A 113,724-nucleotide genomic window follows, 5' to 3' on the forward strand; every position below is an offset into this window, starting at 1 on the left:
GCTGGAAGACATGCTGCGCTCCGGCGCGGTGGCCGATCAGGTCATCGGCGCCTGAATCTGGTCCTAAGCTCCTGATATAAAATCCATATTGCTGCTCCGCCCCGGCAAGGCCCGCGCGGGGACGGAGAATAATCTTCTCTATACACGACTACATTTAGCGTGAATATTCCGTTGCAATACTCGACTAGTCCTGTCGTTATTAAGGCATCGGGAGCGGTGATCCGCCCCGGCCGGACCTGAGCCGAACCGACCAGAGGAGATTGCAGATGACCGCCGCTTTTGCCGCATTCCATCCCGCCGCCACCTGGGCCGGGGCCATGCCGATGATGCAAGGCCCAGAGTCTGCTCAAACCGCACGGGCCTGCATCGTGCGGCTGATTGACCGCCGCACCGGGGCGGCGCACCGGATCAACGGCACGCCGCTGACGCTGTACACCCGCCGCCCCGCCGAGGCCGCCGCCGAGCTGATGCAGGGCCGCGACCCGTCGGTCTGGGAGGCCCGCATCGAGCCGATCGAGCCGGAGGTGCGGCGATGAACGCTTACGGCCATCCCTCCAGCATCCTGGGCCTTGTCCCGGTGCTGCCCCGCTTTTTTGCCGCGCGACAGGCGCCGCAGACCCCCAACACACCCTCAAGGGAGACATCCATGCTGACCACCATCAAACTTGCGGGCCAGGTGACCGCACAGGGCCTCACCGTTGCCGAGCACAGCGACGGCCGGGTCACGATCGAGACCGGGCGCGAGCGGGTGACCGGCTGGCCGGTGCCGCGCTTTGTGCGCGGCGCGGTGTCGGCACTGGCACTGGCGGTGCTGGCTCTCGGGTCGGCCCCGGCTCAGGTGCAGGCCGAAACGCTGCTGAACGTCAGCTACGACCCGACCCGCGAATTGTATCGCGAGTTCAATGAGGCGTTCAGCGCCTGGTGGGTGGCACAGGGCAATACCGCGCCGGTGATCGAGACCTCGCATGGCGGCTCGGGCTCACAGGCCCGCGCGGTGGTGGACGGGCTGGAGGCGCAGGTGCTGACCCTTGCCCTGGCCGGCGATATCGACCGGGTGGCCGAGGCGGGCAAGCTGCCCGCCGACTGGCAGTCGAAACTGCCGCACAACTCCAGCCCCTACACCTCGACCATCGTGTTCCTGGTGCGCGAGGGCAACCCCAAGGGTCTGGCCGACTGGGGCGATCTGGTGGCCGAGGGGGTCGAGGTGATCACCCCGAACCCGAAAACGAGCGGCGGCGCGCGCTGGAACTATCTGGCGGCCTGGGCCTGGGCGGAAAAGAACGGGCAGGACCCGCAGGCGTTTGTCGGCCAGCTTTACAAGAACGTGCCCGTGCTCGACTCGGGCGCGCGCGGCTCGACCACGACATTCGCCCAGCGTGGCATCGGCGATGTGCTGCTGGCCTGGGAGAATGAGGCGTATCTGGCGCTGAAAGAACTGGGCGAGGATCAGTTCGACATCGTGGTGCCGTCGATCTCGGTGCTGGCCGAGCCGCCGGTGGCCTTGGTCGAGGGCAACATCAAGACCGACGCGCAGCGCGCGCTGGCCGAGGCTTATCTGAACTTCCTGTATACCCCCGAAGGTCAGGCGCTTGCCTTCAAGCACTTCTACCGCGCGTGGGATGCCTCTGCCGCCAACCCCGAAGATGTGGCGCGCTTCCCGGACCTCGAACTGGTCGACATCGCCAGCTTTGGCGGCTGGGGCAAAGTCCAGACCGACCACTTCGCTGACGGCGGCATCTTCGACCAGATCTACGTCGCCAAGTAACGCACGCGAAAGCACGCTCTGGCCATCCCGCGTTGGCCAGAGCCCCCCTGTCACACAAGGCGAACCGATGGGCAGACCCCTTATCCACCGCTCCCCGATGCCCGGCCTTGGGCTGAGCCTGGGGATCACCCTGACGATGCTGTCGCTGATTGTCCTGTTGCCGATCGGCGCCCTTCTGTGGCGGGGCGCCGCTTACGGTCTCGACGGGGTCTGGGCCACCGTGAACCGCGAACGGGTCTGGGCGGCCCTGTATCTCTCGTTCCGGTTGTCGCTGTTTGCGGCGCTGTTCAATCTGGTGTTCGGCGTGCTCTTGGCCTGGGTGCTGGTGCGCTACCGCTTTCCGGGGCGGCGTATCCTGGATGCCGCCGTCGATCTGCCCTTTGCGCTGCCCACGGCGGTGGCCGGCATCGCGCTGACGGCGCTTTATGCGCCGAACGGGGTGTTTGGCCAGCTGGCGGCGGGCATCGGCTGGAAGATCGCCTACAGCCAATGGGGCATCCTGATCGCGCTGATCTTTGTCGGCCTGCCCTTTGTCACCCGCACCGTGCAGCCGGTGATCGAAGAGATCGAGCGCGAGGTTGAAGAGGCCTCGGCCACGCTGGGCGCATCGCGCTATCACACCCTGCGCCATGTCATCCTGCCGATGCTGGCCCCGGCGGCGCTGACCGGCTTTGCCCTGTCGCTGGCGCGGGCAGTGGGCGAATACGGCTCGGTGATCTTTATCGCCGGAAACATCCCCCTCGTCACCGAAATCGCGCCCCTGCTGATCGTGATCCAGCTCGAAGAGTTCAACTATGACGCCGCTGCCGCGATCGGCATCGCCATGCTGCTGATCAGCTTTGCCATGCTGCTGCTGATCAACCTGATACAGGTCTGGAGCCGCCGGAGGATTGGCTATGTCTGACACCACCATCCTGAAATTCCGCTCGGCCACCGAGGAAACCCCGCTGGCCCGCTGGCTGCTGATCGGCCTCGCCGCCGCCGGGATGGGCCTGCTGGTCGCCGCCCCGCTGATTGCGGTCTTTGTCGAGGCGCTGGCCCGGGGCTGGGCGGCGGCTGTGGCCTCTCTGGCCAACCGCGACGCGCTCGAAGCGATCAAGCTGACGCTGATCATCGCCGCCATCTCGGTGCCCTTGAACGCGGCCTTCGGCATCGCGGCGGCCTGGTTCATCACCAAGTTCGACTTCCGCGGCAAGGCGTTTTTGATCACCCTGATCGACCTGCCGTTCTCGGTCTCGCCGGTGGTGGCGGGCCTGTGCATCGTGCTGATGTTCGGCACCAATTCGCTGTTGGGCGGCTGGCTGGTCGCCAACGGCTACCCCATCGTCTTTGCGCTGCCCGGCATTGTCATCGCCACCATGTTCGTGACCTTCCCCTTTGTCGCGCGCGAGCTGATCCCGGTGATGATCGAACAGGGCCGCGCCGAGGAAGAGGCGGCACTGACGCTGGGCGCAAGCGGCTGGCGCACGTTCTGGACGGTGACTTTGCCCAACATCCGCTGGGCGCTTCTGTACGGTGTGCTCCTGTGCAACGCCCGCGCGATGGGGGAGTTCGGGGCGGTCGCGGTGGTCTCGGGCAAGATCCGGGGCCAGACTGCGACCATGCCGATCACCATCGAGATGTTCTACAACGAATACCTCTCGGTCGCGGCCTTCTCCCTTGCCGCCGTGCTGACGCTGCTGGCCCTCGTCACCTTGCTCCTGAAAACCGCCCTGGAACTCCGCCATGCCGATCAACTCGCCGCCACGCACCGCCATTAGGAGAGCCCCCATGCACATCGACATCGACGAAATCTCCAAATCCTTCGGCACCACTGCGGCGTTGCATCCGGTGTCGCTGTCGCTGCCATCGGGCGCGCTGGTGGCGCTCCTGGGACCGTCCGGCTCCGGCAAGACCACGCTGTTGCGCATCCTGGGCGGGCTGGAGTTCCCCACCTCGGGCCGGGTGCTGTTCGACGGGGCGGATGCCACCGGCCTGACCGTGCAGGAGCGCCGCGCGGGCTTTGTGTTCCAGAGCTACGCCCTGTTCCGCCACATGACGGTGTTTGACAACATCGCCTATGGCCTCAACGCCCGGCCCCGCGCTGCCCGCCCCACCAAGGCCGAAATCGCCCGCCGCGTGACCAAGCTGCTGGAACTGATCCAGCTGCCCGACATCGGCGCGCGCTACCCCAGCCAGCTCTCCGGCGGTCAGCGCCAACGCGTGGCCCTCGCCCGCGCGCTGGCCATCGAGCCGCGCATGCTGCTGCTCGACGAACCCTTCGGCGCGCTCGACGCCAAGGTCCGCCGTGAACTCCGCCAGGGCCTGCGCGACATCCACGACACCACCGGCCTCACCACCATCTTCGTCACCCATGATCAGGAAGAGGCCATGGAACTGGCCGATCTGGTCGTCGTCATGTCGATGGGCCGCATCGAACAGATCGGCAAACCCCAGGACATCCGCGCCAGACCAGCATCCCCGTTTGTAAAAGAGTTCATCACCGCATGAGGGAATGGGGCAGGGGACAGAGGATCGTGCGAACATGGATCGTCTCTGCGGGCGGGGTTTGTTCTGTCGCGACAGCCTGCGGCGCCCCCCGTCTGGGGTGAGCGCATGCAAAGGTACCGGGTCTGCGCTGATGAAGAACCGGTCAGCCTTATGGTTGCTGCGGTGCAGGCCCGGCAGAGCCACGTTCGATCAGAATATTGGGCACGAACATGCGCACCGGTGCAAAGTCAACGTCCGGGTTGCGCAACCGGGCGTCAAGACGCCTGACCGCGTTGCGCCCGAATTCAGAGGCGCGGATCTTCATCGTGGTCAGTGGCGGGCTGACCTGTGTTGCCGCGCTGAAATCGCCAAACCCGACCACCGACACGTCGCGCGGAATACGCCAGCCGCGGGACAGGATGTCGGTATAGGCGGTGATCGCCATCCCGTCATGGCCGCAGAAAAACCCGGTCGGACGCCCGCCCGCCGCAAGGATCTGATCCAGCCCGTCGGAAAAGCTTTTGTCTTCGCCCCAGGTCAGATCATGGCAGGTCAGGCCGGGGGTGGCAGAGGCAAATTCCTGCAACCCGTGCCAGCGCTCGCGGCGACCGCGCAGGTCGATGTCGCCGTGAACAAAGACAATCTCGCGGTGACCAAGGTCGAACAGGTAGCGCCCGGCCGCGACACCGGCTTCGCGGTCGGTGCCGCCGACGTGGTCCACCTGCTCAAGCGGCTCCAGCCAGCCGGCGCGCACCACGGGTTTGCCACTGGCGTTGATCTGCGCCAGTGCGGCCTTGTCACGTATGTTGACCGAGAATATCCCCGCACACCGCTCGATGAACCGCGCCAGATCGCGTGGGTCCGAGGCCCAGTGCGCATGGATCGTATAGCCAAGCCGTGCCGCCTCACTTTGAAGGCCATTCTGGATCTGGATGTTCATTTCGCCATTCACCGGATCCTCATTGGCAAAGACCGCGCCGATGGTGCTGGTCTGAACCACGGGCGGGCGTTCTGGCCGGGCATAGCCAAGCCGCTCTGCCACGGCGGTGACGCGGGCCCGGGTTTCCTCGCTCACCCCCAGTTTGCCGGACAGCGCGCGTGAGACGGCGAATTTGGAAAGACCCGTTTCTTCAGCGATGATTCGCAGGGTGATCTTGCTCATCCGGCACCTCTTGTCTTGCCGCATTGCGGCGCATCCGGCGCAAGTTTCTTGAATAACAAACTTATAGGCGTTTGCTAATGCAGAAACTTTCAAACTTACATAACGCTTTACCTAACGGTATTACTTATTCGATGCTGAAAGGGAACTGGAAAATGATTTCGTTCTGGGAGGAACAGCATGAACAGGATCGGCAGACGCGGCTTTATTGTCTCGACAACCGCCCTTGCAGGCATGGCGTTGGGTGGGTTTCCGGTCTTTGCACAGAGCGGAGACTTGCCTGATCTTGAGGAGAGATTGCCCAAAAATCCTTTGATCATAACACCAACCGACCGACCTGGGGTGCAGGGTGGCACCTGGAACCACGCGCTGGTCGGCGGTGGGTCGCTGTCGATGCTGATCCGGTATCAGTCCTATGAGCCGCTGGTGCGATTCACGCCAGACTGGACTGGCATTGAACCTAACGTTGCGGAAAGTTATGAGATCAACGAAGACTCCACGGTCTATACCTTCAAGCTGCGCGAAGGCCACAAATGGTCTGACGGCCAGCCCTATACCACCGAGGATATCCGGTTCTGGTATGAAGACATCTTCACCGACCCCGAAGGCGGCTCGACCAATGGTCAGAGCTTCTGGCAGGCGGACGGCGTGTTGGGCACGCTGGAAGTCGTGGATGAAACCACATTCCGCGTGGTGTTTACCTCGCCCAACGGGTTTTTCGCGCAAGGGCTGGCCTGGGCAAATCAGGATCAGCTGACCCGGGCACCGGCCCATTACCTCAAGCAGTTTCACATCCGCTATAACCCCGAGGCGAACGCGCTGGCACAGGCGCAGGGGTTTGAGGGCTGGGGCGCGCTGTTTGCGCGGGAACATGGGCTGGCGGAAGACAACGTCCACTTCCAGAACTCAAAACGCCCGACCCTGAATCCTTGGATGTTCACCAGCGCCCCGGGCGAGGATACCGAGCGGGCGATTGCAGTGCGCAATCCCTATTACTTCAAGGTCGATACCGCAGGCACGCAACTGCCGTACTTTGACCGCGTCGTTTATCAGATGGTCGCTGACCCCGAGGTTCTGCTGCTCAAGACCCTGCAGGGCGAAATCGACATGATGGATCAGTACATTGCGACTCCGACGAACAAGCCTGTGCTGTTCGACGGGCAAGAGAGCGGCGATTATCATTTCTATACCCTGCGCGAGACGGCGGCCAATGTGATGGTGTTCTGCCTGAACCTCAACCACACTGATGAGGTCAAGAACACGCTGTTCAACACGCTGGAGTTCCGGCAGGCGCTGTCGCTGGCGATCAACCGGCAGGATCTGATTGACGCGGTGTTTGTGGGGCAGGGCGCCCCGGCGCAACCGTCGATCATCGAAGGCGATCCGCTGTATAATGAGCGGCTGGCGCAGCAGTTTACCGAATATGATCCGGTCCGCGCCAATGAGATGCTGGATGCGATTGTGCCCGAGCGGGACAGCGCAGGGTACCGGCTTGACCCTGCGGGGCGGCGGTTGTCGATCATCTTTGAGATTGACCAGACCCGGACCACCTTTGTCGACATGTTCGAATTGGCGCTGCCGATGTTCGAGGCGGTGGGTGTGGCGGCGCAGATGCGCACGATGGACCGGTCGCTGTGGGAAACAAGGGTGCGCAACGGGCGCGACTTTGACGCCTCGGCGCACCAGTTCGGGGCCAACTCGGGCATCGCCGCGATGCTGGATCCGCGCTACTTTGTTCCGTTCAGCAGCAACTCGATCTATGCGCCGGGTTGGGCCTTGTATTTCACCACCCCCGACAATCCCGATGCGATCGAGCCGCCGCAGGCGATCAAAGAGCAGATGGACCGCTATCGCGCCCTGTTGGCCACCGGCGACCCGGCAGAGCAGCAGGCCAGGATGGCCGAGATCCTCGACGTGGCGGCCGATCAGTTTCTGGTGTTCGGCGTCTCGTTGCCGGCGGATGGCTATGGGGTGGTCAAGAACAACATGGTCAACACCATGGATGTGATGCCCAACAGCTTTGGCTGGCCCACACCGGGGCCCTCGCGGCCAGAGCAGTTCTTCAAGACCTGACGCGCAGGCCGCTGACCTGCCGGGCGCGCGGCCCGTCGCCTCCCGGCGGCTGCGCGTCCCCTTTCCGTCCGATCCCTGATCGACGTTCCTCAATCGAAAGTAGACCCATGCCCGATACGGCCATCGATTCCGTACGCCTGCTGCGCACCCCTGACTGGTATCGCGGGGCAACCCGCTGGACGCAGCTGACCCTGGCCGAGGATGATCCGGTCAAATTCGATGTCGATGAATGGATCGAGGTGTTCCGGCGCACCGGATCGAATGCCGCCTGCCTGAGTGCCGGGGGCTATGTCGCCTATTATCCGACCAAGGTGCCTTATCACTATCGCAGCAAGTGGCTGGGCGACACCGACCCGTTCGGCGCGCTGGTCGATGGGGCGCGGGCGCTGGACATGCATGTGATGGCGCGGGTCGATCCGCATGCGATCCATGATGATGCGGCAACGGCGCATCCGGAATGGGTGGCGGTCGATGCGGCGGGCCAGCCGCGCCGGCACTGGGCCTATCCCGATGTCTGGGTGACCTGCGCCTATGGCGATTACAACACGCAGTACATGCCCGAAATCGTGCGCGAAATTGTGCGCGACTATGATGTGGACGCCGTTTTTGCCAATCGCTGGCAGGGTCACGGCATCTGCTATTGCGAGAGTTGCGCGCGGAAATTCCGCGACGCCTCGGGCCACGATCTGCCACAGGCGAGCGATCCGGCCGATGCGGGCTGGCGTGCCTGGGTGGCGTGGCGGCGGGAGCGGCTGACGACGATGGTTGTGGACTGGGACCGGGCGGTGCAGGCGGTCCGGCCCAATGCAAGCTTCATCCCCAATATGGGCGGGGCGTCGCTGATGGAGTTCGACCTTGCGACGATCGAGGCGCATTGTCCGTTTCTGGTGGTCGACCATCAGGGCCGCCACGGGCTGGAGCCGATGTGGATGGCCGGGCGCAACGCCAAGCGTATCCGCGCGACGTTTCGGGACCGGCCGGTGGTGCTGATCACCTCGGTCGGGCCGGAGGAGCCGGTTCACCGCTGGAAGGACTCGGTCACTACCGGGCCCGAGATGACCAGCTGGATCGCGGATGGGGCCGCGCATGGGATGTTGCCGTGGTTCACCAAGTTCAACGGGGTGATCCCCGACCCGCGCTGGATCGCGCCGGTTGCCGACGGGTTTGACCTGCATGCCAGGATCGAGTCCGCGTTGGACGCGACGGAGCCGGCCTGTGAAATTGCCATTCTGGATGCCACCACCACGTTGCGCCTGCACGACTGGCGGCAGCGGGACGCAGCCGAAGCGGATGAGAAAGGCTTTTGTCACGCGCTGGTCGAGGCGGGGCTGTCGTTTGAATTCGTATCAGACCATGCGATGACGCCCGAAATGCTCGACCGGTTCCGGGTGCTGATCCTGCCCAACGCGCGCTGCCTGTCAGATGCGCAATGCGCGTTGATTTCAGATTGGGTCGGGCGGGGCGGCAGTCTGGTTGTGGCGGGGGAAACTGCGCTGGCGACCGAAGACGGCACGCCGCGCGCTGAGTGCGGGCTGGCGGAGGTATTGGGCACCCGGATGACCGCCGCGCCGCGCGGGCCGGTGAAAAACACCTATGTCGAGCTGTCGGGCAGCCATCCCGTCAACGCAGGGTATGACGGGGCAAAGCGGATCATCGGGGGCCTGCGGCTTGTCGCGGTCGCGGCGGAGCCGGGCACCCAGACGCCGTTCCTGACCGTGCCCGACTTTCCCGATCTGCCGATGGAGGAGGTTTATCCGCGCCTGTCGGCCACCGATCCTGCAGTCGTCACCCGCGAGACTGCAGCGGGCGGTCGTACCGTGCATATCCCCTGGAATATCGGTGCCACCTTTTGGGAGGTTCTGGCGCAGGATCATCAGCGTCTGATGGAAAATGCGGTGCGCTGGGTGCTGGGCGGGCCGTCGATGGTCGAGGTGGCGGGGCCGGGTGTGCTGGATGTCGGGGTGCGGACGGCCCCGGGGGCCTGTCTGGTCACGCTGGTCAATCTGACCAATCCGATGATGTGGAAAGCGCCGATCCGCGACATCTATCCGGTTGGGGCGCATGAGGTGTCGATTGCGGTGCCAAAGGGGATCACGCGCGCAACGGCGCAGTTGCTGATTTCGGCAAAACAAGCAGAGGTTGAGTTGCGCGACGGGCGTGCCATTGTCACCGTGCCCGGCATTGAGATCCTCGAAGCCGTACATCTGACATGGAAGGAACCCGGCTGATGTGGGTCTATATCGTCAAACGGATCTTTCTGATGATCCCGACCTTGTTTGGCATCTCGTTGATTTCGTTCTTTATCATCCAGTTGCCCCCGGGGGATTATCTGACATCGCTCTTGGCCTCGATGTCGGACAGCGGACAGACCATCGACCCGGCAGAGATCGCGCGGATGCGGGCGACCTATGGTCTGGATGATCCGATGGCGGTGCAATACTTCAAGTGGATCACCGGGATCGTGTTGCGCGGCGACTTTGGCTATTCCTTTGAATGGGGCCGCCCGGTCAGTGATCTGATCTGGGATCGCATGGGATCAACGCTGGCGATCTCGCTTGCGGCACTGGTCTTTGTCTGGGCGGTGTCACTGCCGATCGGCATCTATTCCGCCGTGCACCGCCACTCGGTCGGGGACCATGTGGCGACGTTCTTCGGCTTTCTTGGCCTTGCCATTCCCAACTTCATTCTGGCGCTGACGCTGATGTATGTCAGCTACAAGTACTTTGGCCAAAGCGTCGGCGGTCTGTTCTCGCCCGAGTATATCGGCGCGGACTGGAGCTGGGGGCGGGTCTGGGATCTGATCAAGCATCTGTGGATCCCGATCATCGTGATCGGCACCTCGGGCACTGCGGCGCTGATCCGCATTCTGCGCGCCAACCTGACCGACGAATTGTCAAAGCCCTATGTGGTCACGGCGCGGGCCAAGGGGTTGTCAGAGTTCACGGTGGTCATGCGCTATCCGGTGCGGATCGCGCTCAACCCGTTTGTGTCGGCCATCGGCTGGGTGCTGCCCAACCTGATCTCCGGTGTCACCATCACCGCCATCGTCCTCAATCTGCCCACAGCGGGGCCGCTGTTGCTGCGCGCTCTGGTCAGTCAGGACATGTATCTGGCCGGCAGTTTCATCCTTCTGATGGGGGTGCTGACCCTGATCGGCATGCTGATCTCGGATGTGCTGCTGGCCCTTCTCGATCCGCGGATACGCTTCACATGACGCATCTTGATTACCCCTCCACCGCGCTGCCAGAGGATGGCCCGCATCGCATCACCGAAGAGCGGGGGCCTGCGATCAGCCCGCTTCGGCCCGGCATGGACTCCGGCAAGATTGCGGTGTCGTCGCAATGGACGCTGATCCGGCAGAAGTTTTTTGCGCATAAGGTGGCAGTGGCCGCTGGCATTGTGGTTCTGTTTTTCTACTTTGTCGGCCTCTTTGCCGAGTTCCTTGCCCCGACCTCGCCGACGCTGGCCCAGCCCCGCTTTACCTATGCGCCGCCGCAGGGCATTTCCCTGTTTGTCAGCGATGCGGATGGCGGCTGGTCGTGGCAGCCGCACGTCAAGGGCTACACCATGACGGTGGACCCGGCATCGTTGCGGCGGTCATTCGCCATCGACGAGGGGTCGGTCATTCCCATCGGCCTGTTTGTCGAAGGCACACCCTATCGGCTCTGGGGGCTGTTCGCGATGAACACGCATCTGGTCGGCCCGCTTGACCCGTCGCAGCCGATGAACCTGCTGGGCACCGACAGCCTTGGCCGCGATCTGCTGAGCCGGCTGATCCACGGCACCCGGATTTCTATGTCGATCGGCCTGATCGGCGTTGCTTCCAGCCTGTTGATCGGAGTCGTCCTTGGGGCATTGTCCGGGTATTTCGGCGGCTGGACCGATCTGGTGATCCAGCGGATCATCGAGGTGATCAGCGCGATGCCGACGATCCCGCTCTGGCTTGGCCTTGCAGCGGCGGTGCCCATCGCGTGGTCGCCGGTCACGGTCTATTTCGTGGTCACGCTGATCGTCTCGCTTCTGGCCTGGACCGGGCTTGCGCGCGAGGTGCGGGGGCGGTTTCTGGCCCTGCGCAGCGAGGATTTCGTCACTGCGGCGATTCTGGACGGATCGGGCCGGGGGCGGGTGATCTTTCGCCACATCCTGCCGTTGCTGACCTCGCACATCCTTGCGGTCGTTACACTGGCCATTCCGACGATGATCGTGGCCGAAACCGCGCTGTCGTTTCTGGGGATCGGGCTCAAGGCGCCGGTGGTCAGCTGGGGCGTGCTGCTGCAGGACGCGCAGAACATCCGCACCGTGGCGACAGCGCCCTGGCTTTTGATCTGGCCTGCCGGAGCGGTGGTTGTCACCGTGCTGGCGTTCAACTTTCTGGGGGATGGGATGCGTGACGCCGCAGACCCGTATGAAACATGAGCATGCCGATGAACACGCAGTCCATTCCCCCGAAATCCCGGACAGTCGCCGTGGCGGGAGCAGAGCCGCTGCTGTCGGTGCGGGGGCTGAGCATCGACTTTCACCTGCGCACCCATGTGTTGCACGCGGTCCGCGATGTCAGTTTCGATCTGTTTCCGGGGCAGACGCTGTGTCTGGTGGGGGAAAGCGGGTCGGGCAAATCGGTCACGGCGCGGGCCTTGTTGCGGCTGATCGACCCGCAGGCCAGGGTGTCGGGCGGGACCATCACGCTGAACGGGCCACAGGGCGCGCTGCGTCTGGATACGTTGGCCGCCAACGGGCGCGAGATCCGGGCCGTGCGCGGCGGGCGGATCGGCCTGATCTTTCAAGAGCCGATGTCGTCGCTGTCGCCGGTGCATACCATCGGATCGCAGATCGTCGAGGCCCTGCTGTTGCACCGCAAGATGACCAAGGCCGAGGCCAAGGCTGAAACGGTGCAGCTGTTGCGGCAGGTGGAGATTGCCAATCCCGAACAGATGGCCGACCGCTATACCTTTGAATTTTCGGGCGGCATGCGGCAACGCGCGATGATTGCCATGGCGCTGGCCTGCAATCCCGACATCCTGATCGCGGACGAGCCGACGACGGCGCTGGATGTCACGACGCAGGCCGAGATCATGGACCTGATCGCCCGGCTGCAGCGCGAGCGTGGTATGGCCATGCTGATGATCACCCATGACCTTGGGCTGGTGGCCGAAGTGGCCGATTCCGTTGCGGTGATGCGCTGGGGCAAGGTGGTCGAGCAAGGGCCGGTGGATGCGATTTTCCACGCGCCGCAGCATCCCTATACCCAAAAGCTGCTTGCGGCGACGCAGCGCCTGGATACCGCCGCCAAGCGCGCAGCCCCCGCAACCACCGGGCAGCCGCTCTTGTCGGTGCGCGGGCTGTCCAAGGGGTTTGGCGCCACGAACTGGCGGGGCCAGCAGACCTTTGCGATCAAGGCGGTCGATGATGTCAGCCTTGACCTGTGGCCCGGTGAAAACCTTGGGATCGTGGGCGAAAGCGGCTCGGGCAAGACGACGCTAGGGCGCATGCTTTTGCGCATCATCGAGCCGTCGGGTGGCAGTATCCTGTGGCAGGGCGATGGCCAGCCGGATGAGGTGACGACGATGCCGCGCCCGGCGCTGGCGCGCTATCGCTCGGCGGTGCGGCTGGTGTTTCAAGACCCCTTTGCCTCGCTCAACCCGCGCATGACGGTCAAGCAGGTGATTGCCGACCCGCTGATCGTGGCGGGCAAATTGAAGGGGGCGGCGCTGGAGGCGCGGGTGGGGGATCTGCTGGAGCTGGTCGGTCTGGAACGCTCGGCGATGGAACGCTATCCGCATGCGTTTTCCGGTGGCCAGCGTCAGCGCATCGGGATTGCGCGCGCACTGGCGCTGGATCCGCGCGTCATCATCGCGGACGAGGCGACCTCGGCGCTTGACGTGTCGATCCGGGCGCAGGTGCTGGATCTGCTGCTCGATCTGCAAAAGCGGCTCGACCTGAGCTTTGTGTTCATCGCGCATGACATTTCGGTGGTCCGGTATTTCTGCGACCGGGTCGCGGTGATGCACAAGGGCCGCATCGTTGAAACCGGCGCTGCCGAACAGATCTGCACCCGGCCCAGCGAGCCCTATACCCAAAGTCTGATCTCTGCGGTTCCGAACCCCGATCCGCGCAACCGCCGGATGCTGCACCGCACGCGGTTTGGTGCGTGACCCATAGGGAATGAATGCGCGATGCCCGCCGCGACCATCCACACCCCAAGACCCAGACCGTGCCCGATATAAGGGCCGAAAGGTTAGCCATGCCAATCCCTCACCCCCAGATCCCCTATGGCGCGGTCTATTTCCGCAAGTCAAACCCGCCGCGTGAGGATTGGGCGCGCGATTATGGCGTGGCAGCATCCGATGGCCTCAACACCTTTCGCCATTGGTTCATGTGGTCGGCGATCGAGCGGGCACCGGGCCGGTTCGACTGGGATGATTGCGACCGGCAGCTGGATCTAGCCGCCGAAAACGGCATGGCGACCGTTATCGCCGAGTTCACCATGGCGGCCCCCGACTGGCTGACCCGCAAGCTTGGCCATGCCCGGATGCGGACGGCAGACGGGCGGGCCATGGCATCACAGCTCAGCCCGTCAACCGCCGTGGGCGGCTTTGGCGAGGGTCTGGGCGGGGCAGGGCCGATGACCCTCAACGCGCCCGAGGTGCATGAGGCGGTGATGGGGTTTCTGACCCGGCTGGCCGAGCGCTATCGCGGCCACCCCGGCCTGATGGGCTATGACGTGAACAATGAGATGAACTATCAGCCGGAGTTTGATCACTCTGATCCGACGGCGGCGGCGTTCCGGGTCTGGCTGCGCCAGAAATACGGCAGCCTTGATGCGCTGGCCGAGGTCTGGCACCGCTATTCCTATGCCGACTGGGATGACATCATGCCGCCCCGGCAGGTGCAGCCCTATGCAGAATGTCTGGACTGGATGACCTTTCGCGAAGACAATTTCTACGGCCATGTCGACGACAAGATTGCCACGATCCGCGCCGCTGACCCGCAGGCGAAGATCATTTCGCACGGCATCGCAGGGTCGGTCACGGCATTGGCCGGGCATGGCTGCAACGACTGGCGGGCGGCGGAACAGGTCGAGATTTACGGCTATACCTGGATCGCGGCCCGCAAGGGCAACCAGCCGTGGCGCAACTTTTATGCTGGCGATCTGGTGCGGGGGGCGGCGCGTGGCAAACCGTTCTGGCACGCCGAGCGGCAGGGCGGGCCGCTGTGGATGCAGCCACAGGTTCTGGGCCGCGCCAAGAATGATGCGCGGGTTGCGACGCCCGAGGATATTCGGCTGTGGTCGCTTGCGTCCTTTGCTGCCGGGGCGCGGGGGATGATGAACCTGCGTTACCGCCCACTTTTGGATGGGCCGCTGTTCGGGGCATTCGGCGCTTATGGCATGGATGGCGAGCGCACCCCCAGATCCGAGATGCAGACGCAGATCGGGCGCTGGGCGAATGCGCCCGCGCAGGCAGGGCTGATGGCGGCCAAGCCGGTGCGGGGGGAAATCGGCCTGTTGCTGATCCCCGAGGCGCAGCGCTTTGACCGGCTGTTGTCGGCAGAGGGCGGTTTCACCACCTATCAGGACTCGATGTGGGGGGCCTATCGCGGCTTTTTTGACTTGGGCGTTCAGGCGGACTGGGTGCATTGCGACGACATTGACCAGTATGACGTGCTCTATGCGCCTTATCCGATCCTGATCCCGGCTGATCTGGCCAAACGCCTTGCCGCATGGGTGGCCAAGGGGGGCAAGCTGATCTCCGAGGCCTGTCCGGGATATTTCGGCGATATGGGCCGTGTCGGTGTCAGGCAGCCACACAACGGACTTGCCGAAATGTTCGGGATCGAAGAACACGAGGTCGAGTTCATGCCCGACATCGCCGACAGGATCGCTCTGACGCTTGATGGAGTGGCGCTGCGGGGGGGCGGCTTTCTGCAATCTTATCGGTCTGCCGGGGCGACGATCTTAGGCGGCTTCGATGATGGTCGGGTGGCCGTCACGACATCTCCCCATGGCGAGGGTCGCACATTGCTGATCGGGACCCATATTTCGGCAGGCCATTTCCGCGACATCGAGGCGGGCGGCGAGGGCGCAGCCGCATGGTTTGCGGCCTGTATGGCCTGGGCCGGGATCGTGCCCATGATCGACACTGGCAACCCTGCCGTGCAGGGCCGCCTGCATGTGGACGGGGACCAGCGCTATCTGTGGCTGGTGAACCCGACGGACGGGCCGCAGCCTGTCGATGTGCGGGTGAACGGCAGGGCGCTGATGCCGGGAGTGGTTCACTGGGGCGAAGACCTGTCGGTAGCCATTCCGGCGCGCGACGCGGTGATCATGGCGCTGCACCTGTGACGGGAGCATCCTGCCTGCCGGATTGAGCAGAATGTGGATTGACCCGGCGGGCTTGTGGCGGCAAACCTGTGCGGGATGGTTCCCGGCCAAACCACGCGCGGCCGGGTGAAAAGGGAATACGGTGTGGTGTAGGCAAAAGCCGCCAATTCCGTGACTGCCCCCGCAACTGTAAGCGGTGAGCGACCCCCGGTGCCACTGGCCGAAAGGCTGGGAAGGCGGGGCAAGCCCGGACCCGCGAGTCAGGAGACCTGCCATCGAAGTCAGTAACCACCGGGCGGGGTGCCCCGGAAGGAGTCTTCGATGGACGATAAACCGCGGCGGCCAGTGGCCACGCCCTCTTACTCCGTGGCGCAATCCGCGCCGCATCAGATATTGGTTTGCAAGGCCTGCAAACACACAGGCAGCAGCTGCGAGCCCGGCTTTGCCTTGCTGAAAAAGCTGCGCACGGCGATTGCAGCGGCGGGGTTATCGGGCGATTTCGACGTGTCGGGCACGGCCTGTCTGGCGGGCTGTGTGCCGGATCACGGTGGACCTTGCGTCGTGGGCTGGCGGGCAAATGCCAGGGCGACCTGGCTGTTCGGCGACATTGACCCGGCAGAGCCGATTGACGATCTTGTCGCATTCGCGCGCCTTTATGCCGCGCTTGATGACGGCTGGATGGCTGGCCGGGACTGTCCGCCGCGCCTGTGCGCCAACACTCTGGCCCGGATTCCGGCGGCGATGATCGTCACCTGCAAAGGGGCGATCCAGTGACCGACGTTGAACTGAGCGGCGTTTGCTGGGGGCCAAAGGGGCAGGCCGACATTCTGTCCGACATCAGCTTTGCCGTGCCGCAAGGCCAGATCATGGCGATCTGCGGGGCGAACGGGGCGGGCAAATCCTCGTTGTTGCGGCTGATCTATCGTCATCAGGCCCCGCGCAAAGGGACCGTGCGGCTGATGGGCAAGGACATCTGGCTGATGGGTGCGCCCAAGACGGCGCGCCACCTTGCCGCTGTCTTGCAGGAACAGCCCACCGATTTTGCGCTGACCGCCCGGCAGATTGTGGCGCTTGGCCGCCTGCCGCATCGCAAAGGCTGGGGCGCGGGCCTGTTTGCCTCTGGCGATGAGGACGCTGCGATCATCGAGGCTGCCATTCAGCGCATGGATCTGACCGGAATGGCCGACCGCGCCTTTGGCACGTTGTCAGGCGGTGAACGCCAGCGGGTGATGGTGGCCCGCGCGCTTGCGCAGCAACCGCGGGTGATCGTGCTTGATGAACCCACCAACCACCTCGACATCCGCCACCAGCTGGAACTTCTGGCGCTGCTCAAGGGGCTGGGCCTGACGGTCATTGCCACGCTGCATGACCTGACCCTGGCCGCCGAATTTGCAACCCGTGTGCTGATCCTGCGTGCGGGACGAATTCTGGCCGACGGCACGCCCGCCGAGGCGCTGACCGAGGCCACGCTTGCCGATGCCTTTCACGTCAGCGCGCGCATCGACCGGACAGGGCCAACCCCCCGTTTTTCCTTTCATCTCTGACAAACTGGACCAAACATGATCCGTCTTTCCCTTCTGGCCTTGCTGTTGTCTGCCACCGCCGCTGCCGCCTTTCCGGTCACGGTCAAAAGCTGTGACCGCGAAGTGACCTTTGATGCCGCCCCCAGCCGCGCCATATCGCATGATGTCAACCTGACCGAGATGATGCTGGTTCTGGGTCTGCGCGACAGAATGATCGGCTATACCGGCATTTCGGGCTGGAAGACGCTGGATGCTGAGATGCGTGCCGGTGTCGCCGAACTGCCGGAACTTGCGGCCAGATACCCCACCAAGGAAGTGATGGCCGGGGCCGAGGCTGACTTTTTCTTTGCGGGCTGGAACTACGGCATGAAAGTCGGCGGCGAGGTTACGCCCGCGACGCTGGAACCCTTCGGCATTCAGACCTATGAGCTGACCGAAAGCTGCATCCACATCGGGCCAAAGGCCAAATCCAGCATGGATGACATGTACAATGACATCCTGAACCTTGGAAAGATTTTTGGCGTCGAGGCCAGGGCCGCAGAGCTGGTAGCGGGCTGGAAGGACCGTCTGGCCGGGGCGACGGCGGGCGTTGACCGCTCGGCCCCGCTGCGCGTTTTCGTCTATGACAGCGGTGAAGAGGCACCCTTTACCGCCGGGGCTTATGCGATGCCGACTGCGCTGATCGAGGCGGCGGGGGGCACCAACATCATGAATGATCTGGAAAAGAGCTGGGCCGAAATCGGCTGGGAGCCGGTGGTGGAACGCAACCCCGAGGTGGTGGTGATCGTCAACTACGGCGATGTGACCGCCGAGCAGAAGATTGCCTTTATGAAGGACAGCGCCGCCTTTGCCAGCATCGACGCGGTAAAGAACGACCGTTTTGTCGTGCTGGAATATGTCGAGGCAACGCCCGGTCCGCGCAATATTCATGCCGTGGAAAAGCTGGTCGCCGGTTTCTGGAGCAACTGAGCCATGGTTGACGCCACCGCCCATCCCTCTGTCGCGCGCCGGGTCGGGACCGGCACCGGCATCGCCGTTCTGGCGGCGTTGCTGCTGCTGGTCTCGATCATCGTGGCTGTGTCGGTGGGGGCGGTGGCGATCCCGCTGAGCACGGTCTGGGGCGTGGCGCTGGACCGTGTCCTGCCGGGAGTTGTGACCGCGGACTGGAGTGTGGGCCGGGCCAACGTCGTCTGGGAAATCCGCTTTCCCCGTGTGGTGCTGGCCGGGCTGGTGGGGGCTGGTCTGGGCCTTGTAGGGGCGGCGCTGCAGGCGGTCACGCGCAACCCGCTGGCCGATCCGCACCTGCTGGGGATCTCTTCGGGCGGGGCTTTCGGGGCCATTGCGGCACTGATGCACACCGGGTTGTTCCTTGGTCTTTTGACCGTGCCGCTGATGGCCTTTGGCGGGGCGCTGGGGGCCACGGTGCTGGTGCTGGGGGTTGCGCAACTGGCGGGCGCCAGCAGTGCCGACCGGCTGGTGCTCGCGGGGGTGGCCGTCAGCTTTGTCATCATGGCATGTGCAAATATCCTGATCTTTCTGGGCGATCCGCGCGCCACCCATACCGTGGTGTTCTGGATGCTGGGCGGGCTGGGCCTTGCGCAGTGGAGCCATCTTTTGTGGCCGCTGGCCGTGCTGATCCCCTGTGGCCTGTGGCTTTGGGCGCAGGCCGGGCGGCTGAATGCAATGAGCCTTGGCGATGAAACCGCCGCCAGCCTTGGGATCGAGGTTGGTCGGTTCCGGCTGACCGTCTTTGTGGTGGCCGCGCTGATCACCGGGGTCATGGTGGCCTTTTCCGGGCTGATCGGCTTTGTCGGGCTGATGATGCCGCATCTGGTGCGGCTGGTGGCCGGGGGTGACAACGCCCGCGTGCTGCCCGGATCGGCGCTGGCGGGGGCGGTGTTCCTGATCTGGGCCGATGCTGCCGCCCGCGTGGTGATGGCCCCCGAAGACATGCCCATCGGTGTCGTCACTGGCCTGATCGGCGGGGTTTTCTTTATCTGGATGATGACACGCCGCCGATAAGCGGCGGTCTTGCCAGACGGCATTGGCGCGGGCCTGACAATTGGCCAATTGTCCCGGCAGGCGATAAATGCAACATGGGCCGGATGAACCGGCTTGCGCTCCCATGCCCAAGGCTTCGCCAGGCATTCTTTGCCTGGATGGTGGGTTTGGCGCTGACTCTGGTGTGGATCGGGGGCCAACCCCATCAGGCAAACATCCCGACGCAGTCCGCATCGGCCAGTCTGGCTGCGGTGCAGGCCGCAGAGCATGTCGCCACAGTATCGGCTGCGGGCAAGATCCAGCGGATCCCCGAGTTCCGGCATGGCGGCGACCCTGACTTTGTGGCGCTGTTGGCCGAGACCTACCCCGGTACGTCGGGTCTCTATCGCCATGTTTCGCCTTGTGGGGCTGATGCGCCGCGCGGCCTGTGCCTGCACACCCGACCGGAACCGCGTGCGCCGCCTGTGATCTGAACGCTGATACCGTTGGTTTGTGCTGCAAGCGCAGGCCAACCCACAGCCACCCCACAACACCCGCTGCCCGCACGCCACAGGCGTCGGGCAAGGCTGCATGTGGTGATTTCAAGGTCACATCGTTTCCGGCTCCCGCCCCGCCAAAGGCCGGGGGGATGCCGGTTCAAGGACAGGTCATGTCAAACACTCACGTCTGGAAACGCCTCTTTATCTGGGGCGTCTGTCTCTGGGGCATCGTCTTTGCCCTGCCCAATGCCTTTTACCCGCAGGTCGAGCGGCACAATGATGCCGCCGCCGTTCTGGCCCAGACCGGCAGCTTGCCAGCCGGGACAGAGGCGGATCTGGCGGGCTGGCCCACATGGCTGCCCTCCAGCCTTGTCAGCCTTGGGCTCGATCTGCGGGGCGGGGCGCATCTTCTGGCCGAGGTCCATGTAAAGGACGTTCATGCCGCGCGGATGGAGGTGCTGTGGCCCCAGTTGCGCGGCCGCTTGCGCGATCTGCGTGATCAGGTTGGCAGCATCCGGCGCAACGAAACTGCACCAGGCGAGTTGCATGTGACGCTTGGCAATCCGGCGGGCATGCCCGCCGCGCTGGAGGCGGTGCGCGCGCTTGCCACGCCGGTCGTGTCAATGACCGGGATCGGTCAGAACGACATCGAGGTGCGGGCCGAGGGGGATACGCTTGTCGTTACCCTTTCCGCCGCCGAGCAAAAGGCGTCAGACGCACGCACGCTGCAGCAATCGCTGGAAATCATCCGCCGGCGGGTGGATGAGGTTGGCACCCGTGAACCCACGATCATGCGTCAGGGCGACGATCGCATTCTGATTCAGGTGCCGGGCATCGGGTCTGCTGCCGAGCTGAAATCGCTGATCGGAACCACGGCCCAGCTGACCTTTCATCCGGTTCTGGGCCGGGCGGGCACGGCGCAAGGCGGCAGGCCCGGTGATCTGGTGCTGCCTGCGGCGGATGAGCCGGGGGTGTTTTACGTGCTGGACCGCAGCCCGGTGGTCAGCGGCGAAAATCTGGTCGATGCCCAGCCCGCCTTTGACCAGAACAACCGCCCGGCGGTGAGTTTCCGCTTTGATCCTGCAGGGGCGCGTGTTTTTGGCGATTACACTGCCGCCAATATCGGCCAGCCCTTTGCCATCGTGCTGGATGGCGAGGTGATTTCGGCCCCGGTGATCCAGAGCCATATTCCGGGCGGTTCCGGCATCATCACCGGGCAGTTCACGGTAGAAGGGTCAACCGAGCTTGCCATTCTGTTGCGGGCGGGCGCGCTGCCGGCGGGCATGACCTTTCTTGAAGAGCGCACCATCGGCCCCGAGCTTGGGGCCGACAGCATCGACGCCGGGCAGCGGGCTGCGGTGATCGGGATCGCGGCTGTCGCCCTGTTCATGGTGGCCTGCTATGGCGGTTTCGGCCTGATGGCGAACCTTGCACTTGGGTTGAATATGGGGCTTTTGCTGGCCGCGCTTTCGGTCATGGGGGCCACGCTGACCTTGCCCGGCATTGCGGGGATCGTACTGACCATGGGCATGGCGGTCGATGCCAACGTGCTGATCTTTGAGCGGATACGCGAGGAGTTGCGGCAGGGCCGAGCCCCCGGTCGCGCCGTCGATATCGGATTTCAAAAGGCGCTGTCGGCAATCATGGACAGCAACATCACCGGGCTTCTGACCGCGCTGATCATGTTTGCGATAGGCTCCGGCCCGGTGCGGGGCTTTGCGGTCACACTGGGGCTGGGCATCCTGACGTCAATGTTCACCGCCGTCTATGTGACGCGGCTGATCGTTGAGACATGGCTGCGGTGGAAGCGGCCCAAGACCATCGCGCTGAAGGGCTGGATCAGGCTGGCCCCCGAGACAACGACAATCGACTTCTTCCGCGCGCAATGGCTGACCTTTGGGGCATCGGTTGCTGCGGTGGTGGCATCGCTGCTGGTGGTGGCAATGCTTGGCCTGAACTTCGGGATCGACTTCAAGGGCGGCACGACGATCCGCGCAGAATCGACGCAAGCCATTGATGTCGGCAGCTACCGGACAGCGCTGGCAGATCTGTCGCTGGGCGATGTGTCGATCACCGAAGTGTTCGATCCCGGCTTCCGCCCCGACCAGCATGTCGCAACCATCCGGATCGAGGCACAGCAGGGGTCCGAGGCCCTTTCGCCCGAGACCGTGGCGAGGGTCGAGGCGGCGGTTCAGACGGTCGATCCGGCGGTGACGTTCACGGCGGTGGAATCGGTTGGTCCCAAAGTCTCGGCAGAGCTGATCTGGCTTGCCCTTGCCGCCGTGGGGGCGGGGGCGGCGGGCATTCTGGTGTATGTCTGGATGCGCTTTGAATGGCAGTTCGCTGTGGGAACGGTGGCCGCGCTGATCCATGATGTGGTGGTGACGGTCGGCATCTTTGCGCTGTTCGGGCTGAAGTTCGACCTGACCATCGTGGCGGCGCTGCTGACCATTCTTGGCTATTCGGTGAATGATACGGTGGTCATTTTCGACCGGCTGCGCGAGAATCTGGTCAAGTTCAAAACCACACCGTTGCGCGATCTGATGAACCTGTCGGCCAACGAGACGCTGAGCCGCACGCTGATGACAGCCATGACCACGCTGATCGCCCTGATCGTGCTGCTGATCTTTGGCGGCGATGTGATCCGCGGCTTTGTCTTTGCCATGCTGCTGGGGGTGATCCTTGGCACCTGGTCCACCCTGTATGTGGCAAAGAACATCGTGCTGTTTCTTGGCGTTGACCGGACGGACAAGCTGGCACGCGGACCTGACCACGAATTCGCCAGGATCGACGCCTGACACGGCGGCACCAACAAACGTGTTGGTGCCGTCCGACACCCGGATTTTTCGAAGTCGGCGATGCTGATGCCCGCCGCATCGAACTCGCACAAAGCGCAGTCGCTTTACGATCTTCCCCTTGAGGGGGGCAGGCTGGCGGCAGTGGCATGTGGCAATGGGGCAGGGCATATGCAATATGCCCGCTCACACCTACGGGAGAGGGGCGTTTTGGACGAGTTTGACCGCAGGATACTGGCCATCGTGCAGCGCGACAGCCAGATCAAGGCCGAGGCGATTGCCGATCAGGTCGGCCTGTCGGCCTCGGCCGTGCAACGTCGGTTGCGGGCCTTGCGTGCCGGGGGCATCATCCGCGCCGACATTGCGGTGGTCGATCCAAAGGCGGCGGGGCAGGCGATGCGCTTTATCGCCGGGCTGGAGGTCGAGCGGGACAATTACGACGTGCTGCAAAAGCTGCAGGCCTGGGCCGACCGGACCGAGGCCATTCAGCAGCTGTATTACGTCACCGGCGCGGTGGATCTGGTGGCGGTGATCCTGGCCCGCGATGTCGAGGATTACGACGCCATCACCGCGCGGATGATGCGCGACAATCCCCTGATCCGGCGGATCACCACCAATGTCGTGCTCAAGCCGCTGAAGGTGGGGCTGTATGTGCCGGTGGCCGAAGACTAGCCGCGCAAACGCGAAAAGTGCCGATGAAAATCGGCGATGATCTGAGGAAATGTGCGGCGCGGCGGCGTAGCCTGCCGGTATCCTTGGCGGAAACGCTCACCAGAGGTGCCGACCATGTTTCCCCCCTTGCCGCCCGATGCCCGCCCTGAAACCCTGTCGCTGGATGCCGGGCTGTCGATCAACCCTGCGACCCGTTCGATCCAGCCCGATATCTCCATGTCGGTCAACCATCTGGTGGCCCCCGGCGAAGGCGCGTTTTCTGCCGCTGGTCTGGGCGATATTGCCGATGAGCCCTATACCTATGCCCGCTGGCTGAACCCGACCGTGCGGGCGCTGGAAACCCGGATGGCGGCGCTGGAAGGCGCGCCCGATGCGCTGGCCTTTGCCACCGGGGTGGCGGCGATTGCCGGAGTGTTCCTGACCCTGCTGAAGGCGGGGGATCATCTGATCATCAGTGACGTGACCTATGCCGGGGCGGCAGAGCTGGCGCGGGTGATCCTGCCCGGTCTGGGGATCGAGGTCACGCCGGTCAACCTGTCGCGCCCCGACGATCTGCGCGCGGCCCTGCGGCCCAACACCCGGCTGGTGCATTGCGAAAGCCCCTGCAACCCGATCCTGCGGCTGACCGATCTGGCCGAAATCGCGCGGATCGCGCATGAGGCGGGGGCGCTGGTGTCGGTGGACAGCACGCTGGCGACGCCGGTGTCGACCCGGCCGCTGGCGCTGGGGGTGGATCTGGTGATCCATTCGCTGACCAAGTTCATCAACGGTCATGGCGATGCGCTGGGGGGCATCGTCTGCGGACCGCAGGCGCTGATCGCGCAGCTGCGCGGCTGTGCGGGGGTGTATCTGGGGGCGGCGCTGTCGGCGTCGAATGCCTGGCTGATCCTGCGCGGCATCGACACGCTGTTCCCGCGCATGGCGCAGATCAACCAGACGGCGGCCACGCTGGCACAGATGCTGGAGGATCATCCGGCGGTGGAGCGGGTGATCTGGCCCGGTCTGCCCTCACACCCGCAGCATGATCTGGCGCGGCGGCAGATGGATCACCCCGGCGGCGTGATCGGTTTTCGCACCAAGGACGGACCTGCGATGGCGCGGCAGCTGGCGGCGCGGCTGCGGGTGGCGCATTACGCCTTTTCGCTGGGCCATCAGCGCAGCATCGTGACTTATCTCGATACCGCCGAGATGATCGGCGGCACCTACAAGCTGACCGGCGCGGGGCTGGAGGATTACCGCCGCTTTGCGGGCGACGGCATCTTCCGCTTGTCGGTCGGGCTGGAGGCGGCGGCGGACCTGATCCGTGATCTGGATCAGGCCTTATCGGCGTGACCCAGATGCCCGGCCAGATGGTGGATGTGCTCGGTGCCGATGCCGCAGCAGCCGCCGATGATGGTGGCCCCCTTGGCCGCCCAACCCTCGGCCCAGCCGCAGTAATGCGGCGGGTCCAGATCGGCGCGGATGGTCGAGACGACCTCGTTTGCGGCCCCGTCATCATCTTGTGAATCGCTGAAGGCGTTGGCGTAGACGCCAAGGCGCAGGCCGGGTTCGGCGGCGCGGGCGGCCTCCAGCGCCGCCCCCATCACCTCGGGGCGCGAGCAGTTGAACAGCATCGCTTCGGCCCCGAGCTTCACGGCCAGATGCGCCGCCTCGGTCACCGACTGGCCAGAGCGCAATTCGGGCCGGGGCAGGGCTTCGGCCCCGTCATCGTCGCGCAGCGTAAAGGAAATCCACAGCGGTTTGCCGGTGGCGCGGATGGCGATGGCGGCGGCTTCAGCCTCTTCCAGACTGGATTGGGTTTCGGCCAGCCACAGATCGACATGCGGGGTCAGGCCCTTGACCAGTACGGCCAGATAGTCCTGCGCGACATCGGCCTGAAACAGTTCGGGCTGATAGGAGCCGAACACCGGCGGCAGCGATCCGGCAACGCGCACGGCGGGGTTGCCCGCCGCCGCCTGCCGCGCCATGCGGCCCGCCAGATCGGCCAGCCGTTCGCCCTCGGCGCGGAACCGCGCTTCACCGATGTGGAACGGCACCAGCGCATAGGAATTGGTGGTGATGACCCCGGCACCGGCCTGCACATAGGCGGCATGGACCTGTGCCACGGTTTCGGGCGCTTCGATCAGGGCCAGAGCCGACCATTCCGGCTGGCGGAACGGCGCGCCCACACGTTCCAGCTCGCGGCCCATGCCGCCGTCAAGGATGGTGATCTCGGTCATCTGTTCTCTCCTGTGGCTAGGCTGTGAAAGCCTGCGACATCCTGTGTTATGGAATAGTCGATGTGATCGCGCACCGCGCGTTCGGCCTGATCCGGGGTGCCCCCGGTCAGCGCGTCGAACAGCGGCTGATGTTCGCCCAGCAGCGGGTTGCGGCAGGGCCAGTGGCTTTCCGACCAGCGGTACAGCCACTCCATCTTGTCGGCCAGCAGGCCATGGCGGCGGATCAGATGCTGATGCCCGGTCTGGCGCACGAAACTGGCGTGAAACCCCAGATCGGCGGCCACCCGCGCGCTGGTATCTGCATCCTGCGCCATGGTCAGCGCCGCAAAGGCGGCTGTCACCTGATCCAAGCCCAGCACCTCGCGCCGTTCGGCCAGAATGCGTGCCGCCAGCCCCTCAAAGGCGGCCCGCAGGGTGTAGATCTCCCAGATCACCTGCGCATCCAGCACGGCCACCCGCCAGCTGGAATAGGGCGTGCGGGTCACCAGCTCCTGCGCTTCAAGCGCGAACAGGGCCGAGCGCACCGTGCCGCGCCCGGTGCCGATCTGTTCGGTCAGCGCCTGTTCGGTCAGGATCGTGCCCGGCGCCAGATCGCCGCGCACAATCGCCTCGCGCAGCCAGTCGGTTGCCTGATCCTGAAGGCTTTTGCGTTCAATGGGCTGGCGCATCGCTTGCCCTTTCCCTACCGCGTCCGGTCGAAATGACCGGACAGAAAGGCGCGTGCGCGGTCTGACCTTGGGTTGGCAAAGACCTGTTCCGGGGTGCCGTCTTCCTCGATCTGGCCCTGATGCAGCAGCACCACGCGCGACGAGACATCGCGCGCAAACCCCATCTCGTGGGTGACGATCAGCAGGGTGCGGCCCTCTTCGGCCAGACTGCGGATCACCTTGAGCACTTCGCCCACCAGTTCCGGGTCCAGCGCCGAGGTCGGCTCGTCGAACAGGATCGCGCGGGGGCGCTGTGCCAGCGCGCGGGCAATGGCCACACGCTGCTGTTGCCCGCCCGACAGATGCGCGGGCCAGGCGTCGCGCTTTTCCGCCAGACCGACCTTTTCCAGCAGGGCGGTCGCCTCATCGACCGCCTCGGCCCGGCTGCGGTTTTGCACAAACAGCGGGGCCTCGATCACGTTTTGCAAAACGGTGCGATGGGTCCACAGGTTGAAGTTCTGGAACACAAAGCCCAGATGGCCGCGCATCCGCCGCGCCGTGGCCTCTTCGGCCCGTGTCAGGCGGGCGCCTTTCGGCGACAGGCTGTCTTCGCCCACGGTGACAGTGCCTGCATCCGGGATTTCCAGCATCGGGATGCAGCGCAGCAGTGTGCTTTTGCCCGAGCCCGAGGCCCCGATCATCGAGATCACGTCGCCATCCCGCGCGCTCAGGTCGATGCCGCGCAGCACTTCGTTGGCCCCGAACGTCTTGCGCAGCCCGGTGATCGACAGCGCCGGTCCCACAGCTTTGGTCTCCACAGCGTCCGTCATGGTGTCGTCCTTCCGAATTGCCAGGGCGAAAGCCGCCGTTCGAACCAGGCCGAGAACCGGGTCACAAGCAGCGAGATTGCCAGATAGATTGCCGCCGCGCAGAGCAGGATTTCCACCGCCCGCCAGGTTTCCGAGATCGCAGCGCGCGCGATGCCGGTCATGTCCATCAGCGTGATGGTCGACACCAGCGCCGTCGCTTTCAGCATCGAGATCACCTCGTTGGAATAGGCGGGCAGCGCCTGCCGAAAGGCCAGCGGCAGCGTAATGCGGCGCAGGATGGCAAACCGGGTCATGCCCGACACGCGCCCCGCCTCGACCGCGCCTTTGGGGACGGCGCGCAAGCCACCGCGCAGGATTTCCGAGGTGTAGGCCGCGTCATTCAGGATCAGCGCCAGCAGCCCGCACCAGTAGGGTTCGCGCAGAAACGGCCACAGAAAGCTTTGCCGGACAAAGCCAAAGCCCGCCAGCCCATAGTAGATCATGAAGATCTGGATCAGGAGCGGCGTGCCCCGGAACACAAAGACATAGGCCGCGGCCACCGCATTGCCGATCCGGGTGGTCCGCATCAGGTTGAGGATCAGCGCCAGCGTGCCGCCGCCCAGCAGGGACAGCACCCAGAAATTCAGCGTCAGCGGCAGGCCCTTGAGAAGGTTGGCGAACATGCCGCCCAGGAACGTGAAATCCATGCTCACATCCCCCCTTGCGGATGGCCGCGCAGGCTGCGGCGTTCGGCTAAGCGGAAGATCTGATCGGACACCGTGGTGATGCACAGATAGATCGCTGCCCCTGCGGCGTAGAACAGGAAATGCTCTTGCGTGGTGCCCGCCGCGACCGAGACCTGCCGCATCGTCTCGACCAGCCCGGTGACAGAGACCAGCGCGGTTTCCTTGATCACCGATTGCCATTGGTTGCCCATGCCGGGCAGGGCCGTGGTCATCGCTTGCGGCGCGATCACCCGGCGGAACAGGGTCAGGCGGGTCATGCCAACCACACGCCCGGCCTCGACCATGCCCTTTGGCACCGCCTGATAGGCCCCGCGCAGCACCTCGGACTGGCCGGCGGCAGAGATCAGCCCGATCGCCAGCATCCCGGCGACAAAGCCCGAAATGTCGAACGGCCCTTCAAAGCCAAGGCCGGTGCCGATGGCCGTCACCACCTGACGGCCACCGAAGTAGAACAGATAGATCACCAGAATATCGGGAACCCCGCGCAGCACGACCACATAGGCCTCTGCCAGTCGCCGCAGCACGGCATTGCCGCCGATCCGCGCCCAAGCCACCAGCGTGCCCAGCCCCAGCCCGAACAGAAAGGCCGCGACCGAGACCGCCAGCGTCATCAGCCCGGCGCGGACCAGCACCTTGCCCCAGCCTTCGGGACCAAAGCCCAGCAGCGCGAGATCCCCGAACTCCATGTCAGAGCTTTGGCGTCACGACCATGCCGAACCACTGGGTCGACAGGGCCTCGAGCGTGCCGTCATCGGACATGGATTTCAGCGCGGCGCTGATCTTGTCGGCCAGCTCGGCATTGCCCTTCTGGACGACGAACGCCGCACCGGCCCCCATCACGCCACCCTTGAAGGATGGGCCGGTCGCCATCGCGGTTTCCGCGTTCTTTTCCAGAAACGCCGAGATGTTGGTGACCGAGGCCATGCCCGCATCCAGCCGCCCGTTCATCAGATCCTGATAGACATCGGGGCCATTGGGATAGGTACGGATCGTCACGCCCTTGGGTTCCAGATAGGTGGCCAGAAAATCGGCCTGAATCGTCGCCACATGCACGCCGACGGTCTTGCCCGCCAGCTTTTCGGCGATGGCGTTGATGGCCGCTTCGGTCGGGGCTTCCTCGGTCAGGTCGACAAAGGTGCCGGTGCCGTCCAGCTCCAGACCGCTTTCCTTCATCACCGCAAAGGTCGAGCCGCCGGTGGTGTAGGGCAGCGAGAAATCGACCACTTCCAGCCGCTTTTCGGTGATGGTGACGGAATCGACCACGGCATCATATTTGCCATCGACCAGCCCCTGAATCATCCCGTCCCAGGCCTGCGAGATCACCTCGTATTCGAACCCGGCGCGCTTGGCGACCTCGTCCAGCATGTCCAGCTCAAAGCCGTACAGCGTGCCATCGGGCCGGGTCATGTTGAAGGGCGGAAAGGCCCCTTCGGTCGCGAAGACAAGCTTCTTGTCCTGCGCCAGCACGGGGGCGGCGGTCAGGGCAACGGCTGCGGCCAGTGCGGCGCGCAGAAAAGTGCTGCGGGTGAGGGTCATGGGTGGTCTCCTTACAGGGTCAGGCCAGAATCAGGGGGTCAGGACAGAAATTCGGTCGCCATGCGCGTCAATGCGATGGCGCTTTGGGCGATGCAGCCCTCATCAGGCTGGTAGTCGGAGTTGTGAACCCGGTCGTCACGGCCCGGCTGGCCGGAGCCGATGAAGATCTGCACCGACGGCACCCGTTCCGAGAAATAGGAGAAATCCTCGGCGCCAAAGCTGCTGCCGGGTTCGACCACTGTGGGTGCCCCGAACTGGGCAGACAACGCCTCGGCGGTGCGGGTGATCATATGGTCATCATTCATCAGCGGCGGCGCGCCGCGCACATAGTCCACCTCGGCGCGCAGGTTCAGCCCTGCGGCAGCACCCGTACAGATGCGGCGGAACGCGGCTTCAGCCAGATCGCGCGACTGCGGCGACCGGCACCGGACCGTGCCCTCGAACATGCAGCTGTCGGGGATGATGTTCTGCGTCGCCCCGCCTGCGATGTGGCCGACCGTCAGCACGGCCGACAGGGCGGGGTCCATCTCGCGCGAGATCACGGTTTGCAGCTGGGTCAGGACATGCGCCGCGCCGATGATCGGGTCGATGGCGGCATGCGGGCGCGCGGCATGACCGGATTTGCCGTGCAGCACCACGCGGAATTCATCGCTCGACGCTGTGCTCGCGCCCCGGTTCAGCAGGATCTGGCCCACGGGAAGTTCGGGGCGGTTGTGAAAGGCGATGGCCATATCGACCCCGTCCGCCGCACCGTCGGCAACCATGGCGGCGGCCCCGCTCTCCTGCGTTTCCTCAGCCGGTTGGAAGATCAGCCGCACCGTTCCCGCAAGTGTGGGGGCCAGTTGCACCAGCGCCGCCGCCGCCCCCAGCAAGGACGCGGTGTGCAGATCATGGCCGCAGGCGTGCATCTTGCCGGGGATGGTCGAGGCAAAGGGCAGCCCGGTTTCCTCATGGATCGGCAGCGCATCCATGTCGGCGCGCAAAATCAGGCAGGGGCCGGGGCGGCCGCCGGTGATTTCCGCCACCACGCCGGTGCGCCCGACACCGGTTTTCGGCGTCAGCCCCAAGGCGCGCAGTTCACCCGCAACAATCGCGGCGGTGCGGATGGTGTCGAACCCGGTTTCGGGATGGGCGTGCAGATCGCGGCGCACCGCGATCAGCCGCTCCTCGACCGCGCGGACAAGACGCTCGATTTCGGGGGCGGGGTCATTGGGGCGGTGGGTCATGGCCAGATTCCGGGATCAGAGGGGCAGGTGCTTTGCGACTCTTTACGTCCGGAGTTATGGCTGGATTGTCAAGGATCGACAATCGGTCAAAGACGCGCGGTGCGGATCTTCCTGAGCCTATGCGGTTGTCATGCCGTTGATGCAGGCACCTTGGCCAACACTGATGGCTCTGTCGTCAGTCCCGTACCGCCGCCCGGTGGACCAGAACGGCACCCGGTTTGAGACCGCACCGCGCAGCCGGCAGGGCCGCCACCGATGATGGCAAGGCCTGTGGACCTGTCAGCGGCAATCGGTGCGGCGGTAAAGCAATCGCTGCAACCAGCCCGCTACCGGGTCGGGTCAGAGGTCAAAGCGCACGCCCTGCGCCAGCGGCAGCTCGGCCGAATAGTTCACCGTGCTGGTCTGGCGGCGCATATAGCCCTTCCACGCGTCCGACCCGCTTTCCCGCCCGCCGCCGGTTTCCTTTTCCCCGCCAAAGGCCCCGCCGATTTCGGCCCCCGATGGCCCGATGTTCACATTGGCGATGCCGCAATCCGACCCGGCGGCCGAGAGGAAAGTTTCTGCCTCGCGCAGGTTCAGGGTAAAGATGCACGACGACAAGCCCTGCGGCACATCGTTTTGCAGTGCGATGGCCTGATCCAGCGTGTCATATCCCATGACATAGAGGATCGGGGCAAAGGTTTCCTCGCACACACACGGGGTTTGCGCGGGCATTTCCACCAGCGCGGGGCGGATATAGGCCCCGCCCTGCGGCACCGCTTCGGTCACGACCGTGCCGCCATGCACCGTGCCGCCATCGGCGCGGGCGTGGTCGAGTTGCGCCAGCATGCGGTCGCGGGCGGCGGTGTCGATCAGCGGGCCGACCAGCGTGCCTTCGCTGCGCGGATCGCCGACGGACAGCGTGGCATAGGCCTTGGTCAGGCGGGCCATCAGATCGTCGCGGATGTCACCATGCACGATCAGACGGCGCAGCGAGGTGCAGCGCTGCCCCGCCGTGCCCACGGCCCCGAACACGATGGCCCGCACCGCCATATCCAGATCGGCAGACGGGGCCACGATCATCGCATTGTTGCCGCCCAGCTCCAGAATGGGCCGGCCCCAGCGTGCCATGACCTTTGGCCCCACGATGCCGCCCATGCGGGTCGATCCGGTGGCCGACAGCACCGGCACATCGCGGCTGTCCACCAGCGCCACCCCGATGGCCGCGCCGCCGATCACCAGCTGGCACAGCCCCTCGGGCGCATCGCCAAAGCGGGCCAGCGCGCGGTTCATGATGGCTTGTGTTGCCAGCGCGGTCAGCGGGGTCTTTTCCGACGGCTTCCAGATCACCGGATTGCCGCAGACCAGCGCAAGGGCGGCGTTCCACGACCAGATCGCAACGGGAAAGTTGAACGCGCTGATCACGCCCACCGGCCCCAGCGGGTGCCAGGTTTCGGCCATGCGGTGGCCCGGACGCTCGGAGGCGATGGTCAGGCCATAGAGCTGCCGCGACAGGCCCACCGCAAAGTCGCAGATGTCGATCATCTCCTGCACTTCGCCCAAGCCCTCGGAGGTGATCTTGCCCACCTCCAGCGTCACCAGCGCGCCCAGCTCCGCCTTGGCCGCGCGCAACTCTTCGCCCAACAGGCGCACGAGTTCGCCCCGGCGCGGCGCGGGCACCGTGCGCCAGACCTGAAACGCGGTCTGCGCGCGAGCGATGACGGCGGGCATTTCGGCAGGGTCGGTTTCGCGCACCCGTGCGATTTCGGCCCCGTCGATCGGCGAATGAACCGCCAATGTGCCCCCGGTCAGATCGGCAGGGGTCAGGCCAGCGGCGGTCAGAACGGCGGTATGGGTCATTTGGAACCTCGGGGTTGGGTGACAGGGCCGCGCTGCTCGGGCAGGCCCATGGAGATCAGGATCGGCGCTTCGGCCTGAAGGCGTTGAAAATCGGCCTTGCTTGCCATGCCGCGCCAGCTGGTCTGGATCAGCGCCTGCGCCACCGCCCCGCCCAGCGTGGTGCCGGGTCCGGTGATGACGAACAGATCGGGCGCAAATTCACGCGCAGCGCTGCGGATGGCGGCAGTGAAATCGTAAGGCTGCACCACCTGGTGATCCAGCGTGTAGTCGCGGAGCGCGCCAGGGGTCTGCGCGCCCGGCCACCAGACCTGGCCGCGCCCGTCGATCTTTGGCAGGCGCGGCGTGGTGAACAGCGAATCCGGCAGCAAGTCGCGGCCCTGTGCGGCGACCGGAGCCTGAAGGGCGGTGTGAAACGCCGCATGGTTGCCCAGCCGCATCGGAAAGCGGCCCTGCAGCGGCGGCACGGCGGACTCGAACGCTTTCAGCCCCGCGTCATTACCGGCAATCACCAACAGCCCGCCAAGGTCAATCGACAGGGCCAGTGCATGGCCTGAGCGCCAGGAAATCTCGTCCACCAGCGCCAGCAGAGTGGATTTGCGCGCCGGGTCCGGCACCCAATCGTCGCCGACCACCGGGTACACCGTCTGGCCGCCGATCAGCGCCTGTTGCATCAGGCGGCCCATGGTGTTGGCGATGCGAAAGCCATCTTCGGGCGGGACGGCCCCGGCGCAGGCCAGCGCCGAATACCAGCCCATCGAATTGCCGGTGACGGCCACCACCTCGACCACATCCCGGTCGATGGACAGGAAATCGCCATAGCTCGCGGCAAAGATCAGCCCGCTGGCAGTGTCGCCCCGGCTGTGCAGCGCCAGCGAGAATTTCGCGGCCCCGTCCAGCGCGGTCAGGCTTTGCTGCCCCTCGGCCTGCCGCATCGCATCAAACCGGGCCAGCAGGGCGGGGTCGGGAAAGTGGCGCGACAGGCTGCCCAACTCGGTCGCATTATAGGTGCCGCGACCGGGGCAGATGACGACGGCGGTTTTGCGGGTCATGCGCGGCCTCCTGCCAGGGCGATGGCGGCCTGCGTGATGCTGGCCTGCGACGGCATGGTGACGGCATAGGCCGGGCCGGTGGAGATGAAGCTGTCTTCGGCGGTGATGCGGGCCAGCTTTACCGCTGTGGTCTCATGGAAATGCGCCATCAGCGCCTCGGCCACGCCGCCAGAGTGGCGGGTTTCATCGACCACCAGCACATGCCTGCAGCCTTGAACCGCCGAGGTCAGCGCCGCTTTGGGCAGTGGCGACAGCCAGCGCGTGTCAATGATGCGGGCCGAAATCCCCGCCGCCGTGATCGCGGGCAGCGCCTGTTGCGACAGAAAAACTCCGTTGCCGAAGGTGACGATGGCAAGATCGGTTCCCGCCCCGTCAACCCCGACCTGACCAAAGGGGATGGTCTGCGACGGATCGGGATAGCGCCGCATCCAGCCGCCATCCTTTTCGGCATGCAGATCGCGCATCGGATAAAGGGCTATGGGTTCCAGAAACACCACCACCCGCTGCTCTTCGCGCGCCAGCCGCACACATTCGCGCAGCATCATCGCCGCATCCGCGCCATTCGACGGCACCGCGAGGATCAGCCCGGGAATGTCGCGCAGCACGGCGACCGAGTTGTCATTGTGGAAATGCCCGCCAAAGCCCTTTTGATAGCCCAGCCCGGCGATCCGCAGCACCATCGGGTTGCTGAACTGGCCATTGGAGAAAAACGGCAATGTCGCCGCCTCGCCGCGCAGCTGGTCTTCGGCGTTGTGCAGATAGGCGAGGAACTGAATCTCGGGCAGCGGCACGAAGCCGTTCTGCGCCATGCCGATGGCAAGGCCCAGGATCGACTGTTCGTCGAGCAGGGTGTCGATCATCCGGTCGGGGCCAAAGCGGGCGTGCAGCTTTTGCGTGACCCCGTAAACGCCGCCCTTGCGCCCGACATCCTCGCCCATCATCACCAGCTCGCGGTGGGTCAGCATCAGATCGGTCAGCGCCCAGTTGATCAGGCGCGACATGATCTGCGGCTCGTCCATCGCCTTCCGGTCGCCACCAAAGGCCGCCGCCCGCGCCTCTGGCGTTGGCCCGTTGGTGGGGGCGCAGGGGCGTTTTGGCGGCACAATCGCGGCCATGACCTGTTCTGCGGTTTGCAACCGGGGCCGGGTGATGGCCTGATCTGCCACGCGCACGACGCGGGCATTGGTTTCGGTGTAGATCGCAAGCGCCTGATCCGGTGTCAGCACCCCGGCCTGGTCCAGCAGGCGCACGGCATGCAGCAGCGGGTCCTGCGCCTCTTCGGCCTCTACCTCTTCGCGCGACAGATAGGTGGTGGGCACATCGGCCCCGGCATGGCCATAGAGCCGGATGGTGCGCAGGTGCAGGAACGCGGGCTTCTTGCGGTCGCGGACATAGGCGGCGGCCTCGGTCGCTACGCGGTAGGTGTCATACAGGTCCAAGCCGTCGGCCTTGAAGTATTTCAGGCCGGGTCGGGCGTGGAACGTGGCTTCGATCCAGCCCTTTGGCGTCTTGGTGGAAATGCCGATGCCATTGTCTTCGCAGACAAACAGCAGCGGCAGCGGCACCGATTGATAGCTGGTCCATTGTGCGGTGTTGAACGCGCCTTGCGCGGTCGAATGGTTGGCCGAGGCGTCGCCAAAGCTGCAACAGATGATCGCATCATCGGGCAGGATCTGGTGTTCGGGCCGGTGCCGCCGGGCCGCGCCGATGGAATAGGCCGCGCCCACCGCCTTTGGCAGATGGCTGGCGATGGTCGAAGTCTGCGGCGGGATGAACAGATCGCGCGACCCCAGCACCTTGTGCCGCCCGCCCGAAATCGGGTCTTCCGACGATGAGGCGAACGACAGCAGCATATCCCAGGCCGGGGTCTGGCCCGGAACCTGCCCGGCGCGCGCGATCTGGAACGCCGCGTCGCGGTAGTGCAGGAAGGCCATGTCATCGGGGCGCAGCGCCAGCGCCACCGCCGCCAGCCCCTCATGCCCCGACGAGCCGATGGTGTAAAACCCTTGCCCCGCCCGCTGCATCGCCCGGCTTTGCCGGTCCAGCGCGCGGGTCAGACAGGCGGCGCGGAACGCCTGCACCGCCGTTTCGGGCGCCATCGGGCCTGCGGGGGGGCGGCCCGCCGGCAGATCGCGCGCGGCGACCCGGCGCAGAAAGTTCTCATGCACAATGCCGGCGCGGTCCATCATTTGCCCCCTTGCGGAACTGTCGTCTTGCGGGCCGTGCCGGGGATCATACCACAAATCTCCAACCCGTTCAGGCAACAGGCAAGGTGCGGGGCAGGGGCGAGGGTCATGCAAGTATCCTTTGTGCCTGGCACATGTGGTCAGACAATAGCTGGAATGATCGGAGATTATGAGCGAGAAGAAGTCCACATGTTTGGAGAAAGACGCACATGATCGCGCCGCGCCGCTTTTTGCCCTCGGTCAGTTCCCTGCTTGCGCTGGAGGCGGTGGACCGGCTGGGCACTGCGACAGCCGCCGCCGAAGACCTGGCGCTGACCCATTCCGCGATCAGTCGCCAGCTGAAAACCCTTGAGGCGCAGATCGGCGTCAGCCTGTTCCGGCGCGAGGGCAAGGGGCTGGCCCTGACCCCGGCGGGGCTGGATTACGCGGCATCGGTGCGCGACTATCTGCAAGATCTGGCGCGCTCCAGCATGAAAATCCGGGCGGCGGGCGAGAAAAGCAGCCTGAACATCGGCGTGCTTCCGGCGTTCGGAACCCATTGGCTGTTGCCGCGATTGAAGAGCTTTGCCGTGCAATACCCTGATATCACGGTGAATCTGTCAACACGGCTGGCCCCGTTCGATTTCAGCCGCGACAAGCTGGATGCCGCCATCCACTTCGGCACCCGTGACTGGCCGGGGGTGGAGTATCTGGATCTTGGGCAGGAAAACATCATCCCGGCCTGTGCGCCCGAGCTGTTGGGGCCGGGCGCGTTGCGGGTGCCCGATCTGCTGACGATGCCGCTGCTGCATCTGGAAAGCCGCCCCGGCGCCTGGGAGGATTGGTTCGAGCGCAACGGCCACCCGGCAGACCGTCTGCGCGGCATGCTGTTTGACCAGTTCACCCATATGGTCGAGGCGGCGGTGCATGGCTTTGGCGTCGCCTTGTTGCCCGAATTCATCGCAAGGGTCGAGTTTGAGCGGGGCCGCCTGACGCCCGCCGTGGCGGGCCGGACCCCGATTGACAGCCGGTATTTCTGCGTTTGGCCGCACCTGCGCCCGCCAAGCCGGCCGTTGCAAAGACTGCTGGACTGGCTGGGCCAGATCGTGGCGCAGCAGCCGGTCCATCCTGACCGATAACTCCACAGGCACCGCAAAACCGGTGACAGCGCAGCACCTGTCGGCGAGGCGCGCTGGCCCACCGCGCGCAGGCCGCTGGCCCTGCGCGCGGTGGGCCGATGATCGGGGCCGTCAGCCCAGAACCTTGCGAACCGCCTTGTCCGCCGCCTTGATCACAAGATCCGCTTCGTCACGGGTCAGGCACAGCGGCGGGGCAAAGCCGAGGATGTCACCTTGCGGCATCGCGCGGCCAATGACGCCCTCGTCCAGCAGGGCCGCGGCGACCGCTGGCCCGACCTTGCGTGCGGGATCAAAAAAGCGCCGGTCGTCCTTGTCTTCGACAAACTCGACCGCAGCCATCAGCCCATCGCCGCGCACCTCACCGACATTGGCGTGCCCGGCCAGCGCATCGGTCAGACCGGCGCGGAAATAGGCCCCGACCTCGCCCGCGTTCTGCACAAGGCCCATCTCATCAATCAGTTTCAGGTTCGCCACCCCGGCTGCGGCACAGATCGGGTGGGCCGAATAGGTCCAGCCGTGACCAATCGGGCCAAGCTGATCGGACCCCTGCACCAGAACCTGCCACATCCGGTCCGACACGATCGACCCCGACAGCGGCGCATAGGCCGAGGTCAGACCCTTGGCGATGGTGATCAGGTCCGGCTCCATCCCGTAATGCACCGATCCGAACATGGTGCCCAGACGGCCAAAGCCGGTCACCACCTCATCCGCGACCAGCAGGATATCGTATTTCGTCAGCACCGCCTGAATCGCGGCCCAATAGCCCTGTGGCGGCGGCACAATGCCGCCGGTACCAAGGATCGGCTCGCCGATGAAGGCGGCGATGGTGTCGGGCCCTTCGGCAAGGATCATCTCTTCCAGCCGGGCGGCGCAATGGGCGCTGAACTGTTCCTCTGACATCGAGCGGTCTACGCGGCGGAAGTAATAAGGTGCGTCGGTGTGCAGGATCGGGGCCCGGGGCAGATCGAAATTGGCGTGGAACAGCGACAGCCCGGTCAGGCTGCCGGTCATCACACCCGACCCGTGATAGCCACGCCAGCGGCTGATGATCTTTTTCTTCTCGGGCCGGCCCAGAATGTTGTTGTAGTACCAGATCAGCTTGATGTTGGTCTCGTTCGCATCCGACCCCGACAGCCCGAAATAGACCCGGCTCATATGCTCGGGCGCGCGTTCGATGATCATCCGCGCCAGCGTGATGCTCGCTTCGGTCCCGTGGCCGACATAGGCGTGGTAATAGGCCAGTTCGCGCGCCTGTTCGGCGATGGCATCGGCAATTTCGGTCCGGCCATAGCCGACATTCACGCAGTATAGCCCGGCAAAGGCATCCAGACTGCGTTTGCCGGTGGCGTCAACGATGTGGCACCCCTCGCCGCCGACGATGACGCGGCGCGGTGTGTCGCCGCGCGCATGCATGCCCATATGGGTGGAGGGGTGAAAGAAATGGTCGCGATCCCAGGCGTTCAGATCATTGTCGCGGTCAAGCATGATTGGTCCTTTCCCGCGCTCAGGCGGCAGTGTCGATGCAGAGGTATTTCAGTTTGACAAACGCTTTCAGCCTATGGTGCGACCCTTCGTGCCCGGGGCCAGACTGTTTCGAGCCGCCAAAGGGCACCGGGCCGCCGGTGATACGGTTAACCGAGATCATCCCGAATTCAAGCGCTGTGACAGCCGCAAGTCGCGGGCACCATCGCGGGTGACGACACAGGCCACAAGACCGAATCCGGTGTCATTTGCGCGGGCGACCCCTTCGCCTTGGTGTCGAAGGCGATTGCCGGGGCGACCGGGCCAAGGGGTTCTTCGTTCGCAGAGCGTCATGATTTTGACGTGGCGCTGGACAAGATGAAAGAGTCGGGCGAATTTGCTGCCATCGTCGAGCCTTACGGCTTGTCAGGACCCTCTGTCATCTCGACCAGCCGGGCCGGGCCGCCCTTGCCATCGCCCGCGCGGCCGGGGCGGGGCAAAGTTCTACTTTTTGAAAGAAACCCCGGGCAGCACCGCCCATAGGAGGATACGATCAATGACAGACGTGGACTTGCGGTTCTCCCGCGATGAATTTGCCACGCGTCTGGAAAAGACGCGCCACGCGATGGAGGCAAGGGGGATCGATCTGCTGATCGTCACCGATCCCAGCAACATGAACTGGCTGACCGGCTATGACGGCTGGTCGTTCTATGTGCATCAATGCGTGATCGTGCCACCGCATGGCGAACCGATCTGGTTTGGCCGGGGGCAGGATGCGAACGGGGCAAAACTGACCGCTTACCTGCGGCATGAAAACATCCTCGGCTATCCCGATCACTATGTGCAAAGCACCGAACGGCACCCGATGGATTACCTGTCGGGTATCCTGACCGACAAGGGCTGGGGCAGCCTGCGGATCGGGGTCGAGATGGACAATTACTATTTCACCGCCGCCGCCTTTGCCAGCCTGACCCGGCACCTGCCGAACGCGCGCTTTTCCGATGCCACGGCGCTGGTGAACTGGCAGCGCGCGGTGAAGTCGCCGACCGAGATTTCCTATATGCGCAAGGCCGCGCGGATCGTGGAAAACATGCATGCGCGGATCGTCGACAAGATCGAGGTCGGCATGCGCAAATGCGATCTGGTGGCCGAAATCTATGATGCGGGGATCCGCGGCGATGCGGCGTTCGGCGGCGATTACCCCGCCATCGTGCCGCTGTTGCCTTCGGGCCGCGATGCGTCTGCGCCGCACCTGACCTGGGACGACAAGCCGATGAAATCGGGCGAAGGCACGTTCTTTGAAATCGCCGGCACCTATCACCGCTATCACTGCCCGCTGTCGCGGACCGTGTTTCTGGGCAAGCCGACGCAGGCCTTTCTGGATGCCGAAAAGGCCACGCTGGAAGGGATGGAGGCGGGGCTGGCCGCAGCAAAGCCGGGCAACACCTGTGAAGACATCGCCCGCGGGTTCTTTGACGTGCTGGCCAAATCCGGCATCATCAAGGACAACCGCACCGGCTATCCCATCGGCGTCAGCTATCCGCCGGACTGGGGCGAGCGCACCATGTCGCTGCGCCCCGGCGACAAGACCGAGCTGAAGCCGGGCATGACCTTTCACTTCATGACGGGTCTGTGGCTGGAGGATATGGGGCTGGAGATCACGGAAAGCATTCTGATCACCGAAACCGGGGTGGAATGTCTGGCAAACGTGCCGCGCAAGCTGTTTGTAAAGGACTGATCCGATGGGCACAGACATGCGACCGTCGCCGGTGTCGGCGACGGTGGATTTTGCGGCAGACGGCGTGCAGCACGGGTTTCTGCGTCTGCCCTACAGCCGCGATGATGCGGCCTGGGGCTCGGTGATGATTGCCGTCACGGTCGTGAAAAACGGCGACGGGCCGACCGGCTTGCTGACCGGGGGCAATCACGGTGATGAATACGAAGGCCCGATCGCGCTGTTTGATCTGGCCCGAAGCCTGCGCGCCGAGGACGTTTCGGGGCGGGTCATCATTGTGCCGATGATGAACCAGCCCGCCTTTGCGGCGGGCACCCGGACCTCACCCATCGACCGGGGCAACCTGAACCGCAGCTTTCCGGGCCGCCCTGATGGCTCGGTGACAGAAAAGATTGCCGACTACTTTCAGCGCGTACTGTTGCCGATGGCCGATGTGGTGCTGGATTTCCATTCCGGCGGCAAGACGCTGGATTTCCTGCCGTTCTGCGCCGCCCATATCCTGCCCGACACCGCGCAGGAGGCTGAGGCGTTCCGGCTGGTCCGGGCTTTTGGCGCGCCTTATTCGGTCAGGATGCTGGAGATTGACGCGGTCGGCATGTACGACACCGCCGCCGAAACCATGGGCAAGGTGTTTGTCACCACCGAGCTGGGCGGCGGCGGCACCGCCAGCGCCTATACCGCCGGGATCGCGATCCGGGGGTGTCGCAACCTGCTGATGGCGGCGGGTATCTTGCGCGGAACCCCTGACCCTGTGCCGACGCAGTGGCTGGATATGCCCGATGGCAGCTGCTTCACCTTTGCCGAAGACGCGGGTCTGATCCGCTTTTGCGCCGATCTGGGCGACCGGGTCCGCAAGGATCAGTGCATTGCGATGATCTATCCGACCGGGCGCACCGGGCTTGACCCGACAGAGCTGCGCGCCAACCGGGCCGGTCTGTTCACCGCGCGGCATTTGCCGGGGCTGGTCAAACCCGGCGATTGCGTGGCGGTGATTGCGGATGAGGTGGATCAGACGTGATCAGCGGGCAAGGTCCAGCAGCAGCTGTGACAGGGTGGTGTCCGGGTTGGCAAGATCCAGAATGATGTCGAAATGATTGCGACCGGCCACCCGGTGGACCGGCCAGCCGGTCACTTTTGCGAACGCGTCTGACTGGCGGTGAAAGCCCATGGCTTCGCCTGCGCCAGCCGCCAGCGCCAAGGCCCCCCGCAGGCCCTGTGGCGGGTGGCGGAGCGGGCTTTGGGCCAGTTCGGCATCGGTGAATTGCATCCAGTCCTGCACATGGCAGGCGGCCAGCGGCGCCAGCTCGAACAGGCCGGATACCGGCAGGCAGGCAAGCAGCGGCTGCTCTGGCAGACCCAACTCTGCTTGCCAGCCGGGTTGCGCGACGGCGGCGGCGAGATGGCCCCCGGCAGAGGATCCGCTCACGGTGATGCGCGTGCGGTCAAGGCCCAAGGCCTCGGCATTGTGCCACAGATGCGCAATCGCCCGGCGGCAGTCGGTGAGGATGTCGGTGATGCTGGCCCCGGGGGCCAGCCGGTAATCCGGCACGGCGGTGGCGATGCCCTGCGCGGCCAGCATCGGGGCGGCAAAGGCAGATTGCGCGCGCGACAGCGCCCGCCAGTAGCCGCCATGGATGAACACCACAACGGGGCGGCTTTCGCCCGGCGTGGTGCCGAACAGATCGAGCTTCAGCCCAGTTTCAGTGCAGAATGTCAGCCCCGCGCGCGTGTGGGGCAGGTCGTGGGCCGCGTCCGACAGGCTTTGATACCGGCCCAGAATATCGGCAAACTCCGCCTCGGTCACCGTGGTGCGGGCGGTGTAATCGGCGTCCAGTCGGGCGCGGGGCAGGGTGGCTTCGTCTTTGAGCATCAGATCACCAGAGGGTTTGCGCGGTTCCCGATCAGCCGCACCACGGATAGCGCCGTCAGCGCCGAGGATTTGGGGCTATCGGGCAGGGCCAGATTGTCGGGCGTGATCTCCATCCGGCCAGAATCGTCATGGGCAAGGACGCGGTGGTGGCGGGACCGGCGATCATCCGGATGATCAGCGGAAACAGCAGACCGCAACCGGCAACGGCCCCAAGCGTTGCCGGCGACTGCCGCAGCGCCAGCCGGCGGGCAATTTCAGAGCCGATGGCGCCCCATCCGATCAGAACCAGTCGCATCAGATGCCGACCCAAGCCTGAACGCGGGCCTGATCGCGGGTCAGGTCGGCACTGGTGCCGGTCCAGACCGTCTTGCCCTTTTCCAGAATGAAATGCCGGTCGGCCAGGCGCTTGAGCACGGAAAATGTCTTGTCGATCAGCAGGATCGACTGCCCCTCGGCCTTCAGCTTTTCGACCACCTGCCAGATTTCCGCGCGGATCACCGGGGCCAGCCCTTCGGTCGCCTCATCCAGAATGAGCAGGCGCGGGTTGGTCATCAGCGCGCGACCCACCGCCAGCATCTGCTGCTCGCCGCCCGACAGCGTGGCCGCCATCTGCCCGCCGCGCTCGCCAAGGCGGGGGAACAGGTCATAGATGCGGGCAAGGGTCCAGGGCGACTTTGCCGCCAACCGGTTGGCCGCCGTGGCCACCAGGTTTTCGCGCACGGTCAGCGTGGGAAACACCTGCCGCCCCTCGGGCACCAGACCAAAGCCCAGCCGCGCCACCTTTTCCGGGGCCAGCCCGCCAATGGCACGACCGTCATACTGCACCGCCCCGCCCTTGGGTGGCAGCAAGCCCATGATCGTGCGGACCGTGGTGGTCTTGCCCATGCCGTTGCGGCCCATCAGGGTGACCACCTCGCCCTCCCTGATGTCGAGCGAGATGTCGAACAGCACCTGTGAGGCACCGTAGCCGGCTTGCAGGTTTTGCACCGACAGCATCAGGTGTCCTCCTCTCCGAGATAGGCGTCGCGGACCGCCGGATTTGCGCGGATCTCATCGGCGTTTCCGGCCGCGATGACACGCCCGTACACCAGCACGGTGACCCGGTCGGCAAGCGCAAACACGGCGTCCATATCGTGTTCGACCAGCAGCATCGCGCAATCACCGCGGGCGGCCAGCAGCGCGTCAATCATCTGCTGGCTTTCCAGATGGCCAAGCCCGGCCATCGGTTCATCCAGCAACAGCAGCCGGGGGCGCTGGGACAGCGCCATCAGCAGCTCCAGCTGCTTTTTCTCGCCATGGGCCAGATCGGCGACGGTGACACCGGCGCGGGGGCCAAGCGCAGAGGCAGTCAGGATCTCGGCCACCTCGTCCCACACCTCGGCGCGGCTTGCGGCGCGGTCGAAGATACGGAAATTGCCGCCTTCGCGCGCCTGAACCGCAAGGCCCAGATTTTCGCGCACCGTCATGTCGTCCAGAAGCGAGGTGATCTGAAAGGTCCGCCCCAGACCCAGCGTCACACGCTCTGCCGGGGACAGGCGGGTGATGTCGCGGCCCGCCAGATGGATATGGCCGGCGTTTGGCATCAGCTCGCCACAGATCTGATTGATCAGCGTCGATTTTCCGGCGCCATTTGGCCCGATCAGAGCGTGAATCTCTCCGGCATTGACGGTCAGGCTGACATTGTCGGTCGCGGTCAGACCGCCAAAACTCTTGGTCAGCCCGGCGATTTCAAGCACATGGGTCATTTCTGCCCCCCGCTCAGCTTGCGGATCAGCGCCATAAGCCCGCCCTTTGAGGTCAGCACCACAACCAGCAGCAGGATGCCAACCGGCAGCATCCAGTGCTCGGTATACCGCGCCAGCGTCGTCTCCACCGTGAACAGCACCCCCGCGCCGATGAATGGCCCGGCCAGAGTGCCGACGCCGCCAAGGATGACCATGATCATGAACTCGCCCGACCGGGTCCAATGCATCATGTCGGGCGAGGCAAAGCGCAGGAAGTTCACCATCAGCGCCCCGGCCAGACCCGCGCCCATGCCGGACAGGATGAAGGCATAGAGCTTGTAGCGGAACGTCGAGATCCCCATCGCGGCCATGCGGCGTTCGTTCTGGCGGATGCCGGCGATGATCTGACCGAACGAGGATTGCACAAGGCGGCGCAGGAACAGGTAATAGGCGGCGGCAAAGCACAGCACGACCCAATACAGCGTGTCGCGGTTGCGCATGTCGAGGCCCGGCAGCGCATTGGTGCGGCGCACCATGATCCCATCCTCGCCGCCATAGGTTTTCAGCGAGATGAACAGGAAAAAGAACATCTGCGCAAAGGCCAGCGTGATCATGATGAACTGCACGCCGCCGGTGCGCAGCGACATCGCGCCCACCAGTGCCGCCGCCAGCCCGGCCACCAGCACGGCGGCGGGCAGGGTCAGCAGCATCTGATCGGTGCCGGGAATCAGGCCCAGAAACGAGGTTCCGGCGTCGAAATGGTGGTACAGGATTCCGACCACATAACCGCCGATGCCAAAGAATGCTGCGTGGCCAAAGCTGATCATGCCGCCGTAGCCGAGAATGAAGTTCAGGCTGGCCGCCGCCATGCCATAGATCAACGCCTGACCGACCAGCCGTGTCCAGCTGGTCTGGCCGGTGGCTGCGGCCAGAAACGGCACCAGCGCCAGCAGCAGGAAGACGGTGGCCAGAATAAGGTATTCGCGTTTCATCGGGTCATCCCTGCGCTGCAAACAGGCCGCGCGGACGGACCAGAAGAATAATCGCCATCATCAGATAGATCCCCATCGAAGATATTCCGACCCCCAGTGCCTGCGCCTCGGACCCCGGCATGACCTGCTGCAACAGGCCGGGCAGAAAGGCGCGCAGCATGGTGTCGCACATCCCCAGCACGATCCCGGCGACAAAGGCGCCTTTCACCGAGCCGACCCCGCCGATCACCACCACGACAAAGGTGGCCAGAATGATCTCGTCCCCCATGCCGACCTGCACTGACAGGATCGGCGAGGCCATCACCCCGGCCAGCCCGGCCAGCAGCGCCCCGAGCCCGAACACCGCCGTATACAGCCCCCGGATGTTCACCCCCAGCGCCCGTACCATCTGGCGGTTGCTGGCCCCGGCACGCACCAGCATGCCGATCCGGGTCTTGTTGATCAGCAGATACAGGCCGACCGCGACGGCCAGACCGACCGTGATGACAAACAGCCGATAGGTCGGATAGGGCAGGCCCGGCACGATCTCGACCGACCCCGAAAACATCTCGGGCAGAGAGGTGAACAGCGGCTGACGACCGAAGATCAGCACGGTGGACTGGTTGAAGATCAGGATCAGGGCAAAGGTCGCCAGAACCTGATCCAGATGGTCACGGGCATAAAGGCGGCGCATGACCCCCAGCTCGACCACGATTCCGGCGATGGCCGAGGCCACCAGCCCGGCCAGAAGCCCGGCCCAGAACGAGCCGGTCTGAATCGAGACCCAGGCCCCGGCAAAGGCACCGACCATATACAAAGCGCCATGTGCCAGATTGATGACGCCCATGATTCCGAAAATCAACGTCAGCCCGGCGGCCAGCAAAAACAGCGTGACGCCGTATTGCAGCCCGTTCAAAAGCTGCTCGATCAACAGGATCATCTGCGGGCCTCCAGGGGGTCTGTGAATTGCGATGGTGCCGGAACAGGACCGGATGGCACAGTGCCATCCGGCCCGGTGTCAGGTCACATCTTGCAGTCGGCGGCGTAAACGTCGCCCACAGCTTCAAGGATCTTTTCCTTGGTCACGATCTTTGGATTGCCAGCCTCGTCCGCTTCGATCGAGGTCAGATACCAGTCCTGAACCGGATGCTGGTTGGCGCCAAAGGCAAAGTTGCCCCGGGTCGAGGCGAAATCGGCGGCCTTGATCGCGGCTTGCAGGGCGGCGATGTCTTCGCCCCCGACCTTGTTCAGCGCGCCGCCGATCAGCAGGCCGGTGTCATATCCCTGCTGCCCATAGGTGGTCAGCGGCGCATCGGGAAAGGCTGCGGCCCATTCGGCAACCAGGGCCTTTGACGCCTCGTTGTCGAAATCGTCATTCCAGTGCGTGGTGCCGGTCAGGCCGACGGCAGCGGGGCCGACGGCCTTCAGGATCACGCTGTCATATGACGGTTCCGACAACACCATCGGAACAGAGCCAAGCAGCCCGGCCTGCTGGTACTGCTTGAGAAACGCAATGCCCTGACCCCCGGGATGGAACTGGAACACCACCTGCGGCGCCACGCTGCGGATCTGCGCCATCTCACCGGCAAAGTCGGACTGTTCGACCCCGGTGTAAATCTCGGTCACTGTCCCGCCGAATTCGCGGCTGAACCCGGCGATGGCATCCTTGCCGGCCTGATAGTTGGGGGCCAGAGCGACCGCCGTGGTATAGCCCAGCTTTTTGGCGGCAGCCCCCGAGGCTTCGTGCAGGCTGTCATTCTGCCAGCTGACCACAAAGTAATTCGGGTGGCATTTGGCCCCGGCCAGACCCGATGGGGCGGCATTCGGGCTGACATAGATCGCGCCCGCATCCAGCGCTTCCGGCACCACCGCGCCCGAGACGTTGGAGAACACGATCCCGGTCAGCAGCTTGATGCCCTCTTCGTTCAGCATCCGGTCGGCCACCTGAACGCCGGTGTTCGGATCGCGGGCATCGTCTTCGACGACCAGTTCAAATTCTGCGCCGGTGGCTTGCAGCCCAAGCGTCAGACCGTCGCGGATCTGTTCGCCAAGATACCCGGCGGGACCGGACAGCGTGGTGATGACGCCGATCTTGGTCGCCTCGGCATGGGCTGGGCTCATCAGAGCGAGCAGAATGCCGGTGGAGGTCAGCAGTTTTCTCATGTCTTTCTCCCGGTTGTCGTTTGCGTCTTTTTGTTTTGCTTCTGGCCATACTGTCAGGCTTGAATTTTATTTCCAGCCTAAAACACCTAGAGCTTCACCCATCCTGCCGGAGGCTTTTTGCCGGGGTGAATTTCCCCGCATTTCGGGCAGGTGCGTGCTTTTTCATCGGCATAGAACGCAGCATAGATCGGTGGCAGGTCATCGACGATCGACTCCAGATCCACCTCGGCCCGGTGAACGCGGGCGTTGCAGCCAAAGCAATACCATTCGACCGCATCCAGCGCGCCTTCGGGGCGGGCCGGTTCGATCACCAGCCCGACAGAGCCTTCCTGCGGGCGCTGCGGCGAATGGCGGATATGGGCGGGCAGCAAAAAGATATCTCCCTCGCGGATCGGCACATCGTAGAACTCTCCCGTCGAAGTGTCATGCAATTTCAACAGCATGTCACCCTTTAACTGATAGAAGAACTCTTCCACCGGGTCATCGTGATAATCGGTCCGCTCATTTGGTCCGCCGACAACGGTGACCATCAGACCGGCATCCTTGAACACCATCTGATTGCCGACCGGCGGTTTCAGAAGGTGTTTGTGCGCGTCGATCCATTGCTGGAAATTGAAAGCCGCAAGGCGGGTCATTGGTGTCTCCTTTTCAGGCCAGTTTCAGGCCGCAGGTGTCTAATCTACGTCAGGTCAGGGGTCTTTTGGTCTTCGGTCAGTTCCAGACAGGGCGGATGTACCCGGCCGCCGGTCTGCGCCCGGATGCGTGGCGCGGTGCGGCTCCGACCCCCAATGCCGCGCTCTGCCAGATCAGAGGTGTGGGAGATGGGCAGACGGCCGATGTCCTGTTCGGTCGCCCGGTCCGGCACCGGCAGGGTGTCTGCCGTCTTGCGCCAGCTGTTGTTGACAAAAAGCTGAAGGTCTGGAGGGTCGGTCATCCTGGTCCACGCTTTGGTTTGCTCCGATCAATCCGCATCGGCACAAAGAAAGCAAATGAAGTAATTGAAGTCAGATATTCACAAATCGAATTGCAGACCTGGCCCGGCGTCTCTGACCCGAGACATTTTTCGCTGCGCCCCCTGAGGGTGATTGATGCCACCTGGTCGCCGCGTTCCGGTCAGGACGGCGGCTGACCTGCGGCGCAGCGCATCAGGCGCATCGCCTTGGATCATTGTTCCGCCAGCAGCGGGGCGGGGTGATAGCGGCCCTTGAGGTAAGGGGGCGCTGCGGCTTCAAGGTCTGCCAGCTCTGCGCGCAGCGTGCCCCGGCGGTTTGCGATGATTTCGAACGGCCCGCGCGGGAAATTCAGCCCCAGTTTCAGCGCGGTGTCGATGCTGTCAGGGGTCGTCCCCCCCTCGGACAACAGCCACGCCGCCTCATTGGCAAGCGCCGCCTCGATCCGGTTGACGATGGCGGCAGCGTCTTGCGGCGCGGCGGCAGGCGGGTCAGGGAACAGAAAGCCGCGCCCCGTTTTTCGCCCCAGCATGCCCGCTGCCACCTGACGGCGCAGGGCATCGAACACGTGATAGCGGGGATGGCCCTGCATCGCGGCCGACAGGCTTTCTGTCGCGGCAAGGCTGACATCGGCCCCGATCAGATCCATCAGCCCAAAGGGGCCAAGCCGGTAGCCCGCCGCCTGCATTGCCGCGTCGATGTCGGCGGCGCTGTGCCCGGCCTCGAGCAAGGCAAGCGCCTCGCCATAGAACGGGCGGGCGCAGCGGTTGACGATGAAACCGGGGCGGTCAGGGCAGGTGATGACGGTCTTGCCTGCTGCTTCGGTCAGCTTTTGCGCCACGCGCAGGGCGGCGGGATGTGTTCCGGGGTGGGCCACCAGTTCGACAAGCTTCATCACTGGGGCGGGGTTGAAGAAATGCAGGCCCAGCAGCCGGTCGGGGTGCCGCAACCCCTCGGCCATCGCCGCGACCTGCAACGACGATGTGTTCGTTGCCAGCACCGCATCCGGCGCAATCACCGCTTCCAGCGCGGCAAAGAGCGCCCGCTTGACCGCGATCTGTTCGACCACCGCCTCGATCGCCAGCGCGGCATCGCCCATCGCCTCGGGGCCGGGAACGATGGTGATGTGCGACGCCAGTGCGTCCAGATCGGCCTGCGCCATCTTGCCCGCCGCGACACGCGCGGCAAGGCCTGCGCGCAAACGGTCGATGGCGCTGTCGCGGGCGGCGGCGAAACTGTCGGTCGCCAGAACCCGGAAGCCTGCGGCGGCATAGGTCTGGGCGATGCCCAGCCCCATGGTGCCAAGGCCAATGACGGCAACTGTGGTCATGTTCCCCTCCGGTTGAAACCCGAAGAAAGGCATGAACCCGGATTTGCTTCAAGCTGGAATATTTTAAGCTTGAATTTATTTTGGACCAGTGCAACGGTTTTGGCCGATGCAGGTGCGGGGGAGGGTGGCCATGAACGTTCTTTGCCTGGGGGGCAGCCCTGCCGGACAGACCTTTGCAACCTTGATCCATCTGCGCGACCCCTCGCTTGACGTGACCGTGCCGGAGCGCAATACCGCCAATGACACCTTTGGCTGGGGGGTGGTCCTGTCCGCTGATGCGCTGGGCCGGAGTCAAAGGAATGACCCGGTCAGCACCGGGGCCATCCGCAGCCATTTGTCCTAGGGGGATGATATCGCGGTCGTCCATGACGGTGTGCGCCCGGTCCCGGCCCGGCATGGGTTTGCGGGGATCGGCTGCAAGCATATGCTGATCCGGCCTGTCGAAGTGACCGCCGCTGCGCTGTGGTTGTGTGGCGCGGGGTCAGAGAGCATCACCGGGCAGGCCCTTGCGATTGCCGGGGGGGGAAGTATGACAGATCCGCTTTCCAAACGCCGGCTGGAACTCTGGGTGCGCCTGCTTGGCGTGACCCGCCCGGCCGAGGGGCAGCTGCGCGAATTTCTGCGGGTGAACCACGACACCACCTTGCCGCGCCTTGACGTGATGGCCGCGCTGTGGCGGCGGCGCGACGGGATCAGCATGAGCGAGCTGTCGCGGATGCTGCTGGTGTCGAACGGCAACGCGACAGCGGTTGTTGACCGGCTGGAAAAGGACGGGCTGGTGCAGCGCACCCCGTCCCAGACCGACCGGCGCACGATTTACGTCACCCTGACACCCGAGGGTCTGGTGGCGTTTGACCGCTATGCAGCGGAACACGAGGCGGAAGTGAACCGGATCTTCGGGGCCCTGACCGAGCAGGATCTTGACCAACTCACCGACATTCTGAAACGCGCGCGAGGTGCGACATGACTGAACTGGCCGGATTGAAACCGCAGCATTTTCTGTGGGAAATGCAGGGCCGCGTGGCCGTCATCCGCCTGAGCCGGCCGGAGCGGAAAAACCCGCTGACCTTTGACAGCTACGCCGAGCTGCGCGACACATTTCGCGCGCTGCCCTATGCGAGCGATGTCGATGTGGTGGTGTTCGCCTCCAACGGCGGCAACTTCTGCTCGGGTGGCGATGTGCATGACATCATCGGGCCTCTGGTCGGGATGGACATGAGGGACCTGCTGGCCTTTACCCGGATGACCGGCGATCTGGTGAAGTCGATGATCGCTTGCCACAAGCCCATCATCGCGGCGGTGGATGGAATCTGCGTCGGCGCGGGGGCGATCATGGCCATGGCGTCCGATCTGCGGCTGGCCACGCCAGAGGCAAAATGCGCGTTTCTGTTCACCCGTGTCGGCCTTGCCGGCTGCGACATGGGGGCCTGCGCCATGCTGCCCCGGATCATCGGTCAGGGCAGGGCGGCAGAGCTGCTTTATACCGGGCGGACGATGTTGGCAGCGGAAGGCCACAGCTGGGGCTTCTGGAACGCCCTGCATCCAGCGGCTGATCTGACTGCCGAAGCGATGAAGCTGGCCGCGCGACTGGCGGCGGGGCCGGTGTTTGCCCATGGCATGACCAAGACCCAGCTTAATCAGGAATGGAACATGGGTCTGGAACAGGCGATCGAAGCCGAGGCGCAGGCACAGGCAATCTGCATGCAGACCCGCGATTTCGAACGCGCCTATCATGCCTTTGTCGCCAAGGAAAAACCGGTCTTTCAGGGTGACTGACATTTCGGTGCCCCTAAGGCATCCTCCACACGTGAACAGGGTGATGAGATGAGCGACGCAACATTCCTGAACTGGCCGTTTTTCGAGGCAAAGCACCGCGCGCTTTCCGCTGCGGTAGAGGCCTGGGCCGCTGTTAATCTGCCGGTCAGCCATGCAGATGCCGATGCGGCGTGCCGGGGGTTGGTCGCCGCATTGGGCAAGGCCGGGTTGCTGCGCCCCACCGGCGCGGATGCGGGCGAGGCGCTGGATGTGCGCAGCCTGTGCCTGATCCGCGAGATCCTGGCGCGTCATGACGGGCTGGCCGATTTCGCCTTTGCTATGCAGGGGCTGGGCATGGGGGCGGTCACGCTGTTCGGCAGCCCCGAGCAACGCAGGTGGCTGGAAAAGACCCGGGCGGGCACGGCGATTGCCGGTTTTGCGCTGACCGAACCGGGGTCTGGCTCTGATGTCGCCCATACCGCCACCGTGGCAGACGCGATGCCGGGCGGGTTCCGGCTGACGGGCGACAAGACCTATATCTCGAACGGCGGCATTGCCGATGTCTATGTGATCTTTGCCCGCACCGGCGAAGCGCCGGGGGCAAAGGGGCTTTCGGCTTTTCTCTTGCCCGCCGATACGCCGGGGCTGGAGGTGGTGGAGCGGATCGACGTGATTGCCCCGCATCCGCTGGCCCATCTGCGTCTGACCGGCGTCGAACTGCCCGAAACGGCGCGGATCGGGGGGGGCGGTGACGGGTTCAAGATCGCCATGTCGGTGCTCGATGTGTTCCGCGCGACCGTCGGGGCCGCGGCGCTTGGCTTTGCCCGTCGCGCGCTGGACGAGGCCCTGACGCGGGTCAAGCGGGTGCGGGCCAGCGGCGGCAGCCTGGCCGAGTACCAGATGGTGCAGGGCCACATTGCCGACATGGCCTTGCAGGTCGATGCGGCAGCCCTGCTGGTCTACCGCGCCGCCTGGACCAAGGACACCGGTGCCGCACGGGTCACACGGGAGGCGGCGATGGCAAAGCTCTATGCCACCGAAGCCGCGCAACAGGTGATCGACACCGCGCTGCAACTGCATGGCGGAGATGGCGTGCGGCACGGCTTTCCCGTTGAAAGCCTGTACCGCGAGATCCGCGCGCTGCGGATTTATGAGGGCGCAAGCGATGTGCAGCGGGTGGTCATCGCCCGCTCGGTTCTGGGGGCATGACATGCGCCGCAGTCCGCTGACACCAAGCCAAAAGGGAAATGCCGCATGATCTATACCAGACAGATCCGGGTCGAGTTCAACCATTGCGATCCGGCGGGCATCGTCTTTTACCCGCGCTATTTCGAGATGACCAACTCGGTCGCCGAGAACTTTTTCCGCGACGTGGTGCAACTGCCCTATGAGGAGATGATGGCGCGCGGCGGCGGGGTTCCCACCGCCCGGCTGGAGGTCACCTTTCACGCGCCGTCCCGGCTGGGCGATCTGCTGGATTGGCGGATGCAGGTGCTGCGTCTGGGCGGCTCGTCGCTGGATCTGTCGATCGAGGCGCAGGGGGCGGACAGGAAACGCGTCAGTGTCGCGCTGACACTGGTGAATGTGAACGCCAAGGGCCGCCCGCAGCCATGGTCCGATGAGGTCCGCCAGCGGATCACAACCTTTATAGAGGCGGAATGACGGCGCAGATCCTGCATCCCGAAGCATGGAAACCGGCCAGAGGCTGTGCCGACGGCATGGCCGCGCAGGGCCGCAGGGTGCGGACCGGCGGGCTGATCGGCAGGAATGCCGGTTGCGAATTCGAGACCGATGGTTTTGTCGGTCAGATCGAGCCGACGCTCCACACCATCGTGACGGTGCTGGCCAAGACCGGGGGGCGGCCGGGCCATCCGGGCCGCCTGATCGAGGTCACCGCCGTCATTCCTGACTGAGACACCAATCCACCCCGAAAGCCGCACAAGACGGCAGGGGGCCAACAGGGAGTTACTGAGATGCTTGGTCCGACAGGCCATCTGGATACCTTCACCCGCGATCACATCGCCCCCTTTGACAGCTGGCCGGTGCTGCATCTGGCCGGGTTTGACTACCCTGACTGGCTCAATGTCGGGGTCGAGCTGACCAACCGCATGGTGGAGCGGGGCTTTGGCGACAACATCGCGCTGATCGGCAATGGCCGCAGCCGGACCTACAAAGAGCTGACCGACTGGACCAACCGCATCGCCCATGCGCTGGTCGAGGATTACGGCGTGAAGCCGGGCAACCGGGTGCTGATCCGGTCGGCCAACAATCCGGCCATGGTGGCAGCTTGGCTGGCGGCGACCAAGGCGGGGGCGGTGGTGGTCAACACCATGCCGATGCTGCGGGCGGGCGAGCTGACCAAGATTGTCGACAAGGCGCAGATCACCCACGCCCTGTGCGACACAAGGCTGATGGAAGAACTGATCTTATGCGAACGCGACAGCGGCTTTCTCAAGACCGTGGTGGGCTTTGACGGCACCGCGAACCATGATGCCGAACTGGACCGGGTTGCGCTGAAAAAGCCGGTGCGGTTTGACGCGGTGCGCACCGGTCGCGACGATGTGGCGCTGCTGGGCTTTACCTCGGGCACCACCGGCGATGCCAAGGCGACCATGCATTTCCACCGCGACCTGCTGATCATCGCCGACGGCTATGCACGCGAGGTGCTGAACGTGACACCCGAGGATGTGTTCATCGGCAGCCCGCCGCTGGCCTTTACCTTTGGTCTGGGCGGGCTTGCGGTGTTTCCGCTGCGCTTCGGCGCCACGGCGGCCCTGTTGGAGCAGGCCAGCCCCACGAACATGATCAGCATGATCGAAGAGCACAAGGCAACGGTGTGTTTCACCGCTCCGACCGCGTACCGCGTCATGCTCAAGGCGATGGACGAAGGGGCCGATCTGTCATCCTTGCGCGCCGCCGTCAGCGCGGGCGAGACGCTGCCCGCCCCGGTCTATGAAGAATGGCACCAGAAGACCGGCAAGCCGATGCTGGACGGGATCGGCGCGACCGAGCTTTTACACATCTTCATCACCAACCGCTTTGACGACCACCGGCCGGGCTGCACCGGCAAGCCCGTCACCGGCTATGAGGCGCGGATCGTTGACGACACCATGACCGAATTGCCGCGCGGCGAAACCGGGCGTCTTGCGGTGCGCGGGCCGACGGGCTGCCGCTATCTGGCCGACGACCGGCAGGCGGTCTATGTGCGCGACGGCTGGAACCTTACGGGGGATGCGTTCTGGCAGGACGAGCAGGGCTATTTCCACTTTGCCGCCCGAACCGACGACATGATCCTGTCAGCGGGCTACAATATCGCCGGACCCGAGGTCGAGGCGGCGCTGCTGTCGCATCCGGCGGTGCTGGAATGCGCGGTCATCGGCGCACCAGATGAGGCGCGGGGTCAGATCGTTCAGGCCCATGTGGTGCTTGCGCCCGGCCATGCCGGCGATGCGCTGATGGTCAGGATCTTGCAGGACCACGTGAAAAAGGGGATCGCCCCGTTCAAATACCCGCGCAGCGTGATCTTTACCGATAAATTGCCCAAGACCCAGACCGGAAAGATTCAGCGCTTTCAGTTGCGCGCAGCACAAACGCCGCGCTGACAATCATTTGTCTCGCTGTGCTTTGGACGATGTCGGGGTGAACGGGGGTTCTGGACGGGGTTGCAGTCGGGCCGGGCAAGGGATTTAAGCTCGGCACGGTACATTCTGTCCGATGGGATCCTGCAGTGTGATGGCAGAGAACATACCCGGTCCGCAGCTGGCGGACCAGTGGGTGACCCTGAACCCAGTGGCGGCACTGTGGTTGCACCTGGCGATTGCCGGCAGGGTCAGGGGTGTTGCGCGACAGATGCAGTTGAGCATGCTGCAGGGGCAGGGGGCTTTGGCTGTGGGTGCCAGCACATGCGGCTGACCCTTCCGCCCGGACGGAGGGGGCTGCTGGTGGTGGCCCTGGGTTCAGCACAGACCATCGGGTTTGCTTCAAGCTATTACCTCCCTGCGGTGCTGGCAGCGCCGATGGCGGCCAGTTTCGGGCTGTCGCCGGTCTGGGTGTTCGGGGCGTTTTCGATGGCGATGCTGGTGTCCGCAATGACCGGCCCCTGGGCCGGGGCGCGGATTGACCGGCTGGGCGGGCGTGGTGTTCTGATGCTGTCGAATGTCGTGCTCGCCTGCGGTCTGGTCACGCTGGCCGCCGCGCCCACAGGGGCGATCCTGTTTCTGGGCTGGGCGATCATCGGGCTGGGCATGGGCATCGGGCTGTATGAGGCCGCCTTTGCCACGCTGGCCGGGATCTACGGGCGCGAGGCGCGGGGGCCGATGACGGGCATCACCCTGATTGCCGGATTTGCCAGCACGGTGGGCTGGCCGCTGTCGGGGCTGATGCTGGTCACCTGGGGCTGGCGTGAGGCTTGTCTGGGCTGGGCGCTGATCCATGTGTGCGTGGCCTTGCCGCTGAACGCCCTGCTGCCGCGCGGCACGGCCCCGGTGGTGGCGCCGGTGGCGGAGGACGAGGAAGCGGCAGAGGCCCCGCCGCAGTTTGCCATGATCCTGCTGGCCGTGGTTTTTGCCGCGACATGGTTCAACTCGACAGCGATGGCCGCGCATTTGCCGGGGTTGTTGCAGGCGGCGGGGGCGAGCACCGCGATGGCCATCGCCGCCGGGGCGTTGATAGGCCCGGCGCAGGTTGCGGCGCGCCTGCTGGAGTTTGGTCTGCTGCGCCGGTTTCACCCCTTGGTGTCGGCGCGTCTGGCGGCGGTGACGCACCCGGTTGCGGCGGTGACCTTGGTGGCCTTTGGCGGGCCAGCGGCCTATGTCTTTGCGGTGTTGCATGGGGCGGGCAACGGCATTCTGACGATTGCCAAGGGCACCTTGCCGTTGGCGCTGTTCGGTCCGGTGGGCTACGGCCAGCGCATCGGCTGGCTGAACGCCCCGGCGCGTATTCTGCAAGCGGCAGCGCCCTTGGTCTTTGGGGCTGCGCTGGCGACATGGGGGCTGTCAGCGGTCTGGCTGACAGCGGGGATCGGGCTGATAGCAACCGGCGCGCTGCTGTGGCTGCGGCGCAGGTAGTGCTGGCTGTTCCGCGCAGATCCTTTCCCGACGGCCTAGTTGATCCACGGGCCGGACACCACATGCACGCCCATGCCGATCAGCGCACAGCCGACACAGGCAGAGATCAACTCTGGTCTTGTGCCGATTGCGCGCGCGGCCAGACCCGATGTTGCGGCGACGGCGACGATGCATAGCCACCCGCCCGCGATCACAAAGACGCTCAGGGCGATGGACAGGATCATGACCGGTGCGCCGGCGTTGATCAGGGTGGACGAGGCTGACAGCACGAAAATGCCGGTAAACGGGTTGCAGATGGCAACGGTCATTCCGCGCAGAAACGGGTCGCCGCTGCGTCTCTGGTCATCTGCAAGCGGCGATGAGTGAGCCGGACCATGCGGAACGGCAAAGCAGATCAGCCCGCCCCGGATCAGCAGGGCCGCGAACAGCAGTCGCAGATAGGGCTGCGTTGCGTCGTTCAGCGGCAGGTGCTGCCCGACCGACAACACCAGCGCACTGAGGCTGGCTGCCCCGGCACCGACCCCCAAAGCCGCCCTCAATGCAGCGCCACGTGTGCCGGTGGTGGCACAGTGCAGAACCGTCAGAAAATTTGGCCCCGGCGTGACGGTGATCAGCGCATAGGCCAGAACAAATGCAAATAATGACATGAAACCAATCCGGAAAAAGCGATGCGCAAGCTTCGCATGGCTTTGCCGGGCAGGCAGTCGTCATATGCCGGGGGCGTTGGCCGGGGTATCGGGTGATGGCATCCAGGGCGCGCTTTTCAGCAACGCGACCAACTCGCTTTGCTGATGGGTGACGGTTTTCTGAAACACCCGCTCCAGATAGGTGCGGGCGGTCTTGACCGTGATGCCCACCTCGGCGGCGGCTTCGGCAAGGGTCCGTCCGGCCGAGAGGCCAGCCGCCAGCCGCGCCTCGCTGGGGCTCAGGTCGAACAGCCCGCACAGCGCCTCGACCGATGGCACCATGCGCGAAACTGCCAGCGGCGTGACCACCAGCATGATGTCACCATCGGGGAACAGCGCCCGCGCGGTGCGGCGCAGCGGCAGCAGATGCAGAACCACAGGCCGCAGATCGCTGCCATTGCGCAAGGGGATAGAGGCGGCGGCAGCCTCGGTCTGCACCCGCGCAAGCGCCGCAGACAGGCGTTGGTTCTGGCGGGGCGCGACCAGTGCCAGTCTGCCCTGCGGCGCGGCAAGGATCAGGTCATCCATCGCCCGCAATGTGTCGCTCATCGCCACGATCTGACCATCTGCCCGCAACACCGCAGCGGGCAGGCCGATCTGGGTCATCGCCTCGACCCGCGCACGCGCCATTTCCAGCTCAAGCCGCGCCGCCATCATTCCGGCCCGTGCAAGGTGGGACAGATGGCTGTTCAGGATGTTCTGTGCGCGGACGGAATGCGGCCCGTCGGCAAGGCGGCGTTCAAAGGTAAAGCAGGCGGTGTCGCCAGTCGGCAGCGACAGAATAGCCCCGATCTGATGGCCAAGGCCAAGATCAGCCAGCATTTTCCGGGATGGATCGGAGGCGAGGTCGATCGGGTCGTAAACATCGACATCGCGCAGGAAATTCTGTCCCCTTGCGACCCAGCGGGCGGCACACTCATAGGTCGCGGTGAAATCCGCCCCCTGCGCATAGACTGCAAACGCGCCCTGCACCTCAGGCGAGGCGATCCAGCGCGGAACGCTGCCCCGGCGCACGACTTGCAGAACGCCACCCAGCGACCCCGACGCTGTGGCAAGGTCATTCAGCGTCTGCGGCCAGCACTCTGGCTGGAAGGCAGCCTCGTAAATGCGGTCCGTCACGTCCTGAATCATCTGGAACCCGGATGGCAACTCTGGCCTCGATTATACCGTGGCCGGGCAATGATCGCCACTGTTGTGAAACGGCGCGACGGAAAGCTGTCATGGTACCGGTTTACCCGGCCGGTTTACCCGTCTGTGACGGCATGGGGCGGGGTGGATGGATTGGTGTCTGACCCGTCGCCTGCGGGCCGGGTGCCCGCCACCAGATACAGAAGCAGGGCGGCCAGAACCCCGACGAAAGCGATCCAGATCACAGAGGGACGCATGGCATTATCCTTTGTATCCTTTGGCGGAGTGACACGAATGAAACCGGCCTATTCCGGCAGCGCATAGGCCAGAATGTAGTCACCGGGTTTTGTCCCGACCGAACCATGACCGCCTGCGACCATCACCAGATACTGGCGGCCATCCTGGTCATAGGTCATCGGCGTGGACTGGCCACCGGCAGGCAGGCGGGCGCGCCAGATCTCATCCCCCGTCGTCAGATCATAACCGCGCAGGTAGTTATCGACCGTGGCCCCCAGAAACGCCATGCCGCCCCCGGTGATGATCGGGCCGCCGATGCCGGGCACCCCCAGCTCGAACGGCAGCGGAAGCGGGGTCATGTCGCGCACGGTGCCGTTCTTGTGCTGCCACGCGGTCTCGCCGGTGCGCAGATCAACGCCCGCGACATTGCCCCATGGCGGGGCCGAGCACGGTACCCCCAGCGGCCCCAGAAACGGCCCCATGACCACGCCATAAGGCGCGCCCTCGTTCCGGTTCAACCCCTGTTCGCTGGCAGTCTCACCCTCGACCGGATCGGGGATCTGATCGCGCGGCACAAGGCGGGCGGTAAAGGGCAGATAGGTGGGCATACCGAACATCACCTGCCGCACCGGGTCCACCGCGACCGAGCCCCAGTTGAACACGCCGAAATTGCCCGGATGCACAATGGTGCCGTTGATCGACGGCGGCGTATAGCGCCCCTCATAGTTTAGCCGTTGCAGCTGGATGCGGCAAACCAGCTGGTCCAGCATGGTGATGCCCCACATGTCGGCCCCGGTCAGCGGGTCGGGCGAGAAGCTGAGCGCCGAAACGGGCTGCGTGGGCGCGGTGAAATCCTCCGGGATTGCGCCACCCGGCGCAGGAACCTCGGTCACGTCGAGAAGCGGCGTGCCCGTGCGGCGGTCCAGCACGTAGATGTCGCCCTGCTTGGTGGGTTGCACCAGTGCGGGCACGTCAGAGCCGTCCGGTTGCGTCAGGTTGATCAGAACCGGCTGGGCCGGCACGTCCATGTCCCATAGGTCATGGTGCACGGTCTGGAACACCCATTCGCGCTGCCCCGTGGCCACATTCAGCGCCACCACCGACGACGAATGCTCCTCTACCGCCGGGCTGCGGCCCATGCCCAGCTGGTCGGGCACCTGATTGCCAAGCGGGATGTAGACCAGACCCAGCTCCTCATCGACCGAAAAGATCGACCAGCTGTTGGGCGAATTGGGCATATAGGTCTCGCCCCCGGCGATGTCGATCGGGGTGGTCTGCTCCGGGTTGCCGGCATCCCAGTTCCAGACCAGTTCGCCGGTGTCGATGTCAAAGGCGCGGATCACGCCGGACTGCGAATAGATTGAAAAGTTGTCGTTGACCGCGCCGCCGATGATCAGCAGCCCGTCCACAGCCACCGGGGGTGAGGTGGAATAGTAATAGCCCGCCGGGTTATAGGGCATCCCGGCCTCCAGCTGCAGCTCGCCGTCATCGGCAAACGCGGTGCAGCGCGCGCCGGTGCCCGCGTCGAGCGCGATCAGCCGTGCATCGGCAGTGGGCATATAAACCCGCCGCGCACACAAACCGCCTTCGTCTCCCCCCGCCGGGTCTTCCCAATAGGTCACCCCGCGGCAGGTCTGGTGCTGGCGGTCCGGGTTCAGGCCGGAATTCGCATCATAGCGCCACTGTTCCTGCCCGGTGGTCGCGTCCAGCGCGATGGCAAGGTTGTGGGGGGTGCAGACATAGAGGCTGTTGCCGACCTTCAGCGGGGTCACCTGATAGGTGGTTTCGGTCACATCCTCGGGCAGCTTCACGTCGCCGGTCTGATAGCTCCAGACCAGTTCAAGGCTGTTCACATTGGCGGGCGTGATCTGGGCCAGCGGCGAATAGCGCTGGCCGTAATTGGTGCGCCCGTACTGATGCCATTCGCCATCGGCAACCCCGGCCCCCATCGCTGGATCGGGGGTCACAGCCTGTTCGGGCAATGCTCCGGCCAGATCGTGCGGGTCCTGAAACATCGCATAGACGCCGGTTGCGACGCAGATCAGCGATGCAACCGCTACCGGCAGAGCCGGGGGGCCGCTGTGGGGAAGCGCCGGGTTTGCCGGGACAAAGCCGCGCCGGTCAGCGCCACGCGCCGCAGGCACCAGCAGCCAAAGACCAAGAACCACGATGATCGCGCCGCGCGGGGCAAGCTGCCACCAGTCAAAGCCCACTTCCCACACCGACCATGCGAGGGTGCCAAGCATCAATGCGGCATAGACCCATGTGGTCAGCGGGTGGCGACGATGGAGCAGAACGGCAGTGATCAGCAGGACAAGGCCAGCAATCAGATAATACCAGCTGCCGCCCAGAACCGCGAGCCAGCCGCCCGCACCTGCCAGCACCGCCCCAAGCAGTGCAAACGCCAGTGCCGTCACCATCTTTGTCATGGGAAATTCCCTGTCCTGGTCATGAAAATATCGCTGCTAAATGGGTAACCTGCCCAACCCACGGAAAGTTCCCGGAAAAATTCCCTAAGGGCAGCTTGATGGGAACAGCCGTAGCTGATGGCACAGGGCCTTGCCCGGTGCCGGAGCGAAAAAACGGTCAAAACCGGATGCGCAAAACGCGGAACGCAGGTCATCCTGCGCAGGCCTGTCGGCCGCCGCCGGTGTTTCGGTTTGACCTTCCCCCCCCGGCAGACGACCATGCCAGGGATCGTTGCCCGACTGCATGGTGGAACACAGGAAATGTCTGGACTTTGGACTGTCTTGCTGGGGCTGGTTCTTCTGGCCCTTGTGGCCGGTTGCGTCTGGCAGGCTGTGGTTACGGCCCGCACGCCGCAGGGGGCGATTGCCTGGACGATCTTTCTGATTGCCGCGCCATGGATCGCGCTGCCTGCCTATCTGGTTCTGGGCCAGCACAAGCTGCGGGCGAAAACCACTGCCTATCGGCGGGCGGTCGAACTGACGAACCAAAGGGGCATACCCGCCGGTCCGCAACAGCCGCATAGCGTCAGCTCTGAGCGGTTGTTCGTGTTTTCACGGCTGGGGGGAATGCCGGCGCAGGCGGGAAATTCGGCTGACCTGCTGATCAATGGCGAAGCGACCTTTGCGGCCATTTTCGCGGCCATGGATGGCGCAAAATCCTATGTCCTTGCGCAGTTCTATACGATTGCCGACGATGCGCTGGGCAATGCCTTTGCCGACCGGCTGATTGCCGCTGCGGATCGCGGGGTCAAGGTCTGGCTGGTCTGCGACCGGGTTGGCAGCCATGGTCTGTCCGATGCCTACCGCCATCGCCTGACCAAAGCCGGTGTGCAGTTCCGCAACCCGCGCGCGGGCAGTCACCGGGCCTCGCGGCTGCATGTCAATTTCCGCAACCATCGCAAGACCGTGATTGTTGACGGTCAATGGGCGACGGTGGGCGGTCACAATGTGACGGATGCCTATGTCGGGCGCGATCAGGTCATGGGATATTGGCGCGACACCCATCTGGCGCTGCAAGGCCCGGTGGTGTCGCAGTTGCAGACCGGCTTTGTCCGCGACTGGCACTGGTACACCGGCGATGTCATCGAAGATCAGCTGGACTGGTCGCCGCGCCCTGTGGCCCCCGGTGTCCCTGCGGTCACGGTGTTCATGGGGCCGACCGATGACCATGACACCGGGGCATTGTTTTTTGTCGCGGCGATCACCGGGGCACAGCGCAGGGTCTGGATTGCATCCCCCTATTTCGTGCCGGATACCGATACGCTCTCTGCCCTCAAATGCGCGGCGCTGAAGGGGTGTGACGTGCGGATTCTGGTGCCGGAACGGGCCGACCACTTTTTGCCATGGCTGGCGGCCTATGCGTTTTTTGATGAGATCCGTCACGCAGGGGTAAAGATCTACCGCTACCGGGATGGCTTCATGCATCAGAAAGTCGTGCTGATCGACGACGATCTGTCTGCGGTCGGAACCGCGAATTTTGACAACCGGTCCTTCAGGCTTAACTTTGAAACCATGGTGGTTGTGCATGACAGGGATTTCGCAGCCCGGATGCGGGACATGCTGCACACGGACATGACCCATGCAGACTGTATGGACCGCAATCTCGACTCTCAGAGCCTTGGCATCAGGGTTGGCGCGCGGCTGACCCGGCTGCTTGCGCCGTTGCTGTGATGGCGGTGAAGGTTGTCAGCTATAACATCCGCAAGGCGGTGGGGCTTGACTGGCGCCGCTCGCCCGAGCGTATCCTGAGGGTGCTGGACCAGTTGAACCCGGATGTGGCGGTTTTGCAGGAAGCTGACAAACGGCTTGGCCCGCGCCCCACGGCGCTGCCCCGCGACATGATCACCCATATGACGCAGATGGAGGTCGTTGACCTTGGCCTGTCGGAGCGGGGGATCGGCTGGCATGGCAATGCCGTTCTGGTGCGCCGCGGGCTGGCGGTTGAGGCGCGGATGCGCCTGAGCCTGCCGGGGCTGGAGCCGCGCGGGGCGGTGATGGTGCGGGTGGGCGGGTTCTGGATCGTCGGCACCCATCTGGGGTTGATCCGCCGCTGGCGCCAGTTGCAGATGAGCGAAATCCTGCGCCATCTGGGGCCGGTAGCCGATCGGGCACTGGTCGTGGGCGATTTCAACGAATGGTCGCCTGTGCTGGGGTTTGAACCGTGGAGCCCGAAATTGCGCATGGTTGCGCCGGGGCTGACGTTTCACGCGGCGCGCCCGGTTGCTGCGCTGGACCGTTTTGCGCATGGACGGGCGCTGAAGATCAGCCAGTGTGGCGTCGCCAGCGGCGGACTGGCGCGAATTGCGTCAGATCATCTGCCGATCTGGGCCGATGTCGACCTGCGCCGATAGGATCTGGCACCCCCCCTCTTTTGATCTGTCAACAGAAATGGACGGAACCAATAATCGGCGTTGTTTGTTGTTGTCACGCGAGGAGTCTGGTTTTGATGCGGCTTGTCCCGTGCGGGACAAGCCGCTCCGTCACGGGGGGCATGAGATGACAGGTGCAAATGTGTCAAAATTCACATATTTTGCAAAGGATGATGACCCCTCTGCTGATCAGACCGCCTCGGAAGACCAAAGTGATCAGGTCGCTGACCGGAAGGACAAAGCCGCGACCGGGTCGGATGAGATTGTCAGCTACATTCCCGCTTTGCGGATTTATGCGCGGTCTCTGACCCGGAACGTTGTTGATGCCGATGATCTGGTTCAGGAAACCCTCGTCCGGGGACTTGCCAATATCCGTTCCTATCAACTGGGCACCAATATGCGGGCCTGGCTGTTCACCATCATGCGCAACAGGTTTTACACCAACAGCAGCAAAAGCGCGCGCGAACCGACCGGCGATGCCGATTGCGTGTCATCGGCCCCGTCTGCTGTGAATGAAAGCCAGTTCTGGCATCTGCGGCAGCGCGAAATGGAGCGGGCCCTGCTTGATCTGCCGATCCACTACCGCGAGGCGATCTTGCTGGTCGGGGTGCTGGGAGAGAATTACAAGGATGCGGCAAATATCCTCGAGTGCGACATCGGCACCATCAAAAGCCGGGTCAGCCGCGCAAGGGCCATATTGTCACAAGTAATCAACGCGCCGATCGCGGACTGATGGTCTGCAAGGCCTGACAGTATCAGGCGGGGCGCGCGGGCGGACTGTCGTGCCGCTGTTTCAGATCAGCGGGACAGAGACGCAAAGATTTTCAGAAAGATGAGTGTTGAAAACAGGTCAGCCGCCAGCAAAATCCTTTGCTGGCGGCTTTGTCGGGCTGATTACAGCCGGTAGGTCAGACCACCGAACAGGCGGCCTTCGTCACGGTGGCGACCACCGCGCACGGCACCCGCTACGGCGGCTGCCCCTGCAACCAACGCGGCTGCCGTCAGGGCAAATGCCGTCAGAATGGCCCCGATCCGCGCCGTTTCTGCCGCATCACGTGCCGTGGCTTCGGCTTCGGCGGCAAAGGCTTCGGCCTCGGCCCGTGCCTCTTGTACCGCAGCGATGGCCTCATCGACGCGGGCTTCGGCCTCTTCCTGGCTCAGATTGCTGCGCTGGCTGACAGCCGCAACCAGATAGCCGCGATCAGTGTCGCTGACTTCTCCTGTACGGATGCCGTTCAGGATGATCGCGGCGGTTTGCCGGTCAATCTCGGCCGTATCAGCGGCAGGGGCGGTCGTGGCCGCCGGAGCCGCCGTGCCCGCAGCAGGAGCTGGGGCCGGTGCGGTGGGGGCGGGGGCCGGTGCGGTGCGCAGCAGGCTGTCGCTGATCCACGAAGAAACCCCCTCGTTATCGGCATCTGCATCGACCGCGGCACCCACAGCCCCTGCTGCGCCGCCGACGGCAGCGCCACCGGCGCGCAGTGCCGTATCGGCCACATTGCCTGCTGTAACAGCAACAGCACCGAAGACGCCCATTGCCATCCATGCCATCACCAGCATGCCCGCGCCCCAGACGACCAGACCATTGATCCCGTCGCGGGCGGCAACTTCATCCGCGGTGGCGTCATCCACCCGCCGCCGCATCCGGCCTGCGATATAACCGCCGGTCAGAAAGCTGGCGATCAGCGTGACGACCATCCACAGGCCGGTCACGATCAGCATCAGGTTGAGCGAGCCTTCGCCCGGCTCAAACGAAATGGTCGCCATTCCCAACCCTGCACCAAACATATGGAACAACCCGCCGATGGCCGCCGCAACGACGGCACCCCCCAATACGGCAGCCCAGTCGACATAGGCACCCGACAGCTCCCGCGTGGGGGCTGTCGCAGCTGTCAGAGTTTCCGTTCTTTCCATGGTCATTTCCTTACTCAACGCAGGCCAAAAAGCGACAAGACGGCAAGAACCACGACCACAAGGCCGACGAGATAGATGATGCTGTTCATGGGGATGCTCCTGAATGTTGTGTCATGACCGCATCAGGCTGCGCCTGACACGGTTCATCACAGCATCAACACGCAACCGCGAGGTTTGTTCCCAAAGGCTGTCTTTTCCAAGAGATAGCCGGGGGATGGGGGCAATATGGGAACAAGCGGGCAGATCGGCAGTTAAGGGGACAGCAGTAACGCGAGGACATCATCATGAGCCCGATCGAGACGCCACATGGCACGCCAGCCCAAACCCCAGACACTCCGGAGGCGCCGGACACACGGCCAGACCGCCGGGTGCCGGATCAGCGCGATGATCAGCCGTTGAAAGAGATAAACGATCCGCCACAAGATCAGACGCAAGCCGGGCCGGATCTGCGTGATCCGCAGGCGCAGGAACAGGCGCGTGACATGCAATCGCGCCGTCCCGCTCAGCCTGACTATCCCAAGCCGCCCTTTCCCGAACAGACCCAGACCCTGCCCGGCAGTTTCCTGAAAATGGACCCGCGCCCAGACCATGGCGAGCAAAGCTGGCGCGGCGCTGGCCGGTTGAACGGCATGGTTGCACTGATCACCGGCGGCGACAGCGGGATCGGGCGCGCAGTTGCCATCGCCTATGCCCGCGAAGGGGCGGACATTGCCTTGTCCTATCTGGACGAGACCGAAGATGCCGAAGACACCGCCCGGATCATCAAGGATTGCGGCCGCCAATGCCTGCAACTCCCCGGCGATATCTCTGATGCCGGCCACTGCCGCGAGCTGGTGGAGGCGGCGGTCAGTTGTTTTGGCCGGATCGACATCTTGGTGAACAACGCGGCCCATCAGCGGATGTTCGATGCGCTGGCTGACATTCCCGACGAGGAATGGGAGCGGACCTTTGCGATCAACATTCACGCCATGTTCTATCTGTCCAAAGCGGCGGTGCCGCATATGCAGCCCGGCGCGTCGATCATCAATACCGCCTCGGTCAATGCCGACATGCCGAACCCCGGTCTTCTGGCCTATGCCACGACCAAGGGCGCGATCCAGAATTTCAGCGCCGGGCTGGCCCAGATGCTGGCCGAAAAGGATATCCGGGTGAACTGCGTGGCCCCCGGCCCGGTCTGGACCCCGCTGATCCCGGCCAGCATGCCGGGCAAGACGGTTGTAGAGTTCGGACAAAACTACCCGATGAAGCGTCCGGCACAGCCGGTCGAGCTGGCGTCGGCCTATGTGATGCTGGCGGAGCCCATGTCGAGCTATGTTTCGGGCGCGACCATCGCCGTTACCGGTGGCAAGCCGATCCTGTAGGGCAGGCTGTGCGGATGGGAAGTCCTGTATGACGGGGGAGGGTGGCTGCGGTCACGCTGCCCCCGCTCTGCCCACCGCGACAGGTGCCGCCGGTTTCCGGATTGATCAGGGGTATACCTGCGCTCCCATTCAGGTGCCCGGAGCCTGCGGCGAGAGGAGAGGCGATGTGTGACAAGCAAACGTTTCCTTCGGACAAGGCTCAGGCAGAGCCGGACGGTCTGCATAAATCAATTCGGGCGATGCAGATGGGGGCAAGGACCGAGCCGGTTCCGCAAAATCTGCGGGATGCGGCGATTGCATTGGGTGACGCGCTGGATGCCCTGCGCGCAGCAGGCACCGGAACCAAGCCGCGAAAACCCCCGGTAAAATGACACCAACGCTCGGTGCTGCGCGCAGGCTTCGGCTTCAGAAGGTGCGGGTCGGCTGGGACTGACTGCCTTGCTGGTGCCGCCCTCGGCTAGGCCCGACGGCGCAATATCTGTGATAACGGACTTTATTCTTTTATATTGACGGTCGGAGGAGCTTGCGCCTACGATGGCATCATAGAACAGGAGAAACCGATGTCGCGCACAGATTTCCTCGATCATCTGGAACACACCCTGACCGAGATCGAAGCCGCAGGGCTGTTCAAGCGCGAACGCCTGATCTCCTCGCCCCAATCGGCGCATGTCATAGTGAACGGAACGCCGCTATTGAACCTGTGTGCCAACAATTACCTGGGTCTGGCCAATGATCCGGCGCTGATCGCAGCGGCGCATCGGGCGCTGGATGCGCAAGGTTTTGGCATGGCCTCGGTCCGGTTCATCTGCGGCACGCAGGATATGCACCGCCAGCTGGAGCAGCGGATCGCGCAGTTTCTGGGGATGGACGATTCCATCCTGTTCGCCGCCTGTTTTGATGCCAATGGCGGGCTGTTCGAGCCGCTGCTGGGGCCCGAAGATGCGGTGATCTCGGACGCGCTGAACCATGCCTCGATCATCGACGGCATCCGCCTGTGCAAGGCAAAGCGCTATCGCTACGCCAATTCCGACATGGCGGATCTGGAGGCGCAGCTGCAGGCCGCCTGCGCGGATGGCGCGCGCCATATCCTGATCGCCACTGATGGCGTGTTCTCGATGGACGGGTATCTGGCCAAATTGCCCGAAATCACTGCTCTGGCCGAAAAATATGGCGCGCTGACCATGGTGGATGATTGCCACGCCACCGGCTTCATGGGGCCGCAGGGCCGGGGCACGCCGGCGCATCATGGGGTGTCGGTGGATATTCTGACCGGGACACTGGGCAAGGCGCTGGGCGGGGCGCTGGGCGGCTACATCGCCGGGCCGCAAGCGGTGATCGACCTGTTGCGCCAGCGGGCACGGCCCTATCTGTTTTCCAACGCGCTGCCGCCCATGATCGTCGCCGCCGGTCTGGCCGCGCTCGACATGGTCGAGGCGGCGGATGATCTGCGCACCCGCTTGTTTGACAATGCCCGCTACTGGCGGGCGGGCTTGGCGGACGCCGGGTTCACCCTGCTGCCGGGCGAACACCCGATCATTCCGGTGATGACCGGCGAGGCACCGCTGGCGCAGGCCATGGCCCGTGAGCTTTACGACCGGGGCGTGTTTGTGTCGGGTTTCTTCTTTCCGGTGGTGCCAAAGGGGCAGGCCCGGATCCGGACCCAGATGAATGCGCAACTGACCCGCGCCGATCTGGATTTTGCGCTGGACCAGTTCCGCGCCGCTGGCAAAGCTGCGGGGGTGATCTGATGCACAATGACATGAAGGCACTGGCCAAGACCAAGGCTGAGGTCGGATTGTGGATGGAGTACCGCCCGGTGCCCGAGATCGGCCCCGATGACGTGCTGATCCGCATCCGCAAGACCGGCATCTGCGGCACCGACATTCACATCTGGAACTGGGATGACTGGGCCGCGCGCACCGTGCCGCTGGGGCTGGTCACGGGGCATGAGTTTGCAGGCGAGATTGTGGAACTGGGCCGCAATGTCACCGGCCTTGCCATCGGGCAGCGCTGTTCGGGCGAGGGGCATCTGATTTCCAACCAGTCGCGCCAGTCCCGCGCGGGCAAGTTCCATCTGGACCCGGCCACCCGCGGCATCGGGGTGAATGAACAGGGGGCGTTTGCGCAATACCTGTCGCTCCCCGCCTTCAACGTGGTGCCGCTGCCCGATGAGATTGACGACGATATCGGCGCCATTCTGGACCCGTTGGGCAATGCGGTGCACACCGCGCTGTCGTTTGATCTGGTGGGCGAAGACGTGCTGATCACCGGTGCCGGGCCAATCGGGATCATGGCCGCGGCCGTCGCCCGGCATGTCGGTGCGCGCCATGTGGTGATCACCGATGTCAATCAGGACCGCCTCGACTTGGCGGCACAGGTGGCCGATGTGGTGCCGGTCAACGTGCTGACGCAGGATCTGCGCGAGGTTGAGGCGCGGCTCAAGATGAAGCAGGGCTTTGATGTCGGCATGGAAATGTCGGGCAATCAGGCGGCGCTGGATCAGATGATCGAAAATCTGGTGATGGGCGGACGCATCGCCATGCTGGGTATCCCCCCCGGCAAATCCCCGGTGGACTGGAGCCGGATCGTATTCAAGGCCATCACGCTGAAAGGCGTCTACGGGCGCGAGATATTCGAGACCTGGTACAAGATGATCGCCATGCTGGAAAACGGTCTGGATATCCGCCGCGTCATCACCCACCGCTTTCCCGTCGACCAGTTCCGCGACGGGTTCGAGGTGATGCGGGCCGGGTCCAGCGGCAAGGTCGTGCTGGACTGGGGCTGAACTGCTACAACAGCCGGTTCAGATCGGCGGGGCGGTTTTCCAGAATCCGCTCCATCGAGAACAACCCGGTCACTTTGTCAAACTCGAACCCGTCGATCAGGCGCTGATAAAAACGGTCATATCCGGCCATGCCGGGGGTGACCACCTTGAGCAGATAATCCCATTCCCCGCCGATCCGGTTGAAGTCGATCACTTCCGGCAGGCCCTGCACATGGCGCGAAAAGCGGTCCACCCAGTCGCGCGAATGGTGGCGGGTGCGGATCATCACAAAGATTGTCAGATCCAGCCCCAGCGCGGCCAGATCGACCCGGGCCTGTGACCCGGCCAGAATCCCCTCGGCCTGCAACGCCTGCATCCGCCGCCAGCAGGCATTTTGCGACATGCCGACCAGATCGGCAATCTGGCGCTGCGACAGCGATGAATCGCGCTGCACAGCTGTCAGGATGCGAAGATCAAATACATCAAGATTTTTCATTTTTCCGATCATATGATCTGAAATAGCGTAAATCCAGCAGAATAAACGACGATCTGATCGCGGGACTTCGATCTATCCTTGATGCAGAACAAGGAGTTTCGTGACGTGACTGACAAGGCTGATCCGTTTTCCCCCTTTCGCGGCATGTTGCAGGCGGCTGATCCCATCGCCGCCCTGCGCGCCGGACTGATTGGTGAGGGTGCGTTGATCGACGGCCCCTTTGGCCCCAAACCGCTGATCTATGCCGATTACACCGCCTCTGGCCGCGCCCTGCGTCAGGTAGAGGGGTTCATCATGGAACACGTGCTGCCCTTCTACGCCAACAGCCACACCGAAGCCTCGTTCTGCGGCGCGCGGATGACGCAGATGCGCCGGGCGGCACGGTCTGTCATCGCGCAGGCCTGCGGCGCAGGGCCGGAGCATGCGGTGATCTTTTGCGGATCAGGGGCCACGGCGGGCATCAACCGTCTGGTCGCGCTTTTGGGCGCGGGGCCGGGGGCGCGGGTCATCCTGGGGCCGTTCGAGCATCATTCCAACCTGCTGCCCTGGCGCGAAAGCGGGGCAGAGGTGATCGAGCTGGGCGAAGACCCCGCCGGTGGGCCGGACCGCGCAGAACTGGCAGAGGCTCTGGCCTCGGCCCCCAAAGGCGCGCGGGTGATCTGCGCGTTTTCGGCGGCGTCCAATATCACGGGCGAGATTGCCGATGTGGCAGCGCTGTCCCGGCAGGCCCGTGCGGCGGGCGCGCGGATCGTCTGGGATTATGCGGGCGGCGGACCTTATCTGCCGATCAGCATGACGCCCGCGCCGGGGGCGGGGATTGATGCGGTGGTTCTGTCGCCGCACAAGTTCATCGGCGGGCCGGGGGCCTCGGGTGTGCTGATCCTGCGGCGCGATGCCGTGGTGTCGGACCGGCCCAGCTGGCCCGGGGGCGGCACGGTGCGGTTTGTGTCCCCCGATACGCATGACTACAGCCAGAACCTTGAAGCGCGTGAAGAGGCCGGAACTCCGAATGTGATCGGGGATCTGCGGGCCGCGCTGGTGTTTCTGGTCAAGGACTGCATCAGCCGTGCGGGTATGGCAGAGCGCAACGCGGTTCTGGTGCAAAAGGCGCATGCCGCCTGGCGGGGCCAGCCCCGGATCGACCTGCTGGGTCCGACCGGGCGTGACCGGCTGCCGATTTTCGCCTTTCGCATTGCAGACGGGCAGGGCGGGTTTGTGCATCATCAGTTGATCACGCGGCTGTTGTCGGACCGCTATGGCATTCAGGCCCGGGGCGGTTGTGCCTGTGCCGGGCCTTATGTGCACCGGCTGTTGGGCATCGACCGGCCTGCATCGGCCCGGTTGCGCACGGCGATCTTGTCCGGGCGAGAGATTGAAAAGCCCGGGTTTGTCCGTCTGAACTTGTCACCGCTGATGGCGGAGGATAAGGTAAAGACTATTCTGGACAGCGTCATAGCGGTCTCGAACGAAGCCAGCGCGCTGTCGCGGCGGTATCAGTGTGATCCTGCCAGTGCCATTTTTTCAGCCGTCCCTGAGGCCGCTTTGACATGATCCGGGGGTGCGGGGCCGGTGGGGCAGTAAATCGTTACATATTGATAAAGGTTTCTTGACAGACATGTCCGTTATGGCGACATTGATTCCGTAATGTCGGAGAATTTCGCCGGAATGGCACAGCAACGTCAATCACCCTTGGTGGGACTGCTCTGGTCAGAGAATGTTTCGGCACATCCCGACACCAGAGAGATTGATGCTGCGCCGGGCGGGGTCGTGATGACATCTGCCCCGCGCCGGAACTGTAATCTTTCGGAGGTTTGGCGATGAACGGGCACGGATTGGAAGCGCTGGAACAGCGGTTGGCGCGGGATCTCGAAGATCTGTGCTATCCGCCCGCCAACTGGGTTCCGCCCTCGGCGCAGGATGGCGCGCCCGTGGTCGATGCCGTGATCGTCGGCGGCGGGATGTGTGGGCTGGTGGCCTGGCTTGCCTTGTCGAAGGCGGGTATCCGCAATGTCCGCATCATCGACCGCAACCCCGAAGGGCAAGAGGGGCCATGGGTCACCTATGCCCGGATGGAGACCTTGCGTTCGCCCAAGACGCTGACAGGGCCTGCCTCGGGCTTGCCCGCGCTGACCTTTCAGGCCTGGTATCGGGCGCAGTTCGGGCAAGACGCGTGGAACAGTCTCGACAAGATCCCGCGCCCGATGTGGATGCAGTATCTGTCCTGGTATCGCCGGGTCATGCGGATTCCGGTCGAGAATGGTGTCGCGCTGGACCGGGTGGAGCCCGAGGGCGCGCTGCTGCGGCTGCATCTGTCGGGGGCCGGGCAGGGCACGGTTCTGACACGCAAGCTGGTGATGGCGACGGGCCGCGACGGCACTGGTGCTCCGCAGATCCCGGCTTTTGTGCACGGGGTCAGCCGCGACTTCTGGGCGCATTCCGCCGATCCGATCGACTTTGCCGCGCTCAAGGGCAAGCGGGTGGCAGTGGTAGGCGTCGGGGCGTCGGCGGTGGACAATGCCGCCGAGGCGCTGGAGGCGGGGGCGGCAGAGGTGCGCCACCTGATCCGCCGTGCGAAAATGCCCACCGTCAACAAGTTCATGGGCATCGGCAGCTACGGCTTTACCTGCGGCTTTGCCGGGATGAGCGATGAATGGCGCTGGCGGTTCATGAATTACTCCTTTGCCACCCAGACCCCGCCGCCGCGCGGATCGACCCTGCGGGTCAGCCGCCATCCGAACGCCTATTTCCACTTTGGCAAGGCGGTCTCCTCGGTGCGACAGGACGGGCAGGGGCTGGTGATCAGCTTTGCCGACGGCACGCGGCTGGAGACGGATTTCCTGATCCTTGGCACCGGATTCACCGTCGATCCGCTGTCGCGCACCGAATTCGGCGCGGCGGCAGAGGATATTCTACTGTGGCGTGATGTCTATACACCGCCACCGGGCGAGGAATCGCGCGATCTGGGGCTGTTCCCCTATCTGAACCCCGATTTCAGCTTCCGCGAAAAGGCTGCGGGGCAGTCAGACTGGCTGCGTAACGTCTATTGCTTCAACTACGGCTCCACCGTCAGTCTGGGCAAGACCAGCGGCGATATTCCGGCGGTGTCGGTCGGCGGTGAATGGCTGGGGCGCGAGATGGCGCGCAAGCTGTATCTGGAAGACATCGAGCACCACTGGCAGGCGCTGCAGGACTATGCGTCACCGGAGCTTCAAGGCGATGAATGGCAGCCGAGCGCGCTTCCTGCCGCCGCTGCGGTTCATGCGGGTTAAGGGGGACAGGATCATGACAGACACTCTGCACAGCAGCGTCCTTTCCAGCGCCCGGCCAAAGCCCGGATCGCAGGTCGAGACTGAAGTTCTGAACCGCCGCGACATCTTCGAGAAGACGCAGGCCGCCGAGATTGCGGTTCTGACCCCCACCGATCCGGGCGGGCTGTCGCATGATCTGCGCCACGCTTTGGCAGCCCGGATCGCCGCCTTGCATGGCGAAGCGGAACAGGCCGCGCGTTATGCGGCTGGCGTCACTGACGCGGCTCTGGCCCCTTTGGCCAGCGTGGGAACCACCGCTGATGATGCACAAGTGCAGGCCATGCTGACCTTTACCGATGCGGTCAGCACCAACCCGCGAGAGATTGTCGCCGAAGATGTCACCGCGCTGCAATCGGCCGGGGTCAGCGACGCCGATATCGTGCGGCTGGCCGAGCTCAATGCCTTTCTGGCCTATCAGCTGCGCCTGATTGCGGGCTTGAGACTTCTGGTGGAGGCCGCAGAATGAGTGACGAAATCATCCGCCGCTTTACCCGCAACGTGCCGGAGTGGCGGCCCCGGGTGACCCCGGTGAAACTGGCCGAGGCGACGCAAGAGCAGCTTGATGCCCTGCAGGTGACGCCCTCCAACACCAAAGTGTCCGATTATGTGCTGGTGCTGGCGCATGATGTGGAAACGCTCAAGGTCCGCTCACCGCTGTTCAACGCGATCATGTACGGCAAAGGCGGGTTGAGCCGGGCCGAGCGTGAGCTGGGGGCCTTGGCGGCGTCGATCGTCAACCATTGCATCTATTGCGCGGCGGTTCATGCCGACCGCCATGCCCAGCTGTCCAAAGACAAGACTGTCACCGACAAGCTGTTCGCCATGGGCGAGCAGGCCGATCTTGGTCCGCGTGACCGTGCCATACTTGATTTCGGCATGCGGCTCGCGCGCACGCCGCAACAGGCGACGGCGCAAGAGTTGGCAAAACTGCGCGAGGCGGGGCTGGATGAGGGGGAAATCCTTGATCTGATCCTGTCGACCGCGCTGTTCAGCTGGGCAAACCGGCTGATGCATATTCTGGGTGATCCGGTCCGCAAGAGCGGATGACAACCAATAAAGGGGACGACATGGCTGCGACGCGCGAAAAGCTGACAGTGGGAATTGCCGGAGCCGGGGCGGTGGCCTTTGCCACCGCGGCCTGTCTGGAAGATGCGGGCCACCGCGCCATTCTGTGGTCTCCGTCGGGCAATAGCACCGCGCGGCTTGCCGCAGGCGAAGCACTCACGGCCAAGGGCGCGCTGGAAGGGTCGCTTCATCCCGGCGTTGCCGCATCGGCGCAGCAGCTTGTCGCCGCCTCTGACGTGGTTCTGGTGGCGTTGCCCGGCTATGGGCACAAGACCGTGCTGGATGCCATCGCCCCGCATCTGCGCGATGGCCAGCCTGTCATCATCAGCTCGCATGCCTCGTTCGGGGCGCTGTATCTGCTGCAGCAAGTAGCAAAGCGCGGGGTGCGCCTGCCGGTCACGGTCTGGGGCACCACGCTGGCCACCGCGCGCCAGCCGGATCTGGCAACCGTCTCGGTCAACACCATCCGCTCAAAGATCGACGTGGCGACCGTGCCGGTCAGTCAGTCGGATGCGGGGCTCGCGCTGTGCCAGACGCTGTTCGGCGACCGATTTGTGCCGCGTGAGGATGTGCTGGCGATTGCGCTGTCGAACCTCAACCCGCAGAACCATATGGGCATCGCCCTGTGCAACATGACCCGGATGGAACATGGCGAGACATGGAGTCAGGGCGGCAACGTCACCCCCAATGTCGGCCGCCTGATGGAGGCGCTGGATGCCGAACGCGTGGCCATCGCCACGGCCCTCGGCCTCAAGGTGCGGACGATCTTTGAACATTACCACCTGTCCTATCACGTGCCGATTGCCCCGATTGCCGAGATGAACGCCGAACTGCATGCCAAGGGCATCGGCGGGCAGGGGCCAGCGACCGCCGACAGCCGCTATGTGACCGAAGACGTGCCCTATGGCCTTGCCGTCACGGCAGCGCTTGGCAAGCTGGCGGGCCATCCGGCGGTGCTGCACCAGTCCGGGGTCGAGCTGTTTTCGGCGATGTATGGCCGCGATTTTCTGGCCGAGAATACCTTGCTGAGCGAAATCGGTCTGGACCGGCTGAGCCTTGATCAGCTGCGGCAGGCCTGCACCGATGGCACGCTTCCCACCACCGAAAAGACGGGCACATGAACCCGTTGTAAACCAGACCAAGGCCGATCCGACCTCAACCCCAACAGACAAGAGGATATGACCATGACCAGACTTCTTATGAACCGCCGCCGCTTTCTGCATGGCACCGCGCTTGGTGCCGCAGCGCTCGCCAGCCCGGCCTATCTGCGCCACGGCATGGCGCAGACCGGCGGCGAGGTGAACATCTGGACCTACAACAACTTTGTGCCCGACGCGTTCAAGACCCAGTTTGAATCGGAGACCGGGATCAAGGTCAACATCCGGCTGGTGGATGACCAGGGCAAGCAGTTCAACCTGCTGGCGGCAGAGCAGCCGAACCCGACCGTCGACATTCTGACCGTCGCCGGCCACCGCTATCTGCAATTCATCGACTCCGACCTGCTGGCCCCGATGGACACCGGCCGGCTGAGCAACTGGGGCAACATCAACCCGGTGTTTTCGGAAAGCGACTGGGGCACCATCAAGGACCAGAAATGGGGCGCGCCGATCCTGTCGGGGGCCGAGGTGCTGGCCTATAACACCGAAGTCGTCAGCGCAGAGGAAGCGCTGACATGGGACACGCTGTTTGCCGAAAAATACAGTCAGCAGACCGCTTATATCCTGCAGGACATGATGTCGGTGCTGATGCTGGCGCGCGGCTATGACGGCAACATGATCGAGTATCTGAACGACGAGGCCGAAGCCGCCCGGATCATGACCGAAATCCGCGATTACCTGATCGCGCAAAAGCCACATGTCCGCAAATACTATGACGGCGGCGCCGAAGTGCAGCAGATGTTCGTCAATCAGGATATCGTTCTGGCCCATGCCTGGAACGGACCGATTGCCACGCTGATCACCGATGGCTTCCCGGTCGCGATGACCATTCCGAAAGAGGGCAGCTATGGCTTTGTCTATACGCTGAACATCGCCAAAGGCGCGCCGAATGCCGACAACGCCTATCTGTTCCTGAACGCGCTGCTGTCCAGCCCGGAAATCGGTGCGAACCTCAGCCGCAGCTCGGGCTTTATCTCGACCTTCAAGGATGTGGACCAGCATCTGACCGAGATCGAGCGCAAGGCCACCTCGTTCCCCGAGGAACAGCTGGCCGGTCTGCAATTCTTCCGCGCCGAGGCGAATGATCTGAAATACCGCCTGATGGATCCGGCGGTCGAGCAGATCAAGGCCGCCTGATCAGAGCGCGGGTGGCGCTTGTCCTGCGCCGCCCGCAGTCTGCCTCATTCTCTCGCAGCCCTGCCTGACCGATCGGTCGGGCCTCTGAAAGGCTTTTTCACATGACCCTTTCCAATACGTCCGGCAAGGCTGACCGGCCAGGTTTCTGGGGCCGGCTCAGCGGCTTTGGCCCCTATACCGCCCTGACCGAAGTGCTGTTCGCCTCACCGCGCCGCCAGTTTCTGGTGCTGCTGATCCTTCCGGTGATCTGGGTTTTCGTCACCCATCTGGGGCCGATCCTGCAGATGCTGAATGTCAGCCTGCTGACCAACTATCCGCCCAGCCCCAACAAGGTGCCGAGCTATACGCTGGAGCATTACGGCAAGTTCTTTACCGAAGGCATCTTCATCACGCCATTCATCCGGACAATGGTGTTTTCCACGGTGCTGACGCTGACCACGCTGATCATCATGTATCCGGTGGCGTATTTTCTGGCCCGGCATGTGCCGCGCAACCGCCAGATCCTGTTCCTGATGCTGCTGCTGATCCCGTTCTGGGTGGGCGAGGTGGTGCGGATCTTTGCGATGATGATCCTCTTGGGCAACAACGGTGCGCTGAACCTTGCGCTGCAATGGCTTGGCCTGACCGAACGGCCGATCCCCTTCATGTATACCGGCTTTTCGCTGAGTGCGGGGATCATCTATCTGACCGCGCTTTATATGCTGATGCCGCTTTACTCCGCGCTGGAAAAGATTCCCGCCAACTTTTCCGAGGCCGCCGCCGACCTTGGCGCCGGGCCGTGGACGCGGTTCCGCCGCATCACGCTGCCGCTGTCGTTGGAGGGGGTCTCGTCAGGTTGCACGCTGGTCTTCCTGATCTCGACCGGGGTTTATGCCACGCCGGTTCTGTTGGGCGGGCCGAGCACAACCCTGTTTTCCGAGGTGATTGCCGGGTTCTTCCATGTGGCGGGCGATCAGTGGCCGGTGGGCGCTGCTTTTGCCGTGATCATGCTGCTCAGCGCTTTGGCCATCACCGGGGCCTTTACCCAACTGATGGCGCATCTGGCCGCGAAGGTGAAGAAATGACACGAAATACGCGCATCCTGATGCAATGCATCTACTGGGCCTTTGTGCTTTATCTTCTGGTGCCCTTGTTCCTGATGATGATCATGGGGTTCAAGGATTCCAAGTTCATCGGATTTCCGATCCGGTCGCTGACGCTGGATTGGTATATCGGCGTCTTTCAGGACACTCAGGTTCTGAATGCCATGGGGTACTCGTTGGTGATTGCCCTGGTCTCGACCGCAATTGCCCTGTTCATGGGCAGCTGGATCGCCGTGGCCCTGACCGGGCGCTCGTTCTGGGGTCGGGCGATCATCCTGGGCCTGACGCTGCTGCCCGCCGTGATCCCCGGTGTCATCTCGGCCATCGCCTTTCGCATCGCGGCGCGCGTGGTGGGGATGGAGCCGGGGATGTGGGCGATCATCTGGTCGCATGCCATTCACAACGTGCCCTTTGTGGTGCTGGTGGTGATGGCCCGGCTCTCGACACTGCCGAAAAGCTATGGCGAGGCGGCGCGCGATCTGGGGGCCGATCCGATCATCACCTTTTTCCGGGTGACGCTGCCCTATCTGACGCCTGCCATGATCGGCGGCGGCATCTTCTGCATGCTGCTCAGCTTTGACGACTTCGTCCGCTCGTTCTTCCTCGGCGGCTATGAGCCGACGCTTCCGGTGCTGATCTTTGCCAAACTGCGCTCGGGCATGTCGCCAGAGATCAACGCAATTTCCACAATCGTTCTGGTGCTCACCGCTTTGCTTGGCCTCTGGGCCGAACGGTCGATGCGCGGAATGTCCAAGAGGGCTGCAAATGACTGATGTGAAAGACCCGATCGTCAGGATCGAAGGCGTAACCAAATCCTTCGGCAGCTTTACCGCGCTGCACGAAATGAACCTGAACATTGGCAGCGGTGAATTTGTCACCTTCCTTGGCCCGTCAGGCTGCGGCAAGTCCACGACACTGCGTATTCTGGGCGGGTTCGAGAGGCCCGACACCGGACGGGTGATCCTGAACGGCAAGGACGTGACCGCCCTGCCGCCGAACAAGCGCAATGTGAACATGGTTTTTCAGGACTATGCCCTGTTTCCCAACATGACCGCGCGACGCAACATCGCCTTTGGGCTGGAACTGAAGGGGCTGGGGGAGGCGGCAATCAAGGCCCGCATTGAAGAGCTGGCCTCGTTCCTCGAACTGACCGCCTATCTCGACCGCCGCCCCGACCAGCTTTCGGGCGGGCAGCGGCAGCGTGTGGCTCTGGCCCGCGCGCTGGCCCCCGATCCGGCGCTGTTGCTGCTGGATGAACCCTTGGGCGCGCTCGATGCCAAGCTGCGGGCGCAGGTTCAGGTCGAGCTGAAGGCGATTCAGCGGCGGACCAACAAGACCTTTTTCTTCGTGACCCACGATCAGGAAGAGGCGCTGACCATGTCCGACCGGATCGTGGTGATGAACAAGGGCCGGATCGAACAGGACGGCACCCCGGAAGAGCTGTATTTCCAGCCCGCCAGCCGCTTTGTCGCCGAGTTCATCGGTGAGACCAACCTGCTGTCGGGGCGGGCGCTGGCCGTGGATCAGGGCAATGCCGGGTTTGACTGGCAGGGCCATCAGTTGCGCGCCACATCGACGCCCGGCAGGGTGGCGCTGTCCGGGGGCGCGGCCACGGCCTCGCTGCGGCCCGAGCGCATTCAGGTGCAGCGCGACCGTCCCGCCACCGACAATGCGGTGCAGGGGCAGGTGGTGAACCGGCTGTTCAAGGGCCACCGGATGCTGCTGGATGTGGCGGTGGGGGAGACCACGGTTCAGGCCTATACCGACACCGACCGGGGCCGTGAGCTGGCCGATGGTCCGGTCTGGCTGGGCTGGAATGCCAACAGCCTGACCCTTCTGGCCGATTGACCCCCAACAGGGCGTGACCGGGCGCATCCGCCCGCGTCACGCCGGACATACCCAATGACCGAAGCCAGCACGCCGCCTGTCAGCACCTCTGCGATCACCAACCGCAGGGTGCTCAACATTGCCCTGCCGATCCTTGTGTCCAATGCCACGATCCCGTTGCTGGGGCTGGTGGATACGGCGGTGGTGGGCCAGATGGGGGCGGCGGCCCCGATCGGCGCGGTTGGCCTTGGCGGGATCATCCTGTCGACCGTCTATATGCTGTTCACCTTTCTGCGGATGGGCACCTCTGGCCTGACCGCGCAGGCGCATGGCCGGGGCCAGCCCCGCGAAACCGCGCTGGTTCTGCACCGCGCCCTGCTGATCGCCGGGCTGTGCGGCGCGGGCATGATCCTTTTGCACCTGCCGGTGCTGGCCGGGGCCTTCATGCTGTCGCCCGCGTCGGACGAGGTGGAGGATCTGGCGCGCAGCTATGTCTCGATCCGCATCTGGGGTGCGCCTGCCACCATCGCGCTTTATGCGATGACCGGCTGGCTGATCGCGCTGGAAAAGGCGCGCTCGGTGCTGATGCTGCAGCTGTGGATCAACGTCATCAACATCGCGCTGGATGTGCTGTTCGTGATGGTGCTTGGCCTTGGCGTGCCGGGGGTGGCTGCGGCCACATTGATCGGTGAATGGGCGGGCTTTGGCATGGCGATCTGGCTGTGCCGTGGCGCGTTTCTGCCGGCGCTGCGCTCTCGCTGGGCCGAGATTGCCGAGCGTGTGGCGCTGAAGCAGACCATGGCGATGAACGCCGATCTGGTGCTGCGCTCGGTGCTGCTGCAGGCGAGCTATACCTCGTTCATTTTCTTGTCGGCTGGGCAGGGCGATGTCAGCCTTGCCGCCAATCAGGTCTTGCTGCAGTTTCTGCACTTGTTCTCGTATATGCTTGATGCCTTTGCCTTTTCCGCCGAAGCGCTGGTGGGGCAGGCGGTGGGCGCGCGGGCCGTGCGCCCCTTGCGCCGCGCGGCGCTGTTGTCGGGCCAATGGGCGCTGGGGGGCAGTCTTTTGCTGACCACGGCGGCCTTTTTCGGCGGGCCGCAGCTGATCGCGCTGATGACCACCGCGCCCGAGGTGCAGGCTGAAGCGATGCGCTATCTGCCTTGGGTCTGGATCATGCCGCTGGCCAGCTTTGGCAGCTTCATCTTTGACGGCATTTTCATCGGGGCCACGATGTCGCGCCAGATGCGCAACGTCATGTTCGTCTCGCTGATCTTCTATCTGGCCACGATCCTGATCGGTCTGCCGCTGATCGGCAACCATGCGCTCTGGCTGGGGCTGATCGTGATGAGCCTGGCGCGGACCCTGCTGATGGCGCGCAGCTATCCGCAGGTCGAGGCAAAGGCGCGTCTGCCGCAGGACGCCAATAGCGTTTCGGGAAATACTTGAAACATCAAGTATCGCTTTTCGCGTTCGAGCGCAGCGAGAGGCAGCGAAAAGCGATGCAGATTTTTCCCGAAATGCTTTAGCTGTTCTGCACAATCAGAATGGCACGGGCCGGGCCGCCCACCGCCTCGATCCGGTGCGGGCGGTCGGCGAAATAGCGCGCCGTGTCGCCGGTGGACAGCTGCTGGCTTTCCTCGCCCGAGGTCACCTCGATCGCGCCGTCCAGCAGGGTCAGATGCTCGCGGCAGCCCGGCCCGTGCGGATCGCTGATCAGCTTGCCCCCGGCGGCGAGGGTCAGGTCATAGACCTCATGCACGCCAACCGCCTCGGCAGGCGACAGGATGCGGATGCTGACCCCCACACCCCGCCCGCCAATCACCGGCGCGGCCTCGGCGCGGATCACCTCGATCCGTGGGGTTTCGCGCGCTTCCAGCAGCCCCGCGAAATCGACCTGAAGCGCCTGCGTCAGGTTCCACAGCGTCGCAACGGTCGGGCTGGATTCCCCACGCTCGATCTGGCTGACCATGGACCGGCTGACACCGGACAGCTTTGCCACGGCATCCAGACTCAACCCTTTCGCCGTCCGCGCTTCCTTGAGCGAGGCGGCCAGACGGGCGTGAATTTCGGAACGGGGGTTCATAGAGGATCTCTGAAACAGGCGGCCAAGGCGCACCACAGCTTTGGGCGCAATTGTCTGAACGTGGCCCAATATGGCTGATATGGCAATGTTTTAAGTGTCGCGGCCCCTACGTCATTTTGCCGATTCAGCGACTGGTTTTCCTGCAGGAGCCGTGGCATCACATTTCCGATGGAACTCTGGATTGCCTTCACGATTTTTGCCGCAGCGGCGCAGACCCTTCGCTTTGCCTTGCAAAAGGCGCTGGGGGCGACCGGGCTGTCGCCCGGCGGGGCCACCTTTGCCCGCTTTCTGTTCGCAGCACCGCTGGCGTCGCTCGCGGCATTTGTGCTCTACCAGCAGACCGGCGTTGCGTTGCCGTTTCCCGACCTGCCGTTCTTTGGCTTTGTGCTGGTCGGCGGGGTGGCGCAGATCATCGCGACCGAGCTGACGGTCCGGCTGATGGGCATGCGCAGCTTTGCGACCGGCATTGCCTTTACCAAGACCGAGGTGCTGCAAGTGGCCGTGGCCTCTGCCCTGATCCTTGGTGAAACCGTGTCGTGGCCCGCGGCCCTGTCGATGGCCATCGGCTTTGCCGGGCTGGTGTGCCTGTCGTTTCCGGCAGGCCGCACCGCCGCGTTCGAGGGGCGTCCGGTGGCGTTTGGCCTTGCGGCGGGCGGGCTGTTTGCGGTGGCGGCCATCTGCTATCGCGGGGCCACCCTGTCGCTGGAGCCTGCGCCGTTCCTTTTGCGCGCCCTGCTGGCCCTGGCGGCGGCGACGGTAATGCAATCGGTGATCATGGCGGTCTGGCTGGTCTTGCGCGAACCGGGCGAGATCCGGCGCGTGTTGCAGGGCTGGCGCCGCACCGGGCCGGTCGGGATCACCGGGCTGTTGGGCTCGCTGGGGTGGTTTGCGGCATTTTCCTTGCAGAATGCGGCTTACGTCCGCGCGCTGGGGCAGGTCGAGGTGATCTTTACCCTGCTGTTCTCGACGCTCTATTTTCGCGAGAAACTGGGTCCACGTGAATTGACCGGGGTGCTGCTGGTGTCGCTCTGCGTGATCTTTCTGGTGCTTGAGGCCGCGTGACGCAAACGCTGGGCCGCCTGCCGCCGGGAACTTCCCCGGCGGTCAGGATTGTGCGTTCGCCGGTCAGAAATCCCAGTCTTCATCCTGTGTCGCGACCGCCTTGCCGATCACATACGATGACCCTGAGCCGGAAAAGAAGTCGTGGTTCTCGCTGTCGGGGCTTAGGGCCGCCAGAATGGCGGGGTTCACCTCGCAGGCGGCAGCGGGAAACAACGCCTCATAGCCGAGGTTCTGCAACGCCTTGTTGGCATTGTAATGCAGGAAGGCTTTGACATCTTCGGTCAGGCCAATGCCGTCATACAGCTCGGCCGTATACTTCGCCTCGATGTCATACAGATCGAACATCAGTGCAAAGGCGTATTCCTTGAGCTCGGCCTGCCGCGCCCCGGTCTCGCGCTCCAGCGCGCGCTGGAACTTGTAGCCGATGTAATAGCCATGCACCGCCTCGTCGCGGATGATCAGCCGGATCAGGTCGGCCGTATTGGTCAGCCGGGCGCGGCTGGACCAGTACATCGGCAGATAAAAGCCGGAATAGAACAGGAAGCTTTCCAGAAACACGCTTGCGATCTTGCGCTTCAGCGGGTCAGCGCCGGGGGCATAATCGGTCAGGATCGCGCGGGCCTTGGCCTGCAGATGCGGGTTGTCTTCGGACCAGCGGAACGCTTCATCGACCTCTTTGGTCGAACACAGGGTCGAGAAGATCGACGAATAGCTGCGGGCATGCACCGCCTCCATAAAGGCGATGTTGGTCAGCACCGCCTCTTCATGCGGGGTCTGGGCATCGGGCAGCAGCGCCGGCGCGCCAACGGTGTTCTGGATCGTATCGAGCAGCGTCAGCCCGGTGAATACCCGGATCGTCAGCTCGCGCTCTTCGGGCCGCAGCGTCGCCCAGCTTTGCACGTCATTCGACAGCGGCACCTTTTCCGGCAGCCAGAAGTTGACCGTCAGCCGGTTCCAGACCTCCAGATCCTTGTCATCCTGCAGACGGTTCCAGTTGATGGCGCGCGGCACGGCGACCGGGGTGATCATATCTTTCATGGCAATGCTCACAATGTGCAGGAAACGCAGCCTTGCACTTCCGTCCCCTCAAGGGCGGTCTGGCGCAGGCGGATGTAATAGATGGTCTTGATGCCTTTTTTCCACGCATAGATCTGCGCGCGGTTGATGTCGCGGGTGGTGGCATCCGACGGGAAAAACAGCGTCAGGCTCAGGCCCTGATCGACATGTTCGGTCGCCGCCGCATAAACGTCGATGATCGCCTCCGGCCCGATTTCATAGGCGTCGCGATAGTAGTCCAGATTGTCGTTGGTCATGAAGGCGGCGGGGTAATAGACCCGGCCGATCTTGCCTTCCTTGCGGATCTCGACCTTGGACACGATCGGGTGGATCGAGCTGGTGGAGTTGTTGATATAGCTGATTGACCCGGTCGGCGGCACCGCCTGCAGGTTGCGGTTATACAGCCCGTGCGCCATCACATCGGCGCGCAGGCTGGCCCAGTCCGCGCGGGTGGGCAGCGTGATGTCCGCAAACACCCGCGCCACATCGGGCAGGGCGGGCAGCCAGTCGCGGCTGGTGTATTTGTCAAAGAAAGAGCCATCGGCGTATTTCGACTCGGCAAAGCCCGTGAAGGTCGTGCCCTTTTCCTGCGCCAGCAGGCAAGAGGCGCGGATCGCGTGATAGGCGACAGCGGCGAAATAGACCGAGGTGAATTCCACCCCTTCGGCACTGCCGTAGTGAATGCGTTCGCGCGCCAGAAACCCGTGCAGGTTCATCTGGCCCAGTCCCACCGCATGGGCCTCGTCATTGCCGCGCCGGATCGACGGCACCGAGTCAATCGCCGACATTTCCGACACAGCCGTCAGCGCGCGGATCGCGTTTTCCACCGTTGCCCCGAAATCCGGGCCATCCATGGTGGCCGCGATGTTCAGCGAACCGAGGTTGCAGGAAATATCGCTGCCCATCTGCGCGTAGCTCAGATCTTCGTTGAAGGCGCTGGCGGCGTTCACCTGCAGGATTTCCGAGCACAGGTTCGACATGCTGATCCGCCCGGCAATCGGGTTGGCGCGGTTCACCGTGTCCTCGAACATGATATAGGGATAGCCGGATTCAAACTGGATCTCGGCGATGGTCTGGAAAAACTCGCGCGCGTTGATCTTGCGCTTCTTGATGCGTTTGTCGTCCACCATCTCGGCATATTTCTCGGTGACCGAGATTTCCGAGAACGGCACGCCATACACGCGCTCCACATCATGCGGCGAAAACAGGTACATGTCCTGATTTTTCTTGGCCAGCTCAAAGGTGATGTCGGGAATGACCACGCCCAGCGACAGGGTCTTGATGCGGATTTTCTCATCCGCATTCTCGCGCTTGGTGTCCAGAAAGCGCAGAATATCCGGGTGATGCGCGTTCAGATAGACCGCGCCCGCGCCCTGCCGCGCGCCCAGCTGGTTGGCATAGGAAAAGCTGTCTTCGAGCAGCTTCATCACCGGAATCACGCCCGACGACTGGTTCTCGATCCCCTTGATCGGCGCACCGGCCTCGCGCAGGTTGGTCAGCATCAGGGCGACGCCGCCGCCACGCTTCGACAGTTGCAGCGCCGAATTGATGCTGCGGCCGATCGATTCCATATTGTCTTCGATCCGCAGCAGGAAGCACGAGATCAGCTCGCCGCGCTGCGCCTTGCCCGCGTTCAGGAATGTGGGCGTGGCAGGCTGGAACCGGCCCGCCAGCATCTCGGCCATGAAGCGCAGCGCCAGATCTTCATTGCCCCGCGCCAGCGTCAGGGCGACCATCACCACCCGGTCCTCATAGCGTTCCAGATAGCGCTGACCGTCGCGGGTTTTCAGCGTGTAGCTGGTATAATACTTGAACGCGCCCAGAAAGGTCGGAAAGCGGAACTTGGCGGCATAGGCCGCATCCCAGATCTGGCGGTGAAAGTTGCGCGAATACTGGTCCAGCACCGCAGCCTCATAATACCCCTCGGCCACCAGATAGCCCAGCTTTTCATCCAGCGAATGAAAGAACACCGTGTTCTGGTTCACATGCTGCAGGAAATACTGCCGCGCGGCCATGCGGTCGGCGTCGAACCGGATGCGGCCCTGATCGTCGTACAGGTTCAGCATGGCATTCAGCGCGTGGTAATCCAGCGCAGGTTTCACGGCGTCAAGCATTCAGTCCCCCAGAAGCGGTCAAGCCCCGCGCGCACGCGGGTTACGTCGGTTTCGGTTCCCGCCAGCTCAAAGCTGTAGAGCACGGGTATGGCGCATTTTGCGGCGATCACCTTGCCCGCAAGGGCATAGGTCGCGCCGAAATTCCGGTTTCCGCCAGCAATGACACCCCGGATCAGGGCGCGGCGGGCGGGGTCGTTCAGAAAGGCAATGACCTGCTTTGGCACCGCGCCGCGCCCCATGCCGTCGGCAAAGGTCGGGCAGATCAGCACATAGGGCAGGGCAGGGGTGGGCATCGGGTCGGCGGGCCGGATCGGGATCCGCGTCGCACTCAGGCCAAGCGCTGCAACAAAGCGCGCGGTATTGCCCGAGGCGGACGAGTAATAGACCAGCCCGCCCACGGTGTCAGGCCAGCTGGCCGATCATGTCGGGGCGGAAACCGGCCCAATGTGCGCCGCCTGCCACCACCACCGGGGCCTGACGATAGCCCAGCGACATCACCCGCTCCATCGCCTCTGCGTCTTCAGTCAGGTCGATCACGCTATAAGCGATTCCCTTGGCGTCCAGCGCGCGGGTGGTGGCGGTGCATTGCACGCAGGCGGGTTTCGAATAAACGGTGATGGTCATGCCTTTGTCCCTTTTGGCAGTGTCTTGCGGGAACAGGCACGGATCAAAGGCAGGACACCCGCCACGATCACGCCCCCATGCCCACCGCACGGTTTCGGTCGTCTGCGTCAAGGCAGGTCTCCTGGCTCGCGGGTCGGGGCTCGGCTGACCTTCCCGGGGGGCTTGCCCCCAGTGGCGTTTCAGCGTCGCTCGCCGCTTACAGTTGCGGGGGCAGCACCGGCTTTGGGCCCTGACCCGCACCGGCTTCCCTTTTCATCCCCGAGTCGCCCCGGGTCACCATGACGCTACTAATTGACCCGGAACGGCTTCGGCTGTCAATATGTAGTGGTCGTCTTATTCTGCCGCGAGGGCCGCAGTGGGCGAGGGGATGTAGTTGAGGATCGGCGCAAGCCAGCGTTCGGCCTCGGCCAGATCCATGCCTTTGCGCGCAGCATAGTCGGCAACCTGATCGCGTTCGACCTTGGCCACGCCAAAGTAATAGCTGTCAGGGTGGCCGATATAAAGCCCCGAAACCGAAGATCCGGGCCACATCGCCATGCTTTCGGTCAGTTCCACCCCCGTCGCCGCCTCGGCATCCAGCAGGCGGAACAGGGTCAGCTTTTCGGTATGGTCGGGCTGCGCCGGATAGCCGGGGGCAGGGCGGATGCCGCGATAAGGCTCGCCCACCAGCTCATCGGGGGCAAACTGCTCGCCCTCGGCATAGCCCCACAGCTCGCGCCGCACCCGTTGGTGCAGCATTTCGGCCATAGCTTCGGCATAACGGTCGGCCAGGGCCTTGACCAGAATGGCGGAGTAATTGTCGTTCTTGGCGTCGAACTGCGCCGCAATCGCCGCCTCTTCCGGCCCTGCCGTCACCACAAAGCCGCCGACGTAGTCGGGCACGGTGCCTTCGGGCGCCACAAAATCGGCCAGCGCCACATTCGGGCGGCCCTCGCGCTTGGCATGTTGCTGGCGCAGGGTGTGCAGGGTGGCGACCGCCTCGCTGCGGGTCTCGTCAGTAAACAGCCGGATATCCTCGCCCACCGCATTGGCGGGCCAGAAGCCCACCACCGCACGCGGGCCGAACCAGCGCTCGGTGATGATGCGCTGCAGCATCTCTTGTGCATCGGCAAACAGCGCGCGGGCGGCCTCGCCCTGCTTTTCATCGTTCAGGATTTTCGGATAGCTGCCCTTCAGCTCCCAGGTCTGGAAAAACGGGGTCCAGTCGATGTAGCGGGCGATTTCGGCCAGATCCCAGTCGTCAATCACCTGCGCGCCCAGCCGCTTTGGCGCGGGCACCTGATAGTCCTGCCAGTCCAGCCGCAGGGCATTGGCGCGGGCCTGTGCCAGCGGCAGGCGTTGCTTTGCCCGCTCGTTGCGCTCATGCCGTTCGGACACCTCGCGGTATTCGTCGCGCAAGGAGGCAATGAACGGAGCTTGCTGTTCCGGGCTGAGCAGCGCCGACACCACCCCCACCGCGCGGCTGGCATCCAGCACATAGACCGCTGGTCCCGCATAGCGCGGTGCGATCTTGACAGCTGTATGCACCTTCGACGTGGTCGCCCCGCCGATCAGCAGCGGAATGGTAAAGCCCTCGCGCTGCATCTCGGACGCCAGATGTACCATCTCATCCAGGCTGGGGGTGATCAGACCAGACAACCCGATCACATCGACCTTTTCCTCGCGCGCCACCTGCAAGATCTTTTGCGGCGGCACCATCACGCCAAGGTCGATGATCTCGTAATTGTTGCAGGCCAGCACAACCCCGACGATGTTCTTGCCGATGTCATGCACATCGCCCTTCACCGTGGCCATCAGCACCTTGCCCGCTGTCTGCCGCCCGATCCCGCCATTGGCCAGCTTTTCGGCGTCCATATAGGGCAACAGCACCGCCACCGCCTGTTTCATCACCCGGGCCGATTTCACCACCTGCGGCAAAAACATCTTGCCCGCGCCGAACAGATCGCCCACCACGTTCATCCCCGCCATCAGCGGGCCTTCGATCACATGCAGCGGGCGGTCTGCCAACTGGCGCGCGGCTTCGGTATCGGCTTCGATGAATTCGGTGATGCCATTGACCAGCGCATGTTCCAGCCGCTTTTCCACCGGCCAGTCACGCCAGGCCAGATCGCGGACCTTTTCCTCGCGCGCGCCGCCCTTGAAGCGATCTGCGATCTCCAGCAGGCGGTCGGTGCCATCTGCGCGGCGGTTGAGCACCACATCTTCACAGGCCTCGCGCAATTCCGGGTCGATCTGGTCATACACCACCAGCTGCCCGGCATTGACGATGCCCATATCCATGCCCGCCTGAATGGCATGATAGAGGAACACCGCATGCATCGCCTCGCGCACGGTGTCATTGCCCCGGAAGGAAAAGGACAGGTTCGACACCCCGCCCGAGACATGGGCATGCGGCAGGTTCTGCCTGATCCAGCGCGTCGCTTCCAGAAAATCGACGCCGTAATTGTTGTGTTCCTCGATCCCGGTCGCGACGGCAAAGATATTGGGGTCAAAGATGATGTCTTCGGGCGGGAATCCCACCTCCTCGACCAGAATGCGATAGGCGCGGGCGCAGATTTCGGTCTTGCGGGCAAAGCTGTCGGCCTGTCCGGCCTCGTCAAAGGCCATCACCACCACCGCTGCGCCATAGGCAAGGCACAGCTCTGCCTGATGCCGGAACGCGGCTTCGCCCTCTTTCATGCTGATCGAGTTCACCACCGGCTTGCCCTGCACGCATTTCAGGCCCGCCTCGATCACCTCCCATTTGGAGCTGTCGATCATCACCGGCACACGGGCGATGTCCGGTTCCGCCGCCAACAGGTTCAGAAACTCGACCATCGCGGATTTGGAATCGATCAGCCCTTCATCCATGTTGATGTCGATGATCTGCGCGCCGTTCTCGACCTGATCGCGCGCCACCTCCAGTGCTGCCGCATAGTCGCGGTTGACAATCAGTTTGCGGAACCGGGCCGAGCCGGTCACATTGGTCCGCTCGCCGATGTTCACAAACGGAATGTCCGGAGTCAGGACAAAGGGCTCCAGCCCCGACAGGCGCAGATAGGGGGTCATGTGACGATCCTCGGTGCTTGGCCTGCCACCGCATCGGCGATGGCCTTGATGTGGTCAGGCGTGGTGCCGCAGCAGCCGCCGACCACATTCACCAGCCCCTCACGCGCGAAACCGGCGATCTGGGCCGCCGTCTCGTCCGGGCCCTCGTCATATTGGCCAAAGGCATTGGGCAGCCCGGCGTTGGGATAGGCGCAGATGAAGGTGGGGGCCACGCCCGCCAGTTCGGCCAGATGCGGCCGCATGGCCGACGCCCCCAGCGCGCAGTTCAGGCCCACGGTAAAGGGCCGGGCATGGGCCACCGAATGCCAGAACGCGGTCGGCGTCTGGCCCGAGAGCGTGCGGCCAGAGGCATCGGTGATGGTGCCCGAAATCATCAGGGGCAGGCGATGGCCGGTTTCGGCAAACACCTCAAAGCAGGCGAAAATCGCGGCCTTGGCGTTCAGCGTGTCAAAGATCGTCTCGATCAGGATCAGATCGGCGCCGCCCGCCACCAGCCCGCGCACCTGCTGGCCATAGGCGATGCGCAGGTCATCGAACGTGACCGCGCGGTAGCCCGGATCATTCACATCCGGGCTCAGACTGGCGGTGCGGTTGGTCGGCCCGATGGCCCCGGCCACAAAGCGCGGCCGCCCGTCAATCGCCGTCGCCCGGTCCAGCGCGCGGCGCACGATGCGCGCACCTTGCGCGTTCAGATCATGCACCGCGTTTTCCATGCCGTAATCGGCCTGCGCGATGGTGGTGGCGGAAAATGTGTTGGTCTCGACAATATCGGCCCCTGCCATGGCATAGCGGAAATGGATCTCCTCGATCGCCTCCGGTTGGGTCAGGATCAACAGGTCATTGTTGCCCTTTTGCGGATGCTCGGAATGGTGACGGCAGACGTGACCCGAGCCATGGCCGCCATAATCCTCTTCGGACAGCCCCAGAGTCTGGATCTGCGTCCCCATCGCGCCGTCAAGGATCAGAATGCGTTCTCGGGCCAGAGTGGCCAGCTGCGAAAGGCGGGGGCTGTGGTCAAGCATGGGGCAGGGTCACTTCCAATGTCAGGAAAGCGAGACCTTACAGCATCTTTAATCATGACGGAAATTCATAGTTCTAATGAAAATTATGAATTACACGCAAGTTCGGGCGCGCCGACCCTTCACCAATGAAGCTGCGGCCCCGCAAGACCGCAGCTCTAGAATCAGGCCCCTTTCTCAGACATCCACACTCACATCGCCAATCGGAACCGAGCAGCAGGCGAGAATATATCCTTCGGCAACCTCGTCTTCCGAAATGCCGCCGTTATGCACCATATGCACATCGCCCGAGAGCTTGCGGATCTTGCAGGTGCCACACAGGCCAAAGGTGCAGCCCGACGGGATGTTCAGCCCCGACTGCTTGGCCACCGACAGCACGGTATCGGTTTCCGAACAGGCTGCTGTGACGCCCGAGGCCGCAAACCGGATCGAGGCGCTGGTGCCCGCATCGGGCACCACATCGTCATGCACCGGCACTTCGGCCAGCGTCCGCGCCGGCGCGCCAAAGCTTTCCTGATGGTACTGGTCCATGTTGTAGCCAAGCGAGACCAGCATCTCGCGCACGCCCTGCATGAACGGCTCCGGCCCGCAGCAGAACACCTCGCGCTCCAGATAATCCGGGGCCATCAGCCCCAGCATGATCTGGCTCAGTCGCCCCTGATAGCCCGACCAGGCGCGGAACGGATCCGGCTCGTCAACCGTGAACCGCAGCTTCAGCCCCGGCACCCGGTTGGCAAACTGCTCCAGCCGTTCGCGAAAGATGATCTCGGACGGACGCCGCGCCGCATGGACAAAGGTGATGTCCGGCATCGCGCCCGAATCCCAGGCCCAGGTCGTCATCGACATCATCGGGGTTATGCCCGACCCCGCCGAGATGAACAGGTACTTCTGTGCCGGATGCCGGTGAAAGCTGAAAATCCCGCTGGGCCCGAAGGCCTTGATCCGCACCCCGGGTTTCAGATTTTCCAGCATCCATCGCGTGCCGATGCTGTCGGGCTGCGCCTTGACGGTGACCGAAATCGACAGCGGCCGCGAGGGCGAGGACGAAATGGTATAGGTGCGCTGCACATTCCCGCCCGGCACCGGCAGATCCAGCGTGATGAACTGACCGGGCTGATAATCGAACCACGCGCCCGACGGCGCGCGAAAGGTAAAGCTGGCGGTGTCGGCCACATCGGGCACCACCATCGCGCATTCCAGCGGCTCGGAATCGCGCCAGGGCTTGCCCGACCAGTTGATCTTGGTTTCCATCATTCCGCCGCCTGCGCCGGTTGTGGTGCCAACCGGTCAGCCATCACGGTGCAATACCAGTCGGTGAACTGGATCACGCCTTCTTCCTGAATCGGCGAATAGGGGCCGGGTTCATAGGCCGGGGACAGAATACCCTTCTGGTTTTCCTCGACCACCTGACGATCCTCGTCATTGGTGGCGAGCCAGACTTCGGTCAGTGTCTTCAGATCGTAATCAACGCCCTCAACCGCGTCCTTGTGGACCAGCCAGGTCGTCGTCACCTCGGTTTGCGTCGCACTCACCGGCAGCACGCAGAAGGTGATGGCGTGATCGCCGAGGAAGTGGTTCCAGGTGTTGGGGTAGTGATACATCAGCAGGCTGCCCGCATCGTTGAACGGCATCGTCCCCATGCGCCGGGCCACCGCCGCCTTTGTGCTCATCGTATAGCTTTCGGCATGGTTCAGCAGCGGAATCCGCGCCAGCCGCCATTGGAACGCCGGATGGTGAACAAAGCGCGATGGCAGGCCTGCCGCTTCGCAGCGATCCCAATGCTCCAGAATCTCCGGGCTGGCCGAATGCGGCCCGTCCATCGCGCCGATCTTGGGATTGTCCGAAAAGGTGCGGCACAACGACGGGTGCGAGCCGCCACAGTGATAGCATTCGCGGTTGTTCTCGATCACCAGCTTCCAGTTGCCGTTTTCGATGATGCTCGACGTGAAGGCCACCTTGGCGTCGCCAAGGCCCGACGGCGCCAGATAGGTCATCGCGGTCCTGGCCAGATCGGCGATCGGCGGCGGCACATCGGCCAGACAGATATAGATGACCCCACCCAGATCGACGCAATGCACCTTTTTCAGGCCAAAGGCCTGCGGGTTGAAATCCGCGCCCATGTCGCGGGCAAAGATCAGCTTGCCCTCCAGATCATAGGTCCATTGGTGATAGGGGCAGACCAGATTGGTGGTCGAGCCCGACACCTTGGCGCACAGCCGCTGCCCGCGATGGCGGCAGACGTTGTGAAAGGCGCGGATGCGCATGTCCTTGCCCCGGATCACCACCACCGGATAGGCCCCGATCTGCATCGTCGCATAGGCTCCGGGCTTGGCCAGTTCGCAGGCCGGAACGGCAAAGATCCATTCCTTGTACCAGATCGCCTCCAGATCGGTCTGATAGACGCCCGGATCGGCATAAAGCTCCCGCGACAAAGAGAAATCCGGTTTCCGCGACCGGATCTGCGCGTATGTGTCGCCTTGGCTGAGCATCTTGACCTCGCTTGCCCCATGCCTCCCCGCATGAGAACGGTGGATAGTGATATGCGGCAGGGACGGGCGGCAGGGTGGCGCAAGGCCGGCCCTGATGCCCACCGCCTGCCGCGGTGTGCGTCTTCGGTGCAGGGCTGGTTTCCGGGCTGAAGAGCAGGCCTTGCAGCCCGGACGCGACACCTTCCCAAGGGCGGGCCCCCAGTGGTCTATGTCACGCCACACTCCCTTTACCGTTGCGGGGGCAGCGCCGGAATTGCACCGGCTTCCCAATTCTCCGCTGTCGCCAGCGGCACCTTGCTCAACCACCATACAACAGGGCCGGAAATGCCGCATAGCAGCGGCGACTTTGCATCATCAATTTCCGACGCGCAGCTGCAGGTTGCGCCCGGCTCCTGGTGCATTCAGGAAGGTGCTTGACTATCCTGATAGATTTAGTAAGTAATTATCACCCACCGGAAGATCCGGGCACAGACCCGGGCACGGACAGGCAGCGTTTCAAACCGGACCGCGTGGTGCCTTTCCTCTTTCCCTCACGCCGCGCGGTCCAGCCAAAAGGTGATCCCATGTCCGCGTTCCGGGGTGCAACGAACCATGTCAGACCCTGCGGCCAGCCCGGCCCGCGTGAGCGGCTGCTTGCAGGTTCCGGCTTTGACAATTTCGAGATCCGCGCGCTGGAGGTGATGCGGTTGATTTTCGCCGGTATGAGCAAAACCCGGCCCCGCTATGCGCCAGACACTGTGATGGTGGCCCACACCCTGTTCGGCTGCCACCGGGGCGGCATTCTATTGGCGGGGTTGACGGCTTTCGTGCAGACCATGGCGATGTCGCGCAGCGAAAATTTCCGCTATGCCAACCCGTTCTGCGCTGGCTGTGCCGCAGTGGTGACCGAGAACGAGCTGCATCTGCTCAGCATTCTGCATCACAGCCGCCGGGGAGCCACGGGCCGTGCAATGACCTATGCGCTATTCCTGTGCGATGCCCGCCCGGTTGCCGCCCTGCTGGACGCCGCCGCCGATCTGGCAAGTCTTGCCCCGTTGACGGCCGATGCCACCTTGCCGCCAGCCGCTGAGCGTGGGGCAGGGGGGCGATAAGACCCGGAAATGTCAGGGGATGTCAGGGTGCTTTTGCCCGGTCTGATCTTGTGATGATACCGGATCGTGCGCGGAAACCTGCGCCTCCGGCGGGAGTATTTGGCAAGCAGCAAATCAAAGGACGACCCCTGCCCATTGCTGCTTGTTAAATACTCCCGCCGGAGGCACGTTGCGGGTGGTGCTTGCGGGGGCGCTTCGGACAAGTGGCGGAGGCGCGCGGCCGGGTCTTGCAATCGCCTAAGTCGTCAAAGTTGGCAGGTGCTGCACAAAGGCTGCGCGCGACCGGGTGTAGATGGCCTGAACCTCGGCCAGCGGCAGATCACTTTCGCCCGCTTCGGCTCGGCTTTCACAAAGCCGGGCAATCTCTGACAGCTCGGTAAACCCCAATGTCAGGGCGGTGCCCTTGAGGGCATGAAAGGCTGACTGCATCTCTTGGGCTGTTGACGCAGCGCCAAGCCCCGCGACGGACTGATCTGCCTCGTCCAGAAACAGGATCACGACTTGGCCGAAGGCGGTGGCGCCGATGGTCTGCTTCAGTTCGGCCACGCGGTCCCAGTCAATCATCTTACCATCATTCCTCTGGCTTTTCCCACCTTATGGGTCGATGCCATCCCAGTCTTTCAGACCTGAGCTAGTACGTTCTGACATGCAGTCCAGAGGACAACAACCCGCTGTCGTGCGGGTCAGGCCGATCTTTTGAACCGGGCCTGACCCGTCACAGGCCGCGTGCTGCAGGTGAGTGCGACTCCGCTCATTTCTTGTGTTGCGCTCCTGTCTGATCCTGTGTTCATATCATATCTTGTGAATATACTGGTTGTGGTGTGTGTGCAGGGGGTTTGACAGCGCCTTCTGAATGCCGCTACCGCTACGTCAGGTCCGCCGGACCGCGCCTTTATTTACCACAAGGGAACCAGATTGACCGTCACCATTGAAATCAGCGTCGTTGTCCTGATTGCCGCGACAATGGCGCTGTTCTCGCTGTTGATCGGCTTGATCGAGCGCCGCAACCGCACTCTGGATGTTGATCTGAAACGCGCCAACACCTGGCTTTGCGGCTCAAATGTCGGGTTTCTGGTGGCGTCGATCACGCTGCTGTTCCATCATGATCTGCCGTTCTGGCTCAGCGTCTGCATTATCATCGCAGGGGCGCATCTGGGCATCCTGTTCGGCTTTTTTGCCATGCATCAGGGATTGAAGGCGCGACCGCCCTACGGCGTCTTTGCTGTGATCTGCTCGGCGATCATTGGGCTGCAATGGGCCTTTGTCCTGAGCGGAACCCGCCTGCCGCTGCTCTTTGTCAGCACGTCGGTCATCAACGGGCTGGTGACTGCGACGATGGGGGTGATCATCCTGCGTTTGTCACGCCCCTATGAGCGGGAGCTGCGGCTGCTGGTCTGCTTTCCGTTTTTTGTGATCGCCGTTGGCTATGCGCTGCGGCTTGTGCTGGCCGCATCGGGCGTACCGACCTCGGTTCTGGTCACGGCGACAGCGCTGATCGCCTTTGTTCTGGCTTATTCCGCCTTGCAATGGTGTTTTGGCCTGATCGCCCTGCGCGCCGCCCGGCTGAACAGGTCACTGACACTGGAACGCCAGCGGGCACAGGATCTGGCGGAATCGCGGGCGCGGTTTCTGGCGCATATGAGCCATGAAATCCGCACACCGCTGAATTCCGTTCTTGGTCTGGCCGATGTGTTGCACGGCATGGTCCGGCAACCCGAGGCGCGCGAGTTGATCGGTCATATCCAGCAGTCCGGCGATCTGCTGATCCGCATTCTCAACGATATTCTGGATGTCTCGAAGCTGGAGGCAAATGCCGTCACGCTGGAACAGCGTCCCTTTGACATCAACGCCTTGTTGCACCGGATCATCGCCACGCACGGCGCAAAATGTCAGGACCGCAGGCTGGCGCTGGAGGTGGATATGCACCCCGAGGCCGGGGCCTTCTGGCTGGGCGATGCGCACCGGATTGACCAGATCCTGCAAAATGTGGTCGGAAACGCGGTCAAATTCACTGAAGCCGGCAGTGTCCGGGTGTCTGCCAGTGGCACGGATCAGTTGCAGCTGTTGGTCGTGGACACCGGCATCGGCATGACAGAGGCGCAGATCGCCCTGATGTTCAAGGAATTCAGTCAGGCAGACGAAGGCATTACCCGCCGTTTTGGCGGCACCGGGCTGGGAATGGCGATTGTGCACCGGCTGGTGACAGCGATGGGCGGCACCATTCAGGTGCAAAGCCAGTTCGGAAAGGGGACGCGGTTTACCATCGTGCTGCCACTGTCGCGCTCTGAACCGGCTCGGCCTGCGCTGGTTGAGGTGCAGCCGCTGCCGACGGTGGATGTCTCGACATTGACCGTGCTGTGCGCCGATGACAGCAAGGGCAATCTGATGGTGCTGCGCGCGATGCTGCAACAGCTGGGGATCGAGCCGCATGTTGCAGAAGACGGCCACACGGCCATCGCCATTGCCGAACATCAGCCGTTTGATGTCTATCTGCTGGACATTTCGATGCCGGGTTTTTCCGGCATCGAAACCCTGCACCGTCTGCGCCTGATCGAAAATGATCAGCTGCGCCCGCCTGCCTATGCGGCTGCGGCCACGGCGAATGCGCTTGCCCTGGATCTGGCCCAGTATCTGAGCGCCGGGTTTGACGCGCATTTGCCCAAGCCCATCCGCTTGGAGGCCCTGCGCGCTGTGCTGGAGGCCAGCCTTGCCGCGCAGTGCATGCGCGCGGTCCCGCCCGGTGCTCTTGCTGCAGGCGGGGACCAGAGTGCAGTGACCCTTGCTGCGGCTTCCGGAAGCTGACGGCTTTTGTTCTGGCGACCTGCTGTCGCCAGAACCTTGCCCATGCCAGACCCTGCCCCTGACTGGTCCGCCCGTGCAACGTCTGCCCATGTCAGGCCCGCCCGGGTCAAGACAGCCCGTCTCAAGACAGCCGGTGCTGGGCAAAGAACCGCAGCATTTCGCGCGACGCATCGGGGCCTTCGGGGTCGGTATAGCTGCCATCCGGTTGCCCGCCGGACCAGGCATGGCCCGCCCCTTCGATCTGCCAATGCTCGGCGATGCTGCGCCCCTGTTTGTCGTCGTGGCGGATGTGGCGATAGCTGCGGCCCCGCCCTGACGTGCCGGAGTTCCGAACCTGCTTCAATCCGGGCCGGGCCTGCACCGTCTGCGCAATCACTGCGGCCCCGTTGTCAGGATGCACGGTGCTGTCGGCCAGCCCGTGAAACACGATCACCGGCACCGATCCGGTCTGCGCCTTGCCCGCCGCGCCGTTGCGCATCGCCGACAGCGCTGACATCACATCCTGCGCGCCGCCGACCGGCAGGCCCGAATGCACACCGGCCGCTGCGATCAGGTCAGGATAGGCCGCCCCCATGATCGCCGCTGCCGCGCCCCCAGCCGACAGACCGGCAACATAGACCCGGCTGGCATCTGCCGGGTGATCGCGCAGAATGTCGCGGATGATCCCGGCAATCACCGCAGGCTCTCCGCTATCGCGGGCCTGATCTTCGGGGCGGAACCAATTCCAGCATTTCTGCATGTTCGCACCCTGCGGCTGCGCGGGCCAGGCCACCAGACAGCCAGTCTCTTCGGCCAGAGCATTCATGCCGGTTCCGGCGGCAAAATCTTCGGGCGACTGGGTGCAGCCGTGCAGCATGACGATCAGCGGCATCGGCCCTTTGACCTTGCGCGCGGGAACATAGAGCCGGTAGTCGCGGCTGCCTTGCGGGCCGGCGTGGCTCAGCGTCAGGAATTGCGCGCCTGTGGGCAGCTCCGGCGGCGCAGCGGCAACCTGTCCCATACCCGGCATTCCGGCTGTCGCAAGGCTGCGCAGCGTTTCACCCAGGCTTTTGCGCCGGGCGCGCGGCACAGGTTTTGCTGCAGTTTTCCTGGCTTTGGCTTTTGGTGCCTTCGGAGGAGCCGGCTCGGACGGCGTGTCGCCGACCGGGGTGCAGGTGCCCTCAATCACGTCCTTGTCGGCAAGGCCCGGGACCAAAGCCCCCTCTTGTGGTGGTGCGTCGGTGCCGGCCTTGGGGCGCAACAGCGACTGGATCAGCGCTGTTGCCTCGGTCAGTTTACCAGCGCGTGTCAGGCTGCTGGCTTGGGCCATGTCGCGTGCGAAAAATCTGGTCATGCTGTGCCTTTGGCGTTGGATCTCAGGTGATGCGGTCGGCAAGAGCTGCCTTGACCGCCGTTGGTGCGTGCAGTGTGCCCAGAACGGAGAGGGCGGAAATGGTGGCGCGGGCAAGGTCGGGGGTGACATCGGGGGCGATGACAACCAGACCCAGAACCCGGATATCCAGCATCTGACTCTCCGCCTGTGCCGTTGTCAGCTCGTCGCGTGTGATGTGCCGCAACCCCAGATCAACGCTTTTGCGAATGACGATCTGGCGCAGGGTATCGGCGTGACGTTCGATCTGGTTGCGGATCGCGGTGCGGATAAAGTCGCTGCGGTTGGAATAGAACCCTTCCTGCACCAGAAGTTCGATCTGCCCCAGATCCACAAACCCAAGATTTATGGTCAGCTTTTCGGACTCCGGCGTTTTGGCAGGGGTCGGGCGATCTGCGCTCCGTGGCAATTTATCCTCCGTCAACCATCTGTGTGGATGGTATATGGATGCCCTTATGCGTTCCGGCAACCCCTGCAAAGAATTTGGCGCGCCAGATGGCGGACAGGACAGCATCGCGATGGCAGCAACGATCATGATCGGAAAGGCCTTTCAGGCGGCGGGCGGGCGCGTCGTCGGCCGGGCCAGCGGACAGGGAGGCTGCCATGACAACATCCGCCACGCCGGATCGTTCCGGATATTCGTGAAACCGGTACAGAAACATCCGGCATCCCCGGCAGTGCGGGAGGGTGGTCCGGCTTTCCTTCCGGGTGATGCACCGATACAAAAGGGGAATTGCCGCACAAGGAGCCATCATGTCACCCACTACAGTCACAGGTCACGAATGGGGACATGAAGATCTGCGCCGTGCCGTCGATGCGGCGGGGGTGGCGATGTGGTCGTGGAATGTCGATACCGACAGTCTGGCGATGGACCCGCGCGGCTATGCCCTGTGGGACGTGTCGCCGCATCAGCCGCTGTCGTTTGAAAAGTTGTCCGAGAAGATTCACCCCGCCGACCGCGACCGTGTGCGGGAAGCGTTTGCCGCCACCCGTTCCGTGGCAGGCCGCTACGAGATCGACTTCCGCACGCTGGTCGGTGACGATGTGCGCTGGATCTCTGCGCGCGGGCAGGGCGGCGATGTCGGCATCAAGGACCGTGCCATGACCGGCGTTTTCATGGATATCACCGGGCGCAAACAGGCCGAAGAGGGCAATGAGCTGTTGGCGGGCGAAATGAGCCACCGTGTCAGGAATCTTCTGGCGATTGCTGCCGGGTTGACCAAGATCACCGGGCGGTCCTCGACCGATGTGAATGACATGTCGCGGCAGCTGACCCATCGCCTGATGGCGCTTGGCCGCGCGCATGATCTGGTGCGCCCGCTGCCGGGCGGGCAAGGCAAGGCCGCCTTGCTGGGGGATCTGATGACTGTCCTGCTTGCCCCCTATGACGACGATGGCGCCTTTGCCGGGCGGATCAGGGTGGCGGTGCCACGGATGGGCATCGGCGAAGCCGCCGCGACCAGTCTGGCGCTGGTGGTGCACGAACTGGCGACCAATTCGTTGAAGTATGGCGCGCTGTCTGCTGAATCCGGCACGCTCGACATTACAGGGGCGTTGGCAGGCGAGGATGTAAGGATCGACTGGAAAGAGCATGACGGGAGTGGCCAGACCGGCGATGGCCAGACCGGCGAAGGCCAGACCCGCGAAGGTCAGACGGGGCCCGGTGCGAACCCAAACCGCACCAGCGACGGCTATGGCAGCTCGCTGATCCGCCAGACGGTGAAATCGCAGCTTGGCGGCACGATTTCATACGACTGGAACGACGCCGGGGTGGTGGTTAGTCTGGTGTTCGCGGTCAGCCGCCTGTCACAATAGCACTGCGTCTCTGAATAGCCGCAACCGGCTGGCTTTTCCCGTCGGGCAACTTGCGGGCGACCGGTCTGGCCACTTACAATGGCCCGGAGGCAGAAAACAGGAGAGACCAATGCGCAGAGCCATCTTTGCCGCACTTGCCGCAATCATGCTGGGCAATGCCCCCGGCAGCCCCGTGGTAAACCCGGCCCATGCCGAAATGGCGATGTATTACGAGGTGACGGGTGTTTCAGACGATGACATGCTGAAAATGCGCGCCGGGGCCGGAACCGGCTACCGGGTCATCGCAGGCTTTCCCAACGGCACCGTGTTTCGGGTCCACAGTTGCGAACAGACCGGCAGCACCCGCTGGTGCCGCGTGTCGCTGAAACAGGCGCGGGCGTTCAAGGGGTTTGTGTCCTGGGCCTATCTGAAAGAGCATAAGTCCGGGTCCTGACCCCTGTCGCGGTCCACCCGCTGACCGGGCCGCAAGCCGTCACATCACGGACAAACGCCGCACTGGCCTGCGCCAACAGCGGCGGGGACATCCCCGCCGCTGCACGACCGGCAGAGGAGCGGCAGCCCCTTACGAGGCCTGCCGCACCGGCTCTGCCGGTCCAGCCATCCACTGGCGCAGCGCGACTGCGCCCAGAATGGCCGCACCAATGGCGGTCGAGACAAACTCCGGCGCGATCATCATCAGCGCGGCGATCGGCAGCAGCACCCGCTCAATCTTCCACAAGGGCGCCATCAGCCAGTTGGTGATTGCCGCCGACAGCGCGATGATGCCCAGCACCGCCCCGGTAAAGGCCAGTGCAAACGCCTCCCATGTGAAACCGGATGTCACCAGCAGTAGCGAGGGTGAGAACACGAACATGAACGGCACCAATGCCTTGCCCATCGACAGCCGGAACGCGGTGTTGCCGGCCTTGAACGCATTGGCCCCGGCGATGCCCGATGCGGCATAGGCCGCAAGCGCCACCGGCGGCGTCACATCTGCCAGCACCCCGTAGTAGAACACAAAGAAATGCGCGACCAGGGGTTCGACATTCATCATGCTCAGCACCGGGGCGGCGACGGCCACCATGATGATGTAATTGGCCGTGGTGGGAATGCCGCAGCCCATCAGGATGCAGACCACCGCCGTCATCATCAGCGTGAACAGCAGGGCCAGTGTCTGCATGGTGAACAGCTCGAACGGCAGAAAGCCAAGGAAGCCGTGCACCGACGCGGCCCAGCCTTGCGCCACACTGGTCAGCATGAAGGCGATCTTGAACCCGATGCCGGTCAGCGTGACCACACCGATCACCACCCCCACCAGCGCCGCAGCGGCGGTGACTGACAGCGAGCTTTTGGCGCCCGAGACGAAGCCATCGAAGATGCCGGTGGCAAATTCCTTTGCGCCTGCGGTCACGCCCGACGCCATGACCCGCTGCACCGCATAGACCGCGATACAGGCGGTGATCGCCCAGAACGCGGCCAGAAACGGCGTGCGCCCCGACATCAGCATCCACACCAGCAGCACCAGCGGCAGCACCGACAGCCAGCCTTCGCGCAGCACCTTGACGGCGTTGGGCAGCTCTTCCTTGCTCAGGCCCCGGATGCCCAGACGCTTGGCCTCCAGATGCACCTGAAGCAGGACACCAAAGAAATGCATGAAGGCGGGCACAATGGCCGCAATCAGGATCGTGCGCAGCGGAATGCCCAGATATTCCACCATCAGAAAGGCTACAGCCCCCATCACCGGCGGCGTGATCTGCCCGCCTGTCGACGATGCGGCCTCAACCGCCGCTGCGAAATGGCGTTTGAAGCCGATCTTGATCATGGTCGGAATCGTCAGCGCGCCGGTTGTCACCGTATTGGCAATCGACGAGCCGGAGATGGAGCCCAGGAGCGCCGAAGACACCACCGACACCTTGGCCGGACCGCCCGCAAACCGCCCGGTCAGGGCGGTGGCAAGGTTGATGAACAGCTGCCCCAGCCCGATTTTCTGCGCCATCACGCCAAACAGCACGAAATGGAACACATAGGTCGCGATCACGCCCAGAGCCGTGCCGTAAACCCCTTGCGACGACAGGTACAGATGGTTGACGATTCCCGACCAATCCGCCCCCGGATGCACAAAGATGCCCGGCATCGACTGGCCGAAATAGGCGTAGCAGATGAACAACAGCGCAATCAGCGGCAGCGGCCAGCCCATCGAGCGGCGCACCGCCTCGAACAGGGTCACCAAGAGGATGGTGCCCATGATCACGTCCAGCGGCAAGGGGTTGCCGATGCGGAACGCCAGCTGATCGTAGATCCACGGCACATACAAAGCGCTGATCAGCGCGGCAAAGCCAAACAGCCAGTCCAGCACCGGCAGGCCCAGGATGACAAAGCCGGTGGTTTTGGTCCGCCCTGATGAGAAGGCGGCAAAGCTCAGGTAGATCAGGAACAGCGACACGCCCATATGCAGGCCACGATGCGTGGTCGCGCGCGGAATGCCGAAACCGGCGGTGTAATAATGATAGACTGCCAGCGCGAACAGGATCACCCCGGCCAGCAGCGCCACCGGGCGCGTGACGGTTCTGAACCGCGCCTCGGGGTCAAATTCCTCTTCGATTGCCCGCAATTCCGCCTCGGTCAGGGCGCGCGTCTCGTTGCTCATCAGGGGTCCTTGCAAGCTGTCTGTATCTGAAAAAAGGACGCGGCCCCACTGTGGGCCGCGTCCCTGCCGTCATGTCAGAGCGGGCGGATCACTGGATCACGCCAGCTTCTTTGTAGAACTTCTCCGCACCCGGATGGAACGGGATGCCAGCCCCCTGAACCGCGTTTTCCAGCGTGATGTATTTGCCCTTGGCATGGCCATTGGCGAACAGCGCCTGCGTGGTCTCATTGAACAGCGACTTGGTGATGCCATAGACCAGTTCTTCGGACAGATCAGCCGAGGTCACCATTTGCGCGCCGACCGAGATCGTGGCCACTTCGGCATCTTGCCCACGGTAGGTGCCCGCCGGGAAGGTGTCGGTCGCAAAGAACGAGTACTCCGCGCGCAGCGCGTCGATTTCCGGGCCGGTGATCGGCACGATCACCACGTCATGCTGGCTGGAGAGTTCGGCAATCGCGCCGGCCGGGTAGCCGCCGACAAAGAAGAACGCATCCATCGCGCCATCGCGCATCCGGTCAGACGCCTGATCCGGCTTCAGATATTCCGGGGTGATGTCGGTCTCGGTCAGGCCAAAGGCGCCAAGGATGATCTTGGCATCCACCAGCGTGCCCGAGCCCGGCTCATCCAGCGACACCCGCTTGCCGCGCAGATCCGCGACCGAGGCGATGCCCGCATCGGCGCGCGCCACCAGATGGATGCTTTCCGGATACAGATTGGCGATCAGCCGCAGCTTTTCCACCGCCGGCTGGCCCTCAAACAATCCGGTGCCGGTTTGTGCCCAGAACGCCACGTCGGATTGGCTGAAGCCAGCCTCCAATGTGCCGCCGTTGATCGAGTTCACGTTGCCGACCGACCCGTTCGACGCCACCGCTGTCGCGATCAGACCCGGCACGCCGCAAGAGCCGCCATCCTCACAGGCGCGCGACCCCGGCGGGTTCGAAATCGCGTTCGCGATCAGGCCGCCGATCGGGTAATAGGTGCCCGCCGTGCCGCCGGTGCCGATGCGGAAGAACTGCATGTCCTGCGCCATGGACCCTTGTGCCATCAGCCCGACCGCAAGCGCGGCTCCGGCCAGAGCGTTGAAGGATATGAATTTCATGCCTACCTCCTGGAAGTGTATCAGAGTGTTTTGCCGACGCTTCTGCGCGGACTGATGAAAGCCTAAGCGATGATCCGCCAGAGGTCTAGGCGCGACCTTATATCCTGTTGACGACTCTTCTTGGGTTGCCATTGCACAGCGGACAATCCGGCGCTCTGGCCGCAGCCTGTTGTAGTTCCGGTCAAAATAGGCGAAAACATGCCGTACGTGCCCCTCAGGCGGCACGATTTTCGCACGGGCGCAGGGTCAGGGGAAACGCTGACACGGCTGCGTCCGTTACCGGCCTGTGGTCGCAGGCCGATCCATCCGGGACGACCCGCCGTCAGCTTCTGGCGGATAAAATCAGCGTAACCGCGCCGGGTCTGACACCAAGAGAGGGACATCATGACCGAAACCCCGAACGCGCCAGAGCGCGACGACGAACCCATCATCGACACCGAAGCCATCCCCGAACCCGAGGGCCAGACCGAGATCATTGTCACCGACTATTCGATCGGGCAGGACAATGTCGCGCCGCGCTATGTGCTGGAATTCGACTTTCATCAGAAGGTCTTTTCCATCTCGGCGCTTGGTATCGTCGGCTTTACCATCCTGACATTGGCGTTTCAGAATCAGGCCGAGCCGCTGTTTACCGGCCTGCGTGACTGGCTGACCGGCAATCTGGGCTGGTTCTTTCTGATTGCTGGCAACATCTTTGTGCTGCTCTGCCTGTTTCTCATCGTCTCGCCGCTGGGCAAGATCCGGCTTGGCGGCCCCGATGCCACGCCTGACTATGGCTATGTCGGCTGGTTTTCGATGTTGTTTGCGGCAGGCATGGGCATCGGGTTGATGTTCTATGGCGTGTCAGAGCCGTTGTCGCATTACTCGGCGGCTCTGGGTGGCGTCACGCTGGACGAGACCGGCGCGCGCACCGACTGGGCCCCGCTGGGGGGTGCCGAAGGCGACCCGGTCGAGGCCGCGCGTCTGGGCATGGCGGCCACGATCTTTCACTGGGGCCTGCACCCTTGGGCGATCTATGCCGTTGTGGCACTCGCTCTGGCGCTGTTCTCGTATAACAAGGGCCTGCCGCTGACCCTGCGTTCGACCTTTTACCCGATCTTTGGCGAAAAGATCTGGGGCTGGCCCGGACATATCATTGATATCATGGCAATCTTTGCCACGATCTTCGGGCTTGCCACCTCGCTTGGCATCGGCGCGCAGCAGGCGGCAGCGGGGCTGGACTATCTGTTCGGCTTTGGCCAGTCCAATTCCCGTTTGATCATCCTGATCATCTTCATCACCCTGCTGGCCATCATCTCGATCGTCCGCGGGCTGGAAGGCGGCGTGAAAGTCCTGTCACAGGTCAACATGTTCCTGGCGATTGCCCTGCTGATCTTTGTCGTGGCCCTTGGGCCCACGGCCAGCATCTTCTCGGGCTTTTTCAGCAATCTGGTGGCCTATGGTGAGTATCTGCCCGGTCTGGCCAATCCGTTTGGCCGCGACGACGCCAACTTTGCCGCAGGCTGGACCGCGTTTTACTGGGCATGGTGGATCAGCTGGTCACCGTTTGTCGGCATGTTCATCGCGCGTGTGTCGCGCGGGCGGACGGTACGCGAGTTCCTGATCGCGGTGCTGATCGTGCCCAGCCTGTTCTCGGTGCTGTGGATGACGGCCATGGGCGGCAGCGCCATTTCGCAGGTGGTCAACGACGGCTTTACCGGCGTGCAAGAGGCCGCACTGGAACTGCAACTGTTCGAGATGCTCAGCCAGATGCCGCTGGCGGGGATCAGCTCGCTGGTCGGGATCATTCTTGTCGTGGTGTTCTTTGTCACCTCGTCGGATTCCGGCTCACTGGTGATCGACACCATTGCCGCCGGGGGCAAGACCAATGCGCCGGTGGTGCAGCGGGTGTTCTGGGCCACGTTCGAGGGGCTGGTGGCGGTTGCCCTGCTGCTGGGCGGCGGTCTGGCAGCCTTGCAGGCGATGGCGGTCTCGACCGGGCTGCCCTTTACGCTGGTGCTGCTGGCGGCCTGCTACTCCATCCTGCGCGGATTGATGAACGAGCCGCGCTGAGGCGCAGAGCGCAAACCGGGAAAGGGCGGCGCGCCGCCCTTTCCCCCTTCAGACTGGCGGCAACAGACCGTGCGCAAACCCGAGCGCACCCGCCGCTTCGCGTGGGGGAGGGGGCGCGTTTGAGGATGCCGCCCCAACCACCTGCAGCGATTTCGCCCCGCAGCCCAACGCGGCCACCGGCACTGATGCCGCGCAGGATGCCAGCGCCGCGTTTCCGCCACCTTCCGCCTGCCAGTCAATGCGCCGCAAAGCGGTGTGACGTGGGAAGCGACGCCTCAGGCCCCCGACAGCCCGCCCTGCAATGCCGCTGCCAGAGCGCCGCGCCCAATGGCATGGACCTGCTGCGCCTCACCCTTGCGCACCCCGGCCGGTGCCCTTGGCTGTGACGGCAGCGGTCGCCCCAGCGCGCTGATGACCGGCACGCCATTCACATGCGACACCGCCTTGGGCCGCGCGACCGACGAACAGGGCGCTCTTTCCAAGCGTTTCCGGCTGTCGGCGGATGTTCGCCGCCCGCATTGGCAGCAGAGGAGGCTGCACCCCATCTGAGGGTCTGTTAAAACAAAAAAGTGGAGATTTATCATGAAACTGTCCCCCCTCGCGCCCGCGCTCGCCGTTCTGACACTGGCGTTGCCCTCAGTGGCTCAGGCTGCTCCTCCCGCCGATGCCCGCCCGCTGTCCGAGGTGATCACCACCCTCGAAGCCTCGGGCGATGTGGCGTGGATTGATGAAATCGACTGGGATGATGATGGCTACTGGGAGATCGAATACTACCGCGCCGACGGCGGAAAAGTGCAGATCAAGATCGACCCCGTCACCGGTTCCCCCCGCAGCTGATCCTGCCCCAGTCGCGCGGGTCCATCCGCGCGACCAAAGGGCCACCTGCAACGCAGCAACACATCTTGCCGCAACAGGGTAGGTATTTGTATTTTCAGTATAATTTCTAGGGGGGCAGATGGTGCTGTGAGAGAGGATTGAACTCTCGACCTCACCCTTACCAAGGGTGTGCTCTACCACTGAGCTACCACAGCATCTGCGCGGCCCGACCTGTTTTGTCGGTGCGTGGCGGCTGATTAGACGCATTCGCCACGGGGTGCAAGCCCCTTTTCTGGCGATCTCTGGACCAATTCTGCGGGCTGCGCTATAGCGGCTGCGATGACGGATAAAACCACCAGATCTCAGGGCACCAAGGCACCGTCGCGCGCGGCAGAGCTGCGCGAGGCGCGGCTGAAGGCGGCGTTGAAGGCCAATATGGCCCGCCGCAAAGCGCAGGCAAAGCAACGGGGCGCAGAAAAAAATGTAGCGGAGGGCGGGTTTGACACCCAGCCGGACGCACATTCCGGCACCGAGACACAACCGGACGCAAGCTCCGGCACTATGACACCGCCGGACGCAAGCTCCGGCCCACAAGAACAGCCGGGCGCAGGCCCTGGCACAAAGAGAGAGTAGGGCAGGGCATGGATTCGATTCTGGTCAAGGGCAATGGCGCGCTGAACGGGGTGATCCCGATTGCGGGGGCCAAGAACGCGTGTCTCACGCTGATGCCGGCGACGCTGTTGTCCGAAGAGCCGCTGACGCTGACCAACGCGCCGCGCCTGTCCGATATCCGCACCATGACCCAGCTGCTGGAATCGCTGGGGGCCGAGGTGGCCAGCCTGCAGGATGGCCTCGTGCTGGCGATGTCGAGCCACCGGATCGACAACCACACCGCGGATTATGACATCGTGCGCAAGATGCGCGCCTCGATTCTGGTGCTGGGCCCGATGCTGGCGCGCGACGGGCATGCCATCGTCTCCTTGCCCGGTGGCTGTGCCATCGGCGCGCGTCCCGTGGACCTGCACCTCAAGGCGCTGGAGGCGATGGGGGCGGAGCTGGACCTGCGCGACGGTTATGTCCATGCCAAAGCCATCGGCGGGCGCTTGCGCGGTGCGGTCTTTGAATTCCCCTTTGTCTCGGTCGGGGCCACCGAAAATGCACTGCTGGCGGCCACGCTGGCCAAGGGCACCACGGTTCTGAAAAACGCCGCGCGCGAGCCGGAAATCGTCGATCTGGCGCGCTGCCTGCGCAAGATGGGCGCGCAGATCGACGGCGAGGGCACCAGCACCATCACCATTCAGGGCGTTGACCGCCTGCATGGCGCGACCCATCCGGTTGTGACCGACCGGATCGAGCTGGGCACCTATATGCTGGTCCCCGCAATCTGCGGCGGCGAGGTGGAATGTCTGGGCGGCCGGCTGGAACTGGTCGGCGCCTTTGCCGAAAAGCTGGATCAGGCGGGCGTCTCGGTGACCGAGACAGACCGCGGGCTGAAGGTCAGCCGCAAGAATGGCCGGGTGGCAGCGGTGAATGTGACCACCGAACCGTTCCCCGGTTTCCCCACCGATCTGCAGGCGCAGATGATGGCGCTGTTGTGCACCGCTGATGGCACCAGCGTTCTGGAAGAGAAGATCTTTGAGAACCGCTTCATGCACGCGCCGGAACTGATTCGCATGGGGGCAAAGATCGACGTGCATGGCGGCACCGCCACCGTCACCGGGGTCGACAAGCTGAAGGGTGCGCCGGTGATGGCCACCGATCTGCGCGCCAGCGTAAGCCTGATCCTTGCCGGGCTGGCCGCCGAAGGCGAAACCGTGGTCAGCCGGGTCTACCATCTGGACCGTGGCTATGAGAGGGTCGAGGAAAAGCTGATCGCTTGTGGTGCCAAAATCGAACGGATCAGTGACCGGCCATGACAGACGCAAGGTTTGAAGACGGCGACGAAGCCCCCCTGCGCCTGATCGCGGCAGAGGACGCCGATCTGCCGGTCATCTCAGCCCTGCTGCAGGATGCGGTGTTCCCGATCACCGAAATGCGCTTTGACCCAAAGGCCCGCCGCTTTGCGCTTTTGCTCAACCGGTTCCGTTGGGAAGACCGCGCCGCCGCCGAGGCGGCAAAGCGCCCTTATGAGCGGGTGCGCAGCCTGTTGGTGATCGAAGATGTGCTGCGCGTGCGCAGCAATGGCATTGACCGGGCGGATCGTGACACCGTGCTGTCGATCCTGACGCTGGATTTTGCACCGGGGGCGGATGGCATGGGCACCCTGACGCTGACACTGGCCGGTGACGGGGCCATCGCGATCGAGGTCGAGGCGGTGAACCTGCGGCTTGACGACGTGACCCGCCCCTACGTCGCCCCTTCGGGCAAGGTTCCTGATCACGGCTGACACCTGCTGGCGGCGCAGCCCGGTCTTGCCCGCCCTTTTAGCAAACCTGTGCCCTGAGGGCCATTTCCACGCCTGATCTGCCACGCCCGGCCTGCACAGGCAGGCGGGCGGGTTGGCAATGCGGTGAAAAGCCGCTAAGGCCAGCGCAGCGAACATGGAGCCGGGTGCGACCCCCGGCTGGCTCTTCCGGCCGCCGATCCGCCGGACCAACAACTCACAGACCCTGAGTGAACATCGGTGCGACGCGATTGGTCGCATCGGTCTGGAACGGAACACATATGATTTCTCTGGATGCATACCGCGATCAGTGGTTCGGCAACGTAAAGGCCGACCTGTTGTCGGGCCTTGTCGTGGCCCTGGCCCTGATCCCCGAGGCGATTGCCTTTTCCATCATCGCGGGCGTTGACCCCAAGGTGGGGCTTTACGCAAGCTTTTCCATCGCCGTGCTGATCGCCTTTGTCGGCGGCCGCCCCGGGATGATCTCTGCCGCCACTGCTGCCACGGCGGTGCTGATGGTCACATTGGTAAAGGATCACGGGCTGCAATACCTGCTGGCTGCCACCGTGCTGGCCGGGCTGTTGCAGATCGGCATGGGCCTGCTGAAACTGGGGTTCGTGATGCGCTATGTGTCAAAATCGGTGATGACCGGCTTTGTCAACGCGCTGGCGATCCTGATTTTCATGGCCCAACTGCCCGAACTGGACCCTTCGCGCGTAACATGGCTGACCTATGCGCTGGTCGCCGCCGGTCTGGCCATCATCTACCTGTTTCCCTATGTCACCAAGGCGGTGCCGTCGCCCCTGGTCACCATCCTCGTGCTGACCGCGCTGACGCTGGTCTTTGGCTGGGATGTGCGCACTGTGGGCGATATGGGGGCTTTGCCCGATACGCTGCCAGTGTTCCTGATCCCCGACATCCCGCTGACGCTGCAAACCCTGCAGATCATCTTTCCCTACGCTCTGGCCGTCGCCATCGTCGGTCTGCTCGAAAGCCTGATGACGCAAAGTCTGGTCGATGACCTGACCGACACCAGATCCAGCCGCGATCAGGAGTGCATCGGGCAGGGCATCGCCAACACCGCCACCGGCTTTATCGGTGGCATGGCGGGCTGTGCGATGATCGGGCAAAGCATGATCAACGTGAAATCCGGCGGGCGCGGGCGGTTGTCGTGCTTTGCCGCCGGGGTGCTGTTGCTGATCTTCTGCGTGAGCCTGGGCGATTGGGTCAGCCAGATCCCGATGCCAGCAGTGGTCGCCATCATGATCATGGTCAGCATCGGCACCTTCTCGTGGTCGTCGATCAAGGCACTGAACACGAATCCGAAATCGTCATCCATCGTGATGCTGGCGACCGTGGTGGCCGTGGTCTACACCCATAACCTCGCCATCGGCGTGCTGATCGGCGTGCTGTTGTCGGGCATCTTCTTTGCCGGCAAGATCTCGCAGCTGTTCCGCATCACCACCACCATCACCCCCGATGGGCGCGTGCGCACCTACACCGTCGAAGGCCAGATGTTCTATGCCTCGGTCGAGGATTTCATGAACGCCTTTGACTTCAAGGAAGCGCTGGAGCGGGTGATCATCGACGTGTCGGACGCCCATATCTGGGACATTTCTTCGGTTCAGGCGCTCGACATGGCGGTGCTGAAATTCCGTCGCGACGGGGCCGAGGTCGAGATTGTCGGCATGAACGAAGCCTCGGAAACCATCGTCGACAAGCTTGCGCTCCACGACAAGCCGCGCGCGATGGACAAACTGTTGGCGCATTGAGGGGCGTGTTTCACCAGACCGGCAGCACCGTCTGGCCGGTCTGATTAAGCAGGGTCCGGGCCAGTTGCTGCGCGACCGACCCGGATCAGACTGCCGACAAAACGCTTGCCGAGGGCCTGACGGCCCTCCTGCAATCACCGCGCCAGCACAGTCCGCAGCGCCCGGCCAAGCCCCGCCATCGGGTCGGCGCTCAGCTCGGTGGCCCGCCAGCAGATGTGATGGTCAGGCCGCACCAGCAGACAGCCGCTGTCCCGGATTTCCGACAACCGCGCCCATTCGCCGCTGTGGTCCACATGGGCCTGACGCGGGCCGATGATATGGATGGCAAGCTCAATCCCCAGCTCCGCCGCCACCTGTGCCGCCGCTGCGGCCCAAGGCTCGCCGCCCAGCCCGGTCAGCAGGGTGAACCGCCCATGCCCGCACAGATCGAGCGTCGAGACCTCCGCCCCGGTGTCGCGCTGATAGACCCAGGCATGCGGCATCCGCGCGCCGGGCCAGGTGGTGGGCTGATAATGCAGGTCGGCGTCCAGCTGAAACGCCGGTTCGATCTGACCATCCGTCACCACCGCGCCCGAGCGGTAGCGCTGGTTCATCTCGATCCCGTGGGCGTCAAATTCGTATTTCTTGAACGCAATCGCCTTGCGGATCGCCTCACGCTGCGCTTCGGCCTCGGGCGTGCCTTCGGTCCGGGCTTGCAGGTTTTTCTGCATCTGCGCCGGGTCCACGCCTTCGGCCATCCCCAGCGCCTTGAAGATCGGGCCGGTTTCGCCAATCGACTGGTTGGCGCGGGTGACGATCTGCTTGGCAATCGGCGCGCGCTCGGCGTCATAGCTGTCCAGCAAAGCCTCGCCTGCCTGACCCTTCAGCACCATCGCCAGTTTCCACGCCAGATTGAACGCATCCTGAATCGAGGTGTTGGAGCCAAGCCCATTGGACGGCGGATGCCGGTGAATCGCGTCCCCCATGCAGAACACGCGGCCTTCCGATGTTCTGGTGGCGTAATAGTTGTTCACCGTCCAGATATTGGCCGACAACAGCTCGATCTCCAGCTCCGGGTCGCCGATCAGCTGGCGGGCAACGCCGGTGGCAAACTCCGGGGTCACCTCAGGCTCCGGCCCGTTGATGTCATAGCCCCAGACGATCAGCCATTCATTCCACGGCCGCACCATCCGCACCAGACCCATGCCGATGCCGCCGACATCCGCACCCGGCTGCATCACCCAATAGAGCACGCTGGGCCGGTGGGTGACGTATTTGGACAGGTCGGCGCGGAACAGGATGTTCATCGACCCGCCGACTGCCATCTTGCCTTCAAACGGCAGACCGGCGTGTTCGGCCACCAGCGATTTGCCACCATCCGCCCCGATCAGGTATTTCGAGCGGATCGTCACTTCCTTGCCGGTCAGCCGGTCAAGGCAGGTGGTGGTGACGCCGTCGCCATCCTGCGCGTGGCGCAGATATTCGGTTGACATCCGGCTCTGCGTGCCGCGCTGACAGGCGGTCTTGAACAGCAGCGGCTCCATAAAGGTCTGCGGCAGATCGTTCATCCGGGTCGGCGACGACATCAGATGTTCGGCACGGCTCAGCGGGTGGTTGCCCCAGGCCTTCATCCGGCCGATTTCCTCACCGGCAAGGCTTTCGCAAAAGATGTTTTCGCCCATCAGATCCTGATGGGTGGCAAACATATAGGCCTCATCCTCCACATCGCGGCCCAGATCGCGCAGCACCTCCATCGTGCGCTGGTTGGTGATATGCGCGCGCGGGGTATTGGCCAGCCAGCGATAGCGGTTGACCGCCATATTCGCGATGCCATAGCTCGACAGCAGCGCGGCGGTGGCCGACCCGGCGGGGCCGGTGCCGATGATCAGAACGTCGGTGGTAATGTCAGGCATGAAGGGTCCTCCCGGAAATTCGGCCAAGGCGCGGCGGTGATCCGCGTGGCAAGTCAGGCGTCAGGGCATTCCCCGGCCCAGGCCGCCTGCAACAGGCGGCGGACACCGTCACGGGTGACGGGGCGGGGGTTCCAATAGGGGTTGGCGGTCGCAAGATCCGCGGCGCGGTCCAGATCGGCCTCGGCCAGCCCCAGATCGCGCAGCGCCATCGGCGCGCCCGCAGCTTTGGCAAACTGCCACAGGCCGGGGCCGGGGGCCATGCCGAACAGATCACCCAGCGGGGCCAGCAGATCCGGCACGGCATGGTCATTAAAGGCGATGGCATGCGGCAGGATGATGGCATGGGTCTCGGCATGGGGCAGATCAAAGCTGCCGCCAAGGGTGTGGCACAGCTTGTGGTGCAGCGCCATGCCCACCTGACCCAGCACCGTGCCGCAGAGCCAGGCGCCGTACAGCGTCTCCCCCCGTGGGCCAACATCGCCGGGCACTGCAATCACCTTTGGCAAGGCGTCGCGGAACGCGCGCAGCCCCTCAACCGCCATCAGCGACGATATGGGGGAGCGGTCGCGGGCATAAAGCCCCTCGGCAGCATGGGCCATGGCGTTCAGCGCCGAGGCGACGGTCATCGCCACCGGCAGGCTGGTCACCAGCTCGGCATCGTAAAGAATGACCTCGGGCTGCACCTTTGCACTGGTCAGCGTGGTTTTCACGCCATTCTCGGTCTGGCCCAGAATTCCCGTCGCCTCGGACCCGGCATAGGTGGTCGGCACCACGATCTGCGGCAGGTCGGTGCGCAGCGCAATCGCCTTGCCCAACCCCGTGGTCGAGCCACCCCCAACCGAGATCACCACATCCGCGCCCAGATTGCGCGCCAGCTCCGTCGCCTGTTCCGACACTTCAACCGGGGTGTGCATCGTGGCCCCGGTAAAGCGGCCCACGGCGCGGCTGCCGCAATATCCCTCAAACTCATCCGCCATATCGGACTGCTGCGGCGTGGTCAGGATCAGGGCACGGCTGACGCCAAGCGCCTCCATCTCTTCCCCAACCGAGGAACGGATGCCCGCGCCAAAGCGCACACGCACCGCAGCGCTGCGCGCAGTAAACGCATCGCGGAAAAAGGACATCGGACTCCTCCCCTTCGTCAGTCTGGCCAAACCCTAGCCCGACCCCAGAGAAATATTGATCGGATCATGTTGATGTAATATCGCCTATTGCTATGAAGATAGACAGCGAACATCTGGAGATTCTGGCGGCCATCGTCGAAAAGGGCGGATTGACCGAAGGCGCCGAGGCGCTTGGCAAATCGCAGCCCTCGGTGTCGCGCAGCATGGCGCTGCTTGAAGACCGGATCGGCATGCCGCTGTTCGAGCCGGGCCGCCGCCCGCTGCGCCCGACCGAGCTGGGGGCGAGTCTGGCCCGGCTGGGCGCGCGCATCCGCACCGCCAATCAAGAGGCCAGCCTGCTGGTGCGCCGCTTTCGCCAGGGGCTGGCGGGGCGGTTGCGGGTGGGGGCCTCGCCGATCTTCATGGATGGGGTGGTGGCCAGCATGGTGGCCGAATTCCAGTCGCGCCACGCCGATGTGCAGATCGACCAAAGCTATGGCTATCTGGACACGCTGGAAACCGGCTTGCGCAATGGTGGGCTGGATCTGGCGATCCTGCCGCTGCACCCCAGTCAGGTGCCACAGGATATGGAGTTCACGCCGCTGTTGTCGGGCAACAACGTGATCGCCTGCCGCGCCGGGCATCCGCTGACCCGGGCGCGGGCGATCACGCTGGCCGATATCGCGCCCTATGCCTGGATTGCCCCGCCGCAGAACAGCCCGCTCTACCGCGATCTTTTGCGCGCGCTGAAATCCAT

Annotated in this window: 105 protein-coding genes, 1 tRNA gene, 3 riboswitches and 1 other annotated feature (1 of these 110 only partly in view); of the genes, 58 read left to right on the forward strand and 48 right to left on the reverse strand. The window is 63.9% G+C overall.

The window, feature by feature from the left end:
- Nucleotides 1-266 precede the first annotated feature (266 nt).
- From J2X53_RS07440 to cysA, 5 genes are all read left to right on the forward strand, one after another.
- The gene (locus J2X53_RS07440) at nt 267-536 is read left to right on the forward strand and encodes a hypothetical protein (protein ID WP_349036860.1); all 270 of its coding nucleotides are present in this window, start codon (nt 267-269) and stop codon (nt 534-536) included.
- 212 nt (nt 537-748) lie between these two features.
- Nucleotides 749-1,765: a sulfate ABC transporter substrate-binding protein gene (locus J2X53_RS07445; protein ID WP_349037363.1), complete on the forward strand. Its 1,017-nt coding sequence runs from the start codon at nt 749-751 to the stop codon at nt 1,763-1,765.
- A 67-nt stretch (nt 1,766-1,832) separates the two neighbouring features.
- Nucleotides 1,833-2,669, forward strand: coding sequence for a sulfate ABC transporter permease subunit CysT (cysT, locus tag J2X53_RS07450; protein WP_349036861.1), 837 nt, complete (start codon nt 1,833-1,835; stop codon nt 2,667-2,669).
- Nucleotides 2,662-3,525 carry a sulfate ABC transporter permease subunit CysW gene (gene cysW, locus J2X53_RS07455; RefSeq protein ID WP_349036862.1) on the forward strand — a complete coding sequence of 288 codons (864 nt, stop codon included), beginning with the start codon at nt 2,662-2,664 and terminating at the stop codon, nt 3,523-3,525. The genes cysT and cysW overlap by 8 nt, the downstream gene beginning before the upstream one ends.
- A gap of 10 nt (nt 3,526-3,535) precedes the next feature.
- A complete protein-coding gene (gene cysA / locus J2X53_RS07460) occupies nt 3,536-4,255 on the forward strand; it encodes a sulfate ABC transporter ATP-binding protein (protein ID WP_349036863.1) in 720 nt (239 codons plus the stop codon).
- A gap of 148 nt (nt 4,256-4,403) precedes the next feature.
- Here the strand turns inward: cysA and J2X53_RS07465 are convergent, their stop codons facing one another.
- On the reverse strand, nt 4,404-5,396 hold the full coding sequence (locus tag J2X53_RS07465; RefSeq protein WP_349036864.1) for a LacI family DNA-binding transcriptional regulator: 993 nt from the start codon (nt 5,394-5,396) through the stop codon (nt 4,404-4,406).
- Between the two features lie 309 nt (nt 5,397-5,705).
- Between J2X53_RS07465 and J2X53_RS07470 the strand changes: the two genes are divergently transcribed.
- The 14 genes from J2X53_RS07470 to J2X53_RS07535 all read left to right on the forward strand — a co-directional run bounded on the left by J2X53_RS07470 (nt 5,706) and on the right by J2X53_RS07535 (nt 24,588).
- Nucleotides 5,706-7,466 (forward strand): ABC transporter substrate-binding protein, encoded by a 1,761-nt coding sequence (locus J2X53_RS07470; protein ID WP_349036865.1) that lies wholly within the window; start codon nt 5,706-5,708, stop codon nt 7,464-7,466.
- A 107-nt stretch (nt 7,467-7,573) separates the two neighbouring features.
- Nucleotides 7,574-9,694, forward strand: coding sequence for an alpha-amylase family protein (locus tag J2X53_RS07475; RefSeq protein ID WP_349036866.1), 2,121 nt, complete (start codon nt 7,574-7,576; stop codon nt 9,692-9,694).
- A complete protein-coding gene (locus J2X53_RS07480; RefSeq protein WP_349036867.1) occupies nt 9,694-10,680 on the forward strand; it encodes an ABC transporter permease in 987 nt (328 codons plus the stop codon). Before J2X53_RS07475 ends, J2X53_RS07480 begins: the two co-directional genes overlap by 1 nt.
- Nucleotides 10,677-11,882, forward strand: coding sequence for an ABC transporter permease (locus J2X53_RS07485; RefSeq protein WP_349036868.1), 1,206 nt, complete (start codon nt 10,677-10,679; stop codon nt 11,880-11,882). Before J2X53_RS07480 ends, J2X53_RS07485 begins: the two co-directional genes overlap by 4 nt.
- Before the next feature lie 8 nt (nt 11,883-11,890).
- The gene (locus tag J2X53_RS07490) at nt 11,891-13,618 is read left to right on the forward strand and encodes an ABC transporter ATP-binding protein (protein ID WP_349036869.1); all 1,728 of its coding nucleotides are present in this window, start codon (nt 11,891-11,893) and stop codon (nt 13,616-13,618) included.
- Nucleotides 13,619-13,707: 89 nt separating this feature from the next.
- Nucleotides 13,708-15,807, forward strand: coding sequence for a beta-galactosidase (locus J2X53_RS07495; protein WP_349036870.1), 2,100 nt, complete (start codon nt 13,708-13,710; stop codon nt 15,805-15,807).
- A 59-nt stretch (nt 15,808-15,866) separates the two neighbouring features.
- A riboswitch (cobalamin riboswitch) is annotated at nt 15,867-16,078 on the forward strand.
- 29 nt (nt 16,079-16,107) lie between these two features.
- Complete coding sequence (locus J2X53_RS07500; protein WP_349036871.1) at nt 16,108-16,560, forward strand: DUF1636 domain-containing protein; 453 nt, start codon at nt 16,108-16,110, stop codon at nt 16,558-16,560.
- Nucleotides 16,557-17,330, forward strand: coding sequence for an ABC transporter ATP-binding protein (locus tag J2X53_RS07505; protein ID WP_349036872.1), 774 nt, complete (start codon nt 16,557-16,559; stop codon nt 17,328-17,330). Before J2X53_RS07500 ends, J2X53_RS07505 begins: the two co-directional genes overlap by 4 nt.
- 15 nt (nt 17,331-17,345) lie before the next feature.
- Complete coding sequence (locus J2X53_RS07510; RefSeq protein WP_349036873.1) at nt 17,346-18,278, forward strand: ABC transporter substrate-binding protein; 933 nt, start codon at nt 17,346-17,348, stop codon at nt 18,276-18,278.
- A 3-nt stretch (nt 18,279-18,281) separates the two neighbouring features.
- Nucleotides 18,282-19,331, forward strand: a complete 1,050-nt coding sequence (locus J2X53_RS07515; RefSeq protein WP_349036874.1) for an iron ABC transporter permease — start codon at nt 18,282-18,284, stop codon at nt 19,329-19,331.
- 146 nt (nt 19,332-19,477) lie between these two features.
- Nucleotides 19,478-19,783: a hypothetical protein gene (locus tag J2X53_RS07520; RefSeq protein WP_349036875.1), complete on the forward strand. Its 306-nt coding sequence runs from the start codon at nt 19,478-19,480 to the stop codon at nt 19,781-19,783.
- Between the two features lie 176 nt (nt 19,784-19,959).
- A complete protein-coding gene (gene secD / locus J2X53_RS07525) occupies nt 19,960-22,587 on the forward strand; it encodes a protein translocase subunit SecD (RefSeq protein WP_349036876.1) in 2,628 nt (875 codons plus the stop codon).
- 207 nt (nt 22,588-22,794) lie between these two features.
- A complete protein-coding gene (locus J2X53_RS07530) occupies nt 22,795-23,256 on the forward strand; it encodes an Lrp/AsnC family transcriptional regulator (RefSeq protein ID WP_349036877.1) in 462 nt (153 codons plus the stop codon).
- A 114-nt stretch (nt 23,257-23,370) separates the two neighbouring features.
- Complete coding sequence (locus J2X53_RS07535; RefSeq protein WP_349036878.1) at nt 23,371-24,588, forward strand: aminotransferase class I/II-fold pyridoxal phosphate-dependent enzyme; 1,218 nt, start codon at nt 23,371-23,373, stop codon at nt 24,586-24,588.
- On the opposite strand, the gene J2X53_RS07540 is transcribed toward J2X53_RS07535, so the two are convergent.
- The 10 genes from J2X53_RS07540 to J2X53_RS07585 all read right to left on the reverse strand — a co-directional run bounded on the left by J2X53_RS07540 (nt 24,570) and on the right by J2X53_RS07585 (nt 35,513).
- Nucleotides 24,570-25,475 (reverse strand): homocysteine S-methyltransferase family protein, encoded by a 906-nt coding sequence (locus tag J2X53_RS07540; RefSeq protein WP_349036879.1) that lies wholly within the window; start codon nt 25,473-25,475, stop codon nt 24,570-24,572. The genes J2X53_RS07535 and J2X53_RS07540 overlap by 19 nt on opposite strands.
- Complete coding sequence (locus tag J2X53_RS07545) at nt 25,472-26,143, reverse strand: GntR family transcriptional regulator (protein ID WP_349036880.1); 672 nt, start codon at nt 26,141-26,143, stop codon at nt 25,472-25,474. The genes J2X53_RS07540 and J2X53_RS07545 overlap by 4 nt, the downstream gene beginning before the upstream one ends.
- Before the next feature lie 14 nt (nt 26,144-26,157).
- Entirely contained in the window at nt 26,158-26,952 is a 795-nt protein-coding gene (locus tag J2X53_RS07550) for an ATP-binding cassette domain-containing protein (RefSeq protein ID WP_349036881.1), read from the reverse strand.
- Complete coding sequence (locus tag J2X53_RS07555) at nt 26,949-27,638, reverse strand: ABC transporter permease subunit (protein ID WP_349036882.1); 690 nt, start codon at nt 27,636-27,638, stop codon at nt 26,949-26,951. The genes J2X53_RS07550 and J2X53_RS07555 overlap by 4 nt, the downstream gene beginning before the upstream one ends.
- Nucleotides 27,639-27,640: 2 nt before the next feature.
- Complete coding sequence (locus tag J2X53_RS07560) at nt 27,641-28,363, reverse strand: ABC transporter permease subunit (RefSeq protein ID WP_349036883.1); 723 nt, start codon at nt 28,361-28,363, stop codon at nt 27,641-27,643.
- A 1-nt stretch (nt 28,364) separates the two neighbouring features.
- The gene (locus J2X53_RS07565; protein WP_349036884.1) at nt 28,365-29,213 is read right to left on the reverse strand and encodes a transporter substrate-binding domain-containing protein; all 849 of its coding nucleotides are present in this window, start codon (nt 29,211-29,213) and stop codon (nt 28,365-28,367) included.
- 38 nt (nt 29,214-29,251) lie between these two features.
- Nucleotides 29,252-30,439: a M20 family metallopeptidase gene (locus J2X53_RS07570; RefSeq protein WP_349036885.1), complete on the reverse strand. Its 1,188-nt coding sequence runs from the start codon at nt 30,437-30,439 to the stop codon at nt 29,252-29,254.
- Nucleotides 30,440-30,778: 339 nt separating this feature from the next.
- Nucleotides 30,779-32,278: an aldehyde dehydrogenase family protein gene (locus J2X53_RS07575; protein WP_349036886.1), complete on the reverse strand. Its 1,500-nt coding sequence runs from the start codon at nt 32,276-32,278 to the stop codon at nt 30,779-30,781.
- Nucleotides 32,275-33,327: an ACP S-malonyltransferase gene (locus J2X53_RS07580; RefSeq protein WP_349036887.1), complete on the reverse strand. Its 1,053-nt coding sequence runs from the start codon at nt 33,325-33,327 to the stop codon at nt 32,275-32,277. Before J2X53_RS07580 ends, J2X53_RS07575 begins: the two co-directional genes overlap by 4 nt.
- Nucleotides 33,324-35,513, reverse strand: a complete 2,190-nt coding sequence (locus tag J2X53_RS07585) for a thiamine pyrophosphate-dependent enzyme (protein ID WP_349036888.1) — start codon at nt 35,511-35,513, stop codon at nt 33,324-33,326. The genes J2X53_RS07580 and J2X53_RS07585 overlap by 4 nt, the downstream gene beginning before the upstream one ends.
- 209 nt (nt 35,514-35,722) lie before the next feature.
- Here J2X53_RS07585 and J2X53_RS07590 point away from each other — a divergent pair, with 209 nt between their 5' ends.
- Entirely contained in the window at nt 35,723-36,631 is a 909-nt protein-coding gene (locus tag J2X53_RS07590) for a LysR substrate-binding domain-containing protein (protein ID WP_349036889.1), read from the forward strand.
- A gap of 111 nt (nt 36,632-36,742) precedes the next feature.
- On the opposite strand, the gene J2X53_RS07595 is transcribed toward J2X53_RS07590, so the two are convergent.
- Both J2X53_RS07595 and J2X53_RS07600 read right to left on the reverse strand, forming a co-directional pair.
- On the reverse strand, nt 36,743-38,116 hold the full coding sequence (locus J2X53_RS07595; protein ID WP_349036890.1) for an aspartate aminotransferase family protein: 1,374 nt from the start codon (nt 38,114-38,116) through the stop codon (nt 36,743-36,745).
- A gap of 19 nt (nt 38,117-38,135) precedes the next feature.
- Entirely contained in the window at nt 38,136-38,276 is a 141-nt protein-coding gene (locus J2X53_RS07600; protein ID WP_349036891.1) for a hypothetical protein, read from the reverse strand.
- Between the two features lie 372 nt (nt 38,277-38,648).
- On the opposite strand from J2X53_RS07600, the gene doeA reads away from it, so the two are divergent.
- Entirely contained in the window at nt 38,649-39,830 is a 1,182-nt protein-coding gene (gene doeA / locus J2X53_RS07605; RefSeq protein WP_349036892.1) for an ectoine hydrolase DoeA, read from the forward strand.
- Between the two features lie 16 nt (nt 39,831-39,846).
- Nucleotides 39,847-40,845, forward strand: a complete 999-nt coding sequence (gene doeB / locus J2X53_RS07610) for a N(2)-acetyl-L-2,4-diaminobutanoate deacetylase DoeB (RefSeq protein WP_349037364.1) — start codon at nt 39,847-39,849, stop codon at nt 40,843-40,845.
- Here doeB and J2X53_RS07615 read toward each other — a convergent pair whose 3' ends face one another.
- The 10 genes from J2X53_RS07615 to J2X53_RS07660 all read right to left on the reverse strand — a co-directional run bounded on the left by J2X53_RS07615 (nt 40,846) and on the right by J2X53_RS07660 (nt 48,835).
- Nucleotides 40,846-41,697 (reverse strand): alpha/beta hydrolase, encoded by an 852-nt coding sequence (locus J2X53_RS07615; RefSeq protein WP_349036893.1) that lies wholly within the window; start codon nt 41,695-41,697, stop codon nt 40,846-40,848. It abuts the gene before it with no gap.
- Nucleotides 41,697-41,894, reverse strand: a complete 198-nt coding sequence (locus tag J2X53_RS07620; RefSeq protein ID WP_349036894.1) for a hypothetical protein — start codon at nt 41,892-41,894, stop codon at nt 41,697-41,699. Before J2X53_RS07620 ends, J2X53_RS07615 begins: the two co-directional genes overlap by 1 nt.
- Before the next feature lie 97 nt (nt 41,895-41,991).
- Nucleotides 41,992-42,693 (reverse strand): ABC transporter ATP-binding protein, encoded by a 702-nt coding sequence (locus J2X53_RS07625; RefSeq protein ID WP_349036895.1) that lies wholly within the window; start codon nt 42,691-42,693, stop codon nt 41,992-41,994.
- Entirely contained in the window at nt 42,693-43,442 is a 750-nt protein-coding gene (locus J2X53_RS07630; RefSeq protein ID WP_349036896.1) for an ABC transporter ATP-binding protein, read from the reverse strand. The genes J2X53_RS07625 and J2X53_RS07630 overlap by 1 nt, the downstream gene beginning before the upstream one ends.
- Nucleotides 43,439-44,413 carry a branched-chain amino acid ABC transporter permease gene (locus J2X53_RS07635; RefSeq protein ID WP_349036897.1) on the reverse strand — a complete coding sequence of 325 codons (975 nt, stop codon included), beginning with the start codon at nt 44,411-44,413 and terminating at the stop codon, nt 43,439-43,441. The genes J2X53_RS07630 and J2X53_RS07635 overlap by 4 nt, the downstream gene beginning before the upstream one ends.
- 4 nt (nt 44,414-44,417) lie before the next feature.
- Complete coding sequence (locus J2X53_RS07640; RefSeq protein ID WP_349036898.1) at nt 44,418-45,332, reverse strand: branched-chain amino acid ABC transporter permease; 915 nt, start codon at nt 45,330-45,332, stop codon at nt 44,418-44,420.
- 83 nt (nt 45,333-45,415) lie between these two features.
- Entirely contained in the window at nt 45,416-46,555 is a 1,140-nt protein-coding gene (locus J2X53_RS07645; protein WP_349036899.1) for an ABC transporter substrate-binding protein, read from the reverse strand.
- Nucleotides 46,556-46,641: 86 nt separating this feature from the next.
- Nucleotides 46,642-47,190 (reverse strand): 3-hydroxyanthranilate 3,4-dioxygenase, encoded by a 549-nt coding sequence (locus J2X53_RS07650; protein ID WP_349036900.1) that lies wholly within the window; start codon nt 47,188-47,190, stop codon nt 46,642-46,644.
- 44 nt (nt 47,191-47,234) lie between these two features.
- A complete protein-coding gene (locus J2X53_RS07655) occupies nt 47,235-47,489 on the reverse strand; it encodes a hypothetical protein (protein WP_349036901.1) in 255 nt (84 codons plus the stop codon).
- Nucleotides 47,490-47,719: 230 nt separating this feature from the next.
- Nucleotides 47,720-48,835 (reverse strand): 3-hydroxyacyl-CoA dehydrogenase NAD-binding domain-containing protein, encoded by a 1,116-nt coding sequence (locus J2X53_RS07660; protein WP_349036902.1) that lies wholly within the window; start codon nt 48,833-48,835, stop codon nt 47,720-47,722.
- A 130-nt stretch (nt 48,836-48,965) separates the two neighbouring features.
- On the opposite strand from J2X53_RS07660, the gene J2X53_RS07665 reads away from it, so the two are divergent.
- From J2X53_RS07665 to J2X53_RS07700, 8 genes are all read left to right on the forward strand, one after another.
- On the forward strand, nt 48,966-49,178 hold the full coding sequence (locus J2X53_RS07665) for a hypothetical protein (protein WP_349036903.1): 213 nt from the start codon (nt 48,966-48,968) through the stop codon (nt 49,176-49,178).
- Between the two features lie 186 nt (nt 49,179-49,364).
- A complete protein-coding gene (locus J2X53_RS07670; RefSeq protein ID WP_349036904.1) occupies nt 49,365-49,802 on the forward strand; it encodes a MarR family transcriptional regulator in 438 nt (145 codons plus the stop codon).
- The gene (locus J2X53_RS07675; protein WP_349036905.1) at nt 49,799-50,611 is read left to right on the forward strand and encodes an enoyl-CoA hydratase family protein; all 813 of its coding nucleotides are present in this window, start codon (nt 49,799-49,801) and stop codon (nt 50,609-50,611) included. The genes J2X53_RS07670 and J2X53_RS07675 overlap by 4 nt, the downstream gene beginning before the upstream one ends.
- A gap of 48 nt (nt 50,612-50,659) precedes the next feature.
- Complete coding sequence (locus J2X53_RS07680) at nt 50,660-51,799, forward strand: acyl-CoA dehydrogenase family protein (RefSeq protein WP_349036906.1); 1,140 nt, start codon at nt 50,660-50,662, stop codon at nt 51,797-51,799.
- Nucleotides 51,800-51,844: 45 nt separating this feature from the next.
- Nucleotides 51,845-52,252: a thioesterase family protein gene (locus J2X53_RS07685; protein ID WP_349036907.1), complete on the forward strand. Its 408-nt coding sequence runs from the start codon at nt 51,845-51,847 to the stop codon at nt 52,250-52,252.
- Nucleotides 52,249-52,503, forward strand: a complete 255-nt coding sequence (locus J2X53_RS07690) for a hypothetical protein (protein ID WP_349036908.1) — start codon at nt 52,249-52,251, stop codon at nt 52,501-52,503. Before J2X53_RS07685 ends, J2X53_RS07690 begins: the two co-directional genes overlap by 4 nt.
- A gap of 60 nt (nt 52,504-52,563) precedes the next feature.
- Nucleotides 52,564-54,192, forward strand: coding sequence for an AMP-binding protein (locus tag J2X53_RS07695; RefSeq protein WP_349036909.1), 1,629 nt, complete (start codon nt 52,564-52,566; stop codon nt 54,190-54,192).
- A gap of 300 nt (nt 54,193-54,492) precedes the next feature.
- Nucleotides 54,493-55,656, forward strand: coding sequence for an MFS transporter (locus J2X53_RS07700; RefSeq protein WP_349036910.1), 1,164 nt, complete (start codon nt 54,493-54,495; stop codon nt 55,654-55,656).
- A gap of 35 nt (nt 55,657-55,691) precedes the next feature.
- Here J2X53_RS07700 and J2X53_RS07705 read toward each other — a convergent pair whose 3' ends face one another.
- The 4 genes from J2X53_RS07705 to J2X53_RS07720 all read right to left on the reverse strand — a co-directional run bounded on the left by J2X53_RS07705 (nt 55,692) and on the right by J2X53_RS07720 (nt 60,136).
- Nucleotides 55,692-56,303 (reverse strand): LysE family transporter, encoded by a 612-nt coding sequence (locus J2X53_RS07705; RefSeq protein ID WP_349036911.1) that lies wholly within the window; start codon nt 56,301-56,303, stop codon nt 55,692-55,694.
- A 60-nt stretch (nt 56,304-56,363) separates the two neighbouring features.
- Nucleotides 56,364-57,473 (reverse strand): hypothetical protein, encoded by a 1,110-nt coding sequence (locus J2X53_RS07710; RefSeq protein WP_349036912.1) that lies wholly within the window; start codon nt 57,471-57,473, stop codon nt 56,364-56,366.
- Nucleotides 57,474-57,586: 113 nt separating this feature from the next.
- The gene (locus J2X53_RS07715; protein ID WP_349036913.1) at nt 57,587-57,727 is read right to left on the reverse strand and encodes a hypothetical protein; all 141 of its coding nucleotides are present in this window, start codon (nt 57,725-57,727) and stop codon (nt 57,587-57,589) included.
- A gap of 48 nt (nt 57,728-57,775) precedes the next feature.
- On the reverse strand, nt 57,776-60,136 hold the full coding sequence (locus J2X53_RS07720) for a glucose/quinate/shikimate family membrane-bound PQQ-dependent dehydrogenase (RefSeq protein WP_349036914.1): 2,361 nt from the start codon (nt 60,134-60,136) through the stop codon (nt 57,776-57,778).
- Between the two features lie 300 nt (nt 60,137-60,436).
- Between J2X53_RS07720 and cls the strand changes: the two genes are divergently transcribed.
- The 3 genes from cls (at nt 60,437) to J2X53_RS07735 (ending at nt 63,277) form a co-directional block, all read left to right on the forward strand.
- On the forward strand, nt 60,437-61,846 hold the full coding sequence (gene cls / locus J2X53_RS07725; protein ID WP_349036915.1) for a cardiolipin synthase: 1,410 nt from the start codon (nt 60,437-60,439) through the stop codon (nt 61,844-61,846).
- A complete protein-coding gene (locus tag J2X53_RS07730; protein WP_349036916.1) occupies nt 61,846-62,526 on the forward strand; it encodes an endonuclease/exonuclease/phosphatase family protein in 681 nt (226 codons plus the stop codon). Before cls ends, J2X53_RS07730 begins: the two co-directional genes overlap by 1 nt.
- 160 nt (nt 62,527-62,686) lie before the next feature.
- Nucleotides 62,687-63,277 carry a sigma-70 family RNA polymerase sigma factor gene (locus J2X53_RS07735; RefSeq protein ID WP_349036917.1) on the forward strand — a complete coding sequence of 197 codons (591 nt, stop codon included), beginning with the start codon at nt 62,687-62,689 and terminating at the stop codon, nt 63,275-63,277.
- 161 nt (nt 63,278-63,438) lie between these two features.
- Here J2X53_RS07735 and J2X53_RS07740 read toward each other — a convergent pair whose 3' ends face one another.
- Nucleotides 63,439-64,455: a hypothetical protein gene (locus tag J2X53_RS07740; RefSeq protein WP_349036918.1), complete on the reverse strand. Its 1,017-nt coding sequence runs from the start codon at nt 64,453-64,455 to the stop codon at nt 63,439-63,441.
- Nucleotides 64,456-64,937: 482 nt separating this feature from the next.
- Between J2X53_RS07740 and J2X53_RS07745 the strand changes: the two genes are divergently transcribed.
- The 4 genes from J2X53_RS07745 (at nt 64,938) to tdh (ending at nt 68,601) form a co-directional block, all read left to right on the forward strand.
- On the forward strand, nt 64,938-65,816 hold the full coding sequence (locus J2X53_RS07745) for an SDR family oxidoreductase (RefSeq protein WP_349037365.1): 879 nt from the start codon (nt 64,938-64,940) through the stop codon (nt 65,814-65,816).
- Nucleotides 65,817-65,980: 164 nt separating this feature from the next.
- Nucleotides 65,981-66,187: a hypothetical protein gene (locus tag J2X53_RS07750; protein WP_349036919.1), complete on the forward strand. Its 207-nt coding sequence runs from the start codon at nt 65,981-65,983 to the stop codon at nt 66,185-66,187.
- A 189-nt stretch (nt 66,188-66,376) separates the two neighbouring features.
- Entirely contained in the window at nt 66,377-67,564 is a 1,188-nt protein-coding gene (locus J2X53_RS07755) for a glycine C-acetyltransferase (RefSeq protein ID WP_349036920.1), read from the forward strand.
- Between the two features lie 11 nt (nt 67,565-67,575).
- Complete coding sequence (tdh, locus tag J2X53_RS07760) at nt 67,576-68,601, forward strand: L-threonine 3-dehydrogenase (protein WP_349037366.1); 1,026 nt, start codon at nt 67,576-67,578, stop codon at nt 68,599-68,601.
- Between the two features lie 4 nt (nt 68,602-68,605).
- Here tdh and J2X53_RS07765 read toward each other — a convergent pair whose 3' ends face one another.
- Nucleotides 68,606-69,076, reverse strand: a complete 471-nt coding sequence (locus J2X53_RS07765) for an Lrp/AsnC family transcriptional regulator (RefSeq protein ID WP_349036921.1) — start codon at nt 69,074-69,076, stop codon at nt 68,606-68,608.
- Between the two features lie 144 nt (nt 69,077-69,220).
- On the opposite strand from J2X53_RS07765, the gene J2X53_RS07770 reads away from it, so the two are divergent.
- The 10 genes from J2X53_RS07770 (at nt 69,221) to J2X53_RS07815 (ending at nt 80,098) form a co-directional block, all read left to right on the forward strand.
- A complete protein-coding gene (locus tag J2X53_RS07770) occupies nt 69,221-70,627 on the forward strand; it encodes an aminotransferase class V-fold PLP-dependent enzyme (RefSeq protein ID WP_349037367.1) in 1,407 nt (468 codons plus the stop codon).
- A 266-nt stretch (nt 70,628-70,893) separates the two neighbouring features.
- Nucleotides 70,894-72,345 (forward strand): NAD(P)/FAD-dependent oxidoreductase, encoded by a 1,452-nt coding sequence (locus J2X53_RS07775; RefSeq protein ID WP_349036922.1) that lies wholly within the window; start codon nt 70,894-70,896, stop codon nt 72,343-72,345.
- Nucleotides 72,346-72,358: 13 nt separating this feature from the next.
- Complete coding sequence (locus tag J2X53_RS07780) at nt 72,359-72,850, forward strand: hypothetical protein (protein ID WP_349036923.1); 492 nt, start codon at nt 72,359-72,361, stop codon at nt 72,848-72,850.
- Nucleotides 72,847-73,431 (forward strand): peroxidase-related enzyme, encoded by a 585-nt coding sequence (locus J2X53_RS07785; RefSeq protein WP_349036924.1) that lies wholly within the window; start codon nt 72,847-72,849, stop codon nt 73,429-73,431. The genes J2X53_RS07780 and J2X53_RS07785 overlap by 4 nt, the downstream gene beginning before the upstream one ends.
- 20 nt (nt 73,432-73,451) lie before the next feature.
- On the forward strand, nt 73,452-74,570 hold the full coding sequence (locus J2X53_RS07790; protein WP_349036925.1) for an NAD/NADP octopine/nopaline dehydrogenase family protein: 1,119 nt from the start codon (nt 73,452-73,454) through the stop codon (nt 74,568-74,570).
- 63 nt (nt 74,571-74,633) lie between these two features.
- On the forward strand, nt 74,634-75,743 hold the full coding sequence (locus tag J2X53_RS07795; RefSeq protein WP_349036926.1) for an extracellular solute-binding protein: 1,110 nt from the start codon (nt 74,634-74,636) through the stop codon (nt 75,741-75,743).
- Nucleotides 75,744-75,844: 101 nt separating this feature from the next.
- A complete protein-coding gene (locus J2X53_RS07800) occupies nt 75,845-76,807 on the forward strand; it encodes an ABC transporter permease (RefSeq protein WP_349036927.1) in 963 nt (320 codons plus the stop codon).
- Entirely contained in the window at nt 76,804-77,598 is a 795-nt protein-coding gene (locus J2X53_RS07805; RefSeq protein WP_349036928.1) for an ABC transporter permease, read from the forward strand. Before J2X53_RS07800 ends, J2X53_RS07805 begins: the two co-directional genes overlap by 4 nt.
- A complete protein-coding gene (locus tag J2X53_RS07810; protein ID WP_349036929.1) occupies nt 77,591-78,673 on the forward strand; it encodes an ABC transporter ATP-binding protein in 1,083 nt (360 codons plus the stop codon). Before J2X53_RS07805 ends, J2X53_RS07810 begins: the two co-directional genes overlap by 8 nt.
- Nucleotides 78,674-78,727: 54 nt before the next feature.
- Nucleotides 78,728-80,098, forward strand: coding sequence for an MATE family efflux transporter (locus J2X53_RS07815; RefSeq protein ID WP_349036930.1), 1,371 nt, complete (start codon nt 78,728-78,730; stop codon nt 80,096-80,098).
- 76 nt (nt 80,099-80,174) lie between these two features.
- Here the strand turns inward: J2X53_RS07815 and J2X53_RS07820 are convergent, their stop codons facing one another.
- Nucleotides 80,175-80,735, reverse strand: coding sequence for a helix-turn-helix domain-containing protein (locus J2X53_RS07820; protein ID WP_349036931.1), 561 nt, complete (start codon nt 80,733-80,735; stop codon nt 80,175-80,177).
- 168 nt (nt 80,736-80,903) lie between these two features.
- Here J2X53_RS07820 and J2X53_RS07825 point away from each other — a divergent pair, with 168 nt between their 5' ends.
- Nucleotides 80,904-81,797, forward strand: a complete 894-nt coding sequence (locus J2X53_RS07825; protein WP_349036932.1) for a DMT family transporter — start codon at nt 80,904-80,906, stop codon at nt 81,795-81,797.
- Between the two features lie 63 nt (nt 81,798-81,860).
- Here the strand turns inward: J2X53_RS07825 and nrdF are convergent, their stop codons facing one another.
- From nrdF to J2X53_RS07865, 8 genes are all read right to left on the reverse strand, one after another.
- Nucleotides 81,861-82,835, reverse strand: a complete 975-nt coding sequence (gene nrdF, locus J2X53_RS07830) for a class 1b ribonucleoside-diphosphate reductase subunit beta (protein ID WP_349036933.1) — start codon at nt 82,833-82,835, stop codon at nt 81,861-81,863.
- An 8-nt stretch (nt 82,836-82,843) separates the two neighbouring features.
- Nucleotides 82,844-84,967, reverse strand: coding sequence for a class 1b ribonucleoside-diphosphate reductase subunit alpha (nrdE, locus tag J2X53_RS07835; RefSeq protein WP_349036934.1), 2,124 nt, complete (start codon nt 84,965-84,967; stop codon nt 82,844-82,846).
- Nucleotides 84,952-85,365, reverse strand: coding sequence for a class Ib ribonucleoside-diphosphate reductase assembly flavoprotein NrdI (nrdI, locus tag J2X53_RS07840; protein WP_349036935.1), 414 nt, complete (start codon nt 85,363-85,365; stop codon nt 84,952-84,954). Before nrdI ends, nrdE begins: the two co-directional genes overlap by 16 nt.
- A gap of 4 nt (nt 85,366-85,369) precedes the next feature.
- The gene (gene nrdH / locus J2X53_RS07845; RefSeq protein ID WP_349036936.1) at nt 85,370-85,591 is read right to left on the reverse strand and encodes a glutaredoxin-like protein NrdH; all 222 of its coding nucleotides are present in this window, start codon (nt 85,589-85,591) and stop codon (nt 85,370-85,372) included.
- Nucleotides 85,592-85,684: 93 nt separating this feature from the next.
- Nucleotides 85,685-85,887, reverse strand: a riboswitch (cobalamin riboswitch).
- Between the two features lie 37 nt (nt 85,888-85,924).
- The gene (metH, locus tag J2X53_RS07850; protein WP_349036937.1) at nt 85,925-88,639 is read right to left on the reverse strand and encodes a methionine synthase; all 2,715 of its coding nucleotides are present in this window, start codon (nt 88,637-88,639) and stop codon (nt 85,925-85,927) included.
- On the reverse strand, nt 88,636-89,661 hold the full coding sequence (locus J2X53_RS07855; protein ID WP_349036938.1) for a homocysteine S-methyltransferase family protein: 1,026 nt from the start codon (nt 89,659-89,661) through the stop codon (nt 88,636-88,638). The genes metH and J2X53_RS07855 overlap by 4 nt, the downstream gene beginning before the upstream one ends.
- A 174-nt stretch (nt 89,662-89,835) precedes the next feature.
- On the reverse strand, nt 89,836-90,912 hold the full coding sequence (locus tag J2X53_RS07860) for a hybrid-cluster NAD(P)-dependent oxidoreductase (RefSeq protein WP_349036939.1): 1,077 nt from the start codon (nt 90,910-90,912) through the stop codon (nt 89,836-89,838).
- The gene (locus J2X53_RS07865; protein WP_349036940.1) at nt 90,909-92,147 is read right to left on the reverse strand and encodes an aromatic ring-hydroxylating dioxygenase subunit alpha; all 1,239 of its coding nucleotides are present in this window, start codon (nt 92,145-92,147) and stop codon (nt 90,909-90,911) included. Before J2X53_RS07865 ends, J2X53_RS07860 begins: the two co-directional genes overlap by 4 nt.
- A gap of 114 nt (nt 92,148-92,261) precedes the next feature.
- Nucleotides 92,262-92,459, reverse strand: a riboswitch (cobalamin riboswitch).
- A 251-nt stretch (nt 92,460-92,710) separates the two neighbouring features.
- Between J2X53_RS07865 and J2X53_RS07870 the strand changes: the two genes are divergently transcribed.
- The gene (locus J2X53_RS07870) at nt 92,711-93,238 is read left to right on the forward strand and encodes a hypothetical protein (RefSeq protein ID WP_349036941.1); all 528 of its coding nucleotides are present in this window, start codon (nt 92,711-92,713) and stop codon (nt 93,236-93,238) included.
- Between the two features lie 237 nt (nt 93,239-93,475).
- Here the strand turns inward: J2X53_RS07870 and J2X53_RS07875 are convergent, their stop codons facing one another.
- Nucleotides 93,476-93,802, reverse strand: coding sequence for an Hpt domain-containing protein (locus J2X53_RS07875; protein WP_349036942.1), 327 nt, complete (start codon nt 93,800-93,802; stop codon nt 93,476-93,478).
- A 351-nt stretch (nt 93,803-94,153) separates the two neighbouring features.
- On the opposite strand from J2X53_RS07875, the gene J2X53_RS07880 reads away from it, so the two are divergent.
- Nucleotides 94,154-96,040 carry an ATP-binding protein gene (locus J2X53_RS07880; protein ID WP_349036943.1) on the forward strand — a complete coding sequence of 629 codons (1,887 nt, stop codon included), beginning with the start codon at nt 94,154-94,156 and terminating at the stop codon, nt 96,038-96,040.
- 121 nt (nt 96,041-96,161) lie between these two features.
- On the opposite strand, the gene J2X53_RS07885 is transcribed toward J2X53_RS07880, so the two are convergent.
- The 3 genes from J2X53_RS07885 to J2X53_RS07895 are packed head-to-tail and all read right to left on the reverse strand — an operon-like array spanning nt 96,162 to nt 98,071.
- Nucleotides 96,162-97,373, reverse strand: a complete 1,212-nt coding sequence (locus J2X53_RS07885; protein WP_349036944.1) for a PHB depolymerase family esterase — start codon at nt 97,371-97,373, stop codon at nt 96,162-96,164.
- 22 nt (nt 97,374-97,395) lie between these two features.
- Nucleotides 97,396-97,818: a CopG family transcriptional regulator gene (locus J2X53_RS07890; RefSeq protein ID WP_349036945.1), complete on the reverse strand. Its 423-nt coding sequence runs from the start codon at nt 97,816-97,818 to the stop codon at nt 97,396-97,398.
- Nucleotide 97,819: 1 nt separating this feature from the next.
- Complete coding sequence (locus J2X53_RS07895) at nt 97,820-98,071, reverse strand: hypothetical protein (RefSeq protein ID WP_349036946.1); 252 nt, start codon at nt 98,069-98,071, stop codon at nt 97,820-97,822.
- Nucleotides 98,072-98,162: 91 nt separating this feature from the next.
- Between J2X53_RS07895 and J2X53_RS07900 the strand changes: the two genes are divergently transcribed.
- Together J2X53_RS07900 and J2X53_RS07905 are read left to right on the forward strand one after the other, a co-directional pair.
- Nucleotides 98,163-99,224 (forward strand): HWE histidine kinase domain-containing protein, encoded by a 1,062-nt coding sequence (locus J2X53_RS07900; protein ID WP_349036947.1) that lies wholly within the window; start codon nt 98,163-98,165, stop codon nt 99,222-99,224.
- Between the two features lie 109 nt (nt 99,225-99,333).
- Entirely contained in the window at nt 99,334-99,657 is a 324-nt protein-coding gene (locus tag J2X53_RS07905) for an SH3 domain-containing protein (protein ID WP_349036948.1), read from the forward strand.
- Between the two features lie 129 nt (nt 99,658-99,786).
- Here the strand turns inward: J2X53_RS07905 and J2X53_RS07910 are convergent, their stop codons facing one another.
- Together J2X53_RS07910 and J2X53_RS07915 are read right to left on the reverse strand one after the other, a co-directional pair.
- Nucleotides 99,787-101,850, reverse strand: a complete 2,064-nt coding sequence (locus J2X53_RS07910; protein WP_349036949.1) for a TRAP transporter permease — start codon at nt 101,848-101,850, stop codon at nt 99,787-99,789.
- Between the two features lie 88 nt (nt 101,851-101,938).
- A complete protein-coding gene (locus J2X53_RS07915) occupies nt 101,939-102,949 on the reverse strand; it encodes a TAXI family TRAP transporter solute-binding subunit (protein ID WP_349036950.1) in 1,011 nt (336 codons plus the stop codon).
- A gap of 384 nt (nt 102,950-103,333) precedes the next feature.
- On the opposite strand from J2X53_RS07915, the gene J2X53_RS07920 reads away from it, so the two are divergent.
- The gene (locus tag J2X53_RS07920) at nt 103,334-105,001 is read left to right on the forward strand and encodes a BCCT family transporter (protein WP_349036951.1); all 1,668 of its coding nucleotides are present in this window, start codon (nt 103,334-103,336) and stop codon (nt 104,999-105,001) included.
- A gap of 275 nt (nt 105,002-105,276) precedes the next feature.
- Here J2X53_RS07920 and J2X53_RS07925 read toward each other — a convergent pair whose 3' ends face one another.
- A complete protein-coding gene (locus tag J2X53_RS07925) occupies nt 105,277-105,483 on the reverse strand; it encodes a hypothetical protein (protein WP_349036952.1) in 207 nt (68 codons plus the stop codon).
- Between the two features lie 100 nt (nt 105,484-105,583).
- Between J2X53_RS07925 and J2X53_RS07930 the strand changes: the two genes are divergently transcribed.
- Nucleotides 105,584-105,838, forward strand: a complete 255-nt coding sequence (locus J2X53_RS07930) for a PepSY domain-containing protein (RefSeq protein WP_349036953.1) — start codon at nt 105,584-105,586, stop codon at nt 105,836-105,838.
- Nucleotides 105,839-105,957: 119 nt separating this feature from the next.
- On the opposite strand, the gene J2X53_RS07935 is transcribed toward J2X53_RS07930, so the two are convergent.
- Nucleotides 105,958-106,032 (reverse strand) — tRNA-Thr (locus tag J2X53_RS07935).
- 426 nt (nt 106,033-106,458) lie between these two features.
- Between J2X53_RS07935 and murA the strand changes: the two genes are divergently transcribed.
- From murA to J2X53_RS07950, 3 genes are all read left to right on the forward strand, one after another.
- On the forward strand, nt 106,459-107,733 hold the full coding sequence (gene murA, locus J2X53_RS07940) for a UDP-N-acetylglucosamine 1-carboxyvinyltransferase (RefSeq protein ID WP_349036954.1): 1,275 nt from the start codon (nt 106,459-106,461) through the stop codon (nt 107,731-107,733).
- Nucleotides 107,730-108,203, forward strand: a complete 474-nt coding sequence (locus tag J2X53_RS07945; protein ID WP_349036955.1) for a DUF2948 family protein — start codon at nt 107,730-107,732, stop codon at nt 108,201-108,203. The genes murA and J2X53_RS07945 overlap by 4 nt, the downstream gene beginning before the upstream one ends.
- A 153-nt stretch (nt 108,204-108,356) precedes the next feature.
- Nucleotides 108,357-108,414: a sequence feature (sul1 is cis-regulatory element that is thought to sense ions involved in sulfur or methionine metabolism; They are found in Alphaproteobacteria), on the forward strand.
- Nucleotides 108,415-108,481: 67 nt separating this feature from the next.
- Complete coding sequence (locus J2X53_RS07950) at nt 108,482-109,972, forward strand: SulP family inorganic anion transporter (RefSeq protein WP_349036956.1); 1,491 nt, start codon at nt 108,482-108,484, stop codon at nt 109,970-109,972.
- A gap of 134 nt (nt 109,973-110,106) precedes the next feature.
- Here the strand turns inward: J2X53_RS07950 and J2X53_RS07955 are convergent, their stop codons facing one another.
- Nucleotides 110,107-111,864, reverse strand: coding sequence for an FAD-dependent monooxygenase (locus tag J2X53_RS07955; RefSeq protein WP_349036957.1), 1,758 nt, complete (start codon nt 111,862-111,864; stop codon nt 110,107-110,109).
- Nucleotides 111,865-111,917: 53 nt separating this feature from the next.
- Nucleotides 111,918-112,988 carry a maleylacetate reductase gene (locus tag J2X53_RS07960; protein ID WP_349036958.1) on the reverse strand — a complete coding sequence of 357 codons (1,071 nt, stop codon included), beginning with the start codon at nt 112,986-112,988 and terminating at the stop codon, nt 111,918-111,920.
- A 92-nt stretch (nt 112,989-113,080) separates the two neighbouring features.
- On the opposite strand from J2X53_RS07960, the gene J2X53_RS07965 reads away from it, so the two are divergent.
- Nucleotides 113,081-113,724, forward strand: partial view of a LysR family transcriptional regulator gene (locus J2X53_RS07965; protein ID WP_349036959.1) — the 5' portion only. Its footprint extends 307 nt past the window's final position; 644 of the gene's 951 nt are visible here — the first part of the coding sequence; its start codon is at nt 113,081-113,083; the stop codon falls past the right edge of the window.

Origin of the sequence: Pseudotabrizicola sp. 4114 (assembly GCF_031457365.1) — a bacterium.
In the GTDB taxonomy this organism is placed as follows: domain Bacteria; phylum Pseudomonadota; class Alphaproteobacteria; order Rhodobacterales; family Rhodobacteraceae; genus Pseudotabrizicola.

Coding starts and splice junctions, on each gene's coding strand:
- J2X53_RS07905 (WP_349036948.1), top strand. CDS start 99,334: ATGCGCAGAGCCATCTTTGCCGCACTTGCCGCAATCATGCTGGGCAAT.
- J2X53_RS07555 (WP_349036882.1), bottom strand. CDS start 27,638: ATGGATTTCACGTTCCTGGGCGGCATGTTCGCCAACCTTCTCAAGGGC.
- nrdH (WP_349036936.1), bottom strand. CDS start 85,591: ATGACCATCACCGTTTATTCGAAACCCGCCTGCGTGCAATGCACCGCC.
- J2X53_RS07465 (WP_349036864.1), bottom strand. CDS start 5,396: ATGAGCAAGATCACCCTGCGAATCATCGCTGAAGAAACGGGTCTTTCC.
- J2X53_RS07595 (WP_349036890.1), bottom strand. CDS start 38,116: ATGCTTGACCGCGACAATGATCTGAACGCCTGGGATCGCGACCATTTC.
- J2X53_RS07815 (WP_349036930.1), top strand. CDS start 78,728: ATGACCGAAGCCAGCACGCCGCCTGTCAGCACCTCTGCGATCACCAAC.
- J2X53_RS07560 (WP_349036883.1), bottom strand. CDS start 28,363: ATGGAGTTCGGGGATCTCGCGCTGCTGGGCTTTGGTCCCGAAGGCTGG.
- J2X53_RS07480 (WP_349036867.1), top strand. CDS start 9,694: ATGTGGGTCTATATCGTCAAACGGATCTTTCTGATGATCCCGACCTTG.
- J2X53_RS07440 (WP_349036860.1), top strand. CDS start 267: ATGACCGCCGCTTTTGCCGCATTCCATCCCGCCGCCACCTGGGCCGGG.
- nrdF (WP_349036933.1), bottom strand. CDS start 82,835: ATGAAAGATATGATCACCCCGGTCGCCGTGCCGCGCGCCATCAACTGG.
- J2X53_RS07720 (WP_349036914.1), bottom strand. CDS start 60,136: ATGACAAAGATGGTGACGGCACTGGCGTTTGCACTGCTTGGGGCGGTG.
- J2X53_RS07825 (WP_349036932.1), top strand. CDS start 80,904: ATGGAACTCTGGATTGCCTTCACGATTTTTGCCGCAGCGGCGCAGACC.
- J2X53_RS07625 (WP_349036895.1), bottom strand. CDS start 42,693: ATGCTGTCGGTGCAAAACCTGCAAGCCGGCTACGGTGCCTCACAGGTG.
- J2X53_RS07820 (WP_349036931.1), bottom strand. CDS start 80,735: ATGAACCCCCGTTCCGAAATTCACGCCCGTCTGGCCGCCTCGCTCAAG.
- cysA (WP_349036863.1), top strand. CDS start 3,536: ATGCACATCGACATCGACGAAATCTCCAAATCCTTCGGCACCACTGCG.
- secD (WP_349036876.1), top strand. CDS start 19,960: ATGTCAAACACTCACGTCTGGAAACGCCTCTTTATCTGGGGCGTCTGT.
- J2X53_RS07675 (WP_349036905.1), top strand. CDS start 49,799: ATGACTGAACTGGCCGGATTGAAACCGCAGCATTTTCTGTGGGAAATG.
- J2X53_RS07655 (WP_349036901.1), bottom strand. CDS start 47,489: ATGACCGACCCTCCAGACCTTCAGCTTTTTGTCAACAACAGCTGGCGC.
- J2X53_RS07695 (WP_349036909.1), top strand. CDS start 52,564: ATGCTTGGTCCGACAGGCCATCTGGATACCTTCACCCGCGATCACATC.
- J2X53_RS07755 (WP_349036920.1), top strand. CDS start 66,377: ATGTCGCGCACAGATTTCCTCGATCATCTGGAACACACCCTGACCGAG.
- J2X53_RS07900 (WP_349036947.1), top strand. CDS start 98,163: ATGTCACCCACTACAGTCACAGGTCACGAATGGGGACATGAAGATCTG.
- J2X53_RS07700 (WP_349036910.1), top strand. CDS start 54,493: ATGCGGCTGACCCTTCCGCCCGGACGGAGGGGGCTGCTGGTGGTGGCC.
- J2X53_RS07945 (WP_349036955.1), top strand. CDS start 107,730: ATGACAGACGCAAGGTTTGAAGACGGCGACGAAGCCCCCCTGCGCCTG.
- J2X53_RS07895 (WP_349036946.1), bottom strand. CDS start 98,071: ATGTTTCTGTACCGGTTTCACGAATATCCGGAACGATCCGGCGTGGCG.
- J2X53_RS07800 (WP_349036927.1), top strand. CDS start 75,845: ATGACCCTTTCCAATACGTCCGGCAAGGCTGACCGGCCAGGTTTCTGG.
- J2X53_RS07740 (WP_349036918.1), bottom strand. CDS start 64,455: ATGGAAAGAACGGAAACTCTGACAGCTGCGACAGCCCCCACGCGGGAG.
- J2X53_RS07645 (WP_349036899.1), bottom strand. CDS start 46,555: ATGAGAAAACTGCTGACCTCCACCGGCATTCTGCTCGCTCTGATGAGC.
- J2X53_RS07635 (WP_349036897.1), bottom strand. CDS start 44,413: ATGAAACGCGAATACCTTATTCTGGCCACCGTCTTCCTGCTGCTGGCG.
- J2X53_RS07885 (WP_349036944.1), bottom strand. CDS start 97,373: ATGACCAGATTTTTCGCACGCGACATGGCCCAAGCCAGCAGCCTGACA.
- J2X53_RS07490 (WP_349036869.1), top strand. CDS start 11,891: ATGAACACGCAGTCCATTCCCCCGAAATCCCGGACAGTCGCCGTGGCG.
- J2X53_RS07915 (WP_349036950.1), bottom strand. CDS start 102,949: ATGAAATTCATATCCTTCAACGCTCTGGCCGGAGCCGCGCTTGCGGTC.
- J2X53_RS07500 (WP_349036871.1), top strand. CDS start 16,108: ATGGACGATAAACCGCGGCGGCCAGTGGCCACGCCCTCTTACTCCGTG.
- J2X53_RS07570 (WP_349036885.1), bottom strand. CDS start 30,439: ATGACCCACCGCCCCAATGACCCCGCCCCCGAAATCGAGCGTCTTGTC.
- J2X53_RS07640 (WP_349036898.1), bottom strand. CDS start 45,332: ATGATCCTGTTGATCGAGCAGCTTTTGAACGGGCTGCAATACGGCGTC.
- J2X53_RS07615 (WP_349036893.1), bottom strand. CDS start 41,697: ATGCTCAAAGACGAAGCCACCCTGCCCCGCGCCCGACTGGACGCCGAT.
- nrdE (WP_349036934.1), bottom strand. CDS start 84,967: ATGCTTGACGCCGTGAAACCTGCGCTGGATTACCACGCGCTGAATGCC.
- J2X53_RS07730 (WP_349036916.1), top strand. CDS start 61,846: ATGGCGGTGAAGGTTGTCAGCTATAACATCCGCAAGGCGGTGGGGCTT.
- J2X53_RS07780 (WP_349036923.1), top strand. CDS start 72,359: ATGACAGACACTCTGCACAGCAGCGTCCTTTCCAGCGCCCGGCCAAAG.
- J2X53_RS07590 (WP_349036889.1), top strand. CDS start 35,723: ATGATCGCGCCGCGCCGCTTTTTGCCCTCGGTCAGTTCCCTGCTTGCG.
- J2X53_RS07565 (WP_349036884.1), bottom strand. CDS start 29,213: ATGACCCTCACCCGCAGCACTTTTCTGCGCGCCGCACTGGCCGCAGCC.
- J2X53_RS07785 (WP_349036924.1), top strand. CDS start 72,847: ATGAGTGACGAAATCATCCGCCGCTTTACCCGCAACGTGCCGGAGTGG.
- J2X53_RS07580 (WP_349036887.1), bottom strand. CDS start 33,327: ATGACCCGCAAAACCGCCGTCGTCATCTGCCCCGGTCGCGGCACCTAT.
- J2X53_RS07745 (WP_349037365.1), top strand. CDS start 64,938: ATGCAATCGCGCCGTCCCGCTCAGCCTGACTATCCCAAGCCGCCCTTT.
- J2X53_RS07535 (WP_349036878.1), top strand. CDS start 23,371: ATGTTTCCCCCCTTGCCGCCCGATGCCCGCCCTGAAACCCTGTCGCTG.
- J2X53_RS07705 (WP_349036911.1), bottom strand. CDS start 56,303: ATGTCATTATTTGCATTTGTTCTGGCCTATGCGCTGATCACCGTCACG.
- doeA (WP_349036892.1), top strand. CDS start 38,649: ATGACAGACGTGGACTTGCGGTTCTCCCGCGATGAATTTGCCACGCGT.
- J2X53_RS07660 (WP_349036902.1), bottom strand. CDS start 48,835: ATGACCACAGTTGCCGTCATTGGCCTTGGCACCATGGGGCTGGGCATC.
- metH (WP_349036937.1), bottom strand. CDS start 88,639: ATGACCCCCTATCTGCGCCTGTCGGGGCTGGAGCCCTTTGTCCTGACT.
- cysT (WP_349036861.1), top strand. CDS start 1,833: ATGGGCAGACCCCTTATCCACCGCTCCCCGATGCCCGGCCTTGGGCTG.
- J2X53_RS07930 (WP_349036953.1), top strand. CDS start 105,584: ATGAAACTGTCCCCCCTCGCGCCCGCGCTCGCCGTTCTGACACTGGCG.
- J2X53_RS07665 (WP_349036903.1), top strand. CDS start 48,966: ATGAACGTTCTTTGCCTGGGGGGCAGCCCTGCCGGACAGACCTTTGCA.
- J2X53_RS07805 (WP_349036928.1), top strand. CDS start 76,804: ATGACACGAAATACGCGCATCCTGATGCAATGCATCTACTGGGCCTTT.
- J2X53_RS07545 (WP_349036880.1), bottom strand. CDS start 26,143: ATGCGCCAGCCCATTGAACGCAAAAGCCTTCAGGATCAGGCAACCGAC.
- J2X53_RS07670 (WP_349036904.1), top strand. CDS start 49,365: ATGACAGATCCGCTTTCCAAACGCCGGCTGGAACTCTGGGTGCGCCTG.
- J2X53_RS07955 (WP_349036957.1), bottom strand. CDS start 111,864: ATGCCTGACATTACCACCGACGTTCTGATCATCGGCACCGGCCCCGCC.
- tdh (WP_349037366.1), top strand. CDS start 67,576: ATGAAGGCACTGGCCAAGACCAAGGCTGAGGTCGGATTGTGGATGGAG.
- J2X53_RS07715 (WP_349036913.1), bottom strand. CDS start 57,727: ATGCGTCCCTCTGTGATCTGGATCGCTTTCGTCGGGGTTCTGGCCGCC.
- J2X53_RS07795 (WP_349036926.1), top strand. CDS start 74,634: ATGACCAGACTTCTTATGAACCGCCGCCGCTTTCTGCATGGCACCGCG.
- J2X53_RS07690 (WP_349036908.1), top strand. CDS start 52,249: ATGACGGCGCAGATCCTGCATCCCGAAGCATGGAAACCGGCCAGAGGC.
- J2X53_RS07860 (WP_349036939.1), bottom strand. CDS start 90,912: ATGATGGAAACCAAGATCAACTGGTCGGGCAAGCCCTGGCGCGATTCC.
- J2X53_RS07775 (WP_349036922.1), top strand. CDS start 70,894: ATGAACGGGCACGGATTGGAAGCGCTGGAACAGCGGTTGGCGCGGGAT.
- J2X53_RS07870 (WP_349036941.1), top strand. CDS start 92,711: ATGTCCGCGTTCCGGGGTGCAACGAACCATGTCAGACCCTGCGGCCAG.
- doeB (WP_349037364.1), top strand. CDS start 39,847: ATGCGACCGTCGCCGGTGTCGGCGACGGTGGATTTTGCGGCAGACGGC.
- J2X53_RS07765 (WP_349036921.1), bottom strand. CDS start 69,076: ATGAAAAATCTTGATGTATTTGATCTTCGCATCCTGACAGCTGTGCAG.
- J2X53_RS07855 (WP_349036938.1), bottom strand. CDS start 89,661: ATGCTTGACCACAGCCCCCGCCTTTCGCAGCTGGCCACTCTGGCCCGA.
- J2X53_RS07630 (WP_349036896.1), bottom strand. CDS start 43,442: ATGACCCATGTGCTTGAAATCGCCGGGCTGACCAAGAGTTTTGGCGGT.
- cysW (WP_349036862.1), top strand. CDS start 2,662: ATGTCTGACACCACCATCCTGAAATTCCGCTCGGCCACCGAGGAAACC.
- J2X53_RS07650 (WP_349036900.1), bottom strand. CDS start 47,190: ATGACCCGCCTTGCGGCTTTCAATTTCCAGCAATGGATCGACGCGCAC.
- J2X53_RS07950 (WP_349036956.1), top strand. CDS start 108,482: ATGATTTCTCTGGATGCATACCGCGATCAGTGGTTCGGCAACGTAAAG.
- J2X53_RS07875 (WP_349036942.1), bottom strand. CDS start 93,802: ATGATTGACTGGGACCGCGTGGCCGAACTGAAGCAGACCATCGGCGCC.
- J2X53_RS07770 (WP_349037367.1), top strand. CDS start 69,221: ATGTTGCAGGCGGCTGATCCCATCGCCGCCCTGCGCGCCGGACTGATT.
- J2X53_RS07540 (WP_349036879.1), bottom strand. CDS start 25,475: ATGACCGAGATCACCATCCTTGACGGCGGCATGGGCCGCGAGCTGGAA.
- J2X53_RS07910 (WP_349036949.1), bottom strand. CDS start 101,850: ATGAGCAACGAGACGCGCGCCCTGACCGAGGCGGAATTGCGGGCAATC.
- J2X53_RS07960 (WP_349036958.1), bottom strand. CDS start 112,988: ATGTCCTTTTTCCGCGATGCGTTTACTGCGCGCAGCGCTGCGGTGCGT.
- J2X53_RS07920 (WP_349036951.1), top strand. CDS start 103,334: ATGACCGAAACCCCGAACGCGCCAGAGCGCGACGACGAACCCATCATC.
- J2X53_RS07475 (WP_349036866.1), top strand. CDS start 7,574: ATGCCCGATACGGCCATCGATTCCGTACGCCTGCTGCGCACCCCTGAC.
- J2X53_RS07585 (WP_349036888.1), bottom strand. CDS start 35,513: ATGGACCGCGCCGGCATTGTGCATGAGAACTTTCTGCGCCGGGTCGCC.
- J2X53_RS07550 (WP_349036881.1), bottom strand. CDS start 26,952: ATGACGGACGCTGTGGAGACCAAAGCTGTGGGACCGGCGCTGTCGATC.
- J2X53_RS07600 (WP_349036891.1), bottom strand. CDS start 38,276: ATGATCTCGGTTAACCGTATCACCGGCGGCCCGGTGCCCTTTGGCGGC.
- murA (WP_349036954.1), top strand. CDS start 106,459: ATGGATTCGATTCTGGTCAAGGGCAATGGCGCGCTGAACGGGGTGATC.
- J2X53_RS07510 (WP_349036873.1), top strand. CDS start 17,346: ATGATCCGTCTTTCCCTTCTGGCCTTGCTGTTGTCTGCCACCGCCGCT.
- J2X53_RS07750 (WP_349036919.1), top strand. CDS start 65,981: ATGTGTGACAAGCAAACGTTTCCTTCGGACAAGGCTCAGGCAGAGCCG.
- J2X53_RS07790 (WP_349036925.1), top strand. CDS start 73,452: ATGGCTGCGACGCGCGAAAAGCTGACAGTGGGAATTGCCGGAGCCGGG.
- J2X53_RS07865 (WP_349036940.1), bottom strand. CDS start 92,147: ATGCTCAGCCAAGGCGACACATACGCGCAGATCCGGTCGCGGAAACCG.
- J2X53_RS07515 (WP_349036874.1), top strand. CDS start 18,282: ATGGTTGACGCCACCGCCCATCCCTCTGTCGCGCGCCGGGTCGGGACC.
- J2X53_RS07710 (WP_349036912.1), bottom strand. CDS start 57,473: ATGATTCAGGACGTGACGGACCGCATTTACGAGGCTGCCTTCCAGCCA.
- J2X53_RS07495 (WP_349036870.1), top strand. CDS start 13,708: ATGCCAATCCCTCACCCCCAGATCCCCTATGGCGCGGTCTATTTCCGC.
- J2X53_RS07810 (WP_349036929.1), top strand. CDS start 77,591: ATGACTGATGTGAAAGACCCGATCGTCAGGATCGAAGGCGTAACCAAA.
- J2X53_RS07575 (WP_349036886.1), bottom strand. CDS start 32,278: ATGACCCATACCGCCGTTCTGACCGCCGCTGGCCTGACCCCTGCCGAT.
- cls (WP_349036915.1), top strand. CDS start 60,437: ATGTCTGGACTTTGGACTGTCTTGCTGGGGCTGGTTCTTCTGGCCCTT.
- J2X53_RS07685 (WP_349036907.1), top strand. CDS start 51,845: ATGATCTATACCAGACAGATCCGGGTCGAGTTCAACCATTGCGATCCG.
- J2X53_RS07680 (WP_349036906.1), top strand. CDS start 50,660: ATGAGCGACGCAACATTCCTGAACTGGCCGTTTTTCGAGGCAAAGCAC.
- J2X53_RS07485 (WP_349036868.1), top strand. CDS start 10,677: ATGACGCATCTTGATTACCCCTCCACCGCGCTGCCAGAGGATGGCCCG.